General features: G+C 71.5%; 107 protein-coding genes and 2 pseudogenes (2 of these 109 only partly in view). 74 read left to right on the plus strand and 35 right to left on the minus strand.

Annotated features, from left to right (window positions below; genetic code table 11):
* The 6 genes from ACM26Y_RS11970 to ACM26Y_RS11995 form a co-directional block, all read left to right on the plus strand.
* Positions 1-752, plus strand: the end of a protein-coding gene (locus ACM26Y_RS11970; protein WP_416063519.1) for an alpha/beta hydrolase. It extends 994 nt beyond the left edge of the window; only the last 752 of its 1746 coding nucleotides appear in the window; its start codon lies off the left edge, out of view; its stop codon occupies positions 750-752.
* Positions 753-943: 191 nt separating this feature from the next.
* Positions 944-2680, plus strand: a complete 1737-nt coding sequence (locus ACM26Y_RS11975; protein ID WP_040781598.1) for a SulP family inorganic anion transporter — start codon at positions 944-946, stop codon at positions 2678-2680.
* Positions 2681-2786: 106 nt separating this feature from the next.
* The gene (locus ACM26Y_RS11980; RefSeq protein WP_003935447.1) at positions 2787-3323 is read left to right on the plus strand and encodes a hypothetical protein; all 537 of its coding nucleotides are present in this window, start codon (positions 2787-2789) and stop codon (positions 3321-3323) included.
* Between the two features lie 105 nt (positions 3324-3428).
* Entirely contained in the window at positions 3429-4250 is an 822-nt protein-coding gene (locus tag ACM26Y_RS11985; RefSeq protein WP_003935446.1) for a class II glutamine amidotransferase, read from the plus strand.
* 78 nt (positions 4251-4328) lie between these two features.
* Complete coding sequence (locus ACM26Y_RS11990; RefSeq protein ID WP_003935445.1) at positions 4329-4526, plus strand: DUF4177 domain-containing protein; 198 nt, start codon at positions 4329-4331, stop codon at positions 4524-4526.
* Positions 4527-4611: 85 nt separating this feature from the next.
* Positions 4612-6390, plus strand: a complete 1779-nt coding sequence (locus ACM26Y_RS11995; protein WP_040271373.1) for a glycoside hydrolase family 15 protein — start codon at positions 4612-4614, stop codon at positions 6388-6390.
* Positions 6391-6450: 60 nt separating this feature from the next.
* Here ACM26Y_RS11995 and ACM26Y_RS12000 read toward each other — a convergent pair whose 3' ends face one another.
* The 9 genes from ACM26Y_RS12000 to ACM26Y_RS12040 form a co-directional block, all read right to left on the minus strand.
* Positions 6451-6825 carry a carboxymuconolactone decarboxylase family protein gene (locus ACM26Y_RS12000; protein WP_040271302.1) on the minus strand — a complete coding sequence of 125 codons (375 nt, stop codon included), beginning with the start codon at positions 6823-6825 and terminating at the stop codon, positions 6451-6453.
* Entirely contained in the window at positions 6822-8408 is a 1587-nt protein-coding gene (locus ACM26Y_RS12005) for a long-chain-fatty-acid--CoA ligase (RefSeq protein WP_003935442.1), read from the minus strand. Before ACM26Y_RS12005 ends, ACM26Y_RS12000 begins: the two co-directional genes overlap by 4 nt.
* 36 nt (positions 8409-8444) lie before the next feature.
* Positions 8445-9098, minus strand: coding sequence for a CoA transferase subunit B (locus ACM26Y_RS12010; RefSeq protein WP_003935441.1), 654 nt, complete (start codon positions 9096-9098; stop codon positions 8445-8447).
* A 1-nt stretch (position 9099) separates the two neighbouring features.
* Positions 9100-9858 carry a CoA transferase subunit A gene (locus ACM26Y_RS12015; protein WP_003935440.1) on the minus strand — a complete coding sequence of 253 codons (759 nt, stop codon included), beginning with the start codon at positions 9856-9858 and terminating at the stop codon, positions 9100-9102.
* Positions 9859-9929: 71 nt separating this feature from the next.
* Positions 9930-10517 carry an RBBP9/YdeN family alpha/beta hydrolase gene (locus ACM26Y_RS12020; protein WP_003935439.1) on the minus strand — a complete coding sequence of 196 codons (588 nt, stop codon included), beginning with the start codon at positions 10515-10517 and terminating at the stop codon, positions 9930-9932.
* A 42-nt stretch (positions 10518-10559) separates the two neighbouring features.
* The gene (locus tag ACM26Y_RS12025; RefSeq protein ID WP_416063520.1) at positions 10560-11918 is read right to left on the minus strand and encodes an MFS transporter; all 1359 of its coding nucleotides are present in this window, start codon (positions 11916-11918) and stop codon (positions 10560-10562) included.
* 153 nt (positions 11919-12071) lie between these two features.
* The gene (locus tag ACM26Y_RS12030; RefSeq protein WP_003935437.1) at positions 12072-13124 is read right to left on the minus strand and encodes a 3-keto-5-aminohexanoate cleavage protein; all 1053 of its coding nucleotides are present in this window, start codon (positions 13122-13124) and stop codon (positions 12072-12074) included.
* A gap of 53 nt (positions 13125-13177) precedes the next feature.
* Complete coding sequence (locus tag ACM26Y_RS12035) at positions 13178-14068, minus strand: TauD/TfdA dioxygenase family protein (protein WP_003935436.1); 891 nt, start codon at positions 14066-14068, stop codon at positions 13178-13180.
* A 48-nt stretch (positions 14069-14116) separates the two neighbouring features.
* Positions 14117-15091, minus strand: a complete 975-nt coding sequence (locus tag ACM26Y_RS12040; RefSeq protein ID WP_048773548.1) for a quinone oxidoreductase family protein — start codon at positions 15089-15091, stop codon at positions 14117-14119.
* A 268-nt stretch (positions 15092-15359) separates the two neighbouring features.
* On the opposite strand from ACM26Y_RS12040, the gene ACM26Y_RS12045 reads away from it, so the two are divergent.
* The 3 genes from ACM26Y_RS12045 to ACM26Y_RS12055 are packed head-to-tail and all read left to right on the plus strand — an operon-like array spanning position 15360 to position 18041.
* Positions 15360-16439: an AraC family transcriptional regulator ligand-binding domain-containing protein gene (locus ACM26Y_RS12045; protein WP_416063521.1), complete on the plus strand. Its 1080-nt coding sequence runs from the start codon at positions 15360-15362 to the stop codon at positions 16437-16439.
* 17 nt (positions 16440-16456) lie between these two features.
* The gene (locus tag ACM26Y_RS12050; protein ID WP_054372773.1) at positions 16457-16810 is read left to right on the plus strand and encodes a YciI family protein; all 354 of its coding nucleotides are present in this window, start codon (positions 16457-16459) and stop codon (positions 16808-16810) included.
* A 7-nt stretch (positions 16811-16817) separates the two neighbouring features.
* Positions 16818-18041 (plus strand): RNA polymerase sigma factor, encoded by a 1224-nt coding sequence (locus ACM26Y_RS12055; RefSeq protein ID WP_054372771.1) that lies wholly within the window; start codon positions 16818-16820, stop codon positions 18039-18041.
* On the opposite strand, the gene ACM26Y_RS12060 is transcribed toward ACM26Y_RS12055, so the two are convergent.
* Positions 18034-18408, minus strand: a complete 375-nt coding sequence (locus ACM26Y_RS12060) for a DUF1622 domain-containing protein (RefSeq protein WP_416063522.1) — start codon at positions 18406-18408, stop codon at positions 18034-18036. The genes ACM26Y_RS12055 and ACM26Y_RS12060 overlap by 8 nt on opposite strands.
* Before the next feature lie 163 nt (positions 18409-18571).
* Here ACM26Y_RS12060 and ACM26Y_RS12065 point away from each other — a divergent pair, with 163 nt between their 5' ends.
* From ACM26Y_RS12065 to thrS, 5 genes and pseudogenes are all read left to right on the plus strand, one after another.
* A complete protein-coding gene (locus ACM26Y_RS12065) occupies positions 18572-19177 on the plus strand; it encodes a prepilin peptidase (RefSeq protein WP_052033929.1) in 606 nt (201 codons plus the stop codon).
* Positions 19178-19224: 47 nt separating this feature from the next.
* On the plus strand, positions 19225-20412 hold the full coding sequence (gene aroC, locus ACM26Y_RS12070) for a chorismate synthase (RefSeq protein WP_048773543.1): 1188 nt from the start codon (positions 19225-19227) through the stop codon (positions 20410-20412).
* Positions 20413-20416: 4 nt separating this feature from the next.
* A complete protein-coding gene (locus tag ACM26Y_RS12075; protein WP_416063523.1) occupies positions 20417-21001 on the plus strand; it encodes a shikimate kinase in 585 nt (194 codons plus the stop codon).
* The gene (gene aroB, locus ACM26Y_RS12080; RefSeq protein ID WP_003935427.1) at positions 20998-22107 is read left to right on the plus strand and encodes a 3-dehydroquinate synthase; all 1110 of its coding nucleotides are present in this window, start codon (positions 20998-21000) and stop codon (positions 22105-22107) included. The genes ACM26Y_RS12075 and aroB overlap by 4 nt, the downstream gene beginning before the upstream one ends.
* 402 nt (positions 22108-22509) lie before the next feature.
* Positions 22510-23745, plus strand: a pseudogene (thrS, locus tag ACM26Y_RS12085) (threonine--tRNA ligase); the annotation flags it as partial.
* Between the two features lie 115 nt (positions 23746-23860).
* Here the strand turns inward: thrS and ACM26Y_RS12090 are convergent.
* The 3 genes from ACM26Y_RS12090 to ACM26Y_RS12100 form a co-directional block, all read right to left on the minus strand.
* A complete protein-coding gene (locus tag ACM26Y_RS12090; RefSeq protein WP_040781594.1) occupies positions 23861-24418 on the minus strand; it encodes a hypothetical protein in 558 nt (185 codons plus the stop codon).
* A gap of 136 nt (positions 24419-24554) precedes the next feature.
* On the minus strand, positions 24555-24698 hold the full coding sequence (locus ACM26Y_RS12095) for a hypothetical protein (RefSeq protein WP_162919312.1): 144 nt from the start codon (positions 24696-24698) through the stop codon (positions 24555-24557).
* A 161-nt stretch (positions 24699-24859) separates the two neighbouring features.
* Positions 24860-25480 (minus strand): TetR/AcrR family transcriptional regulator, encoded by a 621-nt coding sequence (locus tag ACM26Y_RS12100; RefSeq protein ID WP_301915451.1) that lies wholly within the window; start codon positions 25478-25480, stop codon positions 24860-24862.
* Positions 25481-25590: 110 nt separating this feature from the next.
* Here ACM26Y_RS12100 and ACM26Y_RS12105 point away from each other — a divergent pair, with 110 nt between their 5' ends.
* The gene (locus ACM26Y_RS12105; protein ID WP_244213246.1) at positions 25591-26475 is read left to right on the plus strand and encodes a DUF2236 domain-containing protein; all 885 of its coding nucleotides are present in this window, start codon (positions 25591-25593) and stop codon (positions 26473-26475) included.
* 21 nt (positions 26476-26496) lie between these two features.
* Here the strand turns inward: ACM26Y_RS12105 and ACM26Y_RS12110 are convergent, their stop codons facing one another.
* Both ACM26Y_RS12110 and ACM26Y_RS12115 read right to left on the minus strand, forming a co-directional pair.
* Positions 26497-27717: a patatin-like phospholipase family protein gene (locus ACM26Y_RS12110; RefSeq protein ID WP_416063524.1), complete on the minus strand. Its 1221-nt coding sequence runs from the start codon at positions 27715-27717 to the stop codon at positions 26497-26499.
* Between the two features lie 78 nt (positions 27718-27795).
* Complete coding sequence (locus ACM26Y_RS12115) at positions 27796-28356, minus strand: B-4DMT family transporter (protein ID WP_416063525.1); 561 nt, start codon at positions 28354-28356, stop codon at positions 27796-27798.
* 101 nt (positions 28357-28457) lie between these two features.
* Between ACM26Y_RS12115 and ACM26Y_RS12120 the strand changes: the two genes are divergently transcribed.
* The 18 genes from ACM26Y_RS12120 to ACM26Y_RS12205 all read left to right on the plus strand — a co-directional run bounded on the left by ACM26Y_RS12120 (position 28458) and on the right by ACM26Y_RS12205 (position 48600).
* Positions 28458-29552 (plus strand): M24 family metallopeptidase, encoded by a 1095-nt coding sequence (locus tag ACM26Y_RS12120; RefSeq protein WP_416063526.1) that lies wholly within the window; start codon positions 28458-28460, stop codon positions 29550-29552.
* Between the two features lie 35 nt (positions 29553-29587).
* Complete coding sequence (efp, locus tag ACM26Y_RS12125) at positions 29588-30151, plus strand: elongation factor P (RefSeq protein ID WP_003935419.1); 564 nt, start codon at positions 29588-29590, stop codon at positions 30149-30151.
* Positions 30152-30661 (plus strand): transcription antitermination factor NusB, encoded by a 510-nt coding sequence (nusB, locus tag ACM26Y_RS12130; RefSeq protein WP_003935418.1) that lies wholly within the window; start codon positions 30152-30154, stop codon positions 30659-30661.
* Positions 30662-30801: 140 nt separating this feature from the next.
* A complete protein-coding gene (gene pyrR, locus ACM26Y_RS12135; RefSeq protein ID WP_010595132.1) occupies positions 30802-31401 on the plus strand; it encodes a bifunctional pyr operon transcriptional regulator/uracil phosphoribosyltransferase PyrR in 600 nt (199 codons plus the stop codon).
* A complete protein-coding gene (locus tag ACM26Y_RS12140) occupies positions 31398-32342 on the plus strand; it encodes an aspartate carbamoyltransferase catalytic subunit (protein WP_003935416.1) in 945 nt (314 codons plus the stop codon). Before pyrR ends, ACM26Y_RS12140 begins: the two co-directional genes overlap by 4 nt.
* Before the next feature lie 65 nt (positions 32343-32407).
* On the plus strand, positions 32408-33727 hold the full coding sequence (locus tag ACM26Y_RS12145; protein ID WP_289380750.1) for a dihydroorotase: 1320 nt from the start codon (positions 32408-32410) through the stop codon (positions 33725-33727).
* Complete coding sequence (locus tag ACM26Y_RS12150; protein ID WP_003935414.1) at positions 33727-34233, plus strand: hypothetical protein; 507 nt, start codon at positions 33727-33729, stop codon at positions 34231-34233. Before ACM26Y_RS12145 ends, ACM26Y_RS12150 begins: the two co-directional genes overlap by 1 nt.
* A gap of 96 nt (positions 34234-34329) precedes the next feature.
* Complete coding sequence (carA, locus tag ACM26Y_RS12155; protein ID WP_003935413.1) at positions 34330-35493, plus strand: glutamine-hydrolyzing carbamoyl-phosphate synthase small subunit; 1164 nt, start codon at positions 34330-34332, stop codon at positions 35491-35493.
* Positions 35494-38904, plus strand: a complete 3411-nt coding sequence (carB, locus tag ACM26Y_RS12160; RefSeq protein ID WP_416063527.1) for a carbamoyl-phosphate synthase large subunit — start codon at positions 35494-35496, stop codon at positions 38902-38904.
* The gene (gene pyrF, locus ACM26Y_RS12165; protein ID WP_289380741.1) at positions 38901-39725 is read left to right on the plus strand and encodes an orotidine-5'-phosphate decarboxylase; all 825 of its coding nucleotides are present in this window, start codon (positions 38901-38903) and stop codon (positions 39723-39725) included. Before carB ends, pyrF begins: the two co-directional genes overlap by 4 nt.
* 401 nt (positions 39726-40126) lie before the next feature.
* Positions 40127-40447: an integration host factor, actinobacterial type gene (gene mihF, locus ACM26Y_RS12170; RefSeq protein WP_003935409.1), complete on the plus strand. Its 321-nt coding sequence runs from the start codon at positions 40127-40129 to the stop codon at positions 40445-40447.
* Between the two features lie 67 nt (positions 40448-40514).
* Positions 40515-41162, plus strand: a complete 648-nt coding sequence (gene gmk / locus ACM26Y_RS12175; protein WP_289380749.1) for a guanylate kinase — start codon at positions 40515-40517, stop codon at positions 41160-41162.
* Positions 41159-41461, plus strand: coding sequence for a DNA-directed RNA polymerase subunit omega (gene rpoZ / locus ACM26Y_RS12180; RefSeq protein ID WP_003935406.1), 303 nt, complete (start codon positions 41159-41161; stop codon positions 41459-41461). Before gmk ends, rpoZ begins: the two co-directional genes overlap by 4 nt.
* Positions 41458-42741, plus strand: a complete 1284-nt coding sequence (gene coaBC / locus ACM26Y_RS12185; RefSeq protein ID WP_416063528.1) for a bifunctional phosphopantothenoylcysteine decarboxylase/phosphopantothenate--cysteine ligase CoaBC — start codon at positions 41458-41460, stop codon at positions 42739-42741. The genes rpoZ and coaBC overlap by 4 nt, the downstream gene beginning before the upstream one ends.
* A gap of 193 nt (positions 42742-42934) precedes the next feature.
* The gene (gene metK, locus ACM26Y_RS12190; protein ID WP_003935404.1) at positions 42935-44149 is read left to right on the plus strand and encodes a methionine adenosyltransferase; all 1215 of its coding nucleotides are present in this window, start codon (positions 42935-42937) and stop codon (positions 44147-44149) included.
* A gap of 21 nt (positions 44150-44170) precedes the next feature.
* Positions 44171-46189: a primosomal protein N' gene (locus tag ACM26Y_RS12195; RefSeq protein ID WP_416063529.1), complete on the plus strand. Its 2019-nt coding sequence runs from the start codon at positions 44171-44173 to the stop codon at positions 46187-46189.
* Positions 46190-46372: 183 nt separating this feature from the next.
* Positions 46373-47359 carry an esterase/lipase family protein gene (locus ACM26Y_RS12200; RefSeq protein ID WP_371383216.1) on the plus strand — a complete coding sequence of 329 codons (987 nt, stop codon included), beginning with the start codon at positions 46373-46375 and terminating at the stop codon, positions 47357-47359.
* 98 nt (positions 47360-47457) lie between these two features.
* Positions 47458-48600, plus strand: a complete 1143-nt coding sequence (locus ACM26Y_RS12205; protein ID WP_003935401.1) for a phosphatase PAP2 family protein — start codon at positions 47458-47460, stop codon at positions 48598-48600.
* Here the strand turns inward: ACM26Y_RS12205 and ACM26Y_RS12210 are convergent.
* Positions 48500-48880: pseudogene (locus ACM26Y_RS12210) on the minus strand (rhodanese-like domain-containing protein); the annotation flags it as partial. The gene ACM26Y_RS12205 and the pseudogene ACM26Y_RS12210 overlap by 101 nt on opposite strands.
* Before the next feature lie 226 nt (positions 48881-49106).
* Here ACM26Y_RS12210 and fmt point away from each other — a divergent pair.
* From fmt to ACM26Y_RS12225, 3 genes are all read left to right on the plus strand, one after another.
* Positions 49107-50030 (plus strand): methionyl-tRNA formyltransferase, encoded by a 924-nt coding sequence (gene fmt, locus ACM26Y_RS12215; RefSeq protein WP_289380737.1) that lies wholly within the window; start codon positions 49107-49109, stop codon positions 50028-50030.
* Positions 50027-51472, plus strand: a complete 1446-nt coding sequence (locus ACM26Y_RS12220) for an RsmB/NOP family class I SAM-dependent RNA methyltransferase (protein WP_416063530.1) — start codon at positions 50027-50029, stop codon at positions 51470-51472. Before fmt ends, ACM26Y_RS12220 begins: the two co-directional genes overlap by 4 nt.
* A 91-nt stretch (positions 51473-51563) precedes the next feature.
* Positions 51564-52493 carry a 1-phosphofructokinase family hexose kinase gene (locus tag ACM26Y_RS12225; RefSeq protein ID WP_416063531.1) on the plus strand — a complete coding sequence of 310 codons (930 nt, stop codon included), beginning with the start codon at positions 51564-51566 and terminating at the stop codon, positions 52491-52493.
* Between the two features lie 21 nt (positions 52494-52514).
* Here ACM26Y_RS12225 and ppsA read toward each other — a convergent pair whose 3' ends face one another.
* On the minus strand, positions 52515-54794 hold the full coding sequence (gene ppsA / locus ACM26Y_RS12230) for a phosphoenolpyruvate synthase (protein ID WP_416063532.1): 2280 nt from the start codon (positions 54792-54794) through the stop codon (positions 52515-52517).
* 172 nt (positions 54795-54966) lie between these two features.
* Here ppsA and rpe point away from each other — a divergent pair, with 172 nt between their 5' ends.
* The 16 genes from rpe to ACM26Y_RS12310 all read left to right on the plus strand — a co-directional run bounded on the left by rpe (position 54967) and on the right by ACM26Y_RS12310 (position 71630).
* A complete protein-coding gene (gene rpe, locus ACM26Y_RS12235) occupies positions 54967-55650 on the plus strand; it encodes a ribulose-phosphate 3-epimerase (RefSeq protein WP_371383219.1) in 684 nt (227 codons plus the stop codon).
* A gap of 23 nt (positions 55651-55673) precedes the next feature.
* Positions 55674-56690 carry a bifunctional diaminohydroxyphosphoribosylaminopyrimidine deaminase/5-amino-6-(5-phosphoribosylamino)uracil reductase RibD gene (gene ribD, locus ACM26Y_RS12240; protein ID WP_416063533.1) on the plus strand — a complete coding sequence of 339 codons (1017 nt, stop codon included), beginning with the start codon at positions 55674-55676 and terminating at the stop codon, positions 56688-56690.
* Positions 56691-56702: 12 nt separating this feature from the next.
* A complete protein-coding gene (locus ACM26Y_RS12245; protein WP_003939460.1) occupies positions 56703-57311 on the plus strand; it encodes a riboflavin synthase in 609 nt (202 codons plus the stop codon).
* 60 nt (positions 57312-57371) lie between these two features.
* A complete protein-coding gene (locus tag ACM26Y_RS12250) occupies positions 57372-58622 on the plus strand; it encodes a bifunctional 3,4-dihydroxy-2-butanone-4-phosphate synthase/GTP cyclohydrolase II (protein WP_054373451.1) in 1251 nt (416 codons plus the stop codon).
* Complete coding sequence (gene ribH, locus ACM26Y_RS12255; protein ID WP_416063534.1) at positions 58623-59105, plus strand: 6,7-dimethyl-8-ribityllumazine synthase; 483 nt, start codon at positions 58623-58625, stop codon at positions 59103-59105. It abuts the gene before it with no gap.
* Positions 59102-59575, plus strand: a complete 474-nt coding sequence (locus tag ACM26Y_RS12260) for a PH domain-containing protein (RefSeq protein WP_003939463.1) — start codon at positions 59102-59104, stop codon at positions 59573-59575. The genes ribH and ACM26Y_RS12260 overlap by 4 nt, the downstream gene beginning before the upstream one ends.
* A gap of 9 nt (positions 59576-59584) precedes the next feature.
* Positions 59585-61741 carry an excinuclease ABC subunit UvrC gene (gene uvrC, locus ACM26Y_RS12265; protein WP_416063535.1) on the plus strand — a complete coding sequence of 719 codons (2157 nt, stop codon included), beginning with the start codon at positions 59585-59587 and terminating at the stop codon, positions 61739-61741.
* 71 nt (positions 61742-61812) lie between these two features.
* Positions 61813-62667, plus strand: coding sequence for an RNase adapter RapZ (gene rapZ / locus ACM26Y_RS12270; RefSeq protein ID WP_193788772.1), 855 nt, complete (start codon positions 61813-61815; stop codon positions 62665-62667).
* Positions 62664-63719 carry a gluconeogenesis factor YvcK family protein gene (locus ACM26Y_RS12275; protein ID WP_003939466.1) on the plus strand — a complete coding sequence of 352 codons (1056 nt, stop codon included), beginning with the start codon at positions 62664-62666 and terminating at the stop codon, positions 63717-63719. Before rapZ ends, ACM26Y_RS12275 begins: the two co-directional genes overlap by 4 nt.
* The gene (whiA, locus tag ACM26Y_RS12280) at positions 63716-64693 is read left to right on the plus strand and encodes a DNA-binding protein WhiA (protein WP_193788773.1); all 978 of its coding nucleotides are present in this window, start codon (positions 63716-63718) and stop codon (positions 64691-64693) included. The genes ACM26Y_RS12275 and whiA overlap by 4 nt, the downstream gene beginning before the upstream one ends.
* Before the next feature lie 155 nt (positions 64694-64848).
* Positions 64849-65868, plus strand: coding sequence for a type I glyceraldehyde-3-phosphate dehydrogenase (gene gap, locus ACM26Y_RS12285; RefSeq protein WP_003939468.1), 1020 nt, complete (start codon positions 64849-64851; stop codon positions 65866-65868).
* A 20-nt stretch (positions 65869-65888) separates the two neighbouring features.
* A complete protein-coding gene (locus ACM26Y_RS12290) occupies positions 65889-67115 on the plus strand; it encodes a phosphoglycerate kinase (protein ID WP_003939469.1) in 1227 nt (408 codons plus the stop codon).
* A 1-nt stretch (position 67116) separates the two neighbouring features.
* Positions 67117-67899 carry a triose-phosphate isomerase gene (gene tpiA, locus ACM26Y_RS12295; protein WP_003939470.1) on the plus strand — a complete coding sequence of 261 codons (783 nt, stop codon included), beginning with the start codon at positions 67117-67119 and terminating at the stop codon, positions 67897-67899.
* 73 nt (positions 67900-67972) lie between these two features.
* Entirely contained in the window at positions 67973-68206 is a 234-nt protein-coding gene (secG, locus tag ACM26Y_RS12300) for a preprotein translocase subunit SecG (protein ID WP_003939471.1), read from the plus strand.
* A 70-nt stretch (positions 68207-68276) separates the two neighbouring features.
* Entirely contained in the window at positions 68277-71048 is a 2772-nt protein-coding gene (ppc, locus tag ACM26Y_RS12305; protein ID WP_416063536.1) for a phosphoenolpyruvate carboxylase, read from the plus strand.
* A gap of 171 nt (positions 71049-71219) precedes the next feature.
* On the plus strand, positions 71220-71630 hold the full coding sequence (locus ACM26Y_RS12310; protein WP_054373456.1) for a nuclear transport factor 2 family protein: 411 nt from the start codon (positions 71220-71222) through the stop codon (positions 71628-71630).
* Between the two features lie 39 nt (positions 71631-71669).
* Here the strand turns inward: ACM26Y_RS12310 and ACM26Y_RS12315 are convergent, their stop codons facing one another.
* Both ACM26Y_RS12315 and ACM26Y_RS12320 read right to left on the minus strand, forming a co-directional pair.
* Positions 71670-73556 carry an alkyl/aryl-sulfatase gene (locus tag ACM26Y_RS12315; RefSeq protein WP_416063537.1) on the minus strand — a complete coding sequence of 629 codons (1887 nt, stop codon included), beginning with the start codon at positions 73554-73556 and terminating at the stop codon, positions 71670-71672.
* 92 nt (positions 73557-73648) lie between these two features.
* Complete coding sequence (locus ACM26Y_RS12320) at positions 73649-74131, minus strand: SRPBCC domain-containing protein (protein WP_289380523.1); 483 nt, start codon at positions 74129-74131, stop codon at positions 73649-73651.
* A gap of 148 nt (positions 74132-74279) precedes the next feature.
* On the opposite strand from ACM26Y_RS12320, the gene ACM26Y_RS12325 reads away from it, so the two are divergent.
* Positions 74280-74441: a hypothetical protein gene (locus ACM26Y_RS12325; protein ID WP_161628506.1), complete on the plus strand. Its 162-nt coding sequence runs from the start codon at positions 74280-74282 to the stop codon at positions 74439-74441.
* 3 nt (positions 74442-74444) lie between these two features.
* On the opposite strand, the gene pgl is transcribed toward ACM26Y_RS12325, so the two are convergent.
* The 5 genes from pgl to tkt are packed head-to-tail and all read right to left on the minus strand — an operon-like array spanning position 74445 to position 80900.
* Complete coding sequence (pgl, locus tag ACM26Y_RS12330; protein ID WP_003939476.1) at positions 74445-75212, minus strand: 6-phosphogluconolactonase; 768 nt, start codon at positions 75210-75212, stop codon at positions 74445-74447.
* A complete protein-coding gene (opcA, locus tag ACM26Y_RS12335; protein WP_416063538.1) occupies positions 75205-76113 on the minus strand; it encodes a glucose-6-phosphate dehydrogenase assembly protein OpcA in 909 nt (302 codons plus the stop codon). The genes pgl and opcA overlap by 8 nt, the downstream gene beginning before the upstream one ends.
* The gene (gene zwf / locus ACM26Y_RS12340) at positions 76110-77651 is read right to left on the minus strand and encodes a glucose-6-phosphate dehydrogenase (protein ID WP_003939478.1); all 1542 of its coding nucleotides are present in this window, start codon (positions 77649-77651) and stop codon (positions 76110-76112) included. The genes opcA and zwf overlap by 4 nt, the downstream gene beginning before the upstream one ends.
* Before the next feature lie 4 nt (positions 77652-77655).
* Positions 77656-78792 (minus strand): transaldolase, encoded by a 1137-nt coding sequence (gene tal, locus ACM26Y_RS12345; protein WP_003939479.1) that lies wholly within the window; start codon positions 78790-78792, stop codon positions 77656-77658.
* Positions 78793-78797: 5 nt separating this feature from the next.
* Complete coding sequence (gene tkt, locus ACM26Y_RS12350) at positions 78798-80900, minus strand: transketolase (protein ID WP_416063539.1); 2103 nt, start codon at positions 80898-80900, stop codon at positions 78798-78800.
* Positions 80901-81084: 184 nt separating this feature from the next.
* Between tkt and ACM26Y_RS12355 the strand changes: the two genes are divergently transcribed.
* Positions 81085-82062, plus strand: a complete 978-nt coding sequence (locus ACM26Y_RS12355) for a heme o synthase (protein ID WP_003939481.1) — start codon at positions 81085-81087, stop codon at positions 82060-82062.
* A gap of 18 nt (positions 82063-82080) precedes the next feature.
* Here ACM26Y_RS12355 and ACM26Y_RS12360 read toward each other — a convergent pair whose 3' ends face one another.
* The gene (locus ACM26Y_RS12360; RefSeq protein WP_416063540.1) at positions 82081-83046 is read right to left on the minus strand and encodes a quinone oxidoreductase family protein; all 966 of its coding nucleotides are present in this window, start codon (positions 83044-83046) and stop codon (positions 82081-82083) included.
* A gap of 22 nt (positions 83047-83068) precedes the next feature.
* On the opposite strand from ACM26Y_RS12360, the gene ACM26Y_RS12365 reads away from it, so the two are divergent.
* Positions 83069-83410 carry a hypothetical protein gene (locus ACM26Y_RS12365; RefSeq protein ID WP_040784537.1) on the plus strand — a complete coding sequence of 114 codons (342 nt, stop codon included), beginning with the start codon at positions 83069-83071 and terminating at the stop codon, positions 83408-83410.
* 79 nt (positions 83411-83489) lie between these two features.
* On the opposite strand, the gene ACM26Y_RS12370 is transcribed toward ACM26Y_RS12365, so the two are convergent.
* Genes ACM26Y_RS12370 through mptB form a run of 4 tightly spaced genes read right to left on the minus strand, consistent with a single transcriptional unit; the run spans position 83490 to position 87982 of the window.
* Positions 83490-84455, minus strand: coding sequence for a COX15/CtaA family protein (locus ACM26Y_RS12370; protein ID WP_416063541.1), 966 nt, complete (start codon positions 84453-84455; stop codon positions 83490-83492).
* Between the two features lie 49 nt (positions 84456-84504).
* Complete coding sequence (locus tag ACM26Y_RS12375; RefSeq protein WP_003939485.1) at positions 84505-85302, minus strand: ABC transporter permease; 798 nt, start codon at positions 85300-85302, stop codon at positions 84505-84507.
* Positions 85299-86243 (minus strand): ABC transporter ATP-binding protein, encoded by a 945-nt coding sequence (locus ACM26Y_RS12380; RefSeq protein ID WP_003939486.1) that lies wholly within the window; start codon positions 86241-86243, stop codon positions 85299-85301. Before ACM26Y_RS12380 ends, ACM26Y_RS12375 begins: the two co-directional genes overlap by 4 nt.
* Entirely contained in the window at positions 86240-87982 is a 1743-nt protein-coding gene (mptB, locus tag ACM26Y_RS12385) for a polyprenol phosphomannose-dependent alpha 1,6 mannosyltransferase MptB (protein ID WP_416063542.1), read from the minus strand. The genes ACM26Y_RS12380 and mptB overlap by 4 nt, the downstream gene beginning before the upstream one ends.
* A 96-nt stretch (positions 87983-88078) precedes the next feature.
* On the opposite strand from mptB, the gene ACM26Y_RS12390 reads away from it, so the two are divergent.
* From ACM26Y_RS12390 to ACM26Y_RS12425, 8 genes are all read left to right on the plus strand, one after another.
* Positions 88079-88819, plus strand: a complete 741-nt coding sequence (locus ACM26Y_RS12390) for a helix-turn-helix transcriptional regulator (RefSeq protein ID WP_416063543.1) — start codon at positions 88079-88081, stop codon at positions 88817-88819.
* 90 nt (positions 88820-88909) lie between these two features.
* Positions 88910-90355 carry a Fe-S cluster assembly protein SufB gene (sufB, locus tag ACM26Y_RS12395; protein WP_003939489.1) on the plus strand — a complete coding sequence of 482 codons (1446 nt, stop codon included), beginning with the start codon at positions 88910-88912 and terminating at the stop codon, positions 90353-90355.
* Entirely contained in the window at positions 90356-91585 is a 1230-nt protein-coding gene (gene sufD, locus ACM26Y_RS12400) for a Fe-S cluster assembly protein SufD (RefSeq protein WP_416063544.1), read from the plus strand. It abuts the gene before it with no gap.
* A 44-nt stretch (positions 91586-91629) separates the two neighbouring features.
* Complete coding sequence (gene sufC, locus ACM26Y_RS12405; RefSeq protein ID WP_003939491.1) at positions 91630-92427, plus strand: Fe-S cluster assembly ATPase SufC; 798 nt, start codon at positions 91630-91632, stop codon at positions 92425-92427.
* Between the two features lie 14 nt (positions 92428-92441).
* On the plus strand, positions 92442-93695 hold the full coding sequence (locus tag ACM26Y_RS12410) for a cysteine desulfurase (RefSeq protein ID WP_054373466.1): 1254 nt from the start codon (positions 92442-92444) through the stop codon (positions 93693-93695).
* The gene (gene sufU / locus ACM26Y_RS12415) at positions 93695-94183 is read left to right on the plus strand and encodes a Fe-S cluster assembly sulfur transfer protein SufU (RefSeq protein WP_003939493.1); all 489 of its coding nucleotides are present in this window, start codon (positions 93695-93697) and stop codon (positions 94181-94183) included. Before ACM26Y_RS12410 ends, sufU begins: the two co-directional genes overlap by 1 nt.
* Positions 94183-94566 (plus strand): metal-sulfur cluster assembly factor, encoded by a 384-nt coding sequence (locus ACM26Y_RS12420; protein ID WP_003939494.1) that lies wholly within the window; start codon positions 94183-94185, stop codon positions 94564-94566. Before sufU ends, ACM26Y_RS12420 begins: the two co-directional genes overlap by 1 nt.
* Before the next feature lie 8 nt (positions 94567-94574).
* Complete coding sequence (locus ACM26Y_RS12425; RefSeq protein ID WP_200863218.1) at positions 94575-95075, plus strand: MarR family winged helix-turn-helix transcriptional regulator; 501 nt, start codon at positions 94575-94577, stop codon at positions 95073-95075.
* Between the two features lie 50 nt (positions 95076-95125).
* On the opposite strand, the gene ACM26Y_RS12430 is transcribed toward ACM26Y_RS12425, so the two are convergent.
* Genes ACM26Y_RS12430 through ACM26Y_RS12440 form a run of 3 tightly spaced genes read right to left on the minus strand, consistent with a single transcriptional unit; the run spans position 95126 to position 98072 of the window.
* Positions 95126-96100, minus strand: coding sequence for a Ku protein (locus ACM26Y_RS12430; protein ID WP_040784553.1), 975 nt, complete (start codon positions 96098-96100; stop codon positions 95126-95128).
* Between the two features lie 52 nt (positions 96101-96152).
* A complete protein-coding gene (locus ACM26Y_RS12435; RefSeq protein ID WP_416063545.1) occupies positions 96153-97262 on the minus strand; it encodes a lycopene cyclase family protein in 1110 nt (369 codons plus the stop codon).
* Between the two features lie 3 nt (positions 97263-97265).
* Entirely contained in the window at positions 97266-98072 is an 807-nt protein-coding gene (locus tag ACM26Y_RS12440) for an SDR family oxidoreductase (protein ID WP_416063546.1), read from the minus strand.
* A gap of 106 nt (positions 98073-98178) precedes the next feature.
* On the opposite strand from ACM26Y_RS12440, the gene ACM26Y_RS12445 reads away from it, so the two are divergent.
* Both ACM26Y_RS12445 and ACM26Y_RS12450 read left to right on the plus strand, forming a co-directional pair.
* Positions 98179-99807: an ABC-F family ATP-binding cassette domain-containing protein gene (locus ACM26Y_RS12445; protein WP_003939499.1), complete on the plus strand. Its 1629-nt coding sequence runs from the start codon at positions 98179-98181 to the stop codon at positions 99805-99807.
* Between the two features lie 137 nt (positions 99808-99944).
* Positions 99945-100190: a helix-turn-helix domain-containing protein gene (locus ACM26Y_RS12450; protein WP_003939500.1), complete on the plus strand. Its 246-nt coding sequence runs from the start codon at positions 99945-99947 to the stop codon at positions 100188-100190.
* 6 nt (positions 100191-100196) lie between these two features.
* Here ACM26Y_RS12450 and ACM26Y_RS12455 read toward each other — a convergent pair whose 3' ends face one another.
* A complete protein-coding gene (locus ACM26Y_RS12455) occupies positions 100197-100769 on the minus strand; it encodes a TetR/AcrR family transcriptional regulator (RefSeq protein ID WP_416063547.1) in 573 nt (190 codons plus the stop codon).
* A gap of 113 nt (positions 100770-100882) precedes the next feature.
* A complete protein-coding gene (acnA, locus tag ACM26Y_RS12460) occupies positions 100883-103687 on the minus strand; it encodes an aconitate hydratase AcnA (RefSeq protein ID WP_416063548.1) in 2805 nt (934 codons plus the stop codon).
* Between the two features lie 257 nt (positions 103688-103944).
* Here acnA and ACM26Y_RS12465 point away from each other — a divergent pair, with 257 nt between their 5' ends.
* The 9 genes from ACM26Y_RS12465 (at position 103945) to ACM26Y_RS12505 (ending at position 114069) form a co-directional block, all read left to right on the plus strand.
* A complete protein-coding gene (locus ACM26Y_RS12465) occupies positions 103945-104490 on the plus strand; it encodes a DUF6676 family protein (RefSeq protein ID WP_416063549.1) in 546 nt (181 codons plus the stop codon).
* Between the two features lie 337 nt (positions 104491-104827).
* Positions 104828-106660 carry an NlpC/P60 family protein gene (locus ACM26Y_RS12470; RefSeq protein WP_416063662.1) on the plus strand — a complete coding sequence of 611 codons (1833 nt, stop codon included), beginning with the start codon at positions 104828-104830 and terminating at the stop codon, positions 106658-106660.
* 148 nt (positions 106661-106808) lie between these two features.
* Complete coding sequence (locus ACM26Y_RS12475; protein ID WP_416063550.1) at positions 106809-107966, plus strand: AAA family ATPase; 1158 nt, start codon at positions 106809-106811, stop codon at positions 107964-107966.
* Positions 107963-108916, plus strand: coding sequence for a DUF58 domain-containing protein (locus ACM26Y_RS12480; RefSeq protein ID WP_416063551.1), 954 nt, complete (start codon positions 107963-107965; stop codon positions 108914-108916). Before ACM26Y_RS12475 ends, ACM26Y_RS12480 begins: the two co-directional genes overlap by 4 nt.
* Entirely contained in the window at positions 108913-109893 is a 981-nt protein-coding gene (locus tag ACM26Y_RS12485; RefSeq protein ID WP_416063552.1) for a VWA domain-containing protein, read from the plus strand. The genes ACM26Y_RS12480 and ACM26Y_RS12485 overlap by 4 nt, the downstream gene beginning before the upstream one ends.
* A 79-nt stretch (positions 109894-109972) precedes the next feature.
* Positions 109973-110722 carry a 3-oxoacyl-ACP reductase FabG1 gene (gene fabG1, locus ACM26Y_RS12490; protein WP_003939508.1) on the plus strand — a complete coding sequence of 250 codons (750 nt, stop codon included), beginning with the start codon at positions 109973-109975 and terminating at the stop codon, positions 110720-110722.
* Positions 110723-110774: 52 nt separating this feature from the next.
* On the plus strand, positions 110775-111587 hold the full coding sequence (gene inhA / locus ACM26Y_RS12495; RefSeq protein ID WP_003939509.1) for an NADH-dependent enoyl-ACP reductase InhA: 813 nt from the start codon (positions 110775-110777) through the stop codon (positions 111585-111587).
* Between the two features lie 9 nt (positions 111588-111596).
* Positions 111597-112661, plus strand: coding sequence for a ferrochelatase (locus tag ACM26Y_RS12500; RefSeq protein WP_416063553.1), 1065 nt, complete (start codon positions 111597-111599; stop codon positions 112659-112661).
* 349 nt (positions 112662-113010) lie between these two features.
* Positions 113011-114069: a hypothetical protein gene (locus tag ACM26Y_RS12505; protein WP_416063554.1), complete on the plus strand. Its 1059-nt coding sequence runs from the start codon at positions 113011-113013 to the stop codon at positions 114067-114069.
* Here ACM26Y_RS12505 and ACM26Y_RS12510 read toward each other — a convergent pair.
* On the minus strand, positions 114060-114124 hold the 3' portion of the coding sequence (locus ACM26Y_RS12510; RefSeq protein WP_416063555.1) for a hypothetical protein. It continues 745 nt past the right edge of the window; the window shows 65 of its 810 coding nt (coding positions 746-810); its start codon lies off the right edge, out of view; the stop codon is at positions 114060-114062. The genes ACM26Y_RS12505 and ACM26Y_RS12510 overlap by 10 nt on opposite strands.

Here is a 114124-nt window from a genome sequence, read left to right on the forward strand (position 1 = left end):
CGGCGCTGGTGGATTCGTTCGAGTACCTCACCGGGGGCGACGCGGCGACCGTGACGGTCCAGTATTCGTACCTGCCGTCGTGGATCTCCTATCTGGTGGACCAATCGAAGGCTCGGCAGGCCGGTCGCGATCTGTTCGACGCGGTGTACGACGTGTGGTCGAAGCTGCCCCAGGACGCCCGTCCCCGACTGTTCGTCGCCGGAGAGAGTCTCGGCTCGTTCGGCGGCGAGACCGCCTTCAGCGGCGAATACGATCTGCGTAACCGCACCTCGGGAACCGTGTTCGCCGGGCCCCCCAACTTCAACACGCTGTTCCGGGAATTCAGCGACCGGCGTGAACCCGGCAGTCCGGAGGTCGAACCGGTCTACAAGGACGGGCGCACCGTGCGGTTCACCAACGATCCGCAGGGCGGCATTCCTCCCGCGGATCGTCCGTGGGACGGCAGCCGGGTGCTGTACCTGATGCATCCGTCCGATCCCATCGTGTGGTGGAGTCCGAATCTGATTCTCCGCGAACCGGACTGGATCGGGGAGGCACCCGGCCGGGACGTGCTCGAGGACATGGTCTGGATTCCGTTCGTCACGTTCTGGCAGGTCACCGCCGATCTGCCGTTCTCCACGGGAGTGCCCGGCGGCCACGGCCACAAGTACACCGGCGAGTACGTCGACGGCTTGAACACGGTCGTGCAACCGGTGGGGATCACCACCGAGCAACTCGCCACCCTCCGGGACATCATCGACGCGGGGGAGTAGGGCACCGGTCGATGCGGATCGCCGTCCTCCCGCGCACGGCGTTCGGGATCCGGTCGACGCAGCGCGGCACGAGCGGCCGCGTCCCGTCGGATGCCGGCGAGGCCGTGCCACGAAATCCGTTCGCGCGGCAGCAGGTATGCGGACTGCCCGAAGTGCGGTGAGCGCCCTGTGGGCGGTGCCATACTTGCGGAATGTCTCGGAGGCGAGCTCTCGCTCGACTGCCCGGAGTCGAGACGGTACGCGGCTACCGTCGGGACTGGCTGCGCTCGGATCTCGTCGCGGGTCTCGTTCTCACTGCCCTGTTGATCCCCGCCGGCATGGGATACGCCGAGGCGGCGGGACTGCCCGCGTACGCGGGGCTTTACGCGACGATCGTTCCGCTGCTCGCCTACGCGATCGTGGGGCCGTCCAAGATCCTCGTCCTCGGCCCCGATTCGTCGCTGGCGCCGTTGATCGCGGCGGCGGTGGTGCCGCTGGCCGTGACCGACGACCCCGAGAGCGCCCTCGCATTGGCCGGCGTCCTCGCCGTGCTCGTGGGTGCCATCATGATCGCGGGCGGATTCCTGAACCTCGGCTTCGTCACCGAGCTGCTGTCCAAGCCGTTGCGGCTGGGATACCTCAACGCCATCGCGCTCGTCGTCATCGTCGGGCAGTTGCCGAAGCTGCTGGGCTTCTCGGTGGACGCGTCCGGGTTGCTCGGTGAGATCGGCGCGATCGCCCGCGCGGTGGGGGACGGGCAGGTGGATCCGACAGCTGCCTGGGTCGGAGTCGCATCGCTGCTGGTCATCGTGGGTTTCAAGGTGCTGCATTCGAGGGTCCCGGGGGTGCTCGTCGCGGTCGTGGGAGCCGTGATCGTGGCCGCGGTGGCGGATCTGAGCGACGACATCGACATGGTCGGCGCACTGCCCGAGGGCCTGCCGCGTCCCTCGTTCGGCGGGGTCGACTGGGGTGACGTCGCGTCTCTGGTGGGACCGGCCGCGGGCATCGCGCTGATCGCATTCGCCGACTCCGGTGTGCTCTCCCGCACCTTCGCTGCCCGGCGGGGGGAGAACGTCGACGGGAACACGGAGATGAAGGCGATCGGGGTCGCCAACGTGGCCAGTGGCATGTTCGGGGGGTTTCCCATCTCTGCCAGCGGATCGCGCACGCCTGTGGCAGAGCAGAGCGGGGCGCGTACCCAGCTTGCCGGCGTGGTCGGCGCCGTGGCGGTGCTGTTGTTCGTCCTCCTGGCACCGGGAGTGACCGCGTACCTGCCCCAGGCGACCCTCGGAGCGGTGGTGATCGTCGCGGCGACGGCGCTGGTCGACGTCCGCGGGCTGGTGCAGATGTGGCGTATGAGCCGGACGGAGGCGTTGCTCGCGGCCGCGGCATTCGTCGGCGTCGCGCTGGTGGGAGTCCTGCAGGGCATCCTGGTCGCGATCGGACTGTCGTTCCTCGCGGTGGTGGTGCGGGTGTGGCAGCCGTACCGGGCCGAATTGGTGGCCGTGCCCGATCGGGAGGGCTTCCACGACCTCGCCCGTCATCCCGAGGGCCGGCGCATCCCGGGATTGGTCATCGTCCGATTCGACGCCCCGCTGTTCTTCGCCAACGGGGAGATGTTCGATCGCTACGTCCGCTCGCTGGTGACCGATTCTCCCCGTCCGGTCGAATGGGTCGTGCTCGCCGCCGAACCCATCATCGGATTGGACACCACCGCGGTCGACGAACTCGTCGACCTCGACCGCTACCTGGAGAGTTGCGGCATCAGGCTGGTGTTCGCGGAGATGAAGGGCCCGATCAAGGATCGGCTGGTGCGGTTCGGGGTGGGCGACCGCTTCGATCCGTCCCGCTTCCATCCCACGCTCGAGGCTGCCGTGGACGCCTTCGAGTCCCGCGATCGGCTGCACGACCCGATCCGACCGGGAGACGACGACGGCGCGGAATCGTGACACCCGGAGCGGTCCGCTCGACCGAACGGCACGTCGCTGTACGACGGTCCCACGATGTGACCTGCGAGCCACGGCTCGATCCGGTTGAGGAGAAAGGTGGGATCCGATGGGAACCGATACGCACGCGCTGCTTCACGGCCCGTTGTTCTCGCGCCGTCGACCGTTGGACCGCGAGAACGCGGCGAGTCGGATCAGCGCCTACGTCTACGGCAATGTCCTCGTCCTTGCGGCGCTGGTGCCGATCGCCACTTCGAGTGAGCACGTCGGGATTCTCGTCGTCCTCGGCACGGCCCTGTCCACCTTCCTTGCCCATGCCTTCGCCGAAGGCGTGGGTCAGAGTGTCCGAGAAGGAATCACGGTGACTCGAGCGGACAAGATCCGCGAGCTGCGCAACTCCGTACCGATTCTCAGTTCCGCTGTGCTGCCGTGTGCAGTCCTCGGGACCGCGCTGCTGGGATGGCTCGAGCCGAGGACCGCCCAGATCGTGGCCGAAGTCGCGGTGCTGGTCCGCATCGGAGGAATCGTGTGGGTCATCGGCCGGTTGAAGGGCGAACGTCCCACCCGTGCGTCGGTGGTTGCTGCTGCGCTCTTGACCGCGATCGCGACCGTCGTCGTGATCGTGAAGATCGTGCTCACTCACTGACCCTTGTCACGAGGGGGTACCGGACCGCTCGGTTCCGGCGGCAACCTCGGCATTCTCGAGCCGGGGACGGCGCCGGTGTGATGCAATGAGGTGGTGTGCAGATGGATGGCCTACTCGGGCGATCCGATCCTCGTGGAGGACTTGCTGTTCAAGCCCGAGCATTCCCTGATCGACCAGAGCCTGCATTCGCGGCTCGGGGCGACCACCACCAACGGTGACGGATTCGGGATCGGGTGGTACGGCGAGGAGGACGAGCCGGCCGTGTTCAAAGGGGTCGATCCGGCGTGGAACGACCGCAATCTCCGGGAACTCGCCGCCCATGTGCGCACGCCGCTGCTCCTCGCGCACATCCGCGCCTCGACGGGCACACCGGTTCAGCGCAGCAACTGTCATCCGTTCCGTCACGGCCGTTGGCTGTGGATGCACAACGGGGTGCTGAGCGAATTCCGGCGCATCAAACGCGATCTGGTGCTGGCGGTCGATCCGGAACTGTATCCGGACATCGAGGGGTCGACGGATTCGGAGGTACTGTTCTTCCTCGCCCTGACCTTCGGCTTGTCGGACGATCCGATCACCGCGGTCTCCCGGGCCGTCGGGACCGTCGAACATGTCGCTCGCGCCAAGGGCGTCGACGACCCGGTGCAGATGACCGTGGCCACCACCGACGGCGAATCCCTGTGGGTCTTCCGGTACTCGAGCGTGGGCCGCAGCCGCTCGCTGTTCTTTTCCACGGCGGTCGACAAGGTCCGGGCGCTGCATCCGGAGGTGGAGGTGCTGCATCGCCTCGGCCCCGAGACCCGCTTCGTGGTCTCCGAACCACTGCGCGACCTGCCGGGTGCCTGGAACGAGGTGCCCGAGGCGTCCGTCGGAATCGTCCGGCCCGGGGCGGACGAGATCCTCCCGTTCCGGCCGCTCGAGCCGGTCTGACATTCACCGGAAGGAATGTCGCGAGTCGTGCTGGGCACCCGGCCCGGCGGACACATCCGGCAATCAGGAGGAGGCGGCGTGTACACGTACAAGGTGATCGAAGTTCGCGAGAAGATGCTCGGCGGCAAGATGTCGGGTGACAAGCTCGAGCGGCTCCTCAACGAACAGGCCCGACAGGGGTGGCGCTTGAAGGCGATCACGTCGGCGGACATCAAGGGCCGGCTCGGTCCAGGCGGCGTCGAGGGAATGCTCGTGACGTTCGAGCGCGAAGACTGAGACACGCCGGCGGCGCCCGGCGCGTCACCGGAACCGCACGTGTGTGCATCACCGGCGGTACACGACCGACCAGCGGGAGTATGCGATGCGTATCGAAGACTACGGTCTGATCGGAGATCTGCAGAGTGCCGCGCTCGTCGGCCGCGCCGGCAACATCGACTGGTTGTGCCTGCCTCGGTTCGATTCGCCGTCGTGCTTCGCCGCGCTGGTCGGTGACGATCGGCACGGGCACTGGAGTCTGCGCCCGGCAGCCGAGATCACGGGGGTCACGCGGCGGTACCGCCCCGGAACGCTCATCCTGGAGACCGACTTCGAGACCGCGGACGGTGCGGTCCGCGTGATCGACTTCATGCCGCGCCGCGGCGACGGACCTCCGCGGCTCATGCGCATCGTCGAGGGGTTGCGCGGCAGGGTGTCGATGCGGATGCGTCTGTCGCTCCGACCGGACTACGGCACGATCACGCCCTGGGTCGAGCCCGCTGCCGACGGTGTACTCGCCACCGCGGGACCCGACTCGTTCCGGCTGAGTACTCCGGTGCCGCTGGGGATATCGGATGGTGATGCGACGGCGGACTTCACCGTCGCCGAGGGGCGACGCGAGCGCTTCACGCTGTGCTGGCACTACTCCTTCGGTCCCCCGCCGTCGGTCGAGGACGCGGACTCGGCGCTGGCCCGCACGCAGGCGTGGTGGCACGAGTGGAGCAGCCGGCTCGAGTACGCCGGACCGTACCGGGACGAGGTACTCACCTCCCTCATCGTGCTCAAGGCCATGACCTACGAGGTGACCGGCGCGCTGATCGCAGCGCCGACGACGTCCCTGCCCGAGGACATCGGGGGAGTGCGCAACTGGGACTACCGGTTCTGCTGGATCCGTGACTCTGTGCTGGCCCTGGAATCCCTTCTCGCCGGCGGATACACCGAGGAGGCGTTCTCGTTCCGCAGTTTCCTCCAGCGGGTCGGCACGGGAGACCCCGCGAAGATCCAGATCATGTACAGCATCGGCGGTGAGCGGCGCTTGACGGAGTTCGAGCTGCCCGACATGCCGGGATACGAGGGGTCCGCCCCGGTACGGGTCGGCAATGCCGCCTCGGAACAGTTCCAGCTCGACGTCTACGGCGAACTGATCGGCGTCGCCTTCCTCAGCACCGAGGCCGTGGGGCGGGTCGAACCGCACCTGTGGCCGCGCTGGCGCACTCTGATCGAATACGTCGAGTCGATCTGGGGTGAACCCGACGACGGAATCTGGGAGACCCGCGGGCCGCGGCGGCACTTCACCCAGTCGAAGGTGATGGCATGGGTGGTGTTCGACCGGGCGGTCCGCCTGGTCGAACGCTACGACCTGGACGGTCCGGTCGAACGGTGGAGGCGGCTACGGGACGAGATCCACGACGAGGTGTGCGAGCGCGGCTACGATCCGCAGCGCAACACCTTCACCCAGTACTACGGATCGGAGGAACTCGACGCCAGCGTGCTGACGATTCCGCTCGTCGGCTTCCTGCCGGGCACCGACGAGCGGGTGACCGGCACGATCGACGCGGTCACCCGCGAACTCGGGCGCGACGGGTTCGTCTCGAGATACTCGACCTCCCGGACGGACGACGGTCTGCCCGGCGACGAAGGCCAGTTCCTGGCGTGCTCGTTCTGGCTGGTCGCTGCGCTCGCCCGCAACGGCCGTCTCGAGCAGGCTCGGACGTTGTTCGAGCGGCTCGCCGCCTTGAGCAACGATCTCGGGCTGCTGGCGGAGGAGTACGACGTCGGACGTGGTCGCCAGGTCGGCAACTTCCCGCAGGCGTTCAGCCACCTGACCCTGATCGGTGCGGCCTACGCGATCGCCGCGGCAGAGGGCGCAGCCGACGAGAGGTGACCGGGTACGCGGCACGAGATGTCAGGACTGCCGGCCGTGCCTCGGCACGGCCGGTGGAGGTCAGGACGAGTCCCGCGCGGACAGTTCCTCGAGCAGGATCGGCACGCCGAGGTTGAGCGAGTGGATGCCGACGGTCGTGGCGAGTTTTAGGACTTCGAGAATTTCGTGTGCGGTGACGCCCAGATCGAGTGCGGCCCGGATGTGCCGCTGCAGTCCGGGCCCGTACATGTGGGTGCAGGAGGCATCGACCGCAATGCACAGCAACTGGACGACCTGCGGCGGGAGCACACCGCTTTCGTAGGGTTGCAGCGTGGCAGTCAGGTAGTGCTCGGTCCATCCGGGATCGAGTTCGTCGAGTCCGTCCCACAACGGGTTCCAACTTCCTTCGCGCTTGAGGCGGTCGACGATGGACGAAGCTGCGTCGTGGGTTGTCATCGGCCACTGCCCTGACCTGCGACGGCTGGAACCAGTTCGCGTTTGAGGATTTTTCCGGTGGCGGTCATGGGCAGTACGGTGGCGAACTCGATGTGGCGCGGGTACTTGTAGCCGGCCATCTGCTCCTTGCACCAGGCGATCAGCTCGGGTTCGGTGATCTGTGCGCCCGGTTCGCGGATGACGAACGCTTTGACCTCCTCGCCGTGACGATTGTCGGGGACGCCGACGACGGCGGCGAGGGAGACGGCCGGGTGGGTCATGAGGACCTCTTCGATCTCGCGGGGGTAGACGTTGAAACCGCCGCGGACGATGAGGTCCTTGGCGCGGTCGACGATGTAGTAGAACCCGTCCTCGTCACGCCGGGCCAGGTCGCCGGTGCGCAGCCAGCCGTCGCGCATCACCTCGGCGGTCGCCTCGGGTCGTCCGAGGTAGCCCGTCATGATGTTGTGGCCGCGCAGGACGAGTTCTCCGACGCCGTCGTGGACGGGATTCCAGTGTTCGTCGACGAGGGCGGCCTCGATGCCCCACACCGGTACGCCGATCGAACCGGGACGCGGGGCGCGTTCGGGGTCGCTGAACATTGCCAGCGGTGACGTCTCGGACAGGCCGTAGCCTTCGAGGATCTGGACATCGAACCTGTCCTTGAACTGCGTGAGGATCTCCACCGGCAGCGCCGCGCCGCCGGAGATCGCCCGACGCATGGTCCGCGCGATCTTTTCGACGTCGACGCCGGCCGCCTTCGCGGCGTCGAGCGCACCGAGCAGCGCCCAGTACATTGTCGGCACCCCGGCGAACACGGTGATGTCGTGCTCGTCCATCAGGTGCAGCGCCGCGGGGGCGTCGAAGCGGGGCATGAGCACGCAGGTGGCACCGACCGACAGTGCGGCGTTCATCGTCACGGTCTGGCCGAAGGAGTGGAACAGCGGCAGGGTGAGCAGATAGGTGTCCGGACGCTGCGGGGTGCTGTCGAACAGGCGGTTCGCGGTCAGGGCGTTGAGCACCATGTTGGCGTGGGTCAGTTCGGCGCCCTTGGGCCGGCCGGTGGTGCCGCTGGTGTAGAGGATCACGGCGGTGTCGACGGGTTCGCGCACGGCGGTGGCGAACGTGTCCGGCTGTTCGGCGGTGGCGTGGGCCAGGGTGGCGATACCGTCGAGCGGGGACGGGGCCTGCGGATCGCGGGTGATCAGCAGCATGGTGCGGCAACGGTCGGCCCGGTCGAAACCGGCCCTGCCGTATTCGCCGACGGGAAGTTCCGCGGTCCCTTCGAAGCAGAGGTAGAGGGCGGCACCGGAATCGTCGAGGTGATAGGCGATCTCGCGAGGCTTGAGCTGAACGTTCAGGGGCACGACCACCGCGCCGGCCTTGAGGATGCCGTAGTAGACGGCGGGAAACTGGGGGACGTTCGGGCACGAGAGCGCGACCTTGTCGCCCGGCGCGACGCCCTCGGCGACGAGCAGGTTGGCGATCCGGTTGGCCTGCGCGTCGAGTTGCGCGTAGGTGAGTCGTTCGCTGCCGAGGACCAGCGCGGTCCGGTCGGGGTAGCGGCGCGCGGAGTCCTCCAGTAACACGGAGAGATTGAGCATACGAATCGATGTCCTGTCGGAAGGGGGACGAGGGGATCAGACGAGGGGAGCGCCGGTGGCGGCGCGGACCTGCTCGTCGGTGACGCCGGGCGCGGTCTCGACCAGGACCAGTCCGTGGTCGGTGACGTCGACGACCGCGAGATCGGTGACGATGCGCTGCACCACGGCTCGGCCGGTGAGGGGCAGCGTGCACTTCTCGACGATCTTCGGATTGCCGTGCTTGTCGGTGTGTTCCATGAGCACGATGACCTTGGCGGCGCCGTGGACGAGGTCCATCGCCCCGCCCATGCCCTTGACCATCGCGCCGGGCACCATCCAGTTCGCGAGGTCACCGGTGGCCGAGACCTGCATCCCGCCGAGCACCGCGGTGTCGATGTGACCGCCGCGGATCATCGAAAAGCTCGTCGCCGAATCGAAGAACGACGCGCCGGGCTCGACCGTGACGGTCTCCTTGCCCGCGTTGATCAGATCCGCGTCCACCTGCTCCTCGGTGGGGTAGGGGCCGGTGCCCAGGATTCCGTTCTCACTGTGCAGGGTGACCTTCACCCCGGCGGGCAGATGGTTCGGGATCAGTGTCGGCAGTCCGATACCGAGGTTGACATATTGGCCGGGCGAGAGTTCGGCCGCGGCACGGGCGGCCATCTCGGTCCGCGACCATCCGAGGATCTTGGGTTCTGCTACTACGGTCACGTCAGGCTCCTTTTCCCGTCGAGACGGTGCGCTTTTCGATCTGCTTGTCCTGGGCGCCGGTGTGCACGATGCGGTCGACGAAGACGCCCGGCAGGTGTACCTGGCCCGGGTCGATCTCGCCCGGTGCGACGAGCTGTTCGACCTGGGCGATGCAGATGCGTCCGGCCGTCGCGGCGAGCGGGTTGAAGTTCATTGCGGCCTTGTTGAACACCAGGTTGCCCTCGGTGTCGCCGCGCAGGGCGTGTACCAGTGCATAGTCGGCGGTGATGGACTCTTCGAGCACGTACTGCTTGCGGCCGAACTCGCGGATCTCCTTCGGTGGGGACGCGACTGCCACCGAGCCGTCGGGGTGGTAGCGCCACGGCAGGCCACCGTCGGAGACGGGGGTGCCGACACCGGCCGGGGTGAAGAAGGCTGGGATGCCGGCGCCGCCGGCGCGCAGCTTCTCGGCCAGGGTGCCTTGCGGCGTCAGTTCCACTTCGAGTTCACCGGAGAGGTACTGCCGGGCGAACTCCTTGTTCTCGCCGACGTAGGAGGCCGTCACTCGTCGGATCCGTCGTCGTTCGAGGAGGATTCCCAGTCCGCGGCCGTCTACGCCGCAGTTGTTGGAGAACACCTCGAGGTCGGTCGCGTCCCCGGCGGCGATCGCGGCGATCAGCTGGTCCGGGATGCCGGACAGGCCGAACCCGCCGACGGCGAGGGAGGCTCCGGAGGGAACGTCGGCGACCGCCTCGGCGGCCGTTTCATAGATCTTGGTCATTTCGTGGTTTTCCGGACGTGAGCGAGGCGCTCGGAGTGTGGACGGGGACGGAGTCGCGGTGCCGGTGGGGTTCAGCTGTGTACCGGGAGGGCGGTGCTGTCGAGCAGTTGCCGGAGCAGGTTCTCGGCGTCGGGCCAGTAGCCGTATCCGGCGGCGGGATTGAGGTGCCCGACGTCGCCGAGGTCCACCAGGCGGCTGCCCCACGTTTCGGCCATGCCGGCGATGCGCCGGTAGCCGCCGAGCGGATCGGTGCGGCTGGCGGCGACGATGCTCGGAAACGGCAGCCTGCGGCGGGGGATGGGGTTCCATCCGCCCCGGTCGAGGTCGTCGGTGGTCGGGTAGCCCTCGGGCAGGGGTAGTTCCAGGTCTGCCGGCGTGGCCAGCAGCGCGCCCTGGATCGGACGCGTCGGGTTCTGCGCCCAGTGCACGGTGATCATCACGCCGGCGCTGTGGGCGACGAGCACCACGGGTCCGTCGATCTCACGCAGGACCTCGTCGAGTGCGGCGACGCGGGCAGCGCGGCTGAGCTTGTCGCGCTCGAGCGGAGGAACGGTCCGGACGTCGGAAAGACGTTCGGCGAGCAGGGTCTGCCAGTGATCGGCGACGTGGTCGCGCAGGCCGGGGACGATGACCACGGTCGGGGAGTGGGAGGGGTTCACGGGGGACTCCGGGAGATGGGGTGGGAACGGGACGACAGTCGTTCAGGCAGCCGCGCCGGAGCCGGTGCCGAGGGTGGTGAACTTGCGCAGGCCCAGCGGGTAGAGGCGTTTGCCTGCTACCAGTGCGCCGATGGCGAGGACGTAGACCAGCGGGGACAGCTGCAGCGCTTCCCGCAGGCCGAGGCGGTCGGCGAGGATGCCCACCACGAACGGGCCGAGGGCGAGGCCGAGCAGATTGTTGGCCACGGTCAGCGTCCCCATGGCGGACGCGCGGACGGACGAGTGCGTGAGGTTGGCGACCATGGCCGCGGTGGGTCCGGAGGATCCGGCGGAGAAGAACGCACCGATCCCGAGCAGCACCAGTTGCGCGGTGCCCGTGTCGAGACGGAACGCGAGGGCCAGGCACGCCAGGGAGATGGCGCAGAAGGCGATCGCGGTGGTCCACTTGCGGGTGATGTCGTGCCGTCCGACGCGGTCGGTGACGATCCCGCACACCACCATGCCGCTGCCGACGAGCAGGACGACGATCGAGGCGGCGACGCCGGCCTTGTCCGGGGCGAGGCCGTAGTAGCGGTTGAAGAAGCTCGGCGTCCACGACAGCAGGACCGCGGCGGTGAACATCTGGAGGCCGCCGCCGGCGTAGGCGCACAGCACGGCGGGGTTGGTGAACAGGCTCGACACCGGCGCGCGGAATCCGTCCGGCGGTGTGGTCGCGGCACCGGCGGCTCGCTCGTCGACGGCAGCGGGCCGGTCGTCGGCGGCGTGCGCGGCGAGCTTGCGCTCGGTGACCAGGGCGCGGAACAGTGCCACCAGGATGAGCCCGAAGACCGCCATCGCCGCGAACGACCACCGCCAGCTCAGATGAACGGCGATGACGCCGCCGAGGGCGACACCGAGGACCGAGCCGAACGAGCCGCCGGCCATGAACGCCCCACTGAGGGAGGCGTGGACCCGGGGAGCGAACACGCTCAGCACCACCGCGATTCCGACACTGCCGTAGGCGGCCTCGCCGACGCCGACGAGAAATCGCGCGCCGAGCATCTGCTCGAAGTTGGTGGCCACCGCACACATGAGAGTGGCGACCGACCACAGCACCGCCATGAGCACCAGGCTCTTGACCCGGCCCCAGCGATCGGCCAGCAGCGACAGCGGAAGCGTGAGCAGGCCGACCATGAGCGCCACGATGCTCGTCAGCGATGCGAGCTGTGAATCGGTCAGAGCCCATTCGGCTTTGAGGAACGGGAAGACGGCACTGAGAACCTGCCGGGACATGTAGTCCGACAACAGCAGTCCGAAGGTGAGAGCGAACACGAGCCACGGGTACTTCCGCGATCGGGTCCTCGGACCGGCGGGGGTGCTGGTGGCGGTGTGGTTCTCCAGGGAGGAGGTGGACGATCCCATGGGTGCTCCTGCAAGGCTGGGGCGGCGGGCGGGGATGCGCATCGGGGAGCGCCCACCGCGAGAGGGGCGAGGACAGGGAGGGCTCGACGGACTCGGTCACCGGCCGGGTCCCGGGGCACACGGTGCGGGTCGCGTGCCCCGGGGGTCCGTGGTTCAGCCGTGGTGGGTGAAGCCGACCTGTCCGGGCCGGCGATTGGGGGCGTAGCCGAGCTTGGCGAGGGTTTCGTCGGCGTCGCGGTAGGTCTCGCCGATCCGGTAGATCTCGCGGGCCTCCTTGCCGGTGGCGACCTCGCGGCCCAGTTCCCCGGCGATGCGGACCAGCTGCCGGATCTGCTCCACCGAGGTCATCTTCTCGCCCTTGCGGCCCCAGATGGTGTCCTCGTTGCCGCAGCGGGTGTGCAGGCCCATTGCGATGGCCATCGCGTTGACCGGGAGCACGGACCGCATGAGCGTCTCGAGGGTCAGGCAGGCGCCATCCGGAACCCGCTGGACGAAATTCATGATGTTGTACGGATTGGGGCCGTCGAAGCCGCCGCCGATACCGACCCACGTCAGGTTCAACGGTCCGGTGTAGACCCCGCGCCGGATCAGGCGTTCGACCGTCTCGAGCTGCGGGATGGACGAGAGCTGGAAGTGCGGCTGAATACCCTTGGCCTGCAGTCGCTTCAGATGCTCCGCAACCCATTCCGGACCGGCGGGCACGGTCATCTCCCGGTACGTCGCCGCGAGTTCCGGACGCTCCATCGAGGTGCCGGCGATGTCGTCGGCCGTCATCAGCTCCATGATGTTCATCTGGCTGGTGTTGATGGCGATGGTCACCTGGTCCGGCGCCGGGTCGAGTTCGGCGAGCATGTGCCGGGTGTCGTCCGAGAGCCACTTCGCCTCGGCGCCTTCACCTTCGGGAGCAAAGGAGATGGATCCGCCGACCTGCAGGATCATGTCCGGCACCGCTTCGCGCAGGCCGGCGAGCAGCTCGTTGAACTTCGACAACCTCTTGCTGCCCTTGCCGTCGAGTTCACGGACGTGGATGTGCAGCACGGTGGCGCCCGCCTCGTAGCAGTCCACCGCCTGCTGGACGTGCTCGTCCATGGTCAGGGGAAGATCCTCGCGGAAGTCGTCGAGCTCCCATTCCGGGCCGTAGGGCGCGGCGGTGATGACCAGCTTCTCCTGGTTCTCGGGGAAGAGGGCGTCGTCGTGGAAGTGCATTTTCGGGTCTCCGTTTCGGAATGTGGACGGTGTAAGGGAAGGAAGGGAAGAGCTCAGAAGGGCCGGTCGCCGACGATCCCGGCGCGTTCCATCTTGCGAACGGCGGGCCAGTAGTCCTGCACCGCGTAGTGCTGCGTGGAGCGGTTGTCCCAGATGGCGATGCTGTTCTCCGTCCAGCGCCAGCGCACCTGGTACTCGGGAATCGACGCCTGGCTCGTCAGGAACTGCAGCAGGTTCCCGGCGCCCGGGGCGTAGTCGATGCCGAAGCGGACGTTCTCGGCGGTGTGGTAGTTGACCAGGTGGGTGGTGAAGGAGTTGACGAACAGGATCTTCTCGCCGGTTTCGGGGTGGGTACGCACCACCGGATGTTCCGCATCCGGGTAGCGGGCGTGCAGCGCATGGCGCTGTTCGAGCGGCAGCTGGGCGCCGAAGCTCGCCTCGATGCTGTGCCGGGCCCGCAGGCCGGCTATCTGCTCCTTGACCGATCCGGGCAGGCGCCGGTAGGCCTCGGCCATGTTCACCCAGATGGTGTCCCCGCCCACCGGCGGGGTCTGGACACAGCGCAGCACGCATCCCAGCGGGGGGTTGTCGCGCCAGGTGGCGTCGCAGTGGTAGGCGTTCTCGTAGTGCTCGGGCGGGCTGTCGAGGTCCTTGTAGATCCGCACCAGCCCGGGATGGTCGGGGTCGCTGCCGACCACCGGGTGATCCTCGAGTGGGCCGAACCGCTCGGCCAGGGCGACGTGCTCGGCACGGGTGATGTCCTGGTCGCGGAAGAACAGCACCTTGTGCTCGAGCAGCAGGGCCCGCAGCTCGGCGAACAGCGCGTCGTCGCGCGAGACCTCGCCGAGGTCCACGTCGAACAGTTCGGCACCGATCGTGCAGGTCAGTGGTTCGACCCGGAAGGCCGTGGAGACCGGACTCGGCGGTCGGGTGGCGGTGGTCATGGGTGGTCCTTCGGAAGTGGGCGGACTCCGGGTACGGCCCGGACGGGGTCAGAGGGCGAAGACCGACGAGCCGATGCTGCGGCCGGCCTCGAGATCGCGATGCGCCTGCACCGCGTCCTCGAGTGCGTAGCGCTGGTTGATCTCGATCGCGATTTCTCCGGTCGCGACGTGCGAGAACAGCTCCGCGGCGAGGGCGGCCCGCTCGGCCGGGTCGGCGATGTAGTCCGCCAGCGCCGGACGGGTGACGTACACCGACCCCTTGATCGCCAGCTGCATGGCGTCGATCGGCGGAATCGGCCCCGAGGCGGTGCCGAAGCACACCAGCAGGCCGCGGCGGGCCAGCGAGTTCAGCGAGGTCTCGAAAGTCGTGGCGCCGATGCTGTCGAACACCACGGGAACGCCCTTGCCGTCGGTCAGTTCCCGCACCCGCTGCGCCACATCCTCCTCGGTGTAGATGACGACCTCGTCGCAGCCGTGTGCTCGGGCGACCTGCGCCTTGCGCTCGCTCGAGACCGTGCCGATCACCCGGATGCCCAGCAGCTTCGCCCACTGAGAGAAGATCAGGCCTACGCCGCCGGCGGCGGCGTGCAGCAGCACCGTGTCCCCGGCCGCCAGCGGCCAGATGCGCCGCAGCAGGTAGGCGGTGGTCAGGCCGCGCATCGTCATCGCCGCGGCCGTGTCGAAGCCGATGGCGTCGGGCAGTGCGATCAGGTGGTCGGCGGGCATCACCCGTTCGGTGCTGTAGGCCCCGAGTGGGCTGCCGGTGTAGGTCACCCGGTCGCCTTCCCGGACCGACGTCACGCCTGGACCCACCTCCTCGACCACCCCGGCGGCCTCGACGCCCATCCCGGCGGGCAGCGGTGCCGGGTACAGGCCGGTGCGGAAGTAGGTGTCGGCGAAGTTCAGGCCCACCGCCTCGTGCCGGATGCGGACCTCGCCGGGGCCCGGTTCGCCGACCTCGACGGCCTCCCACTGCAGAACCTCCGGACCGCCGGTCTCGTAGAAGCGAACAGCCTTTGCCATGTTTCCTCCTGAACGCGCACTCGCAGGCCACGATTGGCCGGCGGAGGGCGGATGTGTATGAATTCGGTGAGCCGGTGGCGGCGATCCCGGTTCTCGGCCGTGGGGTGCGGCCGAGGCGGTGGAAGCGGAGCCGCTCGGGGGTCCGGACTCTCGATCCGCTCCGTCACACTTCGCCGTACCTTGTGATGCAACTAACAGTAGGGGATCTCGAGGCGGTACGCTTATCCCACGGGGACGGATTGTCATTCATTTCGGGACAGGGAGGGCAGTGAAACCACTGGCGCGCTACGCCGCACTGAACAGCTATGTCGAGGTGGCACACTCGTCGAAGATCGATCCGGCGACGCTGCTCCGCGCGTCCGGTCTCGACCCGGCCGGCTTGAGCCTGCAGGACCGGTGGGTGCCGGCCGAGGCGATCGCGGACCTGCTCGAACGGTCCGCCGCGGCAGCCGATCGCGACGACTTCGGTCTCGAGCTGGCCGAGCGACGGCGGTTCTCCAATCTGGGCCCGCTGAGCCTGGTGGTCCGCGAGGAGCCGGACGTCCGCAGCGCGCTGCGAATCCTCGTGCACTACGAGCACATGTACAACGAGGCCCTGCACACCCGCCTGACCGAACAGGGCGGTGTCGCCACCATCCGCATCACCCTCGACGTCGGACGGCCCGGGGAGTTCCGCCAATCCGTCGATCTCGCGGTAGCGGTGATGCATCGACTGCTGCAGGGCTTCCTCGGTCCGCAGTGGCGTCCGCTGTCCGTCTCGTTCGCACATCCCGCCCCCCGGCGCCTCGACACGCACCACCGCGTGTTCGGCACCGCCGTCGACTTCGGCCGGGACTTCGACGGAATCGTCCTCTACACCGCGGATCTGGACGCGCCCAATGCCATGTCGGATCCGCTGCTGCGGTCGTACGCGCAGCAGTTCCTCGACTCGGTCGGAAGTCCACGCGAGACGACCACGGTGGACCGGGTGCGGGAGCTGATCGAGTTGCTCCTTCCCACCGGCCGGTGCTCGGTCGACCAGGTGGCCCGCAGTCTCGGCATCGACCGCCGCACCGTGCACCGCCGGCTCGCGGACGAGGGGGAGACGTTCTCGTCCGTCCTCGACGCCACCCGCGCGGACCTGGCGATGCGGATGGTCGGCAGCGGACGGCACTCGCTCACCGAGGTTTCCGACCTGCTGTCGTTCTCCGCGCCCAGCAATTTCTCCCGCTGGTTCCGGAACCGGTTCGGGTGCAGTCCGAGCCGATGGCGCGCGGAGGAGGGGGGACGCCCCGAGCCGGCGAGTGCGATGTCGATTCGGCGGCCCGCCGATCGTGTAGAGGGTGGATCACCGGCGCCGGTCCGGTGATCGTGAGGAGGAGTGCCATGACCCAGTACCTGCTGAGCATCTACCAGCCGGACGGCGACCCGCCACCGGCGGAGATCCTCGAACCGATCATGCGCGACGTCGAGGCCGTCGACGCCGAGATGCGCGCCGCCGGCGCCTGGGTGTTCGCCGGTGGCCTGCACCCGCCGAGCACGGCCACCGTGCTCCGGCTCGACGGCGACGAAATCCTCACCACCGACGGCCCGTACCTCGAGGGCAAGGAGCACATCGGTGGGTTCACCGTCGTCGAGGCGCCCGACCTCGACGCCGCCCTCGAATGGGGCCGCAAACTCGCCCGCGCGATCACACTGCCGATCGAGGTGCGGCCGCTGCAGGGCGGGCACTGCGGGTGAGGCGGCCGTGGCCGCGGTGACGGACGCGGAGATCGCGCGCGTGTTCCGCAGCGAGCACGGCCGCGCGGTCGCCGTGCTCGTCCGTGCATTCGGGGACATCGACCTTGCCGAGGAGTCCGTGCAGGACGCGTTCGCCGTCGCCGTCGCCCGATGGCCCGCCGACGGACTGCCGCCGAGCCCGGCCGGCTGGATCGTCACCACCGCCCGGCGCCGTGCGATCGACCGGATCCGCCGGGAGAACGCCCGCGCAGGCAAACACGCCGAGGCCGCCCGCCTGCACGAGGCCGGGACCAGCGCCGTCGACGAGGAGAATGCCGTGCCCGACGACCGGCTGCGCCTGATCTTCACGTGTTGCCATCCCGCGCTGGCGCCCGCCGCCCGCGTCGCTCTCACGCTCCGGTTGCTCGGCGGCCTGAGTACCGCCGACATCGCCCGCGCCTTCCTCGTTCCGGAGAAGACCATGGCGCAGCGGCTGGTGCGCGCCAAGGGCAAGATCCGCGACGCCCGGATCCCGTACCGCGTTCCGGGCCCCGCGGAACTGCCCGCCCGCCTCGCCTCCGTCCTCGCCGTCGTCTATCTCGTCTTCACCGAGGGGCACACCGCGGCCGGTGGGGACCGCCTGGTCCGCGACGACCTGTGCGTGGAGGCGGTCCGGCTCGCCCGCCTGCTGGCCGAGCTGCTGCCCGACGAGCCCGAGGTGCTGGGCCTGCTCGCGCTGCTGCTGCTCGCCGACGCGCGACGACCGGCCCGCACGAACGCCGACGGCGACCTGATCCCGCTCGCCGCGCAGGACCGCACGCTCTGGGACCGAGACTTGATCACCGAGGGACAGTCCCTCGTCCGCCGCTGCCTGCAACTGCGCCGGCCCGGCCCGTATCAGCTCCAGGCCGCGATCGCCGCCGTCCACAGCGATGCCGCCACGGTCGAGACGACCGACTGGCGGCAGGTGGTCGCGCTCTACGATCAGTTGCTCGTCGTCGCACCCACCCCCGTCGCCGCCCTGCACCGGGCCGTCGCGGTGGCCGAGGTGGACGGCCCCGCCGCGGGTCTGGACCTGGTCGATTCCCTCGACCTGGACCGGTACCACCTGTGGCACGCGGTGCGGGCCGACCTGCTCCGCCGGCTCGGTCGTCTCCCGGAGGCCGTCGCGGCATACGACGCCGCGCTCGTCCGGGCCACCAACGCCGCCGAGCGTGGCTTCCTGCAACGTCGCCGCGCCGAACTCAGCTGACCGGTGCCTTCTCGGTCTGCGGTCCGCTCCTGCTGTTCTGCCACGGCCACCGGCCGGAGATCTCGAGCTGCAGCGACCAGCTGAGGAAGGTCCGGATCAGGACGATGATCGCCAGGACCCCCACCGACGTGAAGGTGGGGGTCACGGCGACCGTTTTGATGATGTCCGCGGCCACCAGGAATTCGAGGCCGAGCAGGATGGACCGTCCCAGATCGCGCCGGTAGCGTTCGTAGATCGGCGCACCCGGCGAGCGGCGCCAGGACCGTAGGGCGATCCAGCTCGCCACCGCCGCCCCGACGACGATCACCGCCACCCCGACCACGTCGACGGCGCCGCCGACGGTCTCGAGAACGCGGGCCAGCTCCATGCGAACCTCCGGGATGCGGACGGGACGATTCGGTCATGGTCGCAGGTCCGGCTCGATCCGTCCCGGCAACCGGGTTGTCCACACCCGGCCCGTTCGTCCACAGATTCCGGCCGTGGGCGGCGAGATCGCCGTTCGGGTGCCACCCGGACGGCACGCTGACGCCATGACCGTCGTGGTGTTCGCCGTTCTCGGCGCCGTGGCCGGAGCCGGCATGCGGCGGCTCGTCGCCCGCCTCGTCCGGCGTCTCCCACCGCGCGGGATGTGCGAGGTGGCCGGCGCGGGCGGCGGTGCGGTGGCCGTGCTCGGCACCTCGACGACGCCGGGCGCGGTTGCCGTCGCGGCGCTGACCTGGTGGTGCCTGTGCCTGAGCGCAGCCGACCTGTCGGCGCGGCGGCTGCCGAACGTGCTGACCGTGCCGGGTACCGGCGTCGTCCTCACGGTCGCCGCGGCAGCGGGGCAGGCAGTCCCGGCGCTCGTCGGCGCGTGCCTGCTGGCGGGACCGTACCTGCTTGCCCACCTGGCCGCCCCGCGCAGTCTCGGCGCGGGCGACGTGAAGCTCGCGGCCGGGCTGGGGGCAGCCGCGGGCGCCGCCGGCGCGGGAGCGTGGACGACGGCGGCCCTGCTGCCGCCGCTGCTCACCGCCGCGGTGGGCGTCGTCGTTGCCGCCGTGGGTTGGGCACGGGCACACCGTCGCCCGCGCGGTGTGGTGCTGCCGCACGGGCCGTCGATGTGCGCGGCAGCGGTCGCCGGGGTCCTCGCGGCGGCTTGACCGGGGCGGCGTCCCGCCGGTGGCGACGAACGTGGAAGGATGGTCCTGTGCTGCGCTGGATAACTGCTGGAGAGTCCCATGGTCCCGCCCTCGTCGCGATGCTCGAGGGGATGGTCGCCGGTGTCGAGGTGACGTCGAGCGACATCTCGGAGCAGCTCGCGCGGCGGCGCCTCGGCTACGGCCGCGGCGCGCGCATGAAGTTCGAGGCCGACAAGGTCACCATTCTCGGCGGCGTCCGGCACGGCCACACCCTCGGCGGCCCGGTGGCCATCGAGATCGGCAACACCGAGTGGCCCAAGTGGGAGACCATCATGTCCGCCGACCCGGTGGACGCCGAACTGCTCGTCGGGCAGGCCCGCAACGCACCGCTCACCCGCCCGCGACCCGGCCACGCCGACTACTCGGGGATGCTCAAGTACGGCTTCGACGACGCTCGTCCCGTCCTCGAGCGCGCCAGCGCCCGGGAGACCGCGGCCCGGGTCGCCGCCGGCACCGTGGCCCGCAACTTCCTGCGGCAGGTGTTCGGCGCGGAGGTCGTCTCGCATGTGATCTCCATCGGCGCGTCCGACCCCTACGTGGGGGCGGAGCCGACCGGGGCCGATCTCGCCGCCATCGACGCCAGCCCCGTGCGGGCCTTCGACAAGGCGGCCGAGGAATCGATGATCGCCGAAATCGAGGCCGCCAAGCGCGACGGTGACACCCTGGGCGGTGTCGTCGAGGTCGTGGTGCACGGCCTGCCCGTGGGTCTCGGCTCGTTCATCAGCGGGGCGGACCGGCTCGACGCCCGGCTCGCCGCGGCCCTCATGGGCATTCAGGCGATCAAGGGTGTCGAGGTCGGCGACGGCTTCGAGACCGCCCGCCGGCGCGGCAGCGTCGCCCACGACGAGATCCGGCCCGGCCCGGACGGCGTGCTCCGCTCGACCAACCGGGCCGGCGGCCTCGAGGGTGGCATGACCAACGGCGAGGCGCTGCGGGTACGGGCGGCGATGAAGCCGATCTCGACGGTGCCGCGCGCCCTCGCCACCGTCGACATGGCCTCCGGCGAGGAGGCCGTGGCGATCCACCAGCGCTCCGACGTGTGCGCCGTGCCCGCGGCCGGTGTCGTGGCCGAAGCGATGGTGGCGCTGGTCGTGGCGCAGGCCGCGCTCGAGAAGTTCGGGGGCGACTCGATCGACGAGACCCGCACCAACGTCCGCAACTACCTCGAGGTCGTCGCGGCCCGGGTACCACGGTGACGCCATGACCCCACGCGCAGTCCTGATCGGGCCGCCCGGGGCCGGCAAGTCGACCATCGGCCGGCGGCTCGCCCAGGCGCTCGATCTGCCGTTGCTCGACACCGACGCCGAGATCGAGCGCACCACCGGCCGCACGATCCCGGACATCTTCGGCACCGACGGCGAACCGGCGTTCCGGCGGATCGAGGAGGAGGTGGTGGCCGACGCGCTCGCCCGGCACGACGGCATCGTCTCGCTCGGCGGCGGCGCGATCCTGTCCGAGCGCACCCGCGCCCTGCTCCAGGACCGAACGGTGATCTACCTCGAGATCAGCGTCGCCGAGGGCCTGCGCCGCACCGGGACCAACACCACACGACCGCTGCTCGCCGGGGCGGACCCCGCGGCGAAGTACCGGGAGCTGATGCGCCGGCGCCGCCCGCTCTACCGGCAGGCGGCCACCATCCGCGTGCGCACCGACGGGCGCAGTCCGGGCCGCGTGGTGCAGCAGGTCCTCGCCAAGCTGGAGGCCCAGTCGGATCTGGCGACCACCGGCGCCCACCCGTCCGCGCCCAGCACGACCAGTACAGAGAATCGGAGCAATCAATCGTGACCGAACCGGTACGCGTCGACGTCCAGACGGCCCAGCCCTACCCGGTGATCATCGGCCGGGGCCTGCTCGGTGAGCTCGTCGACGAACTCACCGGCACCCGCACCGTGGCGATCCTGCACCAGCCGCCGCTCGCGGAGACCGCCGAGGCGGTGCGCGCCGCGCTGGCAGAGAAGGGCATCGACGCTCACCGCGTCGAGATCCCCGACGCCGAGGACGGCAAGGACCTCGCCGTGGCGGGCTTCTGCTGGGAGGTGCTCGGCCGCATCGGGCTGACCCGATCCGACGCGATCGTCAGCCTCGGCGGGGGAGCGGCCACCGACCTGGCCGGGTTCGTCGCCGCCACGTGGATGCGCGGCGTGCGGATCGTGCACGTCCCCACCACGCTGCTCGCCATGGTTGACGCCGCGGTCGGCGGCAAGACCGGCATCAACACCGAGGCCGGCAAGAACCTCGTCGGTGCCTTCCACGAACCGTCCGCGGTGCTCGTCGACCTCGCGACGCTCGAGACGGTGCCGCGCAACGAGATCGTCGCCGGTCTCGCCGAGGTGATCAAGACCGGCTTCATCGCCGATCCGAAGATCCTCGAACTGATCGAGGCGGACCCGGAGGCCGCGCTCGACCCGACGGGAAGCGTACTGCCCGAACTGATCCGGCGCTCGGTCGAGGTCAAGGCGAAGGTCGTGGCCGCGGACCTCAAGGAGTCGAGCCTGCGCGAGATCCTCAACTACGGGCACACCCTCGGTCACGCCATCGAACGGCGCGAACGCTACCGGTGGCGGCACGGCGCCGCCGTCGCCGTCGGTCTCGTTTTCGCCGCCGAGCTGGGCCGCCTCGCGGGGCGCCTCGACGACGCCACCGCCGACCGGCACCGCAGCATCCTCGAGCTCGTCGGGCTGCCCACCACCTACGATGCCGACGCGTTCCCCCAGCTGCTCGAGGGCATGCAGACCGACAAGAAGAACCGCGCGGGCATGCTGCGGTTCGTCGTCCTCGACGGCCTCGCCAAGCCCGGCCGGCTCGAGGGACCGGATCCGTCGCTGCTCGCGGCGGCGTACTCGGCCGTCGCGCGGGAGGGCACGGCGGACGCCGGCACCGTGCTCCTGTGAGCTGCTGAGCCCCGGGCCGGCGCACCCAAGGGTGCGCCGGCCCTCTCGCTTTCGGGCGCCCCCCGGTTCACCGGTCCCAAAGAAATTCGGGCTGGACGGAATCGAAGAGTTTTCCGAACAATGGACCACGACTCCCGTAGCGCGGCCGTCCGCAAGAGCGACAACGAAAATGCCTCCGTCGCACCGTATTCGAATTCTCCTCCGCCACTTCGTTGATTTCCGGGTGAAACCGGCCGTACCATTCCGGTCATGATGAACGCTCAGCAGGTCACGACGACGCCGGATGCCTTCCGGCGCCGCGTCACTCACTGCTGACCCACCACGCGAGCCCCGGGAGTCGACGTCCCGGGGCTTTCGTCGTGTTCGGGCACGTCGCTTCCTCTCGCCGAGACGAGAGTCGAGGAACACGAAATGAACGGTGCAGATCATCGAGTGCTCGGTCGCGAACTCGAGATGTTCGCCACCGCACCCGCTGTGGGGGCGGGACTTCCGATGTGGCTGCCGGACGGTGCGGTGATCCGTGCCGAGCTCGAGGCCTTCGCCGCCGAGGTGGCGGCCGAGACCGGCTGTCGCCGCGTCTACACCCCGGTGCTCGCCAAGAAGGAGTTGTTCGTCCGGTCGGGTCACTGGTCCAAGTTCGCCGACGACATGTTCCCCGAGATGCAGGTCGGCGGCGAGAGTTTCGTGCTGCGGCCCGCGAACTGTCCCCACCACGCCCAGATCTTCGCCTCGCGGGGCCGCGGCTACCGCGAGCTGCCGATCCGCCTGTCGGAGCTGGGATCGATGTTCCGCAGCGAACTGTCGGGTGTGCTCGGCGGCCTGAGCCGGGTCCGGCAGATCGGTCTCGACGACGCGCACGTGTTCTGCGCGCCCGAACAGGCCGGTGCGGAGATCGAACTCGCGTTGAGCGCGATCGAGCGCTGTTACGGAGTGCTCGGGCTCGACGACCGGCGCTACCGCCTGTCCCTCCGCGGCGCCGGCGGGCGGTATCTCGGCACCGGCGAGCAGTGGGTGCACGCACAAGGTGAGCTGCGCGGTGCGCTCGAACGGTGCGGACTGGATTTCTTCGAAGCCGAGGGGGAGGCCGCGTTCTACGGTCCGAAGATCGACGTCCAGGTCGCCGGAGCGCACGGGCGCGAGGAGACCGTGTCCACCGTCCAGTTCGACTTCACTCAACCGGAACGTTTCGGCCTCGAGTACACCGGCGAGGACGGGCGCAGACACCGGCCCGTGATGATTCACCGGGGTGTGCTCGGATCGATGGAGCGGCTGACCGCGATGCTTGTCGAACGCTTCGAAGGGCGCATGCCGCCGTGGCTCTCGCCCCGCCAGGTGGCGGTCCTGCCGATCGGCGACCCGCACCGCGACGGGGCGGGCGCGTTGCGGGACAGACTGGTGGACGAGGGGATTCGCGCCGAGGTGCTCTCCGGTGGGTCGCTGGGCAGCCGGATCCGCGCCGCGCGCGTGCACCGCGATCCCTACCTCGCGATCGTCGGCGACGAAGAACTCGCGGACGCCACCGTCAGCGTCCTGGTGCCGCAGTCCGGGCAGCGGGCGCGCGTCGGGCACGAGCAGTTCGTGCGCCGGGTGTCGGCCGACGTCCGGGGCCGGGTCCTGCGCCCGTCCGCACTGCCGTGAATGTGCACTCGTCGGCGTCGAGTCGGACTGCGATCGATCGTGCCGGGACGGCAACGCGCAGCACCCGGAGCGGTCACCCCACGTCGGTCGCTGGTTCGGCGGGCCCCGGTCGGGGCTAGTCGGCGCCGTGCACGACCTGCAGACCGGGGCGAGTCGCCCGCGCCGAGGGAGGTGCTCCGCGGCGAGCGCGTTCGTCCCGGTCCGGGCGGCCGATCCGGTGGGCCTGCAGATAGGCCACGCCGACACGGGAATACCAGGCGGCGGTCCACGACGGGATCCCGCCCAGCATCGACAGGGCGAACCCGTGGTGGCGCTCGACGAAGTCGACGGTCACCGCATACAGATCCACCCCCGGGCACTTCCTGGCCGCCGCCTCGAGATCGAGATCGTCGGGCCACCAGTTCGCCGGCAGGACGGGGTCGGCCGCCTCCCTGGCCCCCGGGTGACGGAGACCGAGCACCCGTCCGCCCACCGCCACCGCGGCACTGCACGTTCCTTTCGCGAGCCCCCGCGTCGTAGACCAGAGCCCGCCTGGGCGCGTCAGCGGCAGTATCGCCCCGAGCAGTCGCCCCAGCTGTGGCTCGCCGCCGGTCCGCGAGGCGAAGGCTCCGGCCTCCTCCGAGCCGTTCGGGGCCGTCTTCCGGTCGGGACGTATCGGAGCGCGCTCTCCCATGCTTTCCCACCTTAAATGCACTGGGCGCCAGAGTGATTGGTTTTCGCCGATCGCACGGATGGGGGAGCGGCGGCCGCTGCGCCCGATGTCCCGGTGCGCGCTCGGTCGTCGGCGCGGGCGGTGCCGCGGGCCGGACTCATCCGGCGTCGACGCTCCGGTGGGCCAGTTCCTCGCGCGCGGCGGTCTCGACGGCGACCGGAAGTGTCAGGGTGCGGCCCAGTTCGAAGTCGGCCACGAATTCGGCGAGCAGGTCGGTCGGCCATCGATCGAATTCGGCCATCGCAATCCCCCCTCGGTGCGTGCGATCGAGGTGACCGGCGTGCCCCTGCCGGTCCCCGGTTCTCGATCCCGACAGTTCACATTTACACCACCGGCACGTCCCGTGACACTGCTTCCGGCCGAATCGGTCCGTTCCGCCCGGCGAGTCCGGTTCCGTCCGACCTACCCGTCCTCCGAGGGAGTAACGGCACGCCGGACGAGCAGGGCGCAGTGCTCGACGAGCGCGTCTCGCTCGACGTCGATCTGCCCGTCGATCCACGCGACGATCAGCGCCCCGATGCCCAGGCCCAGGACGGCGCCGGTGATCAGCCGGGTCTCGGCGTCCGGCTCCGGCGCGGTGACGTCCACGAGCAGGGCGCCGAGTAGGGCGGGCGCTGCATGCAGACCCTGCTGCGACAGGACCGGCTCGGTCATGGCCTCGCGGACCAGCACCCGGCCGCGACGGGGGTCGGCGGCGAAGAAGTCGATCGCTCCGGAGACGAAGGCGCGGGCCCGCGCGGCGACCTCTGCCGGGGCGGACGCCACGACATCTTGCATGTGACGCACGAGACCGTCCGCCGTCGTCGCGAAGACCGCGGCGACCAGGTCGTCGCGCGAGGGAAAACTCTCGTAGAAGTAGCGCTCGCTGACCCCGGCGGCGCGGCACAGGGCGCGGACGGTGACCGCGCGGCCTCCGCCGGTGCCGAGCAGTTCGGTGCCCGCCGCAAGGATCCGGGTGCGGCGCTGCGCGCGCCGGTCGTCGGCGCTGACGCCGTGCCAGCTGCGGCTCGGGGGTGTGCGCATGGATCCCATCCTGCCGGACCGGGCGGCCGGAACGGGAAAGGCCGTTGACCACCCCGTAGTGGACAACATATGTTGTCCACTACGGGGTCCGGGAGAGCAACGGAGGACGAATGAAGAATGTGACGATCGGACGGCAGGTCCGACGGGAGATCGAGCGGCTCGATCCGGTCCGCGACGATCGCGCCGTCGCGCGGCTCTCGCTCGAGGTCCTGCACGGGAACGCGATGCTCGTGAACGCACTGTTCACGGTGTCGTTCATCCGGCAGGTGGCCGTGCCCACTGTCGCAAAGGTCCTGCACCGCCGCGGCCGCGGCGACATCGTCGTCGACACGGCGAAGCGCAACGACGACACCATGGTGTTCTTCGGCAAGTTCCTCGAACTCGGCTACGACACCGCCGAGGGCCTCGCATGGATCGAGCGACTCAACGAGATCCACGGGCACTTCCCGATCCGCAACGAGGACTCGCTCTACACCCTCGCGACGCTCGCGCTCGAACCGCAGCGCATCGCCGCGCTCGTCGGGTCCCGGCCGTTCTCCGAGACGGAACTCGAAGCACAGTGGCGCTTCTGGAGCGGCGTGGCAGCCGCCCAGCGGATCACGGACATTCCCGAGTCCCGCGACGAGCTCATCCGCTGGACGGCCGCCTTCGAGACCGCGCAGTATGCGCGCACCGACGACGGGCTCGCCGTGACCCGTCGACTCGTCGCCGACTTCGCGGACCGTTGGTTTCCCGGACCGTTGCGAGCGCTCGCGCCGGAGGTGCTGTCGACGTTCTGCGACGACCACCTGCGCCGCGTGCAGAACCTGCCCGAACCGCGGCCCGCTCTCGCCTACCTCGCGCGATCCGCGGTGCGCACCTACTTCGCTGCCACCACGCTGCGCCCGGTACGGCGCGACCGCAGTTTCGTGGAGACCTTCGGGACGGCGCGGTACGGAGCCCGTGACCGGGACGCGGTGGGATATCGGCGCCCGGACCCGGCGCGACGGCGCTGACCGCCCGGATCGGGGCGGGAATCAGGCCCGGAGCTCGGCGGCAGCCTGTGCGGAGCTCGGTTCGGCGCCGTGTTCGCGGCCCAGTTCGGCGATCGCGCTCGTGAATTCGGGGTCGAACAGCAGGAAGCTGAGCAGGTCGCCGCGATCCTCTTCGTCGCCCCCGATCAATCGTGCGACGACGGACGGCGCGGGATTGCGCACGAACTGGCGCACGAGGGACTGGTTGCGCACCACGGCGTGGGCGATCTCGGCGATCCGTCCCGCATCCTCCAGCGGCGGGCCGGCGAAGTCGATGCCGATCGGGCGGTCGGTGGGGGCCACCGCCCGGGTCTCCGCGATCCGCGCGTTGCGGAATTCGAGCTGATGCAGATCCTCGATCATCCGGTAGCCGAGCATGGCTCGCAATGCGAGGGCCGCGACGCCCGCGACGTCCGGGGCGGGCCGCCGGTGCCGGTTCGGGCGGGGCACCACCGGGGGCGGCCAGACCCGCGGCTGCGTCGCCACCACCCCGACGTGTCCCGCGCCGAGCAGAAGCGCGGGCTTGATAGGGGTGTTGAGGAGCAGTCCGCCGTCGATGTACCACCCGGTGCGCTGCGGCGCGCACGGGTCGGTGATGTGGACGGGCCGGAACAGGATCGGCACCGCGGAGGACGCCAGCAGGTGGTCGACGGTCAAGGTGGTCTCGACGTAGCTGATGTTGCGGCGGAGGTCGTACTCGGGCAGCCGCACCGAGTCGTTCTTCTCGACGAACACCACCGTGCCGCCCGAATCGACGGACGTCGTGGCCACGGCGACCGCATCCACGAGTCCGGCACGGATGTTCTCGTGCAGCCGGTCCCACGGGAGGAGACGCTGCAGGGTGTGCCGGATCGGGCTCGTGTCCAGCAGGCTGACGAGACGAGTGAGCGGGAAGCCCAGGGCCTGCCCGACGAAGGCGGCGCCGGTTCCCAGAATGCTGTGCACCGTCGAGTACACGTCGGACGAGTCCACACCGGTCCACAGGTCCACCAGCCGCTCCGAAGCTGCGGGGAACCCCTCGTCGGCGAAGGCGGCGAGTCCCACCACGTTGATCGCGCCGGCGCTGGTGCCGACGAGAAGCTCGGGCGGGCCGTTGTGCGCGGTCATTCGTGGTAGCAGTGTGGTGATCGCCCCGGCCTGATACGCGCCGCGCGCACCCGCGCCCGCGACGACCAGCGCCGACCGCCGGCGTCCGTGGGTGCCGCTCGTCCCGCGTCCGGCCATGGGCCGAACGGTACCTGCCCGCTCCGGGCCGCGGACCCGATTCCGTCACCGCTGCGGACCGCGGCCGGCGGGCAGGTGTCAGGGGCGGCGGTCCGGATCGATCCGCTCGAACACCTCGGTGGGTGCGTCGTCGTCACGCCACTCCCGATCCGGGGCCGCGGACGCTGGGACCGGTGCCTGCCTGTCGTCCGGCTTTCCCGGCGCCGCAGACTTGCGCTGGTCCCGGCGTACCAGCAGCCGCCCGAGCATCACCGCGGCCGTCGCGGGGACGAACACCAGCAGCACGGTGAACGCCGCGCCCGAGGTCAGTTCGAAGAACAGCGACTTGACCCCGACCTGGATCGGGCTGACCGTGTCGATCAGCCACGTCAGCAGGCCGGCGAGGAGACCGGTGACCGCCGCGGCCTTCAGCCACAGCATCGTCAGGTCCGCACCGTCCTCCGGCTGCGGGTGCGCCCGCTGATCGCGGATCCCGTCGAGCCCGGCCCACACGATCGCGGCGAGCACGACGACGGCCAACGCCACCATCCGCAGCATCGAGCCTTGCAGCGGCCATTGCACCAGGGCGGCCCCCAGCAGGACCCGTACCAGCACGTGCACGAGGGTCAGGCCGAGCCCGCGAAGCAACCAGGGTTTCATGTTCCTCAGAGTAACGTCTGGATCGGCGGAGATGTGTCCCGCCCCACATTCGTCACCGGCGACGGCGGTCCCGGCTGTCGGCGCGGGAGTACGTTGACCCCATGCCCGCCGCTCACTCCGCCCGCCGCGCCGCGCTGCGCCGGTTGCTCGCCGACCGGGACTTCGACGCGCTCCTGGTGACCGACCTGCTCAACATCCGCTACCTCACCGGATTCACCGGTTCGAACGCCGCGCTGCTCGTCACCACCGACGACGACGTCGACGAGTCCCGCACCGTCGTGTGCACCGACGGCCGCTACCTCACCCAGGTCGCCGCTCAGGTTCCCGATCTGCGGGCCGAGATCGCCCGCGCCAGTGCCGATCACCTGGTCCGTTCCGCGGCGACGCCGGGCCGGTGGGGCTTCGAGAGCCATGTCGTCACCGTCGACACGCACGTGCGCTGGGCGGGGCTGGACAGCCCGCTCACTCTCACCCCCGTGCCCGGGCTGGTCGAGCAGTTGCGCATGGTCAAGGACGAACACGAGGTCGGACTGCTGACGGCGGCGTGCGCCGTCGCCGACCGGGCACTGGCGGACCTCGTCGCCGCCGGCGGTCTGCGCCCGGGCCGCACCGAACGGCAGGTCGGTCGCGATCTCGAAGCCCGCATGCTCGACCACGGCGCCGACGGCATCTCCTTCGAGACGATCGTCGCGACCGGGGCGAACTCGGCCGTGCCGCACCACCGGCCCACCGACGCCGTGCTCGCCGCCGGAGACTTCGTCAAGCTCGATTTCGGTGCACAGGTCGGCGGATACCACTCCGACATGACCCGCACGTACGTCCTCGGGCGGGCCGCCGACTGGCAGCGCGACGTGTACGACCTGGTCGCGCGCGCCCAGGCGGCCGGGCGGGCGGCGCTCGTACCGGGTGTCGACCTGGCTGCGGTGGACGCCGCGTCCCGCGACGTGATCGCTGCCGCCGGACACGGTGAGCTGTTCCTGCACGGACTCGGCCACGGCGTCGGTCTGGAGATCCACGAAGCACCCGGAATCGGCCAGGCCGCGACCGGTACACTTGCCTGCGGTGCGGCGGTGACCGTCGAACCGGGCGTGTACTTCTCCGGGCGCGGAGGCGTGCGGATCGAGGACACGCTCGTGGTGCGTGAGCAGGGACCGGAGCTGCTCACACTCACCGACAAGACATTGACCGTCGTATAAGGGCGGTACCTCGACTCTAGGAGACGCGAAACCAAGTGGCCGATACCAGCGATTTCAAGAACGGGCTCGTGCTGAAGATCGACGGTCAGCTGTGGCAGATCATCGAGTTCCAGCACGTCAAGCCCGGCAAGGGGCCGGCGTTCGTCCGCACGAAGATCAAGAACGTGCTCTCCGGCAAGACCGTCGACAAGACCTGGAACGCCGGTGTGAAGGTCGAGACGGCCACCGTCGACCGTCGCGACATGACGTACCTGTACCACGACGGCTCCGATTACGTCTTCATGGACGGCGAGACCTACGACCAGATCTCCATCAGTGAGGAGACCCTGGGCGGCGGCGCCCGGTTCCTCCTCGAGAACATGCAGGTGCAGGTGGCCACCCATGAGGGCACCCCGCTGTTCGTCGAACTGCCGGTCACCGTCGAACTCGAGGTCACCCACACCGATCCCGGCCTGCAGGGCGACCGCTCGACCGGCGGGACCAAGCCCGCGACCCTCCAGACCGGCGCCGAGATCCAGGTGCCCCTGTTCATCAACACCGGCGACAAGCTCAAGGTCGATTCCCGTGACGGCAGCTACCTCGGGCGAGTGAATTCCTGAGTGTCCGGTACGCAGAAGAAACTCGGAGCCCGGCACAAGGCGCGTAAGCGCGCCGTGGATCTGCTGTTCGAGGCCGAGGCCCGCGACATCGATCCGGTCGGTCTCGCCGCCGACCGGGTCGCGCTCGCCGTCACCGACGACCAGGTCGCGCAGGTGCCGCCGTACACGCAGACCGTCGTGCGCGGCGTGTCGGAGCGACTCGACGAGCTCGACCAGGTGATCGCCGAGCACCTGCACGACTGGACGCTCGAGCGGCTGCCCGCCGTGGACCGGGCGATCCTGCGCATCTCGGTATGGGAGCTGTTCCACGCCCCCGACGTGCCGCCGGTGGTGGCCGTCGACGAGGCGGTCGAGCTGGCCAAGCAGTTGTCCACCGACGATTCGCCCGCGTTCGTCAACGGCATCCTCGGCCAGATCGTGGCGCTCGCCGACCAGGTGCGTGCCGCCGCGGCAGCCACCTCCTCGCGCGCCGCCGACGCGGCCGAGCAGCGGGAGCCCGAGCGGCCCTGACGACGCAGCGTGAGCGGGCCCGGCCTGTGTCGGGCCTCACCCCTCATCCGTGCCGGGCGGGCACCGGCCGCTGCTAGGCTGGTGCACCGTCAGGCATCCTTTAACGATCCGTCCAGCGAGGCGGAGAAGGAGGTCGCAGTATGGCCATGTCCGAAGACGGGTCACCGGCATCCCCGCCCGGTCCGGCCCGCGAATTGCTCTCCGCAGCCGACGTCGGCCGCACCGTCGCCCGCATCGCGCACCAGATCATCGAGAAGACCGCGCTCGACGCCCCCGCGGGTGAAGCCCCTCGCGTCGTCCTCGTCGGCATTCCCACCCGCGGCACCACCCTCGCGCACCGGCTCGCCGAACGCATCGCCGAGTTCTCCGGGGTGCGCGTGCCCGTCGGCTCCCTGGACATCACCCTCTACCGCGACGACCTGCGCACCAAGCCGCACCGCCCGCTCGAGCGCACGTCGGTGCCCGAAGGCGGCGTCGAGGACGCCCTCGTCGTCCTCGTCGACGACGTCCTGTTCTCCGGTCGCTCGGTGCGCGCCGCCCTCGACGCCCTGCGCGACCTGGGCCGGCCCCGCGCCGTGCAGCTCGCCGTCCTGGTCGATCGCGGGCACCGCGAACTGCCGCTGCGCGCCGACTACGTCGGCAAGAATGTCCCCACCGCCCGCGCCGAGGACGTGCGGGTCCTGCTCACCGAGCAGGACGACCGCGACGCCGTGGTGATCTCCGGAGGCAAGATTTCGTGAAGCACCTGCTCTCCATCGCGGACCTGACCGAGGAGTCCGCGACCGAGCTTCTCGACGAGGCCGAACGGTTCGAGCAGGCGCTGCTCGGCCGGGAGGTGCGCAAGCTGCCGACCCTGCGCGGCCGCACCGTGATGACGGTGTTCTTCGAGAACTCCACCCGCACCCGGGTCTCGTTCGAGGTCGCCGGCAAGTGGATGAGCGCCGACGTCATCAACGTCAGCGCGTCGAGTTCGTCGGTCGCCAAAGGCGAGTCGCTGCGCGACACCGCGCTGACCCTGCACGCCGCCGGAGCCGATGCCCTGATCGTGCGGCACCCCGCGTCGGGCGCCGCGCACCGGATCGCCGAATGGACCGGCGACGGCAACGGCGGGGGGCCGGCGGTGATCAACGCCGGCGACGGCACCCACGAACACCCCACGCAGGCCCTGCTCGACGCGCTCACCCTCCGGCAGCGGCTCGGCTCGATCGCCGGCCGGCGCATCGCGATCGTGGGCGACATCCTGCACAGCCGGGTCGCGCGCTCCAACGCCCTGCTGCTGTCCACGCTCGGTGCCGAGGTGGTGCTCGTCGCGCCGCGCACGTTGCTGCCGGTGGGTGTGGAGACCTGGCCGGTCACCGTCTCGCATTCCCTCGACGCCGAACTGCCCGGCCTCGACGCGGTGCTCATGCTGCGGGTGCAGGCCGAACGCATGAACGGTGGTTTCTTCCCCTCGGCGCGCGAGTATTCGATCGGCTACGGGCTGTCGGAGAAGCGGCTGGCGATGCTCGCCGAGCACGCCGTGGTGCTGCATCCCGGCCCGATGCTGCGGGGCATGGAGATCGCCTCGGCGGTCGCCGACGCCCCGCAGACCGCGGTGCTGCAGCAGGTGAGCAACGGCGTGCACGTGCGCATGGCCGTGCTGTTCCGGCTGCTCGTCGGCACGGAGAGCGCGATCGCATGACCGAAGCGTACGCGGACCGGCCGTCCGCGCAGAAGACGAAGAACAGTGGGACAGGAGAAGATTCGGTGTCGCCGCAGGTGCTCATCCGCAACGTGCTCGTCTACGGGGAGGGTGCGCCGACCGACGTGCTGCTCGGCGACGAACAGATCCTCGCCCTCGGCACCGACCTCGAGGCGAGCCCCGACGCCGAGGTGATCGACGGCGCGGGACGGATCCTGCTGCCCGGCTTCGTCGACCTGCACACGCATCTGCGCGAGCCCGGCCGTGAGGACACCGAGACCATCGACACCGGATCCGCGGCCGCGGCGCTCGGCGGCTACACCGCGGTGTTCGCGATGGCCAACACCGACCCCGTCGCGGACTCCGTCGTCGTCACCGACCACGTGTGGCGGCGCGGGCAGGAGGTCGGCCTCGTCGACGTGCACCCCGTGGGTGCCGTCACCGTCGGGCTGGCCGGCACGCAACTCGCCGAGATGGGCACCATGGCCGCCGGTGTCGGCCGTGTCCGGATGTTCTCCGACGACGGGCACTGCGTCCACGACCCGCTGATCATGCGGCGGGCGCTGGAGTACTCGAGTTCGCTCGGGGTCCTGATCGCCCAGCACGCCGAGGAACCGCGGCTGACCGCCGGGGCCGTCGCGCACGAGGGCCCCACCGCGGCGCGCCTCGGACTGGCCGGCTGGCCGCGCGCGGCCGAGGAGTCCATCGTCGCGCGCGACGCCCTGCTCGCCCGGGACGCCGGAGCCCGCGTGCACATCTGCCACGCCTCCACCGCCGGGACCGTCGAACTGGTGAGATGGGCCAAGGCGCAAGGGATCCCGATCACCGCCGAGGTCACCCCGCACCATCTGATGCTGGACGATTCCCGGCTCGAGACCTACGACGGCGTCAACCGGGTCAACCCGCCGCTGCGCGAACGTTCCGACGTCGAGGCGCTGCGCCGCGGACTGGCCGAGGGCGTGCTCGACTGCGTCGCCACCGACCACGCCCCGCACGCCGAGCAGGACAAGTGCTGCGAGTTCTCCCAGGCCCGGCCCGGCATGCTCGGGCTCGAGACGGCCCTGTCGATCGTCGTCGAGACGATGGTCCGTCCCGGGTTGCTGGACTGGCGCGGCGTCGCGAAGGTCATGAGCGAACGGCCCGCCGAGATCGTCGGCCTCGACGACCAGGGGCGCCCGCTCGAGGTGGGGGAGCCCGCCAACGTGGTGCTCGTCGACCCCGACGCCGAATGGACGGTGCGCGGACCGGAACTGGCGTCGGTCGCGCACAACACGCCGTACGAGGCGATGACGCTGCCCGGCAAGGTCGTTGCGACCGTGCTGCGCGGCCGGATCACCGCACTCGACGGAGCGGTCCGGCCCGGCACCGGAAGCGGGGTGCGGTGATGGACCGCCTGTGGCTCACACTCGGCTTCGTCGCCCTGTGGGTGGTGCTGGTCCTGCTGATGTGGAAGGGCTGGCGCGGCCGCGGCCGCCGCCAGGCCGACGCCGTCGGTGCCCTCCCGCCGGTGCCGGCCGAGCTGGGGGAGCAGCTGGTGGCCCCGAGCACCGGCCTGTACGTGGGCAGTACCCTCGCGCCGAGCTGGCAGGACCGGATCGCCGTCGGCGACCTGGGCCACCGCGCGGCCGGCGAGATCAGCCGCTACCGCGCCGGGGTGCTGCTCGAGCGCGACGGCGCCTCGCCGATCTGGATCCCGCAGGACTCCATCCGGGCGGTGCGCACCGAACGCGGTCTCGCGGGAAAGGTGATGACCAAGGACGGGGTGCTGGTGATCCGCTGGCAGCTGCCGTCCGGCACCGAGATCGACACCGGATTCCGCGGCGACGACAAGACCATCTACCCCCAGTGGGTGCAGGAGACGAACGAGAATCACCGGGACAGTGAAAGCTAGGACGACAGCCTGGACGGCTGGTACAGCGACGACGGCACGCGAGATTTCGGCTGATGCGGCGAGCTCCGGTGAGGTCGAGCAGAACGGAGAGAACGCATGAGCGGCAACAACTTCGACACGGACACCGCGATCCTGGTGCTCGAGGACGGGCGCACGTTCCGCGGCACCGTCTTCGGTGCGGTGGGACAGACCCTCGGCGAGGCGGTGTTCAGCACCGGCATGACCGGCTACCAGGAGACCCTCACCGACCCGAGCTACCACCGGCAGATCGTGGTCTCCACGGCCCCGCAGATCGGCAACACCGGGTGGAACGCCGAGGACAACGAGTCCGTCGGCCCCACCGGTGACCCCGCCGCCGCGAGGATCTGGGTCGCCGGCTACGTCGTGCGCGACCCGTCGCGCCGCACCTCGAGCTGGCGCGCGGCCGGATCCCTGCAGGACGAACTCGAGCGGCAGAACATCGTCGGTATCGCCGGGATCGACACCCGCGCCCTGGTGCGGCACCTGCGCACCCGCGGCTCGATGCGGGCGGGCGTCTTCTCCGGCGACGCCCTCGCCGGCGACGCCGAGCTGCTCGACCGGGTCCGGAGCCAGCCGTCGATGCTCGGCGCCGACCTCGCCGGCGAGGTCACCACCACGAGCGGCTACGTTGTCGAGCCCGACGGCGAGGCCCGCTTCACCGTCGCCGCGATCGACCTCGGCATCAAGACCAACACCCCGCGGATGTTCGCCGAGCGCGGCATGCGCGTGCACGTGCTGCCGTCCACCGCGACGCTGCACGACATCCTGGACCTGAAAGCCGACGGAGTCTTCCTCTCGAACGGCCCCGGCGACCCGGCCACCGCGGACGGCGCGGTGCATCTGACCAAGGAAGTCCTCGGGCAGGGACTGCCGCTGTTCGGCATCTGCTTCGGCAACCAGATCCTCGGCCGCGCGCTCGGCCTGGGGACCTACAAGATGAAATTCGGGCACCGCGGCATCAACATCCCGGTCATCGAACACGAGACCGGGCGGATCGCCATCACCGCCCAGAACCACGGCTTCGCGCTCGAGGGCGAAGCCGGCCAGGAGTTCGACACCCCGTTCGGCCGGGCCGTGATCAGCCACACCTGCGCCAACGACGGCGCCGTCGAGGGCGTGCGCCTGCTCGACGGGTCCGCCTTCTCCGTGCAGTACCACCCCGAGGCGGCGGCCGGCCCGCACGACGCCTCCTACCTGTTCGATCGGTTCACCAGCATGCTCGAGGGAGAGAAGAACTAAATGCCACGCCGTACCGACCTCTCCCACATCCTCGTCATCGGCTCCGGCCCGATCGTCATCGGGCAGGCCTGCGAATTCGACTACTCCGGCACCCAGGCGTGCCGGGTGCTGCGCGAGGAAGGCCTGCGGGTCTCCCTCGTCAACTCCAACCCGGCCACGATCATGACCGACCCGGAGTTCGCCGACTCCACCTACGTCGAGCCCATCACCGCCGAGTTCGTCGAGAAGGTCATCGCCGCCGAGCAGGCCAAGGGCACCCCGATCGACGCGGTGCTCGCCACCCTCGGCGGGCAGACCGCGCTCAACACCGCCGTCGCCCTGCACGAGCAGGGCATCCTCACCAAGTACGACGTCGAACTGATCGGCGCAGACTTCGACGCCATCCAGCGCGGCGAGGACCGGCAGAAGTTCAAGGACATCGTCGCCAAGTGCGGCGGCGAATCCGCGCGCTCGCGGGTCTGCTACACGATGGACGAGGTGCGTGAGACCGTCACCGAACTCGGCTACCCCGTCGTGGTGCGCCCGTCGTTCACCATGGGCGGCCTCGGCTCCGGCATGGCCTACGACGAGGCCGACCTCGAACGCATCGCCGGCGGCGGCCTCGCCGCCTCGCCCACCGCGAACGTGCTCATCGAGGAGTCCATCCTCGGCTGGAAGGAGTACGAGCTCGAGCTCATGCGTGACGGCCGCGACAACGTCGTGATCGTCTGCTCCATCGAGAACGTCGACCCGGTGGGCGTGCACACCGGCGACTCGGTCACCGTCGCCCCCGCCATGACCCTGACCGACCGCGAATACCAGAAGATGCGCGACCTGTCGATCGCGATCCTGCGCGAGGTCGGTGTCGACACCGGCGGCTGCAACATCCAGTTCGCGATGGACCCGCGCGACGGTCGTCTCGTGGTGATCGAGATGAACCCGCGGGTGTCGCGTTCGTCCGCGCTGGCCTCGAAGGCCACCGGCTACCCGATCGCGAAGATGGCCGCCAAGCTCGCCATCGGCTACACCCTCGACGAGATCGTCAACGACATCACCAAGGAGACGCCGGCCTGCTTCGAGCCGACGCTCGACTACGTCGTCGTCAAGGCGCCGCGCTTCGCGTTCGAGAAGTTCCCCGGCGCCGACGGCACCCTGACCACCACCATGAAGTCGGTCGGTGAGGCCATGTCCATCGGCCGCAACTTCACCGAGGCCTTCGGCAAGGTCCTGCGGTCGCTCGAAACCAAGCGTTCCGGGTTCTGGACCGGCCCCGAGGTCGAGGCGGCCGATCTCGGCACCCTGCTCGGGGAGCTCGAGGTCCCGCACGACGGCCGCTTCTACGGCATCGCCAAGGCCTTCGAGCTCGGCGCCACCGTCGAGCAGCTGTTCGACGCCACCAAGATCGACCCGTGGTTCCTCGACCAGATCCAGCAGATCGTCGAGCTGGGGGAGAAGGTGCGCGCCGCCGAGACGTTCGGTGAGCGGGAACTGCGTTTTTCCAAGCACCACGGCTTCTCCGACCGGCAGATCGCGGCGCTGCGCCCCGAGCTCGGCGACGAGGACGCGGTGCGGGCCCTGCGCGAGCAGCTCGGCGTGCACCCGGTGTACAAGACCGTCGACACCTGCGCCGCCGAGTTCGAGGCCAAGACCCCGTACCACTACTCGACGTACGAACTCGACCCGGACGCCGAGACCGAGGTCGCCGAGCAGCGTGAGCGGCCGAAGGTGCTCATCCTCGGCTCGGGCCCCAACCGCATCGGCCAGGGCATCGAGTTCGACTACTCGTGCGTGCACGCCGCCCTGACCCTGTCGCAGGCCGGCTACGAGACCGTCATGGTCAACTGCAACCCCGAGACGGTCTCGACCGACTACGACACCGCCGACCGTCTCTACTTCGAGCCCCTCACCTTCGAGGACGTCTTCGAGGTGTACCGGGCCGAGTCGCAGTCCGGCACCGTCGCCGGGGTCATCGTCCAGCTCGGCGGCCAGACCCCGCTCGGGCTCGCGCGACGGTTGAAGGCCGCCGGGGTGCCGATCGTCGGCACCAGCCCCGAGGCCATCGACCTGGCCGAGGACCGCGGCGAGTTCGGCCGGGTGCTCACCGAGGCGGGTCTGCCCGCCCCGAAGTTCGGCACCGCCACCACCTTCGAGGGCGCCCGCGACATCGCCGCCGGCATCGGCTATCCGGTGCTCGTCCGGCCGTCCTACGTCCTCGGCGGGCGCGGCATGGAGATCGTCTACGACGAGAAGGCGCTCGAGAGCTACATCTCCCGCGCCACCGAGATCTCCGAGGACCGGCCCGTGCTGGTCGACCGCTTCCTCGACGACGCCGTCGAGATCGACGTCGACGCCCTGTGCGATGGCACCGACGTCTACATCGGCGGCATCATGGAGCACATCGAGGAGGCCGGCATCCACTCCGGCGACTCGTCGTGTGCGCTGCCGCCGATCACCCTCGGCCGGTCCGACCTCGAGAACGTGCGCCGCTCCACCGAGGCCCTCGCGCGCGGCATCGGCGTCAAGGGTCTGCTCAACGTGCAGTACGCCCTCAAGGACGACATCCTCTACGTGCTCGAGGCCAACCCGCGCGCCTCCCGCACCGTGCCGTTCGTCTCGAAGGCCACCGCGGTGCAACTCGCCAAGGCCTGCGCGCGGGTCATGATGGGTGAGAGCATCGCCGACCTGCGCGCCGAGGGCATCCTGCCCGCCCACGGCGACGGCGGGCACGCCCCGGTCGACGCTCCGGTCGCGGTGAAGGAGGCGGTGCTGCCGTTCAACCGGTTCCGCCGCGCCGACGGCACCGGCATCGACTCGCTGCTCAGTCCGGAGATGAAGTCCACCGGCGAGGTCATGGGCATCGACGACGACTTCGGCACCGCGTTCGCCAAGAGCCAGACCGCCGCCTACGGGTCGTTGCCCACCTCCGGTTCGGTGTTCGTCTCGGTCGCCAACAAGGACAAGCGGTCGCTGATCTTCCCCGTCAAGCGGCTCGCCGACCTCGGCTTCCGGGTGCTCGCCACCATCGGCACCGCGGAGGTGCTGCGCCGCAACGGCATCCCGTGCGAGCACGTGTACAAGGTGTCGGAGGAGGAACGGCCCGAGGGGGCCCACACCATCGTCGAGAAGATCCGCGCCGGTGAGGTCGACATGGTGATCAACACCCCCTGGGGCAACTCCGGGCCGCGCATCGACGGCTACGAGATCCGCACCGCCGCCGTCGCCGCCAACATCCCGTGCATCACGACGGTGCAGGGTGCCTCCGCGGCCGTTCAGGGCATCGAGGCCGCCATCCGCGGCGACATCGGCGTGCGCTCGCTGCAGGAGATGCACGCCGGGATACGGGAGGACCAGGGCAGTCTCGACGGCGACGCGGCGCCGGCGTCCGGCGGCGTCGGCGGTCTGCGCGACGGACTCGCGGACACGGCGTCGTGACGACGTTCGGGCAGCGTCTGCACGCGGCCCTCGCCGAGCGCGGGCCGCTGTGCGTGGGCATCGACCCGCACCCGGAACTGCTCGCCGCGTGGGGCCTCACGGTCGACGTCGCGGGGCTCGAGCGGTTCGCCGGGACGTGCGTCGACGCCTTCGCCGGGCACGTGGCCCTCGTCAAGCCGCAGGTCGCGTTCTTCGAGGCGTTCGGTGCCGCGGGCATCGCGGTGCTCGAGCGCACCGTGACGGCCCTGCGCGGCGCCGGCACCCTCGTCCTCGCGGACGCCAAACGCGGGGACATCGGCTCGACGATGGACGCCTACGCCCGCACGTGGCTGACCGACGCGTCCCCGCTGGGCTCCGACGCGGTCACCGTCTCGCCGTACCTGGGGTTCGGCGCGCTCGAGCCCGCGCTGCGCCTCGCCGTCGACGGGCGCGGGGTGTTCGTCCTCGCCGCCACCTCCAACCCCGAGGGTGCCCAGGTGCAGCAGGCGCGCACCGCCGACGGGCGCAGCGTCGCACAGGTGATGGTCGACGAGGCCGCGGCCCGCAACGCCGGCGCCGACACCCTCGGCTCGGTCGGCGTCGTCGTGGGCGCGACCCTCACCCGCGCGCCGGACCTGAGCGCGCTGCACGGCCCGATCCTGATGCCCGGTGTGGGCGCCCAGGGCGGCACCGCCGAGGACGTGCGCCGGCTGGCGGGTGAACGCCTCGACGCCGTCGTGCCCAACGTCTCCCGCGAGGTGTTGCGGGCCGGCCCGACGGCCGCGGCGCTGCGCGACGCCGTGTCCCGCACCGTGGACTCGTTCGCCTTCCTGCGGGCCTGACGCGGCCCGGACATCCGGCCCGGGCCTCGGGCCGGATGTCCGTTCCGGTGCAGGTGGGAGGCCCCTCGACACGCTCGTGCGCGGAAATTTTTCCGGGCCGTCTCCGGCGGGGACGGCCCGACGTCGGCGCCGGGCCGCGGGGCGGTACTCGCCCCGGCCCGAACAGCCGCCCATAACGCCGCTACCTGCGGTTATGTCGTGTTCGTCGAGGTGGTGGGCGGTGCCCGCGCCCCCGGGCCGGACCCGGCCGTGGGTCACGCTGTGGGCGCACTACCGCACGTGTTTTCGAGCCGAAACGCCGGGGGGTGGGTTCGCAATCGTCGTCCGGCGTGAGTACGGTCGCTATCGCCGCTGGTTAACCGGCGGATGAGACTGATTGCCAACGATGAGACGGAGGAACCGTGGCCCTTCCCCAGCTGACCGACGAGCAGCGCGCCGCTGCTCTGGAGAAGGCGGCTGCTGCCCGTCGCGCCCGGGCTGAGCTCAAGGACCGCCTGAAGCGCGGCGGCACCGACCTCAAGCAGGTCCTGGCCGATGCCGAGAACGACGAGATCCTCGGCAAGATGAAGGTGTCCGCCCTGCTCGAGGCCCTGCCGAAGGTCGGCAAGGTCAAGGCGCAGGAGATCATGACCGAACTCGAGATCGCCCCGACGCGCCGCCTGCGCGGTCTGGGTGACCGCCAGCGCAAGGCGCTGCTCGCCAGGTTCGACTTCGACGCCTGAGCGACCGGTGGTAGCTGACGCACACACCGTGTCGGACAGCGGTTCCACGACGCGGAGGGGCCGGCTGGTGGTGCTGGCCGGCCCCTCCGCCGTCGGGAAGTCGACCGTCGTCCGCCGGCTCCGCAGCCGGGTGCCCGACCTGCTGTTCAGCGTGTCGGCCACCACCCGCGCCCCCCGGCCCGGCGAGGTGAACGGGGTGGACTACCACTTCGTCAGCCGCGACGAGTTCGATCGGATGATCGAGTCCGGGGACCTGCTCGAGTGGGCGGAGATCCACGGCGGGCTGCAACGCTCGGGCACCCCCGCCGGTCCCGTGCGGGACGCGCTCGCCTCGGGACGGCCCGTGCTCGTCGAGGTGGATCTGACCGGGGCCCGCTCCGTCCGCGCCGCCATGCCGGAGGCCGTGCTGGCCTTCCTGGCGCCGCCGAGCTGGGATGTGCTGGTCGCCCGCCTCACCGGCCGCGGCACCGAATCGGACGAGGTGGTCCGTCGCCGGCTCGAGACCGCCCGGACCGAACTCGACGCCCGCGAGGAGTTCGACACCGTGATCGTCAACGAGGACGTCGACCGCGCCTGCGACGAATTGGTATCCTTGTTGGTCGGCCCCCGCGACGATCCCTCCGACCGTCCGCAGCCGATCACGACATTCCCCGCCTCGACCCCGAATCCCGAGCCCCACCAGAGCTCCGGAACGACACAGGAGAACACCGAGTGAGCAGCACCCAAGCAGCCGTGTCCGATACCGCCGGCCACGACCTGCCGGCCTACGACACCCCGCTGGGCATCACCAACCCGCCCATCGACGAGCTGCTCGAGCGCACCTCCTCGAAGTACGCCCTGGTGATCTACGCGGCCAAGCGTGCCCGGCAGATCAACGACTACTACAACCAGCTCGGCGACGGCATCCTCGAGTACGTCGGCCCGCTCGTCGAGCCCGGCCTGCAGGAGAAGCCGCTGTCGATCGCGCTGCGGGAGATCCACGCAGACCTGCTCGAGCACGCCGAAGGCGAGTGAGTCAGCGCGCCGCGGGCACCGCGGACCATTCGGAATTCGGGCAGCGCCGCCGCATCGTCGTCGGCGTCGGCGGCGGCATCGCCGCCTACAAGGCCTGCGCGCTGATCCGGGCGTTCACCGAAAGTGGACACCACGTACGGGTCATCCCGACGGATTCGGCGCTCGAGTTCGTCGGCCGGGCCACCTTCGAGGCCCTGTCCGGCAACCCCGTGCACACCGGCGTCTTCGCCGACGTGCCGCAGGTTCCGCACGTGCGGCTCGGGCAGGAGGCCGACCTGGTGGTCGTCGCCCCCGCCACCGCCGACCTGATGGCCCGCGCCGCCCACGGCCGCGCCGACGACCTGCTCACCGCCACACTGCTCACCGCGCGGTGCCCGGTCGTGTTCGCGCCTGCGATGCACACCGAGATGTGGGAGCACCCGGCGACGGTGGACAACGTCGCCACGCTCCGCCGCCGCGGCGCCGTCGTCGTCGAGCCCGCCTCCGGCCGGCTCACCGGGCACGACACCGGCGCCGGCCGGCTCCCCGAGCCCGAGGAGATCTTCGGACTGGCGTCGCTGCTGCTCGAACGACCGGACGCGTTGCCGCGGGATCTGACCGGGCGGCGCATCGTCGTCTCCGCCGGCGGCACCCGCGAACCACTGGACCCGGTGCGGTTCCTCGGCAACCGCAGCTCCGGCAAGCAGGGCTATGCCCTCGCCCGGCTCGCCGCCCAGCGCGGCGCCGACGTCACCCTCGTCGCGGGAGCGGTGGCCGGCCTGGCCGATCCCGCCGCGGTGGAGGTCGTGCGGGTCCAGACCGCCGCCCAGATGCAGGCCGCGGTCACCAAGCACGCCGCCGGTGCCGACGCCGTCGTCATGTCCGCCGCCGTCGCCGACTTCCGGCCCAGCACCTTCGCCACCAGCAAGATCAAGAAGGGCGCGGGCGAGCCGGAGGCGATCGCGCTGACCAAGAACGAGGACATTCTCGCCGGGCTGGTCGCCGCCCGCACCGAGGGCACGCTGCCGGCGAGCACCGTCATCGTCGGCTTCGCCGCCGAGACCGGTGACGCCGAGGGCGACGTCCTCACCCACGCCCGCGCCAAACTGGCCCGCAAGGGCTGCGATCTGCTGGTCGTCAACGCCGTCGGCGAGGGGAAGGCGTTCGAGGTCGACCACAACGACGGGTGGCTGCTGGCGGCGGACGGTTCCGAGACCGCCCTCGCGCACGGTTCCAAGGCGCTGATGGCCAGCCGCGTCCTCGACGCGCTGGGTCCGCTGCTGACGCAGAACCGGTCGTGACCTCGGGGGCGGGGCGCCCGTGACCCGGGGGGCGGGGCGCCCGTGACCCGGGGGGCGGGGCGCCCGTGACCCGGGGGCGGCGCGCCTGTGAGCGAAAGTCTCGCGTCGGCGCGACCGGAACAGTAGCGTCGCCCATATCGTTGACATCAGTTCGTCCGTTCGAGCTAGACACAACCAGTCGAGAGGGAGTTCCGTGAGCAAGACCGGCGGTCGGCTTTTCACCAGTGAGTCCGTGACGGAGGGACACCCGGACAAGATCTGTGACGCGATCAGCGACTCCGTCCTCGACGCGCTGCTCACCGAAGACCCCCGCGCCCGCGTCGCGGTCGAGACCCTGGTGACCACCGGGCAGGTGCACGTGGTCGGGGAGGTCACCACCTCGGCCTACGCGGACATCCCGAAGATCGTGCGGGACCGGGTCCTCGAGATCGGCTACGACTCCTCCTCGAAGGGTTTCGACGGCAACTCCTGCGGGGTCAACATCGCCATCGGTGCGCAGTCCCCGGAGATCGCCGGCGGCGTCGACGTCTCGCACGAGGCCCGCACCGGGGTGCTCACCGACGACGAGGTGGCCCGTCAAGGCGCCGGTGACCAGGGCCTGATGTTCGGCTACGCCTGCTCGGACACCCCGGAACTGATGCCGCTGCCGATCGCGCTGGCGCACCGGCTCTCGCGCCGGCTCACCGAGGTCCGCAAGACCGGGGTGCTGCCGTACCTGCGGCCGGACGGCAAGACCCAGGTCACCATCGAGTACGACGGCGACCGCCCGGTCCGGTTGGACACGGTGGTGATCTCCACCCAGCACGCGGCGGACATCGACCTGAACAACCTGCTCACCCCGGATCTGCGCACCCACGTCGTCGAGGCGGTACTGGCGGACCCGAGCCTCGCGGGCCTCGACACCACCGGCCTGCGGTTGCTGGTGAACCCGTCCGGGTCGTTCGTCCTCGGCGGTCCGATGGGGGATGCAGGCCTGACCGGCCGCAAGATCATCGTCGACACCTACGGCGGCATGGCCCGGCACGGCGGTGGCGCGTTCTCGGGCAAGGACCCGTCGAAGGTGGACCGCTCGGCCGCGTACGCGATGCGCTGGGTCGCCAAGACCGCCGTGGCGGCGGGGCTGGCCGGCCGGCTCGAGGTACAGGTGGCCTACGCCATCGGCAAGGCCGCCCCGGTGGGGCTGTTCGTCGAGACGTTCGGCACCGAGAAGACCGACCCGGCGCGGATCCAGCAGGCGATCACCGAGGTGTTCGACCTGCGACCGGGTGCGATCATCCGGGACCTGGACCTGCTGCGGCCGATCTACGCGCAGACCGCCGCGTACGGGCACTTCGGCCGCACCGACATCGACCTGCCGTGGGAGAACACCGACCGGGCCGAGAAGCTGCGCGCCGCCGCCGGTCTGTAACCCGGACCCTCGACGGTCCGGGTGGCCACCGACAGGACCGCGGCCGAGACGGATCCGGTGGCGCGGATCCTGCCGCTGCTGCCGTTGCCCCACCTCGACCGCGAGTTCGACTATCTGATCCCGCGGGAGTTCGATGCCGAGGCGCGGCCGGGCGTGCGGGTGCGCGTCCGGTTCGCCGGCAGGCTCGTCGACGGCTTCCTGCTGTCCCGCGCGGCGACCAGCGAGCACACCGGCCGGCTCGGCTGGCTCGACCGGGTCGTCTCACCCGAGGTCGTGCTGACCCCGGAGATCGCCGCGCTCGCCGACGCCGTCGCCAGCCGCTACGCCGGCACCCGAGCCGACGTGCTGCGCCTCGCCGTGCCACCGCGGCACGCCCGGGTCGAGGCGGAGGACCCGCCACCCGCCCCGCCCCCCACGGCACCGGAGATCGACCGGACCGCCTGGTCCCGATACCGGCACGGCGAGAACTTCCTCGACGCCCTCGCCGCCGGCCGCGCCCCCCGCGCGGCCTGGCAGGCCCTGCCCGGCGAGGACTGGCCGCGTCGTTTGGCCGAACTCGCGGCGTCGGTCGCCGCCACCGGCCACGCCGCGGTGCTCGTGGTGCCCGACCAGCGCGACCTCGACCGCGTCGTGACGGCCTGCACCGACCTCGCCGGCGCCGACTGCGTCGTCGGGCTCGCCGCCGGGCTCGGTCCGGCCGTGCGCTACCGGCGCTGGCTCGCGGCGTTGCGCGGAACCGCCCGCACCGTCGTCGGCACCCGGGCCGCCGTGTTCGCTCCCACCCCCGCCCTCGGCCTGCTCGTGGTGTGGGACGACGGCGACGACCTGCACTCCGAGCCCCGCGCGCCGTACCCGCACGCCCGAGAGGTGGCGCTGCTGCGGGCGCACGCCACCGGCGCCGCCGTCGTCCTGGCCGGGCACGCCCGCACCGCCGAGACCCAGGCCCTCGTCGACACCGGGTGGGCCCACGACCTCGCCGCCCCCCGCGACGTCGTCCGCGCCCGCGCCCCCAAGATCACCGCCCTCGCCGACAGCGACCAGGCCCTGGCCCGCGACCCCGCCGCGCGTGCCGCCCGGCTGCCGGCCATCGCCTTCGCCGCCGCCCGTGCCGCCCTCGGCGCCGACCGCGGGGTGCTCGTGCAGGTGCCCCGCCGCGGCTACGTGCCCGCGCTCGCGTGCGCCAAATGCCGGACCCCGGCCCGCTGCCGGCACTGCAACGGTCCGCTCGCGTTGCCGCAGGCCGCCGGGCCGGACGGCACCGCGACCCCCGCCTGCCGCTGGTGCGGCATCGCCGACGCCACCCACCGCTGCCACGCGTGCGGTGCCCGCGCCCTGCGCGCCGTCGTCGTCGGCGCCGGGCGGACCGCCGAGGAACTCGGTCGCGCGTTCCCCGGTGTCCCGGTGGTCACCTCCGGTGGGACGGAGGTCAAGGCCACCGCCCCGGCCGGACCCGCGCTCGTCGTGGCCACAGTGGGCGCCGAACCCGTCACCGCCGGGGGGTACGGCGCGGCCCTGCTGCTCGACGGGTGGGCCCTGCTCGGCCGCGCCGACCTGCGGGCCGCCGAGGAAACGATGCGTCGCTGGCTCACCGCGTCGTCGCTGGTGCGGCCCTTCGCCGACGGCGGCCAGGTCGTCGTGGTCGCCGACGCCGGCATCCCCACCGTGCAAGCACTGGTGCGCTGGGACCCGATCGGGCACGCGCAGTCCCAGCTCGCCGAACGCGCCGAGGTCGGCTTCCCGCCCGCGGTGCACATGGCCGCGGTCGACGGCACCGCGGCCGCGGTCGCCGACCTGCTCGCCGCCGCGACCCTCCCACCGGAGGCGGAGGTGCTCGGACCGGTGCCGTTGCCGCCGGGGGAGCGGCTGCCGTTCGGGGCCGACGACCCCGAGCCCGACGAGGTGCAGCGCATGGTGATCCGGGTGCCACGCGGACGGGGTCTCGCGCTCGGCCGCGCCCTGCGCGAGGCGCAGGCAGCGCGCAGCGCCCGCCGCGCCGAGGGAGCGTTGCGGGTGCAGATCGATCCGCTGCGCGTCGGGTGACGCCCCCCCGGGGCCCCGGGTCCGCGCGGAGGGACACCCCGGGGGGCAGGGCAGGCAAGACCCTCCCTTCACCTGCGGAAAGATGGCATGCCGGCGGGGCGCAACTGTGTCACGATAGGTCACAGGGGTGGGGGTCGATCCTGGTGACGGAGCCCGGCTGCGGGCGAGCCGGAGGGAGGGGCCGTGAACGGGGCACGCAGGATTGCCGGCGCGCTGGCCGGTATCGCGGCGGCCGTCGCGGCCGTCACCGGCGCCGCGACCGTCACCGCCGCACCCGCGCCGGGCTCGTCGGCGTCCGTGCCCGTCGCCCCCGGACCGGTGGCCACCACCCACGCCCAGGCCGCCGGCTACGCCGAGGAACATCCCGGAACGGCGCCGGCGCGATCGAACGACTTCGGGTGCGTGCCGTCCCCGGACCATCCACGACCGGTGGTGCTCGCCCACGGCACCGACTCCAACTCCTACTCGGACTGGGCTGCGGTCGCACCGATGCTCGCCGAAGCCGGCTGGTGCGTGTTCGCCCTCGACTACGGCAAGGCCGACGGCGCCGACGAATACGGCACCGGCGACATCCGGGTCAGCGCCGCGCAGCTGGGCGCGTTCGTCGAGCGGGTCCGTGCCGGCACCGGTGCCGGCGAGGTCGACCTGGTCGGCTACTCGCAGGGTGCGACCGTCGCGCGGTACTACGTCAACCGGCTGGGCGGCTCGGCCGTCGTGGAACGCTGGGTGGGTGTGGCCTCACCCAGCTACGGCGGCACCTTCTACGGACTGGGTACCGCGGCTGCCGCCGCGCCCGGTGCCACCGGCGCGGCCGAGGCCTTCCTCTCGGTGGCCCTCGTCCAGCAACTGCAGGGCTCGGAACTGCTCACCGAACTCAACACCCCCGTCGACACCGTTCCCGGCGTCCGGTACACCACCATCGGATCCCGCGTCGACGAGGTCATCCAGCCGGCCACCAACGTCGCGCTGCGCGGGCCCGGGGCGGTCAACCTGACCATCCAGGACCTGTGCCCCCAGGACCAGACCGGCCACTTCAACATGGTGTACGACCCGTTCTCGCTCACCGTGATCCGGCACGCCCTCGACCCCGAACGGTATGCCCTCGGCGAATGCGTCCCGGTGCCGCTCGGCACGGGCATCCCCGAATTGATCATCGAGAGCAACTCCTGACCCGATCCACCCCCGGGAGCGTCCCGGTGCCCCGATCATGGGTATGCAGGCGGTGCGTGCCCGGTCGTCCGGGCCGGTCACGCGGGAGGGAGGTAGCGGTGAACACCCCGTTCCTTCCCGGTCGCGCGGCGCTGCGGGCGCCGCAGCTCGTGCCGCCGCGGCAGTACGCCCGGGTGGCCGCGCGGTGCGGGTATCTCGCTGCGCTGATCGGGACCGTCGTCACCCACGGCATCCCGGCCGACCGGCTGTACCAGGCCGCCTGGATCGTCGCCGGACTGATCGCCTTCGCGATCGACCGGCCGTGGCGCGGGCACCTGCGCGTCGTCGTCGACTGGCTGCCCCTGGTCGCGGCGCTCGTCGTCTACGACCACACCCGCGGCCTCGCCGACGAACTCGGCCTGCCCGTCCGGGTGCACGAACCGGCCGCCGTCGAGAGCTGGCTGTTCGGTGGCACGATCCCGACGGTGTGGCTGCAGGAGCGTCTGCTCGGCGCGGACGGCGAGCGGCCCGGCTGGACGATGATCACCGCGGTCGTCTACACCAGCCACTTCCTCGTGCCGTGGCTGCTCGCGGCCCTGCTGTACCTGTACTCGCGGTCGCGCTGGGCCGGATACATGCGACGGGTGCTGCTCCTGTCCTACTTCGGGCTGCTCACCTACATCCTGGTGCCCGCGGCGCCGCCGTGGTACGCCTCCGAGGCGGGCGTCCTGCCGGAAGGAGTCGGCCGGGTCACCGGATTCGGTTTCGGTGTCGTGCCGATCGACGTCGGCACCCGCTGGCTCGAGGCCCAGGGCAACCCGGTTGCCGCGCTGCCGTCGCTGCACTCGGCGTTCGCGTTGCTCGTCACCGTCGCGCTGTGGCCGATCGCGCGGCGCACCTGGATGCGGGCGCTGCTGGTGGCGTTCCCGCTCGCCATGGCCTTCACCCTCGTCTACGGCGGCGAACACTACGTGGTCGACGTGCTGCTCGGCTGGGGCTACGTCGGGCTCGCCGCCCTGGCCGCCCGGGCCTGGGAGACGCGCCGACACGACCGGCGCGCCCCGCAGGTCAGCCCACCTGCTCCAGCGGCATCGCCAACGTCACCCAGTCGTGCAGGCCCCCTCGGTAGTACGCCAGCGCGGACGCCGGATACCCCGCCTCGAGCAGGTCCCGGATCGCCATCGGGGACTGCGGACACTGCGGACCGTTGCAGAACAGAATCGACAGCCGGGACGGATCGAGCCGGTCCCGCAGCTCCGTGATCCGGTCGTGCGGCAGATTGACCGCGCCCGGAATGGACCTGCCCTTGCGCGAGTCCGGGACCCGGGTGTCGACGAGCAGGGCACCGTTCGCCACCAGCTCGGTCAGCTCCAGCTCGCCGACCGTCACCACGCCGGGCGCGCACTGCAGGGGCTGCAGCTCGCCCCACGTCGTGTCGACGAGGACCACGTCCTGCTCCTGCACGGCCGGCCAGGGCACGCCCGCCGGATCCGCCGATCGCGTGCGGACGGAACGCTCCATCCGATCTCGAATCTCTGCCATCGGCTCAGCCTATCGACGCGACGCGGCGGTCGCGCGAGTCGTCGGGCGGGGACCGTCCCGCCGCGTTCGCGGACGGCCGTCACCGTCGGCCGGCGCGGTCCCTAGACTGAGGGCACGTTTCGTCGTCGACATCCGGGAGCAGCATTCGTGAACAGTTCGGTCGGCCCAGCACGGTCCTCGTCCCGGGGCCGGTGCCTCGCCTCTCGCCCCCGGACGGGCCGCTGACGTGCGGCTGGTGTTCGCCGGGACGCCCGAACCGGCCGTACCGTCACTGCGCCGCCTGCTCGAGTCCCCGCGCCACGAGGTGGTCGCGGTGGTGACCCGGCCCGACACCACCGCCGGCCGCGGGCGGCGCACCGTCCGGTCGGCGGTGGGCCGGCTCGCCGACGAACACGGCATCGAGGTGCTCACCCCGGCGCGGCCCCGCGATCCCGACTTCGTCGCCCGGTTGACCGAACTCGCCCCCGACTGCTGCCCGGTCGTCGCCTACGGCGCGCTCATCCCGCAGCCGGTGCTCGACATCCCGAAGTTCGGCTGGGTGAACCTGCACTTCTCGCTGCTGCCCGCCTGGCGTGGTGCCGCGCCCGTCCAAGCCGCACTCGCTGCGGGGGACGAGGTGACCGGCGCGAGCACGTTCCGGCTCGAGGCGGGCCTGGACACCGGCCCGGTCTACGGGGTGGTCACCGAGACGATCCGGCCCGACGACACCGCGGGAGCTCTGCTCGGCCGGCTCGCCGACTCCGGTGCCGCGCTGCTCGAATCCACCCTCGACGGCCTCGAGGACGGGGTGCTCACCGCGGTGCCCCAGCCCCCGGACGGCGTCTCGCACGCCCCGAAGGTCACCGTCGAGTCGGCGCGGGTGAGCTGGGACCGTCCCGCGCACCTCGTCGACCGCCACATCCGGTCGGTCACGCCCGCACCCGGCGCCTGGACGATGATCGGTGACCTGCGCGTGAAGCTCGGCCCCGTGACCGGCACCGACGAGACCCTCGCGCCCGGGCAGATCCTGCCCCGCAAGGACGGTGTCCTGGTCGGCACCGGCAGCACCGCCGTGCGACTCGGGCAGGTCCAGCCGCCCGGTAAGAAGACGATGGCGGCCGCGGACTGGGTTCGCGGCGCCCGCCTCGACCCGGAGGTACGCGCCCAGTGACCGAGTCCCGCCGCCCTGCCCGCCGCTCCCGCCGCGGGCCCGGCGACCGCAACAACAAGCCCCGGCAGGCCCGCCGGCCGTCGCCCGCCGAGGCCGGCCTCGACCCGGCGCGGCTCGCGGCCCGGGACGTGCTGCGCGCGGTCCGGGAGCGCGACGCCTACGCCAACCTGGTGCTGCCGGCGCTGCTGCGCGAGCGGCGACTCGACGGGCGCGACGCCGCCCTGGCCACCGAGCTGACCTACGGCGCCGCCCGCGCCCAGGGCCTGCTCGACGCCGTGATCGCCGCGTGCGCCAACCGGCCCGTCACCGAGATCGACGGGGCGCTGCTGGACACCCTGCGGTTGGGCACCTACCAGCTGCTGCGGACCCGCATCGCCCCGCACGCGGCCGTCGCGACGAGCGTCGACATCGTCCGCGGCGAATTCGGCCACGGCAAGTCCGGATTCGTCAATGCGGTGCTGCGCCGCGTCGCGGAGAAGCCCGAGGAACAATGGGTCGCCGAGCTCGCCCCCGACCCGGCTCGCGACCCGGTGGGACACCTGACCTTCCGGTATGCGCATCCGGAGTGGATCGCGAAGGCCTTCGCGGTCGCGCTCGGCCCGGACGCCGGGGAGCTCGAGGACGTGCTCGCGGCGGACGACGCCCGGCCGGTGGTGCACCTGGTGGCCCGGCCGGGGGTGATCACCGCGGAGGAACTCGCGCTGGCCACCGGTGGCGAGATCGGACCCTGGTCGCCCTACGCCGTGCACCTCGACGCCGGCGGTGATCCCGGCAAGCTCGACGCCGTGCGCGAGGGCATGGCCGCGGTGCAGGACGAGGGCAGCCAGCTGGTGGCGCGGGCGCTCACCCTCGCCCCGCTGGGCGGACCCGATCGGGGCCGGTGGCTGGACCTGTGTGCCGGTCCCGGCGGCAAGGCCGCGCTGCTCGGCGCGCTCGCGGACATCGACGGCGGCACCGTCGACGCCGTCGAACCGGTCGAGCACCGCGCCGAACTGATCCGCAAGTCCACCCGCGGACTCCCGGTCACGGTGCACGTCGCCGACGGCCGCGAGCCCGGCCTGGAGCCCGGCTACGACCGCATCCTGGTCGACGCGCCGTGCACCGGGCTCGGCGCCCTGCGTCGCCGGCCCGAATCACGGTGGCGCCGCAACCCCGGTGACGTCGCCGAGCTGGTGCGGTTGCAGAAGCAGCTCCTCGCCTCGGCGATCGGGCTGCTGCGGCCGGGCGGGGTGGTGCTGTACGCGACGTGCTCGCCGCACACCTCCGAGACCCTCGCCGTCGTCGCCGACGCCGTCCGGCGGCACAACGTCGAGCAGCTCGACACGCGTGAGCTCGTGCCCGGCGTGCCGCGTCTCGGCGACGGTCCGGCCGTGCAGCTGTGGCCGCACCGGCACGGCACCGACGCGATGTTCATGGCCGCGCTGCGCGCCCCGGCGAGCTGATCGGCGAGGTCGCCGCGCGAACGCCGGGAGAATCGGCCTGCGCTCGGATACGGTCGGACGCGACCCGACCGCTCCCGGCAGGAGGCACGTCGTGCCCGACATCGTCACCTTGACCATGAATCCGGCGCTCGACGTGACCACCTACACCGAGCAGGTGCGGCCCACCAGCAAACTGCGCTGCGAGGCGCCGCGACTGGAGGCCGGCGGCGGGGGGATCAACGTCGCGAAGGTCGCCGGGGTGCTCGGTGTCTCGGCCGGAGCGGTGTACCCGGCCGGCGGTCCGACCGGGGACACGCTCTCGGCGCTGCTGTCCGGCGGCGGTGTCGACAGCCGGCGCATCGACATCGACGGCATGACCCGGGAGTCGTTCACGGCGATCGAGCGCAGCACCGGCCAGGAGTACCGGTTCGTGCTGCCCGGCCCGGAGCTGAGCGTGCGGGATCAGGAACGGTGCCTGGACCTGCTGGTCGAGACCGCCACCGGCGCACGGTACGTCGTCGCCAGCGGCAGCCTGCCGCCGGGCGTGCCGGGTGAGTTCGTCCAGCGCGTGGCCGACGCGGCCACCGATGCCGGTGCCCGCTTCGTCCTCGACTCGTCGGGGGACGCACTGCGCCGCATCAAGTCGGGCGTGCACCTGGTCAAACCGAGCCTGCGAGAGCTGCGCGAATGGGTGGGCCGGGAACTGCGCACCTCGCACGAACAGTCCGCCGCCGCCCACGAACTCGTCGACGCCGGGATCGCCGAGATCGTGGTAGTCTCGCTCGGGCCGGACGGGGCGCTGCTCGTCTCCGCCGACACCACCGCCCGGCTGAAAGCGTTGGACGTACCCGTGCGCAGCGCGGTCGGGGCGGGTGACAGCATGGTCGCCGGACTGGTCGTGGGCCTGCTGCGGGGCCGGCCCCTGCGCGACGCCCTGGCACTGGGCATCGCCGCCGGCTCGGCGGCGCTGCTCACCCCCGGCAGCCAGGTCTGCCGGCGCGAGGACGTCGAACGGTTCGACGTCCTCGCGCGTCAGCGGTGACGCCCGGGACGGACGCGGCCGTCAGTGCTCGCGCCGGGCGCGGTCCAGAACGATCCGCTGCTCGGCCCGCGCCACCGTGCGCCGGGTCTGGGCGGCCGCGTCCGGCGTCACCGACACCGACGTGATGCCCCGCCGCACGAGATGCTCGGCGAGCTCGGTGCTGGTGGAGACGGCCTGCCCGCACAGCGACGTGGTCAGGCCGGCCGCCGACGCCCGTTCGATGATGTGGTCGATCGCGTCCAGCACCGCCGGGTCGAGCGTGTCGAACAGGTCCTTGCACACCTCGGAGTCACGGTCGACACCGAGCACGAGCTGGGTCAGGTCGTTGCTGCCGATCGACACCCCGTGGATGCCGAGCTTCGCGTACTCGGGCAACCAGTACACCACCGACGGGACCTCGGCCATGATCCAGCGCAGCATCCGCCGATCGGAGCCGAGCGGGTGCGCGTCGAGCTGGGCCAGGCACTCCTCCAGCTCCCAGCGGGTGCGCACGAACGGAATCATCAGGTGCACGTTGGGATGCTGCGCGCGCACGCGGTGCAGGACGTCGAGGTCGAGCGAGAACAGCTCGGGGTCGCGCACGTAGCGGAAGCAGCCGCGGTACCCGATCATCGGGTTCTCCTCGTCCGGCTCCGTCTCGCCGCCCTTCAGGTTCGCGAACTCGTTGCTGCGCAGGTCGATCGCGCGGTACACCACCGGACGCGGCGCGAAGGCCGCCGCGATCCGCGCGACGCCGTCGGCCATTTTCGACACGTACTCCTCGCGCCGGCCCTGCGCGATCATGTAGGCGGGATGCTCCCCGGCGAGCGCCTCGGTGATCATGAACTCCGCCCGCAGCAGCCCCACCCCGTCGACGTCGGTGTCGGCGACGGCCTGCGCGGCGTCCGGGGTGGCGAGATTGACGTACACCGCCGTCGCGGTGACGGCCGACGCGGGTGCGGCGGCCGCCGGAGCGGCGGTCTGCGCCGCGGCCGGCCGCTCCGCGCGGACCTCCCCGTCGAACACGACGCCGGCGTCGCCGTCCACGGTGATCAACTGGCCGTCCTGCAGGTCCTGCGTCGCGGTGCGGGCGCCCACGACGACAGGTTTGCCGAGTTCGCGGCCGACGATCGCGGCATGACAGGTGATGCCGCCGCCGTCGGTGACGATGCCGCCGGCCCGGCGCAGGATCGGCAGCCAGTCGGGCCGCGTCATCGGGGCCACGAGGATCTCCCCGTCGCTCAGGCGCTTGCCGTCGACCAGCTCGTGCAGCACCCGGACCCGCCCGGTCGCCCGGCCGGGACCGGCACCGAGCCCGGTCAGCAGCGGCGCCGCCTGCCCGTTGCCCGACGGCGCCGCGGCGGCAGGCATCCCCAGGGTGGTGATCGGGCGCGTCTGCACGATCCACAGCTCACCCTCGGCGAACGCGAACTCGAGGTCCTGAGGCCGGCCGTAGTGCTGCTCGACACCCGCGGCGAGCCGCGCGACCTTCTCGAGCTGCCCTTCGTCGAGCACGCGGGTCTGCCGCGACGAATCGACCGCGACGCGGCTGTCGCCGGCGTCGGTGGAGGCGATCTGGAACTCCTGATGCCCGAGATGCACATCGAGCACCGTGAAGCCGTCCTTGGCGACGACGTAGGTGTCGGGCTCGACCTGCCCGCCGACGACGACCTCGCCCAGACCGAGGGCGGCCTCGACGACGATGCGATCGAGCTCACCGGTGCGCGGGTCGGCCGTGAACGCCACCCCCGACGATTCCGAGCGCACCATCACCTGCACCACGACGGCGATGGACGGCTCGTCGGTCACCCCGCGCAGACCCCGGTAGGTCCGGGCGCGTTCGGACCACAACGACGCCCAGCACGCCTGCACGGCACGCACCACCGCGTCGGCGCCGACGATGTTGGTGTACGACTCGTGGATTCCCGCGAACGAGGTGTCCGCGGCGTCCTCGGCGGGCGCGGAGGACCGCACCGCCACCGGCACGTCCACGCCCAGCTTCTCGTAGGCGGCGACGATGTCCGCGCGGATGTCGTCGGGCACCGTGGCCTCGGTCACCAGCGCCGCCAGTTCCGCGGAGGTGCGGATCAGCGTCGCGTCGTCGATGTCGGGGGCCGGAACGGCCTCGGCGCGCAGCCGGTCGCGCACCCCCGCCGCGGCCATCGAATCGAGATAGGCGGCGGTGGTGATCGCGAAGGCAGGCGGCACGGGGAACCCGGCGCGGGTCATCTCCCCGAGGTTCGCGGACTTGCCGCCCACGGTCGGCGCGTCCTCCGCGCCCACGTCGCCGATCGGTCGAACCCACACCGTGTGCGTGGCCATTCTCGCTCCCCACTGCCGCATCGGGCCCAGCGGTTCCGGACCCGCCACCGTCCACTCAAGCATCGCCCAGCACACCGAACCAGAGGCCGAAAGTCATGAAAACCCGCACCGGCCGCGGAGGCACCGTGACGCGCGGCAGAGTCCGCCGCCGGGACCGTTAAACTCGGTGGACGTGGCCCACCCGATGATCGCTCCCTCCATCCTCTCCGCGGACTTCGCCCGGCTCGCCGACGAGGCCGCCGCGGTCGCCGACGCGCACTGGCTGCACGTCGACGTCATGGACGCGCACTTCGTCCCCAACCTGACCCTCGGCCTTCCGGTGGTGCAGTCGTTGCTGAAGGCGACCGACATCCCGCTCGACTGCCACCTGATGATCGAGGATCCGGGTCGCTGGGCGCCGCCCTACGCCGAGGCGGGCGCGCACAACGTCACCTTCCATGCCGAGGCCACCGACAACCCCGTCGCCGTCGCCCGCGACATCCGGGCCGCCGGTGCGCGGGCCGGGCTGAGCGTCAAGCCCGGCACCCCGATCGAGCCGTACCTCGAGATCCTGAAGGAGTTCGACACGCTGCTGGTGATGAGCGTCGAGCCCGGATTCGGCGGTCAGTCGTTCATCCCGGACGTGCTCGACAAGGCCCGCACGATCCGCCGGCTCGTCGACGCCGGCGAGCTGACCCTGCTCGTCGAGATCGACGGGGGAATCAACGCCGACACCATCGAGGCGGCCGCCGAGGCCGGTGTCGACTGCTTCGTCGCCGGGTCGGCCGTGTACGGGGCCGACGACCCGGGCGAGGCGGTGCGCAAGCTGCGCGAACGGGCCGCCCACGCCTCCCCGCACCTGACCCCGGCCCCGTGAGCGGCGCTCCGCGCGGGGCGGCGGTGAGCGGTGCACCGCTCGACGCGGCCCTGCGCCTCGCGCTCGACGCCGGTGAGTCGGTGCGCGGGTCCACCACCCCCAACCCGCCCGTCGGCGCGGTGATCCTCGACGCGGCCGGGCAGGTCGCCGGGGTAGGGGCGACCTGCCCGCCGGGTGGGCCGCACGCCGAGGTCGTGGCGCTGGCCGCGGCAGGGGAGCGGGCCCGCGGCGGCACCGCGGTGGTCACCCTCGAGCCGTGCAACCACACCGGCCGCACCGGGCCGTGCGCGCAGGCGCTGCTGCGTGCCGGTGTCGCCGCCGTCTACTACGCGGTGACCGATCCGAATCCGCCCGCCGCCGGCGGCGCACAGACCCTGCGCGCCGCCGGGGTGAGCGTGCACGGCGGCTTCGGCGCCGACCTCGCCGAGGCGGGCGCGCTGCGTGCCTGGCTGCACCGGCAGCGCACGGGACGTCCCCATGTCACCTGGAAGTTCGCGGCGAGCCTGGACGGGCGCAGCGCCGCGGCCGACGGCACGAGCCGCTGGATCTCCGGCCCGCAGTCGCGCGCCCGCGTGCACGCCGAGCGGGCCCGCCTCGACGCGATCGTCGTCGGCACCGGCACCGTCCTCGCCGACGACCCCTGGTTGACCGCCCGGCAGCCGGACGGCTCGCTCGCCCCGCACCAGCCGCTCCGCGTGGTCGTCGGCCGCAGTGAAATCCCTAGGACTGCAAGGGTTCTCGACGATGTCGCACCGACCCTGGTGCTGCGCACCCACGATCCCGACGAGGTGCTCGGCGCGCTCGCGGACCGGGCGGACGTGCTGCTCGAGGGCGGCCCGCGCCTGGCCGGGGCGTTCCTCGCCGCGGGCCGGGTCGACCGCGTCCAGGCCTACCTCGCGCCGGTGCTGCTCGGGGCCGGACCGTCCGCCGTACGGGACGCGGGCGTGGGCACGATCGCCGAGGCGCTACGGTTTCGTCGGGAGCGCGTCGAAACCGTCGGCGCCGACGTGTTGCTGACCCTGGTCCCCGACCGGGAGTGAAGGAGCGGGTACGTGTTCACCGGGATCGTGGAGGAGCTGGGGGAGATCGTCGCGCGGGAGGACCTCGCCGACGCGGCGCGGTTCACCGTCCGCGGGCCCGTGGTGACCTCCGACGCCGGCCACGGCGACTCCATCGCCGTCAACGGTGTGTGCCTGACCGTCGTCGACATCCAGGGCGGTGACTCCTTCACCGCCGACGTGATGAAGGAGACCCTCGACCGATCGAGCCTGTCGCAACTCGCGCCCGGCAGCCGCGTCAACCTGGAGCGGGCCGCGGCGCTCAACAGCCGTCTCGGCGGGCACCTGGTCCAGGGTCATGTCGACGGCACCGGCACCGTGCTCTCGCGCACCCCGTCGGAGAACTGGACCGTGGTGCGGATCTCGCTGCCGGCCGACGTGTCCCGGTACGTGGTCCACAAGGGCTCGATCACCGTGGACGGGGTCTCGCTGACCGTCTCCGCGCTCGGCGGGGCGCCCGGTGACGAGTGGTTCGAGATCTCCCTGATCCCGACGACGCTGTCGCTGACCACCCTGGGCAGTGCCGCGCCCGGCACGCTCGTCAACCTCGAGGTCGACGTCATCGCCAAGTATGTGGAGCGGCTGCAGGCCGCCGGCCGCTGAGTCGTACTGTTGAACTCGGCAATCAGTTTGTCCGTACACGAGATTTTGGAGCCCACGCAAGTGACGAGGTTCGACACCATCGAGCGCGCGATCGCCGATATCGCAGCCGGCAAGGCGGTCGTCGTGGTCGACGACGAGGACCGCGAGAACGAGGGCGACCTCATCTTCGCGGCCGAGAAGGCCACCCCCGAACTCGTGGCGTTCATGGTGCGCTACACCTCCGGGTACCTGTGCGTGCCGCTGGCCGGGGAGGACTGCGACCGCCTCGGCCTGCCCCCCATGTACTCGACCAACCAGGACAAGCACGGCACCGCGTACACGGTGACCGTCGACGCCCGCGAAGGGATCGGCACCGGCATCTCCGCCTCGGACCGGGCCACGACGATGCGCCTGCTGGCCGATCCGAACAGCACCGCGCAGGACTTCACCCGCCCCGGGCACGTGGTGCCGCTGCGCGCCAAGGAGGGCGGCGTGCTGCGCCGGCCCGGCCACACCGAGGCCGCCGTCGACCTCGCCCGCATGGCCGACCTGCGTCCGGCCGGGGTGATCTGCGAGATCGTCTCGCAGAAGGACGAGGGCCACATGGCTCAGACCGAGGAACTGCGGGTCTTCGCCGACGAGCACAAGCTGGCCCTGATCTCCATCGCCGACCTGATCGCCTGGCGCCGCAAGCACGAGAAGCACGTCGTGCGCATCGCCGAGGCCCGCATCCCCACCCGGCACGGCGACTTCACCGCCGTCGGCTACCAGAGCGTCTACGACGAGGTCGAGCACGTCGCGCTGGTGCTCGGCGACATCCCCGGCCCCGACGGTGAGGGTGCCGACGTGCTCGTGCGGGTGCACTCGGAGTGCCTGACCGGCGACGTGTTCGGCTCGCTGCGCTGCGACTGCGGTCCGCAGCTCGACGCCGCGCTCGAGATGGTGGCCATGGAGGGCCGCGGCGTGGTGCTGTACATGCGCGGGCACGAGGGCCGCGGCATCGGGCTGATGCACAAGCTGCAGGCCTACCAGCTGCAGGACGCGGGCTCGGACACCGTGGACGCGAATCTGCAGCTCGGCCTGCCCGCCGACGCCCGCGACTACGGCATCGGCGCGCAGATCCTGGTGGACCTGGGTATCTCGTCGATGCGGCTGCTCACCAACAACCCCGCCAAGCGCGTCGGCCTCGACGGCTACGGGCTGCAGATCACCGAGCGGGTGGCGATGCCGCTGCGCGCGAATTCCGAGAACATCACCTACCTGCGCACCAAGCGGGACCGCATGGGCCACGACCTGATCGGCCTCGACGACTACGAGGCGGGGGACGCGTAGATGAGCGGCGAAGGACTACCCGAGCTGCAGCTGTCCGAGGCGGCCGGGTTGCGGCTGGCCATCGTCGCCGGCCGCTGGCACCCCGAGATCTCCGAGGCCCTCGTCGCCGGGGCGCGCCGGGTCGCCGAGCAGGCCGGCGTCACCGACGTCACCGTCGAACGGGTCGCCGGCGCGATCGAGCTGCCGGTCGTCGCCCAGCAGCTGGCCCGCACCCACGACGCGGTCGTCGCCCTCGGCGTCGTGATCCGCGGCGGCACCCCGCACTTCGAGTACGTGTGCGACGCGGTCACCTACGGGCTGACCCGCATCGCCTTGGACGAGGGCACCCCCGTCGGCAACGGCGTCCTGACCACGAACGACGAGCAGCAGGCCCGCGACCGGGCCGGCTTGCCCGGCTCCGTCGAGGACAAGGGCGGGCAGGCGTGCGCCGCCGCCCTCGACACCGCCGTGACCCTGCGGCGGCTGCGCGGGACCGCGCGGTGACCTCGGCCGCCGACACCGTCTGGGACCTCGAGGTCCGCAGCCGCAAGATGTCCCGGTGGGCGATCGTCGCGGCGGTCCTGCTCATGCTCGGCCACATCGGGGCCGCGCTCGTGCTGCGCGCCGGCGGCGACACCGGCGTGAACCTGCGCCTCGCCGATCAGATCGCCATCGTCTGCGTGGGAGTGGTCGTCTCCGGCGGTGTGCTGCTGCTGACCCGGCCCCGGCTGCGGGCCGGAGCCGCCGGCGTGGCGGTCCGCAACATCCTCGGCGAGAAGATGTTCGGCTGGGAACAGGTGCGAGGCATGAGCTTCCCCCAGGGCAAGCCGTGGCCGAGGCTCGAGCTGCCGCAGGACGAGTACGTGCCCGTCGTCGCGGTACAGGCCCGCGACGGCGAGCACGCCGTCGCGGCGCTGACCGCGTTCCGCGAGCTCGAACAGCGCTACGGCGGGGGTGTCGGCGCAGCCGACTAGCCTGGACCCGTGCCCGACCCCTCGACCTATCGCCCTGCCCCCGGCACCATCCCGCTGGAGCCGGGGGTGTACAAGTTCCGCGACCCGCACGGCCGCGTCGTCTACGTCGGAAAGGCCAAGAGCCTGCGTTCGCGGCTGAACTCGTACTTCGCCGACGTCGCGTCGCTGCACCCGCGGACCCGCCAGATGGTGACCACCGCCGGGTCCGTCGAGTGGACCGTGGTGGGCACCGAGGTCGAGGCGCTCCAGCTCGAGTACAACTGGATCAAGGAGTTCGATCCGCGCTTCAACGTCCGCTACCGCGACGACAAGACCTACCCGATGCTCGCGGTGACGCTGAACGAGGACTACCCGCGGCTGTTCGTCTACCGAGGGCCGCGCCGCAAGGGCGTGCGGTACTTCGGTCCCTACTCCCACGCCTGGGCCATCCGCGAGACCCTGGACCTGCTGCTGCGGGTGTTCCCGGCCCGCACCTGCTCCGCCGGGGTGTTCAAGCGCCACGCGCAGATCGGCCGCCCGTGCCTGCTCGGCTACATCGACAAGTGCTCGGCGCCGTGCGTGGGCCGCGTCGACGCCGACGAGCACCGGCGCATCGTCGAGGACTTCTGCGACTTCCTCGCCGGCCGCACCGACAAACTGGTCCGCGACCTCGAACAGCGCATGCAGGCCGCGGCCGAGGACCTCGACTTCGAGACCGCCGCGCGCCTGCGCGACGACCTCGGGGCGCTGCGCCGGGCCATGGAGAAGCAGGCGGTGGTGCTCGGCGACGGCACCGACGCCGACCTCGTCGCCTTCGCCGGCGACGAACTCGAGGCGGCCGTACAGGTGTTCCACGTGCGCGGCGGCCGCGTGCGCGGACAGCGCGGCTGGGTGGTGGAGAAGTCCGGGGACGTGGTGGACCGGCCCGAGACCGCGTCGGGTGCGTCCGGCGCCGACCCGGAAGTGTCGCTGCTCGTCGAGCAGTTCCTCACCCAGTTCTACGGCGAGGAGGCCGCCCTGTCGGCGGCCGGTGCCGAACCGGCCGGCAGCGCGGTGCCGCGGGAGGTGCTCGTGCCCGCCCTGCCGCCCGACCCGGAGGAGATGAGCCGCTGGCTCGGCACCCTGCGCGGGGGGCCGGTGCGGCTGCGGGTGCCGCAGCGCGGGGACAAGAAGGCCCTCGCCGAGACCGTGCAGCGCAATGCGCACGAGGCGCTGACCCAGCACAAGCTGCGCCGCGCCGGCGACTTCACCGCCCGCTCGGCCGCCCTGCAGGGCATCCAGGAGGCCCTCGACCTGGACTCGGCGCCCCTGCGGATCGAGTGCGTCGACATCAGCCACGTGCAGGGCACCGATGTCGTGGCGTCGCTGGTGGTGTTCGAGGACGGCCTGCCCCGCAAGTCCGACTACCGCCACTACGCCATCCGCGAGGCCGCCGGCGACGGCCGCTCCGACGACGTCGCCTCCATCGCCGAGGTGACCCGGCGCCGGTTCCTGCGGCACAACCGGGACCTCGCCGGGGCCGGCGGTGACCCGGTCGCGGCCCGCAGTGACTCGGTCGCGGCCCGCGGCGGTGACGGCGGTGACGGCGGTGACCTCGCCCCGGAAGCCGCGCTCGACCCGGCCACCGGGCGGCCCCGCCGCTTCGCGTACCCGCCGAACCTGTACGTCGTCGACGGCGGTGCCCCGCAGGTCGCCGCCGCGGCGGAGGTGCTCGACGAACTCGGCGTCACCGACGTCGCCGTGATCGGCCTGGCCAAACGGCTCGAGGAGGTGTGGGTGCCGGGGGAGGACGATCCGGTCATCCTGCCGCGCACCAGCGAATCGCTCTACCTGCTGCAGCGGGTGCGCGACGAGGCGCACCGCTTCGCCATCACCTACCACCGCAGCAAGCGGTCCCGGCGGATGACCGCGTCCGCGCTCGACGGGGTTCGCGGGCTCGGTCAGGCACGGCGCAATGCGCTCGTCGCGCACTTCGGGTCGGTGGCCCGGCTGCGGGAGGCGAGCGTGGAGGAGATCACCGCGGTGCCGGGCATCGGCGTTGCCACCGCCCGCGCCGTGCTGGACGCACTGCGCGGCGACGTCCCGGACCCCCGGGCGACGCCGGCGGGTGAGGCTGCGCCGGACACGCCGGTGAGTGATGATGGCACCGTCGGCGTGTCGGGCGGACGAACGGAGACGGAACAGTGACGCAACAGGCGGAGACGGCGCAGCCTCGACCCCGGCCGCAGGGTGACCTCCGCCCGCGGGCCGAGGTCGCCCTGGTCACCGGCCTGTCCGGGGCCGGTCTGAGCACCGCCGCGACGGCACTCGAGGATCTCGGCTGGTTCGTCGCCGAGAATCTGCCGCCGCAACTGGTCACCTCGATGGTCGATCTCGCGGTGCAGGCCGACCCGCCCCTGCAGCGCCTCGCCGTGGTCATGGACGTCCGCAGCCGCCTGTTCACCGGCGACCTCGGCTGGGTCGTCACCGAACTGGCCGCCCGGCCCGTGCGCACCCGCGTGCTGTTCCTCGAGGCCACCGACGAGGTCCTCGTGCGTCGCTTCGAACAGGTCCGGCGCAGCCACCCGCTGCAGGCCGACACCGCCGACCGCACCCTCACCGACGGCATCGCCGCCGAACGCGCCCAGCTCGCCGCGGTCAAGGCGGCCGCCGACCTGGTGGTCGACACCTCGTCGCTGTCCGGCCCGGAACTGCGCCGCAAGATCGACTCCGCGTTCGGGGACGGCGACGCCGACTCGATCCGGGTCACCGTCGAATCCTTCGGGTTCAAGTACGGTCTGCCGATGGACGCGGACGTGGTGTGCGACGTGCGGTTCCTGCCCAACCCGCACTGGGTGCCGGAACTGCGACCGCACACCGGCCAGGACGACGACGTCCGCGACTACGTGCTGAGCCGGGACGGGGCCCAGGACTACCTGCAGACCTATCATCGGCTGCTCGAACTGACCACGGCCGGTTACCGCCGGGAGGGAAAGCGCTACATGACGATCGCGGTGGGATGCACCGGCGGCAAGCACCGCAGCGTGGCGATGAGCGAGGCTCTCGCCGCGCGCCTGGAAGCCGACCCGACGCTGTCGGTGCACGTCGCGCACCGCGATCTGGGGCGCGAATGACGGGCCCCGGCACCGCGGCCCCCACACCCCGGCCCGGCGGGCAGGCCGCCGCGCCGGCACCGTCGATCGTCGCCCTCGGCGGCGGCCACGGCCTGTACGCCACGCTCAGCGCCGTGCGCCGGCTCAGCGACCGCGTCACCGCCGTCGTCACCGTCGCCGACGACGGGGGTTCCTCCGGCCGGTTGCGCGCCGAACTCGGCGTCATCCCGCCCGGCGACCTGCGCATGGCCCTGGCCGCGCTCGCCGCGGACACCCCCGACATCCACACCTGGACCGAGACGGTGCAGCACCGGTTCGGCGGCACCGGCGCCCTGGCCGGCCACTCGGTCGGCAACCTGATCCTGGCCGGACTGACCGAGGTGCTCGGTGACCCCGTGGCCGCCCTCGACCGCGTCGCCGAGCTACTCCAGGTGCGCGGCCGGGTGCTGCCGATGTCGCCGATCGCCCTCGACATCGAGGCGGACGTGTCCGGCCTCGAATCCGACCCGCGCGCCAGCCGCATCATCCGCGGGCAGGTCGCCGTCGCCACCACCCCCGGCAAGGTGCGGCGCGTGCGGCTGATCCCGGCCGACCCACCGGCATGTCCCGACGCGCTCGACGCGGTGGGCGCCGCCGACCTCGTCGTGCTCGGGCCCGGCTCGTGGTTCTCGAGCGTCATCCCGCACGTGCTCGTCCCCGAGCTGCACGAGGCGCTGGTGGCCGCCCCCGCCCACAAGGTGCTGGTGCTCAATCTCGCCGCCGAACCGGGGGAGACCGCCGGATTCTCCACCGAGCGGCACCTGCACGTGCTGGCCCAGCACGCCCCCGACTTCCGGGTCGACCACGTCGTCGTCGACTCCGCGTCGGTACCCGAAGGACGCGAACGCGAGCACCTGTGCCGAGCCGCCGCCGGATTCGGCGCCCGGGTGGTCTACGCCGACGTCGCCGAGACCGGCACCCACCGACACGATCCCGCCAAACTGGCGGCGGTCCTGGAACGACACCTGCCCGACGCGGCCCGCCCCCGGGATCTCGCGCAGCGGGACGGAAGGGAGATCCCGACGTGGCAATGACAGCGGAGGTCAAGGACGAGCTGAGCCGGCTGGCGGTCACCCGCACCAGCAGCCGCAAGGCCGAGGTGTCCGCCCTCCTGCGCTTCGCCGGCGGGCTGCACATCGTCGGCGGCCGCGTCGTCGTGGAGGCCGAGGTGGACCTCGGATCGATCGCCCGCCGGTTGCGCCGCGAGATCTTCGAGCTCTACGGCTACTCGGCGGAGGTGCACGTCCTCGGCGCCGGCGGACTGCGCAAGAGCTCGCGGTACGTGGTGCGCGTCGCCAAGGAGGGCGAGGCCCTCGCCCGCCAGACCGGCCTGCTCGACGTGCGCGGCCGCCCGGTCCGGGGCCTGCCCGCCCCCGTCGTCGGCGGCAGCATCGCCGACGCCGAGGCCGCGTGGCGCGGCGCCTTCCTCGCCCACGGCTCGCTCACCGAGCCGGGCCGCTCCTCCGCCCTCGAAGTCAGCTGCCCCGGCCCCGAGGCGGCGCTCGCGCTCGTCGGCGCCGCCCGCCGCCTCGGCATCGCCGCCAAGGCCCGCGAGGTGCGCGGCGCCGACCGGGTCGTCGTGCGCGACGGCGATGCCATCGGTGCGCTGCTCACCCACATGGGCGCCCAGGACACCCGGCTGACCTGGGAGGAGCGCCGGATGCGGCGCGAAGTCCGCGCCACCGCCAACCGGCTCGCCAACTTCGACGACGCCAACCTGCGCCGCTCCGCGCGCGCCGCCGTGGCCGCGGCCGCCCGCGTCGAACGAGCCCTGGCGATCCTCGGCGACGACGTGCCCGACCACCTCGCCGCGGCGGGCGCCCTGCGCGTCCAGCACCGGCAGGCCTCCCTCGAGGAACTGGGCCAGCTCGCCGACCCCCCGATGACGAAGGACGCCGTCGCCGGACGCATCCGCCGACTGCTGTCCATGGCCGACCGCCGCGCCAAGGATCTCGGCATCCCCGACACCGAATCGGCAGTGACCCCGGAGCTGCTCGACGAGGCCTAGCCGACCGGCCCGGGCCTCCTGCCGCACTCCGCAGGCACCGCAGATAGGGTAGGGGTCACATCGACCGATGAGTCCTGCCGGTGGGCGCCGCTGTCTCCGGCACCGCGGCGGGCAACACTGGCACAACCAGAAGAAATGGGCAAAGGAGCGTTATTGTGACTGTCCGGGTAGGCGTGAACGGCTTCGGTCGTATCGGACGTAATTTCTTCCGGGCTGTCGAGGCGCAGAAGGCGCTCGGCACCACCGACATCGAGATCGTCGCGGTCAACGACCTCACCGACAACGCGACTCTGGCCCACCTGCTCAAGTACGACTCGATCCTCGGCCGGCTGCCGCAGGACGTCAGCCTCGACGGTGAGGACACCATCGTCGTCGGCGACCACCGGATCAAGGCCCTCGAGGTCAAGGAAGGCCCGGCCGCGCTGCCGTGGGGCGACCTGGGCGTCGACGTCGTCGTCGAATCGACGGGCATCTTCACCGACGCGTCGAAGGCGAAGGGTCACCTCGACGCCGGCGCCAAGAAGGTGATCATCTCGGCGCCCGCCAAGGGCGAGGACCTCACCGTCGTGATGGGCGTCAACGACGACAAGTACGACGGCAGCCAGAACATCATCTCCAACGCCTCGTGCACCACCAACTGCCTCGGCCCGATCGCCAAGGTCCTCGACGACAGCTTCGGCATCGTCAAGGGCCTGATGACCACGGTCCACGCCTACACCCAGGACCAGAATCTGCAGGACGGCCCGCACAAGGATCTGCGCCGCGCCCGCGCCGCCGCCCTGAACGTCGTGCCCACCGGCACCGGCGCCGCCAAGGCCATCGGCCTCGTCCTGCCGCAGCTGGTCGGCAAGCTCGACGGCTACGCCCTGCGCGTGCCGATCCCCACCGGCTCGGTCACCGACCTGACCGCCAACCTCGCCACCCCGGCCTCCATCGAGGAGATCAACGCGGCGATGAAGGCGGCCGCCGAGGGCCCGCTCAAGGGCATCCTCAAGTACACCGAGGACGAGATCGTCTCCTCGGACATCGTCACCGACCCGCACTCGTCGATCTACGACGCCGGCCTGACCAAGGTCATCGACGACCAGGTCAAGATCGTCTCCTGGTACGACAACGAGTGGGGCTACTCCAACCGCCTGGTCGACCTCATCGGCCTGGTCTCGAAGTCCCTCTGACCGAACAGGACAGTCGAACAGTGGCAGTTCAGACTCTCGAGGATCTGCTCGCCGCCGGCGTCGAGGGCCGTGGCGTGCTGGTGCGCTCGGACCTCAACGTTCCGCTGGACGGCGCGACGATCACCGACCCCGGTCGCATCGTCGCGTCCGCCCCGACGATCGCCGCGCTCGCCGAGGCGGGCGCGAAGGTCGTCGTCACCGCCCACCTGGGCCGGCCCAAGGGCGAGCCCGATCCGAAGTTCTCCCTCGCGCCGGTCGCGGCGAAACTCGGCGACGTGCTCGGCCGCAACGTCCAGCTCGCCGGCGACGTCGTCGGGCAGGACGCGCTGGCCCGCTCGGAAGGCCTGACCGACGGCGACATCCTCCTGCTCGAGAACATTCGCTTCGATCCGCGCGAAACGAGCAAGGACGAGGCGCAGCGGCAGGCACTGGCCCGCGACCTCGTCGAACTCGTCGGCGACGACGGGGCTTTCGTCTCCGACGGGTTCGGCGTGGTGCACCGCAAGCAGGCATCGGTGTACGACGTGGCGAAGCTGCTCCCGCACTACGCGGGCAACCTCGTCGCCGCCGAAGTCGAGGTGCTCGGCAAGCTCACGAGCGACCCGGAGCGGCCCTACGCGGTGGTGCTCGGCGGCTCGAAGGTCTCGGACAAGCTCGCCGTCATCGAGGCCCTCGCCCCCAAAGTCGACACCCTCGTCATCGGTGGCGGCATGTGCTTCACCTTCCTTGCCGCGCAAGGCATCCCGGTGGGCAACTCGCTACTCGAGGAATCGATGACCGAGACCTGCAAGGACCTGCTCGAGCGGTTCGGCGACGTCATCCACATCCCGCAGGACGTGGTGGTCGCCGACTCGTTCGCCGCCGACGCCGAGGCGAAGACGGTGCCCGCCACCGAGATCCCGGACGGCTGGATGGGCCTGGACATCGGACCCGAGTCGGTGGCCCGGTTCGCCCAGTACCTCACCGGCGCAAAGACCGTGTTCTGGAACGGCCCGATGGGCGTGTTCGAGTTCGAGAAGTTCGCGGCCGGCACCAAGGGGGTCGCCGAGGCGATCGTCGAGGCCACCCGCTCCGGCGCGTTCAGCGTCGTCGGCGGCGGCGACTCGGCCGCGGCCGTGCGTCTGCTCGGCCTGCCCGAGGACGGGTTCTCGCACATCTCCACCGGCGGCGGCGCCTCCCTCGAATACCTCGAGGGCAAGGATCTGCCCGGCATCAGCGCCCTCGACGACACCGCACCGGAGGCCTGAGATGACCCGAAAGCCGCTCATCGCCGGCAACTGGAAGATGAACCTCAACCACCTCGAGGCCATCGCCCTGGTGCAGAAGATCGCCTACGCGCTGCCGGAGAAGTACCTCGAGAAGGTGGACGTGACGGTGCTGCCGCCGTTCACGGACATCCGCAGCGTGCAGACGCTGATCGAGGGCGACAAGCTGCTGCTCACCTACGGTGCGCAGGACGTCTCCGCCCACGACTCCGGTGCCTACACCGGAGAGATCAGCGGCCCGATGCTGGCCAAGCTGGGGTGCACCTACGTGGTCGTCGGCCACTCCGAACGGCGCACCCTGCACGGCGAGACCGACGAGACCGTCCTCGCCAAGACCAAGGCGGCGTTGCGGCACGGCCTGACCCCGATCGTGTGCATCGGCGAAGGCCTCGACATCCGCGAAGCCGGTCAGCACGTGTCCCACAACGTCGCCCAGCTGCGCGGATCCCTCGCCGGGCTCTCGTCCGACGACATCGCGAAGATCGTCGTCGCATACGAGCCGGTCTGGGCCATCGGCACCGGCAAGGTGGCCTCGGCCGCCGACGCCCAGGAGGTGTGCGCCGCGGTGCGCGCCACCCTCGCCGAGCTCGCCTCCCCGGAGACCGCCGACACCGTCCGCGTGCTGTACGGCGGCTCGGTCAACGCCAAGAACGTCGGCGAACTGATCGCCCAGCCCGACATCGACGGCGGTCTCGTCGGGGGCGCCTCGCTCAAGGCCGACGAGTTCGCCCAGCTGTCCGCCATCGCCGCGGGCGGGCCGCTGTAAGGCACCCGCGGTGCCCTTCCGGATCCGCCGAGGCCCGGAAGGGCACCGCGACGGCGCCCTGTAGTCTGGCGCCATGGCACTGTTCCTCGACATCCTGCTGATCACCACCAGCCTGCTGCTGATCCTGCTCGTGCTGCTGCACCGCGGCAAGGGCGGCGGTCTGTCCACCCTGTTCGGTGGCGGTGTCCAGTCCAGCCTGTCCGGCTCCAGTGTCGCCGAGAAGAACCTCGACCGGCTGACCGTGTTCACCGGCATCGTCTGGCTGATCGCCATCCTCGGCATCGGCCTGCAGATCAAGTTCAGCTGAGCCCTGCGCACGACGGCGCGACCCGGAATTCCGGGTCGCGCCGTCGTGCGTCGGCCGCGATACTGGCCGGATGACGGATACCGCCCGCCCGGCCGACCCCTCCCGGTCCCGCTCCGCCACCGAGCCTCTGCGCCAGGACATCCGGCTGCTCGGCGGGATGCTGGGCCGCATCGTCCGCGAACAGGCCGGCGAGCACCTCTTCGCCCTCGTCGAACGCGCCCGCGTCGAAAGCTTCCGCGTGCGCCGCTCCGAGATCGACCGCGCCGAACTCGCGGCGATGTTCGCCGACGTCCCCACCGACGACACCCTCCCCGTCATCCGCGCCTTCAGCCACTTCGCGCTGCTCGCGAATCTCGCCGAGGACCTGCACCGGGAACGCCGCCGCGCCGTGCACGTGCGCGCCGGGGAACCGGCCCAGGACAGCTCCCTGGCCGCCACCTACCGCAAGCTCGACGCCGCCGAACTCGACCCCGCCGAGGTGGCCGCCGCGCTCGACGGCGCCCTCGTCTCCCCGGTGATCACCGCCCACCCCACCGAGACCCGCCGCCGCACCGTCTTCGACGTGCAGAGCCGCATCACCGACCTCATGCGCCGCCGCGAACACGCCGAATCCGACGAGCGGTCCGACATCGACCTGCACCTGTGGCGGCAGATCCTCACCCTGTGGCAGACCGCCCTCATCCGCCTCGCCCGCCTGCGCATCCAGGACGAGATCGAGGTGGGCCTGCGGTACTACGACGCCGCCCTGTTCCGCGTCGTCCCGGCCCTCAACGCCGAGGTCCGGCGCGCCCTGCGCGAACGCTGGCCCGGCGTCCCGCTGCTGCCGGACCCCTTGGTGCGCACCGGAACCTGGATCGGCGGCGACCGCGACGGCAACCCCAACGTCACCGCCGAGGTCGTCCACCGCGCCACCGAACGGGCCGCCGCAACCGCTCTCGGGCATCACCTCGCCGAACTCGAACGGCTCGAGCAGGAACTGTCGATGTCCGCACGTCTGGTCCGCGTCACCGACGACCTGGCTCGGCTCGCCGACGCCTCCGGCGACGACGCCCCCTCGCGCGCCGACGAACCGTACCGCCGCGCGCTGCGCGGCATCCGGGGCCGCCTGACCGCCACCGCGGCACGACTGCTCGACGAACCACCGCCGCATGCGGTGTCGAGCCCGCTGACCGCCTACGACACCCCCGCCGAACTGCTCGCCGACCTCGACATCCTCGACGCCGCCCTGCGCGCCGGCGGCAGCGCGGCCCTCGCCGACGACCGGCTCGCGCACGTGCGCGGCGCCGTGGAGACCTTCGGCTTCCACCTCGCCTCCCTCGACCTGCGCCAGAACGCCGAGGTGCACGGCCGGGTGATCGCCGAACTGTTCAGCTGGGCCGGCGTCACCGACGACTATCTCGCGCTGCCCGAGGAGGAGAAGGTCGCGCTGCTCGCGGCCGAACTGCGCACCCGCCGTCCCCTCAGCGCGCCCGGCGCGCGGCTCGGCGCCGACACCACCCGTGAACTCGGCGTGCTCCGTGCCGCCGCCGACGCCGTGGCCCGGTTGGGCCCGGCCGCCGTACCGCACTACATCGTCAGCATGTGCAGCTCGGTCTCGGATCTGCTCGAGGCGGCGGTGCTGCTCGACGAGGCCGGGCTCGTCGAGCACGACGTCGCCGGACCGCGCTGCCCGGTCGCGGTGATCCCGCTGTTCGAGACCATCGACGATCTGCGGCACGGCGCCGACATCCTCACCGCCGCCCTCGCCGTCCCCGAGTTCCGCAACCTCGTCGACTCCGCCGACGGGATCCAGGAGGTCATGCTGGGTTATTCGGACTCGAACAAGGACGGCGGGTACCTCGCCGCCAACTGGGCGCTGTACCGGGCCGAGCTCGACCTGGTGGAGGCCGCGCGCACCGCCGGGATCCGACTGCGCCTGTTCCACGGCCGCGGCGGCACCGTCGGTCGCGGCGGTGGACCGAGTTACGACGCGATCCTGGCGCAGCCGCCCGGGGCCGTCGCCGGTTCGCTGCGCCTGACCGAGCAGGGCGAGGTGATCGCGGCGAAGTACGCCGAGCCGAAGCTGGCGCGCCGCAATCTCGAATCTCTCGTCGCCGCGACCCTCGAGTCCACCCTCCTCGACGTCGAGGGGCTCGGCAGCGACGCCGGTCCGGCGTACGCGGTGCTCGACGAGCTCGCCGAACTCGCCCGCGCCGCCTACAGCGACCTGGTGCACGAGACCCCCGGCTTCGTCGAGTACTTCCGGACCGCCACCCCCGTCGCGGAGATCGGATCCCTGAACATCGGCAGCCGGCCCACCTCGCGCAAGCCGACGTCGTCGATCGCCGACCTGCGGGCCATCCCCTGGGTGCTGGCGTGGACCCAGTCCCGTGTGATGCTGCCCGGCTGGTACGGCACCGGGACGGCCGTCGAGACCTGGATCGCGGGCGACGAGACGCGCCTGACCACCCTCACCGGCCTGTATCGGCGCTGGCCGTTCTTCCGCACCGTGCTGTCCAACATGGCGATGGTGCTGGCCAAGTCCGACCTCGGTCTCGCCGCGCGCTACGCCGAACTGGTGCCCGACCCGGAGCTGCGGCACCGGGTGTTCGACAAGATCACCGCGGAGCACGAGCGCACCGTGCGCGTCTACCTGGCGATCACGGGGCACTCCGAGCTGACCGCGGACAACGCGGCACTCGCCCGGTCGGTGCACAACCGCTTCCCGTATCTCGAGCCGCTCAACCACCTGCAGGTCGAGTTGCTGCGGAGGTTCCGGGCGGGGGAGGACACCGACCGGGTCCGCCGCGGCATCCAGCTGACGATGAACGGCCTCGCGACCGCGCTGCGGAACAGCGGATAGCGCCGGGGCGACAGCGGGCGGGCGACGGCGGGCGGGCGACGGCGGACGGGCGACGGCGGACGGGCCGGGGCGGCGGCGGCCGGGCCGGAGCGACCGGCCGCCCTGCCCGGTGGTGTCCGCTCAGCGGGAAGGCGGCGCACCGAACGGCCGTGACCCGCTACACCTGGACCGGTGACACATGACCGCGAACAGATCGTCGAACGGCTCGCCGAACTCGCCGCCGCCCTCGACCGCCGGGACTGGGCTGCCCTCGGCGCCGCCTTCACCGACTCCGCGACCGGCTACGGCGCGGCGGGGCGCGACGGCATCGTCGCCGTGGTCCGGGCCCATCTCGGCGGCTGCGGACCGTCGCAGCACCTGCTGGGCAACCACCGCATCGAGATCGACGACGACCGGGCCCGGTCTCTGACGTACGCCCGCGTCCACCACGTGGGCGCGGGCCCAGCCGCCGGGGCGAGCTACGAGTGCTTCGGCGAGTACGACGATCGGTGGATCCGCACCCGCGACGGCTGGCGCCTGACATCGCGCACCTTCACCATCTCCTACGACCTCGGCGACTTCGGCGTCCTCCGGCCCGGCTGACCCGGGGCGCGCGCACCACGATTTCGGCCGAGGCGGACGTCACGGCGTGACGATCGCGAAGTCCGGATCCACCGGTGCGAGCACCTCGACGAGCCGGCCCACCACCGTCGGGTCACCCGTCACCGCGATCGTCCCGTCCGCGAGGGCCGCCGCCGCATCCAGCTGTCCGGTGAGGGCACCGATCAGCGTGCGGCGGGTGAGGGTGAACACGGTGCTGCCCGGCGGCGGCTCGGGCACGGTCCGATGGTTGAGCACGCCGTGCCGCAACTCCGTGAGATACGTGGACCCGAGGTCGGTGAGGACCCATGTGATCACCAGCTGCAGATCCCACGCGCGGGGCCCGTCCACCCGCACCGCCAGGCTGTCGAACAGCTGCGGGACGGTCAGCGCATCGAGGAAGTCGCCCGAGGACTGCACCGGCGAACCGAAGATCCCCTCGCGGAGTTCCTTCGCGCCGGCCAGATAGATGCAACGCCAGGTGCCGTTCTCGGCGCCGTACGCGAGTTGCTCCATCGCGTCGGCCTGCAGATCCCGGGCGGCCTGATCGGTGTCGTCGGTGAACAGCAGATGTTTGCAGACCTCGAGCACCCAGCGGTAGTCGCCCTCCTCGAAGGCGTCCCGCGCGACGGCGAGGGTGGCGTCGGCGCCGCCCATGGCATCGACGTACCGGCGGGCGGCCTCGGCCGGGGGATGGGCCCACAGGTTGGCGGGGTTGCCGTCGTACCACCCCATGTACCGCTGGTAGATGGCCTTGACATTGTGACTCACCGAGCCGTAGTAGCCGTGGGTGTGCCACGCCGCCGCCAGGGCCGGAGGCAACTCGAAGCGTTCGGCGATCTCCGGGCCCACCAGGCCCTGGTTCATCATCCGCAATGTCTGATCGTGCAGGTACAGGTACATGTCGCGCTGCACGGCGAGGAAGTCGAGCGCCCGCTCGCGGCCCCAGGTCGGCCAGTGGTGCGAGGCGAACACGACCTCGAGCGCGTCCCCCCACAGCCCGATCGTCTCGTTGAGGTAGTGGCCCCATGCGTGCGCGTCGCGCACCACCGCGCCGCGCAGCGTGAGGATGTTGTGCATGGTGTGGGTGGCGTTCTCGGCCGCGCACAGCGCGCGCCGCTCGGGGAACCAGATGTTCATCTCGGCGGGGGCCTCGGTGCCGGGGGTCAGCTGGAAGACCATCCGTACCCCGTCGACGGTGAGTTCCTGTCCGGTCGCGGTGATGTCGACGGTGGGCGCGATGAGCGTGACGGTGCCGGCCGACGTGGTCGGGCCCAGCCCGGCACCGATCTGCCCGGCCGGTCCCTTCGCGAGCGCCGCGCCGTACATGTAACCCGAGCGCCGCGACATCGCCGTGCCGGCGAACAGGTTCTCCGACACTGCATGTTCGAGGAACCCGGCCGGGGCCACGACGGGGACCGTCCCGGCCGCGACGAGTTCCGCGTCGAGCACCCCCTTGACGCCACCGAAGTGGTCGACATGCGAGTGCGTGTAGATCATCCCGGAGACGGGCCGGTCGCCGCGGTGCTGCCGGTACAGCGTCAACGCCGCCGCGGCGGTCTCCGCGCTGATCAGCGGGTCGATCACGATCACCCCGGTGTCACCTTCGACGACGGTCATCACCGACAGGTCGAAGCCGCGCAACTGGTAGATCCCCGGTACCACCTCGAACAGGCCGTCCTCGCCGAGCAGCCGGCCCTGCCGCCACAGACTCGGATGCGCCGTCGGCGGCGCGGGCCCGTCGAGGAACGCGTAGGCGTCGAGGTCCCACACGACACGTCCGTCCGCGGTGGTGATCGTCCGCTGCTCGCTGCGGCCGACGAAGCCGCGCGTCGCATCCTCGAAGTCCTGCCCGTCGTCCGCGGGCAGCGCGGCCGCCGCACCCTGCAGATTCCGCCGCGTGGTCTCGCTGGCACCGGAAGTGCTCATGGCCGCCGTCCTCCCCGGAAGTTGCGCGGTGCCCCGAGCCTAGAGGACGTCGCCGGTGCAGACCGGTGATCACCGGAATCGGACGCTGCCGCTCACCGGTACTCGTCGGCGAGGTCGAGGTAGCCGTCCCAGTGCGGCATGGCCCGGCCGGTGAGCACGGCATCGAGCCGGTCGAGGTAGTACTGCCAGCCGGGACCGATCTCCGAGGTCTCCGAGCGCGGGACGTGCCGGTGCGAGAGCTCGAGGGTGGTGACGGCACCCACCTGCTTCGTCGTGAGCTCGAGTTGCCACCCGTCCTGGTCGACGACGAGGACGTGGGGCGGGTCGCAGCGCAGGATCCGCACGTCCGTCGTCGCCGTGTCGTGCTCGTCGGTCATCGTCAGCCGCACCCGTCCGGAGGCGGGGTCGCCCGTCCACCGTCCGTACCAGCGTTCGAGCCGGTCGGTCAACGCCGCCCACACCTCACCGACCGGCAGGGCGAAGCTGCGCACGTAGTGCAGGGTCACCAGGGAAGACCCGTCCGGGCAGTCGTGCTCGGGCCGGATCTCGCCCAGGACGGTGGTCGGGGTGCTCATCGAACGCTCCTTTCCACGCAGTGCTGTCCCCATTGTGATCCGCCGGGCCGCCGCCTGCCGGGTATGCGCCGGTCCGTCCCACGGGGAACCGCCGGGCCGGCCGCGGCGTCGAACTGGGCAGGGAACACCGTAGGGGAGGAGCTTCGCGATGGACCGTAGGACGGAGCGATGCCGCCGTGGCCGCCTCACCGGGCTGCGCGCGACCCGCAATCCGAGCTGGGCTGCACGACTGCGCTGCGGCGTGACCGACGGCCGTGTGCCCCCGGATCCGCGGCCCGGAGGGCCCGACCGGGACGGGCAGCGGTGGTGACGGTCACCCGGCGGGCAGCGCCGCGGCGGCCTCCGTGTCGAGGAACCACACGGTCCGGTCGAGGCCCCGTGCCCCGGCGGCCGGGACGTCCACCGCGTCGGCGCCGCCCACCGCGGCCGCGACGGCCTCGGCCTTGGCCGCGCCGGTGACGAGCAGCCACACCTGCCGGGCGCGACGGACCGCCGGGAGGGTGAGCGTGACCCGCGCGGCGGGCGGCTTGGGGGAGTCGTCGACGCCGACGACGAAGCGATCCTGCTCGCGCACGGCATCGGTGTGCGGGAACAGCGAGTTGACGTGGCCCTCGCCGCCCATGCCCAGCAGGTGCACGTCGAACTCGGGGGTGCTGCCGTCGGGGGAGTTCGCGGCGAGCACCTGCGCGTACGTGCGGGCCGCCGACTCGGGGGAACCGGCCCCGGCCTCGTCGAGAGTGGGCATCGCGTGCACCCGCGCCGGATCGAGCGGCACATGGTCGAGCAGCGCCGCGCGGGCCTGGACCTCGTTGCGCTCGGGATCACCCGGCGGCAGGTACCGCTCGTCGCCGAAGTACACGTCCACCGCGGACCAGTCGATTCCGCCGGGAGCCCGCAGGACCGCGTCGAGCACGGCGATGCCGGTGCCGCCGCCGGTCAGCACCACCGCGGCGTGGCCGCGGTCGCGCTGCGCGGCGACCACGGTCTCGACGAACGCTGCGGCGGCCGCCCGCGCGAGCTCGTCGCCCGACTCGAAGCGCCGTACGTGGACGTTCCCGGAGATGTGGTGCGCGTCAGACATATTCCACCTTCGACAGGGCCGTCAGAGCCGAGTGGTACACCTCGTCGGGGTCGAGCCGCCGCAGCTCCTCGGCGAGGCATTCCGAGGAGTCGCGGCGTGCGAGCGTGATCAGCGAATCGGGTTTGCCGGTGCGCCGCAGCGTGGCGACGCGCCCGTCCTGGGGCCGCTCGAGCGAGATCGTCTGGGTGCGGGTGCGCAGCTCGACCCGCAGGTCGCCCACCGCACGCTGGACCGGGCCGTCGATACGGCTCGCGAGCCAGCCCGCGAGCAGATCCACCGCCGGTTCGCTGCCGAGTCCCGACACCAGCGCCGACTCGACCGGCTCGAACGGTGGCTGGTCGAGCGCCGAGACGAGCAGCGCCCTCCAGTAGGTGATCCGGCCCCACGCGAGGTCGGTGTCGCCGGGGGTGTAGCCGGACAACCGCGAGACGATCTCGGTCATCGGACGCGACGAGTTCGTCGCATCGGTCAGGCGCCGCACGGCGAGCCGCCCCACCGGGTCCGCCGCCGGCACCTCGGGCGGGGTGTTCGGCCACCACACCACCACCGGGGTGTCCGGCAGCAGGAACGGCACGATCACCGATTCCTGGTGATCGGCGAGCGGGCCGTGCAGCGCGAGGATCAGCACCTCCGAGGCGCCGGCGTCCCCGCCGATGCGGATCTCGGCGTCCATGCGCGGTTCGCCGCCCGCGCGACCACGGCCGACGACGATCACGCGGCACGGATGCTCCCGCGACGCCCCGATGGCCGCGGTGATGGCGGCTTCGAGACCACGTGGACCATCGGTGCACACCACCAGGGTGAGCACTCGGCCCTGTGTGACGATGCCGCCGGTCTGCCGCAGCTGGACCAGCTGTTTGCTGATGTCGATCGCGGTGGCGTTGCGCAGCTGCATCCTCACGGGCGTCTCCATTCGCGGCCCGAGCGACGGAGCACCTCGTCGGCCGACGACGGCCCCCAGGTGCCGGCCTCGTACGGCTCGGGCTTGCCGTGCGCCGCCCAGCGCTCGAGTACCGGGTCGAGGATCTTCCACGACAGCTCGACCTCGTCGTCGACGGGAAAGAGCGACGGCACCCCGAGCAGCACGTCGAGGATCAGCCTCTCGTACGCCTCGGGGGAGGACTCGGTGAATGCCTGGCCGTAGCTGAAGTCCATGTTGACGTCGCGGACCTCCATGCTCGAGCCGGGCACCTTGGAACCGAAGCGGAGGGTGACGCCCTCGTCGGGTTGCACGCGGATGACGAGTGCGTTCTGGCCGAGCTCGGTGGTCATCGTCTGGTCGAACGGAAGGTGCGGGGCCCGCTTGAACACGATCGCGATCTCGGTGACGCGCCGGCCCAGGCGCTTGCCGGTGCGCAGGTAGAACGGCACTCCGGCCCAGCGGCGGGTGTCGATCTCGCAGGTGATCGCCGCGTAGGTCTCGGTGGTCGAGTCGGCGGCGAAGCCCTGCTCGTCGTGCAGACCGACGACCTGCCCGCCGTTCTGCCAGCCGGCGATGTACTGGCCGCGGGCGGTGGTCTCGTCGAGGGGCTCGGCGAGCCGGGTCGCGGACAGCACCTTGATCTTCTCCGCCCGCAACTCCGCCGGGTCGAAGCTGATCGGTTCCTCCATCGCGATGAACGCGAGCAGCTGCAGCAGGTGGTTCTGGATCACGTCCCGGGCGGCGCCGATGCCGTCGTAGTAGCCGGCGCGGCCGCCGAGACCGATGTCCTCCGCCATCGTGATCTGCACGTGGTCGACGTAGTGCGCGTTCCACAGCGGATCGAACAGCTGATTCGCGAACCGCAACGCCAGGATGTTCTGCACCGTCTCCTTGCCGAGGTAGTGGTCGATGCGGAACACCGCCTCCTCGGGGAACACCTCGGCGACCAGCCGGTTCAGTTCCCGGGCGCTCGTCAGATCGTGACCGAACGGCTTCTCGATGATCACCCGGCTCCAGGTGCCCTCCCGCGCGATCGCGAGTCCGGACTGTTTGAGCTGCGCGGACACCACCGGGAACGCGTTCGGCGGGATGGACAGATAGAAGGCGTGGTTGCCGCCCGTGCCGCGGGCCTTGTCCAGCTCGGCCAGCGTCGACGCGAGCTCGGCGAACGCGGCGTCGTCGTCGAAACTGCCCTGCACGAACCGAATGCCCTCGGCCAGACGGTTCCACACCTCCTCGCGGAACTTGGTGCGCGAGTTGGCCTTCACGGCGTCGTGCACGACCTGACCGAAGTCCTCGTCGGCCCAGTCCCGGCGGGCGAAGCCGACGAGCGCGAACCCGGGCGGCAGCAGACCGCGGTTGGCCAGGTCGTACACCGCCGGCATCAGCTTGCGGCGGGCGAGGTCGCCGGTGACTCCGAAGATCACCAGGGCACACGGCCCGGCGATCCGGGGCAGCCGCCGATCACGCTCGTCCCGGAGTGGGTTGACCCACGCCGCCGTCTCGGGTTCGCGCACCGCGTCAGCTCTTGGCGCCGTGCGCGATCAGCTGCTCGGAGGTGGCGGCGAGCAGCTCGTTCCAGGACACCTCGAACTTCTCGACGCCCTCGTCCTCGAGCTTGCGGAACACCTCGGGCAGGTTCACCCCGATCGTCGACAGCGCGGAGAACACGTTCTGCGCCGCCTTCTCGGTGCCGGTGACCGTGTCGCCGGTGACCGCACCGTGGTCGGCGACGGCCTCGAGGGTCTTCTCCGGCATCGTGTTGACCGTGTTCGGGGCGACCAGTTCGGTGACGTACAGGGTGTCCGAGTAGTCCGGGTTCTTCACCCCGGTCGACGCCCACAGCGCGCGCTGCGGACGCGCACCGGCCGCGGCGAGCTGCTCGAACCGGGCCCCGGACTCGAACGCCCGGCGGTACGCCGCGTACGCCAGGCGGGCGTTGGCGACGCCGGCCTTGCCGCGCAGCGCGAGCGCCTCGGGGGTGCCGATCGCGTCGAGCCGCGCGTCGATCTCGGTGTCGACGCGGGAGACGAAGAACGAGGCCACCGAGTGGATCGTCGACAGCTCGTGCCCGGCCGACTTGGCGGCGGTCAGACCGTCCAGGTAGGCCTCGATGACCCGTTCGTAGCGCTCGACCGAGAAGATCAGCGTCACGTTCACGCTGATGCCCTCGCCGATCACGCGGGCGATGGCCGGCAGGCCCGCCACCGTCGCGGGGATCTTGATGAGCAGGTTGGGCCGGTCCACGATGTGCCACAGCTCGATCGCCTGCTGCACGGTCGCGTCGGTGGAGTGCGCCAGTCGCGGGTCGACCTCGATGGAGACCCGGCCGTCGACACCGTTGCTGGCCTCGAACACCGGGGCCAGGACGTCGCACGCGGCGCGCACGTCGTCGGTGGTGACGGTGCGGATGGTGGTGTCCACATCGGCGCCGGCCAGCGCGAGCTCACGGACCTGGGCGTCGTAGACGTGGCCCTTGCTGAGCGCCGCCTGGAAGATCGACGGGTTGGTGGTCACGCCCACGACGCTGCGGGTGGCGATCAGCTCGGCGAGGTTGCCGGTCTCGATGCGGTCCCGGGAGAGGTCGTCGAGCCACACGGACACCCCGGCGGCGGAGAGCTGTGCGAGATTCGCGTTCTGGGTTACCTGCTGGGTCATCGGGATCATCCCTTCACTCGGGTCAGCGAGCGGCGGGCGGCGTCGACGACGGCCTCGGCGGTGATGCCGAACTCGCGGAACAGGGTCTTGTGGTCGGCGGAGGCGCCGAAGTGCTCGAGCGAGACGGCCTCGCCGGCGTCGCCGAGCAGGCGGTGCCACGGCATCGCCAGTCCGGCCTCGACGGAGACGCGCGCACGCACCGCCGGCGGAAGCACCTCGTCGCGGTACGCCTGGTCCTGCTCGAGGAACCAGTCGAGGACCGGCACCGAGACCACGCGGGTGGGCACGCCGTCGGCCTCGAGCACCTCGCGGGCGGCGACGGCGAGCTGCAGCTCGGAGCCGGTGCCGAGCAGGATCAGCTCGGGCGTGCCGGTGGACGCCTCGGCGAGCACGTACGCGCCGCGGGGCAGGCCCTCGGCGGCCTTCTCCCGGGTGCCCTCGAGCACCGGCACATCCTGGCGGGTCAGGGCCAGGGCGGTCGGGCCGGTCTTGTTCTCGAGCGCCGCGGCCCACGCGAACGAGGTCTCGTTCGCGTCGCCGGGACGGATCACGGCCAGATTCGGGATCGCCCGCAGGGCGGTGAGGTGCTCGACCGGCTGATGGGTCGGGCCGTCCTCGCCGAGGCCGATCGAGTCGTGGGTCCACACGTAGATCGCGGGGGTCTGCATGAGCGCGGCGAGCCGCACGGCCGGACGCATGTAGTCGCTGAACACCAGGAAGGTGCCGCCGTAGGGGCGGGTCGGGCCGTGCAGGGCGATGCCGTTGAGGATCGAACCCATCGCGTGCTCGCGCACACCGAAGTGCAGCGTCCGGCCGTACGGCTGGGCGTTCCAGTCCTTCGTGGAGATCGACACCGGGCCGAACGAGTCCGACCCGGGGATCGTGGTGTTGTTCGAGCCGGCCAGGTCGGCCGAGCCGCCCCACAGCTCGGGCAGCACCGGGCCGAGTGCGGCGAGGGCGCTGCCGGACGCCTTGCGGGTGGCCGGGCCCTTGGCGGCCGGCTCGTAGGTGGGCAGCACCTCGGTCCAGCCGGCGGGGAACTCCCCGGCCTGCAACCGGTCGAACAGTTCCTTGCGCTGCGGCTCGCGACCGGCCCACGCGTCGAACTCGGCCTGCCACGCGGTGCGGGCGGCCGCGCCGCGCTCGACGACGCCGCGGGTGTGCTCGATCACGGCGGGGTCGACGTCGAAGTGCTGCTCGGGGTCGAACCCGAGGGCGGTCTTGACGGCGGCGACCTCCTCGGCGCCGAGGGCGGCGCCGTGCACGTCGCCGGTGTTCATCTTGGTCGGCGCCGGGTAGCCGATGATCGTGCGCAGCACGACGAGCGACGGCTTGTCGGTGACGGCCTTGGCGGCCTCGACGGCGTCGAGGATCGCGGTGACGTTCTCGCCGCCCTCGACGGTCTGCACATGCCAGCCGTAGGCCTCGTAGCGCTTGGCGACGTCCTCACCGAGGGCGATCGCCGTGTCGTGCTCGATGGAGATCTTGTTGTCGTCGTAGAAGACGATCAGGTTGCCGAGCTGCTGCACGCCCGCGAGGGACGAGGCCTCCGACGTCACGCCCTCTTCGATGTCGCCGTCGGAGGCGAGCACATAGATGTGGTGGTCGAACGGGCTCGCGCCCGTCGCCGTGTCCGGGTCGAACAGGCCGCGTTCCCGCCGCGCCGCCATCGCCATGCCCACCGCGGAGGCCAGGCCCTGCCCGAGCGGGCCGGTGGTCATCTCCACCCCCGCGGTGTGCCCGAACTCGGGGTGGCCCGGCGTCTTCGAACCCCACGTGCGCAGCGCCTCGAGGTCGGCGAGTTCGAGCCCGTACCCCGACAGGTACAGCTGGATGTACAGCGTCAGGCTCGAGTGTCCGCACGAGAGCACGAACCGGTCCCGTCCCACCCAGTGCGGATCGGTCGGGTCGTGCCGCATCACCTTCTGGAACAGCGTGTAGGCCACGGGGGCAAGGCTCATCGCCGTGCCCGGGTGCCCGTTGCCCACCTTCTGGACCGCGTCGGCGGCGAGCACGCGTGCGGTGTCGACGGCCTTGGTGTCGAGGTCGGTCCAGTCGGCGGGGTGCACTGCCTGGGTGAGGGAGCGGATCTCGTCTGTGATCGACACGAGCAGAAGTCTCCTGACATGGGTATACGGGGAGCGTGCGGGCGCGAAAGCCTCGAGCGCCCCTCCAGAGTAATGTGCTGCGCTTTGCGGGTCGATTCGGTCCGGGCCTGCGCGACGTCTACCATCGTTCGTAGTAGGGCGACGGCGAGCGAAGGTGCGTAATCGCGTGGTGCAAGGAGACAGGGTGCGGGCAGGGCAACGGCCGGGAGGACACGGCTTCGGCGCCCCCGAGGCACCCGGAGCGCCGCGCCCCGACACGGTGTGGGGACGCGTTTCGGGCACGGTGCTCGCCTATATCGCGCTGACCAAGCCGCGCGTGATCGAGCTGCTGCTGGTGGCGACCATCCCGGCGATGCTCTTCGCCGCCCGCGGCGAGGTGGATCTGGTGCTCATCGCGAGCACCCTGTTCGGCGGGTGGATGGGCGCGGCGAGCGCGAATGCCCTCAACTGCGTCGTCGACGCCGACATCGACAAGGTCATGAAGCGGACGGCGCTGCGGCCGCTGGCCCGGCAGGCCGTCCCGACCCGGCACGCGTTCGTGTTCGGCGCGGTGCTCGGCGTCGTGTCGTTCCTGTGGTTGTGGTGGCGGGCGAACCTGCTCGCCGGCCTGCTCGTGGTCGCCACGATCGCCTTCTACGTCCTGGTGTACACGATGGTCCTCAAGCGCAGGACCTGGCAGAACGTGGTGTGGGGCGGGGCGGCGGGGTGCATGCCCGTGATGGTCGGCTGGGCCGCGGTCACCGGCTCGCTGAGCTGGGAACCGATCGTGCTGTTCCTGGTGATCTTCTTCTGGACGCCGCCGCACACCTGGGCCCTGGCCATGCGGTACAAGGAGGACTACAAGGCCGCCGGCGTGCCCATGCTGCCCGTGATCGCGAGCGAGCAGCACGTCACCAAGCAGATCCTGCTCTACACCTGGGCGACCGTGCTGGCGACGCTGGTGCTCGTGCCGGCCGCCGGCCTGGTGTACGCGGTGGTCACCGTCGCTGCCGGTGCCTGGTTCCTGCTCGTCGCGCATCAGCTGTACCGCAGCGTCCGGGGTGGGGCGGCGGTCAAGCCCCTCAAGCTGTTCCTGCAGTCGAACAACTACCTCGCGCTGGTGTGCCTGGGCCTGGCCGTGGACTCCGTGCTCGACCTGCGCACGATCGCCTCGTTCTTCTGATCCGCTGCGAGCACCCGCTCAGGGGAGCAGCACGATCGAACCGGTCGTGCGGCGGGCCTCGAGATCCCGGTGTGCCTGCGCCGCCTGCGCCAGCGGGTACCGCGCGCCGACCCGGACGGTGAGGGTCCCGTCGGCGACGGCGGCGAACACGTCGCCCGCCCGCCACATCAGCTCCTCGCGGGTGCGCACATGGTGCGCGAGGGTCGGCCGCGTGACGTACAGCGAGCCCGCGGGGTTGAGCCGCTGCAGGTCGAACGGCGGAACCGGACCGCTGGCCGCGCCGAACAGCGCCAACGTGCCGCGGATGCGCAGCGAGGCGAGCGACGACTCGAACGTGGCCGCGCCGACGCCGTCGTAGACCGCCGCGACGCCCTCCCCGCCGGTGAGGTCCCGGACCTGCTCGGCGAGGTCGTCGGAGTAGCGCAGCACCTCGGTCGCGCCCGCCCCGCGCGACAGTGCCTCCTTCTCGTCGGAGGAGACGGTCGTGATCACCCGCACGTCCTTCGCGGCGGCGAGCTGGGTGAGGAGCAGGCCCACCCCACCGGCGCCCGCGTGCACGAGCACGGTCTCGCCGGGCTGCGCCGGATACGTCGAATTGAGCAGGTAGTGCGCGGTCATGCCCTGCAGCAGCGCCGACGCCGCCTGCTCGGCGGGAACCGCGTCGGGCACCGGCACGGCCACCGCCGCCGGCACGAGCACCTGCTCGGCGTAGGAACTGTCGGCCGCCGCCCAGCTCACCCGGTCGCCGACCGCGACGCCGGCCACGCCCTCACCCGTCGCGACGACCCGTCCGGTGCCCTCGGTCCCGGGAATGTACGGCAACTCCCGGGGATACAGCCCGGTGCGGAAGTAGGTGTCGATGTAGTTGACGCCCACGGCATCCGTACGGACCAGCAGCTGACCCGGCCCCGGCTCGGGAGCCGGGACCTCGACGGGGGTGAGGACCTCGGGGCCGCCGAACCGTGCCACTTCGATTGCGCGCATGCGTTCACAGTATTCTGCAGGCATGAGCGCCGATACTCAGGTCGTGGCCGCACCGGCCGACATCGTGAAGTCCCTCCGCAGCTTCGTCGCCGCGCACGGTGGCTCCGCCAAGGCGGTGCTGCAGCCGGTCGCGCGGGGCGCGGTGCGCATCACCGTCGTCGCCGAGGACGGTGTGCTCGGCGACCGAGTGGTGCGCGATCTCGCCACCGCGCAGGCGGTGGTCGAGGCGCTGCCCGACGTCACCGTCTCGGAGTGGGATCGCGAAGTGACCAGCATCGCGACGCCGCAGCAGGGCCACTGGAAGAAGATGGCCGGCTGGGTGGCCCGTCAGACCCGGTTCCCGCGGGCCCGCAACGAACGCTGACCGATCCTCGACCGGCTCCGGGGGCCCACCCGTCACGGGTGGCCCCCGGAGCCGTTTCTCGCTCGCGCGTGCGCGCGGGTCAGACGGCGACCGGTTCGCGGGCCGGTTCGGTGGTGCGGACCCGTCCCGCCGCCCACACCGCTGCCGTCGCGGCCGTGCACAGCCCGGCTCCGGCGACGTGCACGGCGACCAGGGCGGCGGGCACGTCGGTGAAGTACTGCACGACCCCGACGAGGGCCTGGGCGACGACGAGGGCGAGCAGCACGTGCAGGCGCGTCTTCACCGCCTGCGGGGCGGCGACGGCGTACAGCGCGAAGGCCAGGCCGACGAGCAGACCGAGGTATCCGACGAGCAGTTCGGCGTGCAGGTGCACCAGCGACTCGATGTCGATCTCGAGACGCGGCACCGGCCGCTCGGCGCTCTTGTCCCCGGCGTGCGGGCCGGCGCCGGTGACCATCGTGCCCGCGACGAGCACCCCCGCGAGCAGCGCGGCGGACAGGGCGGTGAGGGTCCGCAGGGGGCGGGGGATCGTCGCCACGACCACCCCGTCGTCGGGCTCGCCGACCTTCGCGTGCAGCAGCACCGCGAGCCACACCATCAGCATCGACGCCAGCAGGTGCACCGCGACGGTCCACCAGGCCAGGCCGGCGAGCACGGTGATGCCACCGATGACGGCCTGCAGGACGGTGCCGGCGGGCATCAGCCAGGCGTAGACGAGAACCTCGCGGCGACGCCGGGCCCGGGTCACGGCCAGCACGACCGCCGCGGCGGAGGCGACGACGACGAACGTCAGCAGCCGGTTGCCGAACTCGACGACCTGGTGCAGGGTCGCGACCTCCTCGGACACCCCGACGGGCACGAAGCTGCCCGGGAAGCACTGCGGCCAGGTGGGACAACCCAGGCCGGATGCCGTCACGCGGACGATCGACCCGGTCACGGCGATGCCGCCCTGGGTCAGGATCGCGATGAGCGCGAGCAGCCGCTGGGTCCGCAGGGACGGCAGGGGCAGACGGTCGACAAGGCGCAGGAAGCCGCGATACAGCACATCGACGATGGTACGGGCCGGTCCACTACAGGCTGTAGTGGGGTGCCGGTCAGACGAACCGGAACAGTCTGCTCGCCAGGACACCGCCGACGGCCGCCCACGCGCCGAGGATCGCCACGGCCAGCCAGTCGACGCTGCCGCGCAGCGCCGCGTCGAGCGCGAGGGCGAGCGCCCCCGACGGGACCAGGCGCGCCAGGTGCACCACCGCATCGGGCAGACCGTCGCCGGCGAGGACGACGCTGCCGATCCCGAGCAGCACGAACCAGATGATGTTGGCCAGCGCCAGCACGATCTCGGCGCGCAGGGTGCCGCCGAGCAGCAGGCCGAGGGTGGCGAACGTCACGGTGCCCAGGGCGATGACGGCGGCGCCGAGCAGCAGCCCGACGGGTTCCGGGCGCCAGCCGAGGGCGAGTCCGATGCCGCCCAGCAGAATCGACTGCAGTGCCACGACGAGGGCCACCGCACCGCTCTTGCCTGCGATGATGCCCCATTTCGGCAGGGCGGTGGCACCGAGTCTTTTCAATGCACCGTATCTGCGGTCGAATCCGACCGCGATGGCCTGGCCGGTGAACGCCGTCGACATCACCGCGACCATCATCACCGCCGGCAGCACACGCTCGACCCGGGCCTCACCCAGATCGCCGATCGGGAGCAAGGTGAGTCCGATCAGCAGGGTGATCGGGATGAACATCGTCAGCAGCAGCTGCTCGCCGTTGCGCAGCAGGAGCACCAGCTCCATGCGGGTCTGCGCGGCGAGCATCGCCGCCGGGCCGTTCGGGCGGGGCGCGGGAGCGAAGGTGCCGGGCGTGAACCGGTTCGCCGCCAGGCGCTCGTGCGAGGTGCTCATCCGCGGATCTCCCGTCCGGTCAGGTCCAGGAACACGTCCTCGAGGCTGCGCTGGTCCACCCGGATCTCGCGGGCCAGCACGCCCTGGTCGGCGCACCACGCGGCCGCTGCCGCGACGACCTGCGGATCGATGGGGCCCTCCACGAGATACCGGCCGGGCCCGGCCTCGCGCACCCGGAAGGCCTCCGCCAGCGCGGCACGCAGGGGAGTGAGATCCAGCCCCGAGGCGGCGGTGAGCCACAACTGGCCCTCCGCGCCGGTGCTGGCGACCTCGGCGGGGGTGCCGGCGGCCACGATCCGGCCGTGATCGATGATGACGACCTCGTCGGCGAGTTCCTCAGCCTCGTCCATCAAGTGCGTGGTGAGCAGCACCGCGACCCCGTCGCGCCGCAGGGCGTCGATCAGTTCCCAGACCAGCAACCGCGCCTGCGCGTCCAGACCGGCGGTCGGTTCGTCGAGGAAGACGAGTTCGGGCCGGCCGACGAGGGCGCAGGCCAGCGCGAGCCGCTGCTGCTGCCCGCCGGACAGTCGCCGGTAGGGGGTGCGCCGTGCCTCCTCGAGTCCGAGACTGCGCAGCAGCCAGGCCGGATCGAGGGGATCCGCGGAGTAGGCGGCCACCAGATCGAGCATCTCCCCGGCCTTGGACCCGGGGTAGGCGCCGCCGCCCTGCAACATGACCCCGATCCGCGGGCGCAGGGCCTCGGAGTCGGCGATCGGGTCGAGTCCGAGGACCCGCACGGTCCCGGAGTCGGGGGTGACGAAGCCCTCGCACATCTCCACGGTGGTGGTCTTGCCGGCGCCGTTGGGGCCGAGCAGCGCGAGCACCTGGGCGCGGTCGACGGTCAGATCGAGCCCGTCGACCGCGGTGAGGTCGCCGAACCGCTTGACGACGCCCTCGAGGCGGACGGCAGGCGGCGCAGCGGCGGGGGATCTCGAGGTCACGAGGTTCCAGCGTAGGCGCCGGGCGAATCGGCGGGACGCGGTGGTGTGTCGTCCTCGTCGCGCCAGGGCAGCCGGTTGCGGGTGGCGAAGATCGCCAGCCCCACCACGACGACCGTCGCGATCGCCGCCTGCACGATGATGAACGGCTGGTACTCGCCGCCGTTGGGCATCAGGATCACGCTCACCAGCGACGAGAACGCCACGGTGGGGAGCCGGAAGATCGGGCGGGTGGCCCACGCGGCCAGCGGGATCACCGCCCACAGCAGGTACCAGGGCTGCACCACCGGGAACAGCAGCACGATCGCGCCGAGGGACACCCCGAGCGCGCCCACCGGGTGCAGCCGGCCGGTGAGCACCGCCAGCATCATCCGCACCGTCACCAGCGCCGCGATCAGCGCGGCGACGGGCCGGGTGAGCGACAGGACCGCGGTCGTGTGGTCACCGAGACCGAGCAGCACCCCGGCCAGGCCGGTGCCCAGGCCGAGCAGCGTCGGGATGGACATCCAGCTGCGCACCTCGGTTGCGGTGCCGAGGGTCTGCGTCCAGCCGAACCCGAGCCCACTGCCCCAGCTGACCGCGCCCACGACGACGACGGCGACCACGGTGAGCAGCGCGGCGGCGGCGACCACCGCGCGCAGGGTGCCGCCCCAGCGGTGCGCGAGCGCCATCCCGACGAAGCCGAGGGCGAGCAGCGAGGGCACCTTGACCATCGACGACAGCGCGATGACGGCGGAGCCCGCCAGCAGCCAGCCCAGCGCGCGGCCGCGCAGCGGCGCCGCCGGATCGGCGGTGTAGATCCCGCGCAGCGCCAGCTCGAGACCGGCCAGCATGAGACCGAGCATCAGGGCCTCGTTGTGGATGCCGGCCACGAGGTGGAACAGCAGCAGGGGATTGGCCGCACCCAGCCACAGGGCGCTGACGGAGGCGACCCCGCAGCGGCGCGCGAGCCGCGGCAGCGCCCACACGATCAGCGCGACCCCGGCGAGCGCGGTCACGCGGTGCAGGAACACGCCGGCGACGATGTTCTCGCCCGTGAGGTCGGTGATCCGCTGTCCGAGCCACAGGATCGCCGGCCCGTACGGCGCGGGGGTGTCGCGCCAGATGTTGGGCACGGTGCGGGTCAGGACGTGGTCGACACCCAGGGCGCCGGCGGGGCCGATCCCGTAGGGGTCGAGACCGCGGGCGGCGATCTCGCTCTGCGCGAGATACGAGTAGACGTCCTTGCTGAACATCGGGGGTGCCACCGTCAACGGCAGGATCCACAGCAGCAGGGTGCGGTCGAGCTGGGACCGGCTCAGCCGTCGGGGTACCCCGTCCGGGTCGCGGCGGCCGACGGCGAAGCGGCCGAGCAGCAGCCAGGCCAGCACCACCAGCACGGTGCCCGTCATGGTCAGCGTCAGCGCGGCGCTGGGCATGCGGGCGGGCAGCCCGAGCACCCGCAGGCCCTGGACGGGGTTCTGCAGCACCGGTTGTGCCCCCGCGCCGAGCGCCCCCACCGCCATGAGCACGGTGCCCGTCGCGCCGAACAACCGGATGCGGTGCAGTTGGGTGGTCTCGGTGGCGTCGAGGCCGCGGCCCTCGAGTTCGTCGCCGTGCAGGATCGTGGCCACGGCGGGGCCGCCGCCGCGCCCGTCGAGTCCGAGGGCGCGCCGGCCGAGTTCCACGGCGCGGGCCCCGAGGTCCGCGGCACGGCGGCTCGGCGCCGGCCCGCTCGGGTCGGGTTCCACGGTGGACGGCACGCGAGCAGCGTAGCGGGCCGGAAACCGGGACCTCGCCGCCTGTAAGGTAGGGCACCCTTTGTAGACCGGCCGGAGTAATTCCGTCACACTGGTGTTGTGAAAACGACGTCCGATACCGGGGTGCACGGGGAACGCGCAGGTCATCCGCCTGTCGGGTTGCCGGTGGCCCAGGTTCCGGGCGCGCACGAGGGTCAGACCCGGGCGGCGGTGGTGCAGCTGCTGCTCGAGGAGGGACCGATCACGGCCACCGAGATCGGCGCTCGTCTCGGCCTGAGCGCGGCCGGGGTGCGTCGCCACCTCGACGCCCTCATCGACACCGGAGAGGCCCAGGCGGCTCCGGCCCCTCGACGGGAAGGTCGGGGGCGGGGACGGCCGGCGCGCCGATTCCAGCTCACCGCGGTGGGCCGGGCGCGGCTGGGGCACTCCTACGACGACCTGGCCAGTGCCGCGATGCGGCACCTGCGCGAGGTCGGCGGCGAGGCGGCGGTCGAGGACTTCGCCCGGCGTCGCGTGCAGTCCCTGCTCGGCGGGGTCGCCCCGGTCGAGTCCGGCAGCGGCGCCGAGATCGAGGACACCGCCGAGGACATCGCGGCGGCGTTCACCGATGCGGGGTTCGCGGCCTCGACCCGGCGGGTCGGCACCGGCGTGCAGATCTGCCAGCACCACTGCCCGGTCTCGCACGTCGCCGAGCAGTTCCCCGAGCTCTGCGAGGCCGAGCTCGAGGCGTTCACCCGGATACTCGGCACCCACGTGCAGCGGCTGGCGACCATCGCCAACGGCGACAGCTTCTGCACCACCCACGTGCCGGTGCCACCGTCGGACATCCGGAAGACCTGAGCGGAACCCGTCCACCCCGACAGAAGCACGACGTTGACCGCCGGCGATCAGCCCTCGCCGGTACCGAACAAGACTCCGGAAGGAGCTCACATGACCGTCACATCGGATCAGGCGTCGGCCGGCGCGCCGCTGACACAGGAGGAGACCATCGCGTCCCTCGGTCACTACGGCTACGGCTGGTCGGATCCCGACGCGGCCGGCGCCACGGCCCAGCGAGGGCTGTCCGAGGCGGTCGTGCGCGACATCTCCGCGAAGAAGAACGAGCCCGAGTGGATGCTCGACATCCGCCTCAAGGCGCTGCGCACCTTCGAGAAGAAGCCGATGCCGGTGTGGGGCTCGAACCTCGAGGGCATCGACTTCGACAACATCAAGTACTTCGTGCGCTCCACCGAGAAGCAGGCCACGAGCTGGGAAGAGCTGCCCGAGGACATCAAGAACACCTACGACAAGCTCGGCATCCCCGAGGCCGAGAAGCAGCGCCTCGTCGCCGGTGTCGCCGCCCAGTACGAGTCCGAGGTCGTCTACCACCAGATCCGTGAGGACCTCGAGTCCCAGGGCGTGATCTTCCTCGACACCGACACCGGCCTGCGCGAGCACCCGGAGATCTTCCGCGAGTACTTCGGATCCGTCATCCCGGCCGGCGACAACAAGTTCTCGGCGCTGAACACCGCCGTGTGGTCGGGCGGCTCGTTCATCTACGTCCCGCCGGGTGTGCACGTCGACATCCCGCTGCAGGCCTACTTCCGGATCAACACCGAGAACATGGGCCAGTTCGAGCGGACCCTGATCATCGTCGACGAGGGCGCCTCCGTGCACTACGTCGAGGGTTGCACCGCCCCGATCTACAAGTCGGACTCGCTGCACTCGGCGGTGGTGGAGATCATCGTCAAGAAGGGCGGGCACTGCCGCTACACAACCATCCAGAACTGGTCGAACAACGTCTACAACCTCGTCACCAAGCGCACCAAGGTCGAGGCCGGTGGCTCGATGGAGTGGATCGACGGCAACATCGGGTCCAAGGTCACCATGAAGTACCCGGCCGTGTGGATGATGGGCGAGCACGCGCGCGGCGAGGTGCTCTCCGTGGCGTTCGCCGGCGAGGGTCAGCACCAGGACACCGGCGCGAAGATGCTGCACCTGGCGCCGCACACCTCCTCGACCATCGTGTCGAAGTCGGTGGCCCGCGGCGGCGGACGCGCCTCCTACCGCGGTCTGGTGCAGGTCAACAAGGGCGCGCACGGATCGAAGTCGACCGTCAAGTGCGATGCGCTGCTCGTCGATCAGATCTCCCGCTCGGACACCTACCCGTACGTCGACATCCGTGAGGACGACGTGACGATGGGGCACGAGGCGACCGTCTCCAAGGTCTCCGACGATCAGCTGTTCTACCTGATGAGCCGAGGCCTCACCGAGGACGAGGCCATGGCGATGGTGGTGCGCGGCTTCGTCGAGCCCATCGCCAAGGAACTGCCGATGGAGTACGCACTCGAGCTCAACCGCCTGATCGAACTGCAGATGGAAGGGGCAGTCGGCTAAATGACTGCGGAAGCGAAGAACACCCCCGCCACCGGTTCGCCGGTCGTCGCCACCGGGGTGCAGGGAGCCGCGCGCTCGGAGAAGGCCGGCGGGCCGGCCGTCAACAAGGGCGAGGTCTTCACGTCGTACGACGTGAATGCCTTCGAGATCCCCTCCGGCCGCGACGAGGCGTGGCGATTCACCCCGCTGCGCCGTCTGCGGGGCCTGCACGACGGCACCGCTGTCGCCGACGCCGCCGCCACCGTCGAGGTCACCTCCGCGGACGGCGTGCAGGTCGAGACCGTCGGCCGCGACGACGCCCGCCTCGGCGAGGGCGGCGTGCCCGCCGACCGGGTCGCCGCCCAGGCCTACTCGGGCTTCACCACCGCCACCGTCGTCACGGTCGGCCGCGAGGTCGAGGTTCCCGAGCCCGTCACGATCACCGTCACCGGCCCCGGCGAGGGCAAGGTCGCGTTCGGGCACCTGCAACTGCGGCTCGAGCCGTTCGCGTCGGTCACCGTCGTCCTCGACCAGCGCGGGTCCGGGACCTACGCCGAGAACGTCGAGTTCGTCCTCGGCGACAGCTCGCGCCTGAACATCGTCGCCATCCAGGACTGGGCCGACGACGCGGTCCACGTCGCGGCCCACCACGCCCGCCTCGGCCGCGACGCCGTGCTGCGGCACTTCACCGTCGGCCTCGGCGGTGACCTCGTGCGCGTGTCCCCGACGGTCCGGTACGACGCGCCCGGCGGCGACGCCGAGATGCTCGGCCTGTACTTCGCCGACGCCGGCCAGCACCTCGAGCAGCGCCTGCTCGTGGACCATGCGCAGCCGCACTGCAAGTCCAACGTCGTGTACAAGGGGGCGCTGCAGGGCGATCCCGGCTCCGGCAAGCCGGACGCGCACACCGTGTGGATCGGGGACGTGCTCATCCGCGCCGAGGCCGAAGGCACCGACACCTTCGAACTCAACCGCAACCTGGTGCTCACCGACGGTGCCCGCGCCGACTCGGTGCCCAACCTCGAGATCGAGACCGGTGAGATCGTCGGTGCCGGCCACGCCAGCGCCACCGGCCGGTTCGACGACGAGCAGCTGTTCTACCTGCGTGCCCGCGGCATCTCCGAGGAGCAGGCCCGCCGGCTCGTGGTCCGCGGATTCTTCCACGAACTCGTCGAGAAGATCACCGTGCCCGCCGTCCGGGAGCGGCTCGAGGCCGCCATCGAGGCCGAACTCGCCGCCGTCGGCGCCTGACCCCCACCCGTTCTCCCCATATTCGCGAAGGAACCGTTACCGACATGTCCACCGAGCAGAACGTCCTCGAGATCAAGGACCTGCACGTCCGCGTCGCCCAGACCGACGACAACGCCGAGCCGATCAACATCCTCAAGGGCGTGAACCTCACCGTCCGGTCCGGGGAGACGCACGCCATCATGGGCCCCAACGGCTCGGGCAAGTCCACCCTGTCCTACGCCATCGCCGGCCACCCCAAGTACGAGGTCACCTCGGGATCGATCACCCTCAACGGTGAGGACGTCCTCGCGATGAGCGTGGACGAGCGGGCCCGCGCCGGCCTGTTCCTGGCCATGCAGTACCCCGTCGAGGTCCCGGGCGTGTCCATGTCGAACTTCCTGCGCACCGCCGCGACCGCGGTCCGCGGCGAGGCCCCGAAGCTGCGCCACTGGGTCAAGGAGGTCAAGTCGGCGATGACCGAACTCGACATCGACCCGGCGTTCGGTGACCGCTCCGTCAACGAGGGCTTCTCCGGCGGCGAGAAGAAGCGCCACGAGATCCTGCAGCTGGGCCTGCTCGCGCCGAAGATCGCCATCCTCGACGAGACCGACTCCGGCCTCGACGTCGACGCCCTGCGCGTGGTGTCCGAGGGCGTCAACCGCTACCAGGAACGCGAGCACGGCGGCGTGCTGCTGATCACCCACTACACCCGCATCCTGCGCTACATCAAGCCGCAGTTCGTGCACGTGTTCGTCGGTGGCCGTGTCGTCGAGTCCGGCGGCCCCGAGCTCGCCGAGGAACTCGAGACGAACGGTTACGTGCGCTTCACCCAGGCCGCCGCGGCCGCGGGTGCCGACAAGTAAGGAACGGTGAGCCGATGACGGTGCAGGTGCCCACGGTGGACGTCGCCCGGATCCGGGCCGACTTCCCGATCCTCGGGCGCACGGTGCGCGACGGGAAACCCCTGGTCTACCTCGACTCCGGGGCCACCTCGCAGCGCCCGACGCAGGTCCTCGACGCCGAACGCGCGTTCCTGACCACCTGCAACGCGGCCGTGCACCGGGGAGCGCACGAGCTGTCCGAGGAAGCCACCGACGCCTACGAGGGCGCCCGCGCCGTCATCGCCGACTTCGTCGGCGCGGACGCGGACGAGCTGGTGTTCACCAAGAACGCCACCGAGTCGCTCAACCTCGTCGCCTATGCCTTCGCCGACGCCCGGTTCCCCCGGCGGGTCGGTCCCGGCGACGAGATCGTCGTCACCGAACTCGAACACCACGCCAACCTGGTGCCGTGGCAGGAACTCGCCCGCCGCACCGGGGCAACGCTGCGCTGGTTCGGCGTGACCGACGACGGCCGCATCGATCCCGATTCCCTCGAACTCACCGACCGGGTCAAGGTCGTCGCCTTCACCCACCAGTCCAACGTCACCGGGGCCGTGGCCCCGGTCGAGGAGCTGGTGCGGCGCGCGAAGTCCGTCGGCGCGGTCGTCGTGCTCGACGCCTGCCAGTCGGTGCCGCACATGGGCGTGGACTTCCATGCGCTCGGGGTCGACTTCGCGGCTTTCTCGGGGCACAAGATGTTCGGCCCGTCCGGCGTCGGCGTCCTCTACGGCCGCCGCGAGCTGCTCGCCGACGTGCCACCGTTCATCACCGGTGGCTCGATGATCGAGACCGTCACCATGGAGGCCTCGACGTTCGCGCCGCCGCCGCAGCGCTTCGAGGCGGGCTCGCCGATGTCGTCGCAGGCCGTCGGACTCGGCGCCGCGGTGCGGTATCTGCAGCAGATCGGCATGGACGCCGTCGCCGCACACGAGCACGAGCTCACCGCGGCGGCCCTGGCCGAACTCGCCGGCATCGACGGCGTGCGGATCGTCGGCCCCACCACGGCCGAGCAGCGCGGCGGTGCCGTCTCGTTCGTCGTCGACGGCATCCACGCGCACGACCTCGGACAGATCCTCGACGACGAGGGCGTGGAGATCCGCGTCGGGCACCACTGCGCGTGGCCGCTGCACCGCCGCTTCGGGATCGCGGCGACCGCCCGGGCCTCCTTCGCCGTGTACAACACGCTCGACGAGGTGGCCGCGCTCGGTGCGGCGATCCGCCGCGCCCAGGACTTCTTCGGAGCACGCTGATGCGGATGGAACAGATGTACCAGGAGGTCATCCTGGACCACTACAAGCACCCGCATCACCGGGGCCTGCGCGAGCCCTACGGAGCGCAGGTGCACCACGTCAACCCCACGTGCGGCGACGAGGTGACGTTGCGGGTGCAGCTCGCCGACGACGGCACCGTCGAGGACATCTCCTACGACGGGCAGGGTTGCTCGATCAGTCAGGCGTCGACCTCGGTGCTCACCGACCAGGTGATCGGGCTCCCGCTCGACCGCGCCCTGGCCACCGTCGACGCGTTCGCGGAGATGGTCGGCAGCCGCGGAACCGTCGAGGGTGACGAGGACGTGCTCGGCGACGGCATCGCCTTCGCCGGGGTCTCGAAGTACCCGGCGCGCGTGAAGTGCGCGCTGCTGGGCTGGATGGCGTTCAAGGACGCCGTCGTGCAGATCACCGACGGCACCGACAGCACTCACCGGACCGCACCCGTAGCCAGTGGAGGACAGAACTGATGACCGAACCCGTGACCCCGGCGGACGACACCGCCACCGCCGCCGCCCCGGACGCGTCCCCCGCCCTCGACCCCGAGCGGTACGACGAGCTCGAGGAGGCGATGCGCGACGTCGTCGACCCCGAACTCGGGATCAACGTCGTCGACCTGGGCCTGGTCTACGGCATCTCCGAGGACGACGAGGCCGTCACCATCGACATGACGCTCACCTCGGCGGCCTGCCCGCTCACCGATGTCATCGAGGACCAGTCCCGCAACGCCCTCGTCCGCAGCGGCCTGTGCGACGAGCTGCGCATCAACTGGGTGTGGATGCCGCCGTGGGGGCCGGACAAGATCACCGACGACGGTCGCGAGCAGCTGCGCGCGCTCGGCTTCACCGTCTGACCGGGTCGGTGACCCGGCACGTCCCCCAGGTGCCCCCGGACTCGGGAGCCGCCGGCTCCGCAGAGTCGGGAGCCGCCGGCTCCGTGGATCCGATCACCGCCCTCGAACACGAGTTCATGGCGCTGATGCGCCGCGGCCGGGACCAGCTGGGGGTGCGCGCCCGCGCCGTCCACCCCCAGCTGGATCCGGCGTGCTACCCGCTGCTGGTGCTGCTCGGCCGCGCGGACGCGGTGGCGATGTCGGACTTGCTCCGTGATCTTGCGATCGAGAAGTCGACGTTGACGCGGCGCATCGACGCCGCCGTGCGGCTCGGGCTGGTCGAGCGGACGACGGACCCGCACGACGCACGCGCACGGCTCGTCGCGCTCACCGTCGACGGCCGGGACCGCTTGTCCGCGCTGCAGCAGGAACAGACAGCACGGTGGCGCCGTCGCCTGTCCACCTGGGATCCCGCCGACGTCGAGCAGCTCACGGCTCTGCTGCGCCGCCTCCGCGACGGGCTGGACTGAGGTCGTCCCCGCCCGACGCCTGAGGCCCCGGCCGGTGCCGGGCCGGGGCCTCAGGCCCGCTTGCGGGCGGTGGACTTCTTCGCGGTGGACTTGGTTGCCGCCGTCTTCTTCGCGGTCGACTTGCCGCTGGACTTCGCGGCGGTCTTCTTCGCCGGTGTCTTCTTCGCAGCGCTCTTGCGGGCGGGTGCCTTCTTCGCCGCCGAACCCCGGGCGGGCGCAGCCTCGTCCGACTTCTTCTCTCCGGACGCGGCGTGCACGCTGCGCTGCAGCGCAGCCACCAGATCCAGCACCTCGGCGTCCTCGGCCGCGGGTTCGCCCGCCGGGGTCACCGGCAGCACCTTCTCGCCGCCTCGGGCGATGATGTCGTCGATCAGCGACCGCAGCTCGACCTGGTACTCGTCGGTGAACTCGTCCGGACGGAAATCGTCGGCCATCGACTCGACGAGCATCTCCGCCATCGCCATTTCCTTCTGTTTCGGCGGCTCCGCGTCGTCGAGCACGGGGAACGACACCGAGCGCACCTCGTCCGGCCACAGCAGGGTCTGCAGCACGAGCACGCCGTCCCGGTTGCGCAGGGCCGCCAGCCGGGTCCGTTGGCGCAGCGTGAAGTGCACGAGCGCGGTGCGATCGGTCTGGGTGAGCGTCTCGGCGAGCAGCGTGTACGCCTTCGGCGACGCCGAGTCCGGCTCGAGGTAGTAGGACTTCTCGAACAGGATCGGGTCGATCTGCTCGGACGGGACGAACTGCAGCACCGGGATCTCGTGCTTCTCCGCGACGGGCAGTTTGTCGAAGTCCTCGTCGGTGAGCACGACCCGGACGCCTTCGTCGGAGTCGTAGGCCTTGTCGATCTCGGCATAGGGCACCGACTCGCCGCATTCGGTGCAGACCCGGTCGTACTTGATCCGGCCGCCGTCCTTCGCATGCACCTGGTGGAACCGGATGTCGTGGCTCTCCGTGGCGGAGTAGACCTTCACCGGGACGTTCACCAGTCCGAACGCGATGGCACCCTTCCAGATCGAACGCATGGTTCCATCATGATCGAGATCGGCGTCCGCCGCGCGGAACCGGGCGAACTCGTCACCACAGGGCACGCAGCATGGCCCCACGCAAGGCCGGCGAGCCCGTCGTGAACATCCGGGTCATCGCCGCCACCGTCCCCCCGACGTCGGTGCGGCCGGACAGGTAGGAGCGCTGGCGCTCGGGCGGCAGCGTGAAGAACCCGGCGAAGAACGCCGGGGTCTGTTCCGGGTGCAGTCTCAGCAGCACCCGCAGCCCCGAGGCGCGCAGCTGCGCGACCGCCCGCGCCGACGGCGACCACAACGCCGCCGTGGCCTTGCGGCCTCCGGCGAGCGCGTGCGCCACGGGATCGGCAGCGGCCAGCGACGCCGCCACCGCATACCCGGTGCCCGGGTGCATCAGACCGCCGCGGGCACCGAACCGGGCCACCCCGCGCGCCGACCCCGGCGGCGGCTGCACCCCGAACCGCACCCGCTCGACCGGCTCCGAGCCGCTCAGCTCCACCCCCCGCGCGGCGAGCCGGACCTCGAGGCGTCGCTGCAGCTCGGGCAGGGGGATCGCGGGCCGCCCCACCAGACACGTCTCCTCGAGCAACACCCGGTCCTGCCCGAGGGGCACCGCATACAGGAACGACGGCGCATCCCCCGAGCCGGTGCGGTTGTCGCGCCGCCAGTCCATGAACCAGGCGGCGCGCCCCTGCAGCGCGGGTGCAGCGGTCGCGCTGTCGACGATCACGCCGAAGGCGGTCTGCTGGGCGCGGGAGCGGTGGGCAGGCACCCCGCGCGCGTCGATCACGGCCGGCGCGCGCAGCACCGCACCGTCCGCGAGGACGACATGGTCGGCTTCGACGACGTCCGCCCGCGCGGCGCAGACCCGCACGCAGTCCAGCGCCAGACTTCGTTGCAGTGCCGATGTGTCGAACACACCGTAAGGGCGCGGAATTCGGTGCGGATGCGTGGTCCACGCCGCCGGTTCCGCCACCCGCGCCGCGAGAACCGACTCGGGCAGCCATCGTGGCAGCTCGTCGAGCCAGGCCGCGTAGGTCGCCGTCCACGGCCGGTCCGGTCGCGGGTCCACCGCGAGCACGTCGAGGCCGGCCGCGGCGACGCGGTGCGCCACCGCGCGCCCGGCGGGCCCGAGCCCGACGACGATCACCTCCGCGTCGATCACCTGCTACATCGCTCCCGTCGCCAGCAGTCCACCGTCCACCCGCACAGTCTCCCCGGTGATCCACCCGGCCGCATCCGAGACGAGGAACGCGACCAGTTCGGCGACGTCGGCCGGGGTGCCGAGCCGGCGCATGGGATACCGGGCGGCAGCGCTGTCCTCGCCGTCGGCGACGAGTGCGGCCGCGAACTTCGTCTTCACCACCCCGGGCGCCACCGCGTTGACGCGCACACCCGGCCCGAGCTGCCAGGCCAGCTCCTCGGTCAGCCGGATCAGCGCCGCCTTCGACGCCCCGTACGCGGCGATCACCCCGGTCGAACGCAGGCCCGCCACGCTCGCGATGTTGACCACGGACCCGCCGTGCTCACCCATCCACGCCCGGTACGCCTGCTGCACGAATCCCAGCGCGGCGACGACGTTGACGTCGAAGATCTTGCGGACGGCGTCGAGGTCGGCGTCCATCAACGCCCCGAACACGGGGTTGATGCCCGTGTTGTTGATCAGGATGTCGACGGCGCCGAGTTCGGAGACGGTGCGGCGCACCGCCTCGGCCCGGGCCTCGGCGTCCCCGGCGTTGCCGGGCAGCTCGAGCACCCGTCCGCGGTGACCGAGGGCCCGCAGCTCGCCGGCGGCCTCGGCGAGCGGTTCGGCCTTGCGGGCGGTGAGGGCCACGTTCGCGCCGCGGGCGAGCAGCACCCCGGCGATCGCCTTGCCGATCCCACGGCTCGCGCCGGTCACCAGTGCCGTGCGGCCCGTCAGGTCCGAGCCGGCGGGCAGTTCGGGGGAAGTCGTCATGCCGGGAACGTAGCGCATCTCACGTCGGGTGTCGGCGGTCCGGACGGTAAAATGAATGGTTCGTGCGCCTGTCGCTGCGGCATCATCGACAGCCGATCCGAAACATCCCTGAGGAGTCCCACGCGTGATCACCGCCACCGATCTGGAAGTCCGCGCCGGCGTGCGGACGCTGCTCTCGGCGCCGGGACCGGCGCTGCGGGTGCAGCCGGGCGACCGGATCGGGTTGGTCGGACGCAACGGCGCCGGCAAGACCACCACCCTGCGCATCCTCGCGGGGGAGGGGGAACCGTACGCGGGCGCCGTCGTCCGCTCCGGTGACCTGGGGTACCTGCCGCAGGACCCGCGCGAGGGCAACCTCGACGTGCTCGCCAAGGACCGCGTGCTCTCCGCCCGCGGCCTCGACGAGATCCTGCGTGCGATGGAGAAGCAGCAGGCCGTCATGGCCGAGGCCGTCGACGAGAACGTCCGCGACCGGGCGGTGCGCAAGTACGGGTCGCTCGAGGAACGCTTCTCGGCCCTCGGCGGGTACGAGGCCGAATCGGAGGCAGCCCGCATCTGCACCAGCCTCGGCCTGCCGGACCGGGTGCTGGGCCAGCCGTTGCGCACCCTGTCGGGCGGCCAGCGCCGCCGCGTCGAACTCGCCCGCATCCTCTTCGCCGCCTCCGACGGTTCCGGCAAGTCCGCCACCACCCTGCTGCTCGACGAGCCCACCAACCACCTCGACGCCGACTCGATCACCTGGCTGCGCGGATTCCTGCAGAACCACGACGGCGGACTGGTCGTCATCAGCCACGACGTGGACCTGCTCGCCGACGTCGTGAACAAGGTGTGGTTCCTCGACGCGGTGCGTGGTGAGGCCGACATCTACAACATGGGCTGGAAGAAGTACCTCGACGCGCGGGCCACCGACGAGGCGCGCCGTCGCCGCGAACGCGCCAACGCCGAGAAGAAGGCGTCCGCGTTGCGCCAGCAGGCGGCCAAGCTCGGCGCGAAGGCCACCAAGGCCGTCGCGGCGCAGAACATGGCCAAGCGCGCCGACAAGCTGCTCGCCGAACTCGACGAGGTGCGGGTGGCCGACAAGGTGGCCAAGATCCGGTTCCCGGAACCGGCGCCGTGCGGCAAGACCCCGCTCACCGCCGAGAGCCTGACGAAGGTGTACGGCTCGCTGGAGATCTTCACCGGCGTGGACCTGTCGATCGACCGGGGCAGCCGCGTCGTCGTGCTCGGCCTCAACGGTGCCGGCAAGACCACGCTGCTGCGCCTGCTCGCGGGGGTCGAGACCCCGGACGCGGGCGGGCTGGTGCCCGGACACGGCCTGAAGATCGGATACTTCGCACAGGAGCACGACACCCTCGACGACGATGCGACGGTGTGGGAGAACATCCGGCACGCGGCACCGGACGCGGGGGAGCAGGACCTGCGGGGGCTGCTCGGGGCGTTCATGTTCACCGGTCCCCAGCTCGACCAGCCCGCCGGGACGCTGTCCGGTGGTGAGAAGACCCGCCTGGCGCTGGCCGGGCTGGTGTCCTCCGCGGCGAACGTGTTGCTGCTCGACGAGCCGACCAACAACCTGGACCCGGTCTCGCGGGAACAGGTGCTCGACGCGCTGCGCAGCTACGCCGGTGCGGTCGTCCTCGTCACCCACGATCCCGGCGCCGCCGAAGCGCTCGATCCGGAGCGCGTGATCCTGCTCCCGGACGGTACCGAGGACCACTGGTCGCAGGAGTACCTGGAACTGATCCAGCTCGCCTGAGGTCGCGGGCTCCCCGTCCGGTGCCGAGCCGGCCCCGGGGCGGCCGCCGCGGCCCGGACCTGCGCGATTCCTCCCGGCGCTCCGCGCCGTCCACTAGCCTGGGAGGCGGGGCCTTGCCGATCCGACGGGAGGATCCGATGGCACGCAAATCCGAGCACGCCGGGAGTGTACTGACCAAGGGCACACGGGTCACGGGGGAGTCGCGTGATCGTCTTCAGGCAGAACTGAAACGCCGCTACGAGGCCGGGGCGAGCATCCGGACGCTGGCGCAGGAAACGGGCCGGTCCTACGGGTTCGTGCACAACGTGCTCGTGGAGTCCCACGTCGCGCTGCGCGGCCGGGGCGGACCGAACCGGCGCAGCGCGGCCCGCGCCGCCACCTGACCGGGGTCAGCCGGCGGCGGTGCGTCGCACGGACTCCTCGACCAGGTCCAGCACCGCCGCCAGTTCGTCGTCGGCGGTGCCAGAGGCGAGCCGCGCGATCAGCCCGTCGAGAACCAGGTCCAGGTAGCTGAGCACGACCTCGGTCGGCACATCGTCGCGTAGCCGGCCCGCCTCGCGTTGCCGTTCGAGTCGGCCCACCGTCGCCTTGGTCAGCTCCGCGGAGTGCTGGGTCCAGGCTTTCGCGAAGTCCGGGTCGGTGCGCAGGCGCCGCGTGATCTCGAGCCGGGTGCCGAGCCAGTCGAACTGCTCGGGTGAGGCGAGCATGTCCCGCATCACCTGTACCAGGCCCTGCTCGGCGGCGACGTCGGCCATCCGCGCGGCGTCCTCCTGCGCCAGGGCCAGGAAGAGGCCGTCCTTGTCCTTGAAGTGGTGGAAGATCGCGCCGCGGGACAGTCCCGTGGCGTCCTCCAGGCGGCGCACCGTGGCGCCGTCGTAGCCGAACTCGGCGAAGCACCGGCGGGCGCCGGCGAGGATCTGTCTCCGGCGCGAGGCGAGGTGGTCCTCACTGACCTTGGGCACCGCGAACGTCCTTTCGGGGAGGAGACGGCGGGCCCGAGACGAAGTCGCCCCGAGCCCGCCGCCGGTGCACAGCGTGGTCCGCCCGCGGGTGCGGGCGGCCGATCCGGGTGGTGTCAGCCCCGGATCATGTTGCGCAGCACGTACTGCAGGATGCCGCCGTTGCGGTAGTAGTCCGCCTCGCCGGGGGTGTCGATGCGCACGACCGCGTCGAACTCGACCGTGCTGCCGTCCGCCTTGGTGGCGGTGACGTGCACCGTGCGCGGCGTCGTGCCCTGGTTGAGCTCCTCGATGCCCGCGATGTCGAACACCTCGGTGCCGTCGAGTCCGAGAGACTTCGCCGACTCACCCGCGGGGAACTGCAGCGGGATGACGCCCATGCCGATCAGGTTCGACCGGTGGATGCGCTCGAACGACTCGGTGATGACCGCCTTGACGCCGAGCAGGCGGGTGCCCTTGGCGGCCCAGTCGCGGGACGAACCGGAGCCGTACTCCTTGCCGCCCAGGACGACCAGCGGGATCCCGGCCTTCTGGTAGTTCTGCGAGGCGTCGTAGATGAACGCCTGCGGCGCGCCGTCCTGCGTGAAGTCGCGGGTGTAACCGCCCGAGACCCCGTCGAGCAGCTGGTTCTGCAGGCGGATGTTCGCGAACGTGCCGCGGATCATCACCTCGTGGTTGCCGCGCCGCGACCCGAGCGAGTTGTAGTCCTTGCGCTCGACCCCGTGGGAGTCGAGGTACTGCGCGGCGGGGGTGCCGGGCTTGATCGGTCCGGCCGGGCTGATGTGGTCGGTGGTGACCGAATCGCCGAGCAGGGCCAGCACGCGGGCGCCCTTGATGTCGGAGACCGGAGCCGGATCCATCGTCATGCCGTCGAAGTACGGAGCCTTGCGGACGTAGGTCGAGTTCTCGTCCCACGCGAAGGTGTCGCCCTCCGGCGTCTCCAGGTTCTGCCAGCGGTGATCGCCCTTGAAGACATCGGCGTACGACTTGCGGAACATGTCCTGGCTGATCGCCGACTTGATGGTGTCGTCGATCTCCTGGGCCGACGGCCAGATGTCCCTCAGGAAGACGTCGTTGCCGTCCTGGTCCTGTCCGAGCGGGTCGGTCTCGAAGTCGAAGTCCATCGTGCCCGCCAGGGCGTATGCGATGACGAGCGGCGGGGACGCGAGGTAGTTCATCTTCACGTCGGGGGAGATGCGCCCCTCGAAGTTGCGGTTACCGGAGAGCACCGCGGTCACCGACAGGTCGTTGTCGTTGACGGCCTTGGAGATCTCCTCCGGCAGCGGCCCGGTGTTACCGATGCACGTGGTGCAGCCGTAGCCACCGAGGTAGAACCCGAGCTTCTCGAGGTACGGCCACAGGCCGGCCTTCTCGTAGTAGTCGGAGACGACCTGAGAGCCGGGTGCCATGTTGGTCTTGACCCACGGCTTCGACGACAGGCCCTTCTCGACGGCGTTGCGGGCGAGCAGCGCGGCGCCGAGCATCACCGACGGGTTCGAGGTGTTGGTGCACGAGGTGATGCCCGCGACGACGACGGCGCCGTGGTCGAGCACGAACTCCCCGCGCTCCTCGGAGACGACCCGCACGGGCTTGGTGGGCCGGCCGTCCGCGCCGTTGGCGGCGGACTGGACGTCGACGGCACCGTCGTCGGCGAAGGACAGCGCGACCGGGTCGGACGCCGGGAAGGATTCCTCCACGGCCTCGTCGAGCTTGGTGTGCTCGGCGGGGTGCTGCTCCTCGACGTAGTTGTGGATGTCCTTGCGGAAGGCGATCTTCGACTCGCTGAGCAGGATGCGGTCCTGCGGGCGCTTCGGGCCGGCGATGGACGGGACCACGGTGCTCAGGTCCAGCTCGAGGTACTCGGAGTAGGAGGGCTCCTTCTCCGCGTCGTGCCACATGCCCTGCTCCTTGGCGTACGCCTCGACGAGCGCGAGCTGCTCGTCGCTGCGGCCGGTCAGGCGCAGGTAGTTGATGGTCTCGCCGTCGATCGGGAAGATCGCGGCGGTGGATCCGAACTCGGGGCTCATGTTGCCCAGGGTGGCGCGGTTGGCCAGCGGCACCTCGGCGACGCCCGCGCCGTAGAACTCGACGAACTTGCCGACCACGCCGTGCTTGCGGAGCATGTCGGTGACCGTGAGGACGACGTCGGTGGCGGTCACACCCGGCTGGATCTCGCCGGTCAGCTTGAAGCCGACCACGCGCGGGATGAGCATCGAGACCGGCTGGCCGAGCATCGCGGCCTCGGCCTCGATGCCGCCGACGCCCCAGCCGAGCACGCCGAGGCCGTTGACCATCGTGGTGTGCGAGTCGGTGCCGACGCAGGTGTCGGGGTAGGCCTGGCCGTTGCGCACCATCACGGTGGGGGCCAGGTACTCGATGTTGACCTGGTGCACGATGCCCATGCCCGGGGGGACGACCTTGAAGTCGTCGAAGGCGCCCTGGCCCCAGCGCAGGAACTGGTAGCGCTCGCCGTTGCGCTCGTACTCGAGGTCGACGTTGCGCTCGAGGGCGTCGGCCCGGCCGAAGACGTCGAGGATGACCGAGTGGTCGATGACCATGTCGGCGGGGGAGAGCGGATTGACCTTGTTCGGGTCGCCGCCGAGGGTGGTGACGGCCTCACGCATGGTGGCGAGGTCGACCACGCAGGGCACGCCGGTGAAGTCCTGCATGATCACACGGGCGGGAGTGAACTGGATCTCGACGCTCGGCTCGGCCGACGGATCCCAGTTCGCGAGGGCGCGGATGTGATCGGCGGTGATGTTCGCACCGTCTTCGGTGCGCAGCAGGTTCTCGGCGAGAACCTTCAATGCATAGGGCAGCTTTTCGGTGCCGGGTACGGCCGAGAGGCGGAAGATCTCGTACGAGTTCTCTCCGACCTCCAGCGTCCCCTTGGCGCCGAACGAATCAATACTGGTGCTCACGTCAGCTCCACTCGTCGATGAGGCTCGCCGCCGACGGGGCTGTGTCGACGGCCGAAGCGAGGCTCCGCAGCCGGGCCGGGCCGCAGAACAGGGCCGGACGGCGTCGGAGGCGTCTCGCGGCAAGTCTAACAGTACGCTTGTCCTGTGAAGCGGTGGGACGGAACCGCCGATCCGGCGTCCGGCCGCCGCGATCGCCTCGTCGCGTAGGGTACGAACGGCGCCGCACGAGCGGTGGCTGTCGAGTACCACGGAGAGAGATGTCTGCGCCCCTGTCACGTGTCCTGACGCCGTCGGCCACCGACCTCCCGCCGGGCGTCTCGCTCGAGCAGGTCCTCGCCGACCTCGCCGACGACCAGGTCTCGGCCCCTCCGGAGCGCGTCGACGATCTCGTCGCCGTCGTCGACCGCGCGCAGCAGCACGGGATCGATCTGAGCATCGTCGTGCTCGACCGCGATCCCCGCCTCGATTCGCAGCTGCGCGACCTCGCCACGGACGTCGCCGGCGAGGACGGCGGCACCGTGCTCGTGCTGAGTCCCGGCTGGGTGGGCGCCCACAGCGACAGCATCGACCGGGTGCTCCTCGAGTCCGCGCAGGACCGCACCTACACCGGCGACCCGGTCGTCTCGGCGTCGAATTTCGTCGACGCTCTCACCGAGCCCGCGCCGCCCTGGACGCTGTTCACGGTGCTGCTGCTGCTCGCGGTCGCGGGCGCGGCCGGAGCGACCTACCTCGCCAAGGCCGTCCGTCGCCGTCGCGACACCGACACGACGAGCGCGGCGGCGGCCGACCGGATCGAGCGCTGACGCGGCGGAGAATTTTCGTCTCGCGCTGTGGCCGTCGTCACAGCTCAGGCCGTTGACACAGGTCTCATTCCGCTTCCGTCTTCTGTGACTGGAGTTTCATCGGGGTGCGAAGTGTCGTACGGTGCACTTGGCGCTCTTGGGGAAGGGGTGTCACACATACCCGGTGCCGGGTCGCGGTGCGAACCGTGAATCGACGCCGGGCCGTCGAGCGGTGCAACCGCGGCCTCGTCCGCGGTGGATCGCTGCTGCACCGACCCCTTTCCCGGTTGCGCTCGGGTGCGTCCCGCCGGCGCGACCGAGGGAGGGCGATGTGAGGCGTAGCGGAATACGGCAGGCGATGTCCCGGCAGTCGTCGCGGACGCCCCGAAGACGCCGCTTGTCCCGCACGGCGCGGCTGGTCCTCGGCATCGGCCTGGCCACCTCCCTGATCGCGGGCACCGCCGCGTCCGCCGGGGCGGTCCCACCCCCGCCGCCCAATCCGAGCGATGCCGATCTCGCGGCAGCCGGGGGCGCCGTCGCCGCCGGGCTGGACCAGGTGGGTGGTCTCATCCTCCGCATCGCCGCAGCCGACCAGCACCTCGCCGAACTCGAGAACCAGGTTGCGATCAAACGGGAGAACGTCAACCGGGCCCTGGTCGACCTGCAGTCCGCCCGCGATGCCGCCGACGTCGCCGCCCACGCGGTCACCCTGTCCCAGCAGGCACTGAAGGACGCCGGCACCCGGATCCGGCAGGCCCAGCAGGACTTCGACGCCTTCGCGCGCGACAGCTACGTCCAGGGCACCAATGTCGCCTCGCTCGCCTCGTTCATCGGCTCCACCGGGCCCGACGACCTGCTCGACCGCGCCCAGATCATGCGCCTGCTCTCCGCGGGCCGTACCGCCGTCCTCGACGCGCTCGAACGGGCCCGCACCGAGCAGGCCAACCGGGACTCGCGAGCGCGCGCCAGCAAGCAGGAAGCGGACGCCGCGGCCGCGGCGGCGGAGGAACGCCGTGCCGCTGCCGAGGCCGCCATCAGCGAGGCGCGTACCGCGCTGGCCGCACAGACCGCAGAGAAGCAACGCATCGAACAGGACCGCGCACAGGCGCAGGCGGAACTCGACCGGGCCCGCGGCACCGTCACCGGACTCGAAGGTCAGCGCGCGCAGTACGCGGAGTGGGATCGGCAGCGGCAGGCCGAGGAGGCCGCGACGGCGGCGGCCGAGGCTGCCGCGCGGCAGGCGGCGGCCGATGCCGCCCGGCGCGTCGCCGCCGACGCCGACGCCAACGCCCGTGCTGCCGAATTGGCCAACGGGCAGCGGCCCCACACTCAGATCGACGGCTACGTGCGGCCCCAGCCCGCGGCCGCCGAATCCGGCGAGTCCGAGGTCGGATTCGAGTCGCCGCTGCCGCCGACCTCCGGCACGACCCGGCCGGGGCGCGCCACATCGGGGCAGGACGGATCGGGTACCGACGGCTCGGGCACGGACGGCTCGGGTACCGACGGCTCGGGTACCGACGGCTCGGGTACCGACGGCTCGGGCACGGACGGCTCGGGCACGGACGGCTCGGGCACGGACGGCTCGGGCACGGACGGCTCGGGCGACTCGACCGACGGCAGCGAGGACGACGGCAGCGAGGACGCCGGCTCCGAGGACTCGACGATTCCCGACCGCGCCGACCCGGTGGAGGAGGAAGACACCACCACCACTCCGCCCACCCGCAGCCGGCCCCGGACCAGTTCCGAGCGGGGCTCGACCCTCACCGGCGCGGCCGCCGTCGAGACGGTGATCGATCGGGCGATGTCTCAGATCGGGGTGCCCTACGCGTGGGGCGGGGGCGACGAGAACGGCCCGACCCTCGGCATCCGCGACGGCGGCGTCGCGGACAGCTACGGCGACTACAACAAGGTCGGCTTCGACTGCTCCGGGCTGATGATCTACGCATTCGCCGGGATCGGGATCTCGCTTCCGCACTACACCGGCTACCAGTACACCGCCGGCGAGCAGGTGCCGTCGGCACAGATGCGCCGCGGCGACATGATCTTCTACGGCCCCAACGCCAGCCAGCACGTGGGCCTGTACCTGGGCGACGGGCAGATGATCGAAGCCCCGCAGTCGGGTTCGCACGTGAAGATCTCACCGGTACGCTGGGACGGCATGACCCCGTACGTGGTACGGATGGTCTCCTGACACGCTGTTCCGCCCGGCCGGAGGAGGACTCGTCCGACGCCGGTGCCCACGCGCACCGGCTCGGCGACGGCGCCGCCGTCCGCCACCTGGAATAGTGGTGTGGGTAGGTGACTTCCAGCAGCAACGAGGCGAAAGCGGTGGATTCTTGGTGACCTCACGCGAGGGTGGGACGTCGGGCACGGCAACGTCGGACGCGAAGACCGCCGTGGCCGCCCCGGCCGGGGAGACGGGCCGCACGTCGGACCAGGCACACGATGTGCGTCTGCTCGAACAGGCCATCTACGAAGTCAAGCGGGTGATCGTCGGTCAGGACCGGCTCGTCGAGCGGATGCTCGTCGGCGTCCTCGCCCGCGGCCACGTGCTGCTCGAGGGTGTCCCCGGCGTGGCGAAGACCCTCGCGGTCGAGACGTTCGCGAAGGTCGTCGGCGGATCGTTCTCCCGGGTGCAGTTCACCCCCGACCTCGTGCCGACCGACCTCGTCGGCACCCGCATCTACCGGCAGGGCCGCGAAGCATTCGACACCGAACTCGGACCCGTCGTGGCGAACTTCGTGCTCGCCGACGAGATCAACCGTGCCCCGGCCAAGGTGCAGTCCGCCCTGCTCGAAGTGATGGCCGAACGGCACGTCACGATCGGCGGCCGGACCTTCCCCATGCCGGACCCGTTCCTGGTGATGGCCACCCAGAACCCGATCGAGAACGAGGGCGTGTACCCGCTGCCGGAGGCGCAGCGCGACCGTTTCCTGTTCAAGGTCCTCGTCGACTACCCCACGGTCGAGGAGGAACGCGAGATCGTCTACCGCATGGGGGTGGCGGCACCCGAACCCAAGCAGATCCTCGACAGCGACGAGCTGATCCGCCTGCAGCAGGTCGCCAACCGCGTGTTCGTCCACCACGCCCTCGTCGACTACGTGGTGCGGGTCATCTTCGCCACCCGTTCTCCCGGCGAGATCGGCCTGACCGAGGTCGACGGCTGGATCGCCTACGGAGCGTCCCCGCGGGCGACTCTCGGCATCATCTCCGCCGCGCGTGCCCTGGCCCTGCTGCGCGGCCGCGACTACGTCGTGCCGCAGGACGTCGTCGACATCATCCCGGACGTGCTGCGGCACCGGCTGGTGCTGTCCTACGACGCCCTCGCCGACGACGTCTCGCCGGACCAGATCATCGCCCGCATCCTGCAGACCGTCGGCATGCCGCAGGTGGCCCCGCAGGCCGAACCACCCGTCCCCGCCCCGGCGCCGGTCGGGGTCGCAGCCGCGCCGGCGGCACGGATGCCCGGGCCGGAGGCCGGTGCGGGGCAGCGGTGAGCCGACGCCCCCCGGTGACTCCGCCGACCTTCCGTTCCGGCGAGTTGCGTGACCCCGCCCTGACGGCGACGCTGCGAACCCTCGAGCTGACGGTGCGGCGCCGCCTCGACGGGGTGCTGCACGGCGACCACCTCGGACTCATCCCGGGCCCCGGCTCCGAGCCCGGCGACGCCCGCGAGTACCAGCCCGGCGACGACGTGCGCCAGATGGACTGGTCCGTCACCGCTCGCACCACCCACCCGCACGTGCGGCAGACCGTCGCCGACCGCGAGCTCGAGACGTGGCTGGCGATCGATCTCTCGCCCAGTCTCGACTTCGGCACCGGGGTCTGCGAGAAGCGGGACCTCGCCGTGGCCGCCGCCGCCGCGGTCGGCTATCTCGCCGGCGGCGGCGGCAACCGGATCGGCGCGGTGGTCGGGACGGGGGCGCACACCCGCCGCGTGCCCGCCCGCGGCGGCCAGCTGCACACGCAGGCGATGCTCCGCTCGATCGCGACGACCCCGCACGCCCCCGACGGCACCCGCGGGGACCTGCGCGGTCTGATCGAGTCGCTGCGGCGCCCGCAGCGGCGCCGCGGCCTGGTCGTCGTCGTCAGCGACTTCCTCGGCCCCATCGACTGGGAACGGTCGCTGCGTGCCCTCTCCGGCCGGCACGACCTGCTCGCGGTGGAAGTCCTCGACCGTCGCGATCTCGAACTTCCCGACCTCGGCGACGTCGTGCTGCACGACCCCGAAACCGGGCGCACCCGCGAGTTCACCACCACCGAGCAGTTGCGCGCCGACTACGCGCGCGCCGCCACCGAACACCGCGACGCCGTCCGCCGGGCCGTCCGCAGCTGCGGCGCCCCCCTGCTGAGCCTGCGCACCGACCGCAACTGGATCGACGACGTCGTCCGGTTCGTCGCCGCGCGCCGCCACAGCTTCGGCGCGCCGGTGAAGGGGGCCCGGTGAGCATCTCCGACTTCACCGCGCCGTGGTGGCTGCTGTTCCTTCTCGTCGTCCTCGCCCTCGCCGCCGGCTACGTGGCGGTGCAACGCCGCCGCATGCGGCACACACTGCGGTTCACCAACTTCGAACTGCTCGAGAAGGTGGCGCCGCAGCGGCCCGGCCGCAGCCGGCACGTCCCGGTCGCGTTGCTGCTGGCCGGTCTCGCGTTGCTCACCGTCGCCGCGGCCGGGCCCACCGCCGAACAGCGGGTCCCGCGCAACCGCGCCACCGTCGTCCTGGTGATCGACGTGTCCCTGTCGATGCAGGCCACCGACGTCGAACCGACCCGTCTCGCCGCCGCGCAGGCGGCCGCCAAGTCCTTCGCCGACGACCTCACGCCCGGCATCAATCTCGGCCTGGTGGCGTTCTCCGGCACCGCCTCGGTGCTCGTCTCGCCCACCACCAACCGGGCGGCCACCAAGACCGCGATCGACAACCTGCAGCTGAGCGAGCGCACCGCCACCGGGGAGGCGATCTTCACGGCCCTGCAGTCCGTCGACACCCTCGCCGCGGTGCTCGGCGGCGGCGACCAGGCACCCCCGGCCCGGATCGTGCTGCTCTCGGACGGCAAGCAGACCGTCCCGGAGAGCCCCGACGACCCGCGCGGCGGATTCACCGCGGCCCGGCAGGCCGCGGACAAGGACGTGCCCGTCTCGACGATCTCCTTCGGCACCGAGTACGGCACCGTCTCGATCGAGAACGAACGCATCCCGGTTCCGGTGGACGACCCGTCCCTCAAGGAGATCGCCAACCTCTCCGGGGGCACCTTCTTCACCGCATCGAACCTGCAGGAACTCGAGGACGCCTACAACACCCTCGAGGAACAGATCGGGTACGAGACCACCCGCGGTGACGCCAGCCGGCCCTGGCTGATCCTCGGCGTCCTCGCCGTCTCCGGTGGGGTCGGGGCCGCCCTGCTGCTGCGTCAACGCCTGCCCTGACCTGCGCGGCAGCCGGGCCGCCCGCCGCTCGGGGCGCCTTGTTACCGACCCGTACCGCCACCAGATAGGGTTTGACCCCATGACTGACGCAAGCAGCCCCGCCGGATCGCCGCGCCCCGCGGCCACCCCCCGCTCGGTTCTCGTCACCGGCGGCAACCGTGGCATCGGCCTCGCCGTCGCCCGCCGCCTGCAGGCGGACGGCCACAAGGTTGCCGTCACCCACCGCGGCTCCGGCGCCCCGGAGGGACTGTTCGGCGTCCGCTGCGACGTCACCGACAGCGACTCCGTCGACGCCGCGTTCAAGGCGGTCGAAGAGCATCAGGGACCGGTCGAGGTCCTGGTCGCGAACGCCGGCATCACCGACGACACGCTGCTGATGCGGATGACGGAGGACCAGTTCACGAAGGTCGTCGACGCCAACCTCACCGGTGCGTTCCGGTGCGCGAAGCGCGCCAACCGCGCGATGCTGCGGGGGCGCTGGGGCCGGATGATCTTCCTCGGCTCGGTCGTCGGTATGGCCGGCCAGGCGGGACAGATCAACTACGCGTCCTCGAAGGCCGGTGTCATCGGCCTGGCCCGCTCGGTGACCCGCGAACTCGGCTCGCGATCGATCACGGCGAATGTCGTCGCGCCGGGGTTCATCGAGACGGACATGACCGCCGAACTCTCCGACGACGTCCGCGACACCGCGAAGAAGTTCATCCCGCTGCAGCGTCTCGGCAAGCCCGAGGACGTCGCCGCCGTCGTCAGCTTCCTCGCCTCCGACGACTCCGCGTACGTCTCCGGCGCGGTCATCCCCGTCGACGGCGGCCTCGGCATGGGCCACTGACCCCGGCACACACGCCACCACATCCGAAACTCACTGGAGGACCGACACACTCATGGGCGGACTGCTCGAGGGCAAGACCATTCTCGTCACCGGCATCATCACCGACGCCTCCATCGCCTTCCACACCGCGAAGGTCGCGCAGGAACAGGGCGCCAAGGTGATCATCACCGGCTTCGACCGGCTACGCCTGATCGACCGCATCGCGCAGCGCCTGCCGCAGCCGGTGCCGCCGGCCCTCGAACTCGACGTGCAGAACACCGAGCATCTCGACACCCTCGCCGACCGCGTCCGCGAACTCGCCCCCGACGGCCTCGACGGCGTGGTGCATTCCATCGGGTTCGCCCCCCGCTCCTGCCTGGGCAGCCCGTTCCTCGACGCGCCGTGGACCGACGTCGCCGTCGCCCTCGAGGTGTCCGCCTACTCCTACGCCGCCCTCGCCAAGGCACTGCTGCCCGCCCTCAACGACGGTGCGTCCCTGGTCGGCATGGACTTCGATCCGGCCCGGGCCGTGCCCTTCTACAACTGGATGGGCGTGTCCAAGGCCACCCTCGAGTCCGTCAACCGCTACGTCGCCAAGGAGGTCGGCGGCCGCGGCATCCGTTCCAACCTCGTCGCCGCCGGCCCGATCAAGACCCTCGCGGCCAAGGCCATCGCCGGCGACGCCACCGGTCCCGGGGCGGAGATGAACCGGCTCAACGAGGGCTGGTCCGCGGCTGCCCCGATCGGCTGGGACGTCGAGGATCCGACGCCCGTCGCCAAGACCGTGTGCACGGTCCTCTCGGACTGGCTGCCCGGCACCACCGGGTCGATCGTCTACGTCGACGGGGGCTTCCATTCCCAGGTCGGCTTCGGTGCCGGAGCCTAGGGTCGAGCCATGACCCCTACTCCCGAGCCGTACGACGCGCTGCTGGTGCTGTCGTTCGGCGGTCCGGAAGGCCCGGACGACGTGCGGCCGTTCCTCGAGAACGTCACCCGCGGCCGCGGGGTGCCCCCCGAACGCCTCGACGAGGTCGCCGAGCACTACCTGCACTTCGGCGGGGTGTCGCCGATCAACGCCCTCAACCGCGACCTCATTGCTCGACTAGAGAAGGATTTCGCCGCCGCCGGGCTGGACCTGCCGATCTACTTCGGCAACCGCAACTGGCACCCGATGATCGAGGACACCGTCGCGGCCATGGGCGGCGACGGGGTGCGCAACGCCCTGGTGTTCCCGACCTCGGCGTGGGGCGGCTATTCGGGGTGCCGGCAGTATCACGAGGACATCGCCCGGGCCCGCGCCGCCGTCGGCGACGACGCGCCCGCGCTGACCAAACTGCGGCACTTCTACGATCATCCGCTGTTCCTCGCCGCCGTCGTCGACGCCGTCGCCGCGGCCCGGGCCCAGCTGCCCACCGACCGTCGCGACGCGGCCCGCCTGGTGTTCACCGCCCACTCGGTGCCCACCGCCGCCGACGCCACCGGTGGTCCCCCCGATCGGGGTGGACACCTCTACAGCCGGCAGGTCGCCGAGGCCGCCCGCCTGATCGCCGCCGCCACCGGCACCCCCGACCACGACCTGGTGTGGCAGTCCCGTTCCGGGCCCCCGCAGGTGCCGTGGCTCGAGCCGGACATCGTCGACCACCTCGACGCTCTGCACGCCCGCGGCGTCGACGCGGTCGTCGTCGTGCCGGTCGGATTCGTCTCCGACCACCTCGAGGTCGTCTGGGACCTCGACACCGAGGCACGCGACCGGGCCGCGGAACTCGGCATGGCATTCGTCCGCGCCGCCACCGCCGGCACCGACCCGCGGTTCGTGCAGATGGTGCGCGAGCTGGTGCGTGAACGCCTCGACGGTGCCGCCCCCGTGCGGCGCGGCACCGAGCCGCTGCTGGGCGTCGGGTGCAACGGGGAGTTCTGCGCCCCCGAATGCTGCCGGCCCCCGGCACGGCCGCGCCGCTGACCGGGCGGGCCCGGCCCGCGACCGCGGGCCCGGCGTCCGGGATCCGGCCGACGCCGTCCACCGGCCGCGCCGGGTCGCCTCGCTGACCGTCGGGCGGCGCAGCCCCGGCCAGTGTCGTCACGGCCCCGCCAGGGTCGTCGCTGCCGGGTACCCGAGCCGGACCGGAGGGCAGTCGTGCCGATTTCGGGCTCGCCGGCCACGACCCGGGAGAAGATGTCGGCATGACGACGGGGCCGGTCCTGCCCGGCACGGACGCAGGGGACCGTCAGGACAGGGGCGCTCAGCCGCCGGGAGCCGCTCACTGCCACGGCACAGCGGCCGACCCCGCACCGCGACGAAAGGCCGCCCCGTGACCGCACCGCCCACCGCCGTCGACGACGCCGCCGTCACCCGCGTCGAGGTCTTCCTCGTCGCCACCGTCGCGACCGTGCTCGTCACCCGCGGCTACCTCGCCGCGACCGGCTATCCGCAGATCGGCGGCGGCACCTTGCACATCGCGCACGTGCTGTGGGGCGGGCTGCTCATGGCCGTCGCCCTCGTCGGCGTCCTGATCCGGCACGGCAGCCGGGTGCGGATGCGCGCCGCGCTGCTCGGCGGGATCGGCTTCGGGTTGTTCCTCGACGAGGTCGGCAAGTTCCTCACCACCGACGTCGACTACTTCTTCCGGCCCGCCGTGGCCGTGATGTACGTGGTGCTCGTCGCGTTCTATCTCGGTGCCCGCGTAGCGCTGGCGCAGCGCGGCCCGACCGACCGGCAGCGCCTCGCCGTCGGTCTCGAGGCGCTGACCGATCTCGTGCTCGGCCGGCTCGACGAGCTCGCGCGCCGCCGCGCGCTGGACGTCCTGGCGGGGGTCCGGGACCCGGCGCAGCGCGAACTGGCCGGCTCGATACGGGCCGGGCTGGCCGCCCCGGTCGCGGCGAGGACCGGATTCGACGGGCGCATTGCCGTGGCCCGGGACCGGATCGAGCACCGGGTCACGGCCTGGGCGGCGACCGCCGCGGCCCGCCGGCTCGTGCTCGGGGTGTTCGCCGTGCACGCCGTCCACACCCTCGTCGGACTGGTGATCGTGCTGGCCGGGTCGGGGTGGGCGGCCGAGGACGCCGGCATCTCGGAGATCGGCGCCGAACTCTCCGGTGCCGTGAGTGCCGTGCTGATCGTGGCCGGGCTGTGGCAGTTCGCGCGGCGCCGCGATCTGCCCGCGCTGCGGCTGCTGTACGCCTCCGTCGTGGTGAACCTCCTCGTCACCCAGGTGTTCCTGTTCGACCTGCGCCAGTTCGGCGCGCTGGCCGGGTTCGCGGTGTCGCTGCTGCTGCTGATCGTGGTGCGGGTGGCGATCCGGACGGAGAAGGCCGTCGTCGTGCCGGGGGACGTTCCGGACGGGGTGTCCGCGGCCGTGCGTCAGGCGTGATGGCCCGCCCGGACCGCGGCCGCCACCGCCCCGAGCCGGGCGGCGCGTACGGCCG

Origin of the sequence: Rhodococcus indonesiensis (assembly GCF_047782815.1) — a bacterium.
GTDB lineage: Bacteria > Actinomycetota > Actinomycetes > Mycobacteriales > Mycobacteriaceae > Rhodococcus > Rhodococcus indonesiensis.

Excerpts from the sequence above, each read along its gene's own strand:
- ACM26Y_RS11975 (WP_040781598.1), top strand. The coding sequence starts at position 944 with ATGTCTCGGAGGCGAGCTCTCGCTCGACTGCCCGGAGTCGAGACGGTA.
- ACM26Y_RS11980 (WP_003935447.1), top strand. The coding sequence starts at position 2,787 with ATGGGAACCGATACGCACGCGCTGCTTCACGGCCCGTTGTTCTCGCGC.
- ACM26Y_RS11985 (WP_003935446.1), top strand. The coding sequence starts at position 3,429 with ATGGCCTACTCGGGCGATCCGATCCTCGTGGAGGACTTGCTGTTCAAG.
- ACM26Y_RS11995 (WP_040271373.1), top strand. The coding sequence starts at position 4,612 with ATGCGTATCGAAGACTACGGTCTGATCGGAGATCTGCAGAGTGCCGCG.
- ACM26Y_RS12000 (WP_040271302.1), bottom strand. The coding sequence starts at position 6,825 with ATGACAACCCACGACGCAGCTTCGTCCATCGTCGACCGCCTCAAGCGC.
- ACM26Y_RS12005 (WP_003935442.1), bottom strand. The coding sequence starts at position 8,408 with ATGCTCAATCTCTCCGTGTTACTGGAGGACTCCGCGCGCCGCTACCCC.
- ACM26Y_RS12015 (WP_003935440.1), bottom strand. The coding sequence starts at position 9,858 with ATGACCAAGATCTATGAAACGGCCGCCGAGGCGGTCGCCGACGTTCCC.
- ACM26Y_RS12025 (WP_416063520.1), bottom strand. The coding sequence starts at position 11,918 with ATGGGATCGTCCACCTCCTCCCTGGAGAACCACACCGCCACCAGCACC.
- ACM26Y_RS12030 (WP_003935437.1), bottom strand. The coding sequence starts at position 13,124 with ATGCACTTCCACGACGACGCCCTCTTCCCCGAGAACCAGGAGAAGCTG.
- ACM26Y_RS12035 (WP_003935436.1), bottom strand. The coding sequence starts at position 14,068 with ATGACCACCGCCACCCGACCGCCGAGTCCGGTCTCCACGGCCTTCCGG.
- ACM26Y_RS12040 (WP_048773548.1), bottom strand. The coding sequence starts at position 15,091 with ATGGCAAAGGCTGTTCGCTTCTACGAGACCGGCGGTCCGGAGGTTCTG.
- ACM26Y_RS12050 (WP_054372773.1), top strand. The coding sequence starts at position 16,457 with ATGACCCAGTACCTGCTGAGCATCTACCAGCCGGACGGCGACCCGCCA.
- ACM26Y_RS12060 (WP_416063522.1), bottom strand. The coding sequence starts at position 18,408 with ATGGAGCTGGCCCGCGTTCTCGAGACCGTCGGCGGCGCCGTCGACGTG.
- ACM26Y_RS12065 (WP_052033929.1), top strand. The coding sequence starts at position 18,572 with ATGACCGTCGTGGTGTTCGCCGTTCTCGGCGCCGTGGCCGGAGCCGGC.
- ACM26Y_RS12075 (WP_416063523.1), top strand. The coding sequence starts at position 20,417 with ATGACCCCACGCGCAGTCCTGATCGGGCCGCCCGGGGCCGGCAAGTCG.
- ACM26Y_RS12090 (WP_040781594.1), bottom strand. The coding sequence starts at position 24,418 with ATGGGAGAGCGCGCTCCGATACGTCCCGACCGGAAGACGGCCCCGAAC.
- ACM26Y_RS12095 (WP_162919312.1), bottom strand. The coding sequence starts at position 24,698 with ATGGCCGAATTCGATCGATGGCCGACCGACCTGCTCGCCGAATTCGTG.
- ACM26Y_RS12100 (WP_301915451.1), bottom strand. The coding sequence starts at position 25,480 with ATGCGCACACCCCCGAGCCGCAGCTGGCACGGCGTCAGCGCCGACGAC.
- ACM26Y_RS12105 (WP_244213246.1), top strand. The coding sequence starts at position 25,591 with ATGAAGAATGTGACGATCGGACGGCAGGTCCGACGGGAGATCGAGCGG.
- ACM26Y_RS12110 (WP_416063524.1), bottom strand. The coding sequence starts at position 27,717 with ATGGCCGGACGCGGGACGAGCGGCACCCACGGACGCCGGCGGTCGGCG.
- ACM26Y_RS12115 (WP_416063525.1), bottom strand. The coding sequence starts at position 28,356 with ATGAAACCCTGGTTGCTTCGCGGGCTCGGCCTGACCCTCGTGCACGTG.
- ACM26Y_RS12120 (WP_416063526.1), top strand. The coding sequence starts at position 28,458 with ATGCCCGCCGCTCACTCCGCCCGCCGCGCCGCGCTGCGCCGGTTGCTC.
- pyrR (WP_010595132.1), top strand. The coding sequence starts at position 30,802 with ATGGCCATGTCCGAAGACGGGTCACCGGCATCCCCGCCCGGTCCGGCC.
- ACM26Y_RS12150 (WP_003935414.1), top strand. The coding sequence starts at position 33,727 with ATGGACCGCCTGTGGCTCACACTCGGCTTCGTCGCCCTGTGGGTGGTG.
- carA (WP_003935413.1), top strand. The coding sequence starts at position 34,330 with ATGAGCGGCAACAACTTCGACACGGACACCGCGATCCTGGTGCTCGAG.
- carB (WP_416063527.1), top strand. The coding sequence starts at position 35,494 with ATGCCACGCCGTACCGACCTCTCCCACATCCTCGTCATCGGCTCCGGC.
- ppsA (WP_416063532.1), bottom strand. The coding sequence starts at position 54,794 with ATGGCCACGCACACGGTGTGGGTTCGACCGATCGGCGACGTGGGCGCG.
- ribH (WP_416063534.1), top strand. The coding sequence starts at position 58,623 with ATGAGCGGCGAAGGACTACCCGAGCTGCAGCTGTCCGAGGCGGCCGGG.
- ACM26Y_RS12275 (WP_003939466.1), top strand. The coding sequence starts at position 62,664 with ATGACGGGCCCCGGCACCGCGGCCCCCACACCCCGGCCCGGCGGGCAG.
- whiA (WP_193788773.1), top strand. The coding sequence starts at position 63,716 with ATGACAGCGGAGGTCAAGGACGAGCTGAGCCGGCTGGCGGTCACCCGC.
- tpiA (WP_003939470.1), top strand. The coding sequence starts at position 67,117 with ATGACCCGAAAGCCGCTCATCGCCGGCAACTGGAAGATGAACCTCAAC.
- secG (WP_003939471.1), top strand. The coding sequence starts at position 67,973 with ATGGCACTGTTCCTCGACATCCTGCTGATCACCACCAGCCTGCTGCTG.
- ppc (WP_416063536.1), top strand. The coding sequence starts at position 68,277 with ATGACGGATACCGCCCGCCCGGCCGACCCCTCCCGGTCCCGCTCCGCC.
- ACM26Y_RS12315 (WP_416063537.1), bottom strand. The coding sequence starts at position 73,556 with ATGAGCACTTCCGGTGCCAGCGAGACCACGCGGCGGAATCTGCAGGGT.
- ACM26Y_RS12320 (WP_289380523.1), bottom strand. The coding sequence starts at position 74,131 with ATGAGCACCCCGACCACCGTCCTGGGCGAGATCCGGCCCGAGCACGAC.
- ACM26Y_RS12325 (WP_161628506.1), top strand. The coding sequence starts at position 74,280 with ATGGACCGTAGGACGGAGCGATGCCGCCGTGGCCGCCTCACCGGGCTG.
- pgl (WP_003939476.1), bottom strand. The coding sequence starts at position 75,212 with ATGTCTGACGCGCACCACATCTCCGGGAACGTCCACGTACGGCGCTTC.
- tal (WP_003939479.1), bottom strand. The coding sequence starts at position 78,792 with ATGACCCAGCAGGTAACCCAGAACGCGAATCTCGCACAGCTCTCCGCC.
- ACM26Y_RS12360 (WP_416063540.1), bottom strand. The coding sequence starts at position 83,046 with ATGCGCGCAATCGAAGTGGCACGGTTCGGCGGCCCCGAGGTCCTCACC.
- ACM26Y_RS12365 (WP_040784537.1), top strand. The coding sequence starts at position 83,069 with ATGAGCGCCGATACTCAGGTCGTGGCCGCACCGGCCGACATCGTGAAG.
- ACM26Y_RS12375 (WP_003939485.1), bottom strand. The coding sequence starts at position 85,302 with ATGAGCACCTCGCACGAGCGCCTGGCGGCGAACCGGTTCACGCCCGGC.
- sufB (WP_003939489.1), top strand. The coding sequence starts at position 88,910 with ATGACCGTCACATCGGATCAGGCGTCGGCCGGCGCGCCGCTGACACAG.
- sufD (WP_416063544.1), top strand. The coding sequence starts at position 90,356 with ATGACTGCGGAAGCGAAGAACACCCCCGCCACCGGTTCGCCGGTCGTC.
- sufC (WP_003939491.1), top strand. The coding sequence starts at position 91,630 with ATGTCCACCGAGCAGAACGTCCTCGAGATCAAGGACCTGCACGTCCGC.
- ACM26Y_RS12410 (WP_054373466.1), top strand. The coding sequence starts at position 92,442 with ATGACGGTGCAGGTGCCCACGGTGGACGTCGCCCGGATCCGGGCCGAC.
- sufU (WP_003939493.1), top strand. The coding sequence starts at position 93,695 with ATGCGGATGGAACAGATGTACCAGGAGGTCATCCTGGACCACTACAAG.
- ACM26Y_RS12420 (WP_003939494.1), top strand. The coding sequence starts at position 94,183 with ATGACCGAACCCGTGACCCCGGCGGACGACACCGCCACCGCCGCCGCC.
- ACM26Y_RS12430 (WP_040784553.1), bottom strand. The coding sequence starts at position 96,100 with ATGCGTTCGATCTGGAAGGGTGCCATCGCGTTCGGACTGGTGAACGTC.
- ACM26Y_RS12440 (WP_416063546.1), bottom strand. The coding sequence starts at position 98,072 with ATGCGCTACGTTCCCGGCATGACGACTTCCCCCGAACTGCCCGCCGGC.
- ACM26Y_RS12450 (WP_003939500.1), top strand. The coding sequence starts at position 99,945 with ATGGCACGCAAATCCGAGCACGCCGGGAGTGTACTGACCAAGGGCACA.
- ACM26Y_RS12465 (WP_416063549.1), top strand. The coding sequence starts at position 103,945 with ATGTCTGCGCCCCTGTCACGTGTCCTGACGCCGTCGGCCACCGACCTC.
- ACM26Y_RS12470 (WP_416063662.1), top strand. The coding sequence starts at position 104,828 with ATGTCCCGGCAGTCGTCGCGGACGCCCCGAAGACGCCGCTTGTCCCGC.
- fabG1 (WP_003939508.1), top strand. The coding sequence starts at position 109,973 with ATGACTGACGCAAGCAGCCCCGCCGGATCGCCGCGCCCCGCGGCCACC.
- inhA (WP_003939509.1), top strand. The coding sequence starts at position 110,775 with ATGGGCGGACTGCTCGAGGGCAAGACCATTCTCGTCACCGGCATCATC.
- ACM26Y_RS12500 (WP_416063553.1), top strand. The coding sequence starts at position 111,597 with ATGACCCCTACTCCCGAGCCGTACGACGCGCTGCTGGTGCTGTCGTTC.